Here is a 115,343-nt window from a genome sequence, read left to right on the forward strand (position 1 = left end):
GCGAGCTTCCAGTGCTCCCAGGAGATTTCATCCGGGATCAGGCTCCCGGTGGCGAAGTTACCCGAACGCAGGGAGATGGCGATGACCATCAGTAGCGGGAACATGATCGCCGCGATGAAAATCAGCAGGCCTAAATGCGTCGCCAGGAGGCGCAGTTTCTGAGATTTGGGTTGTACCATAGCCATGATCGATGCCCTCCTTAGTCAAATTTCATTCGTGTGGCTTTCAGGTTCACAATCGCCAGAGCGCCAACTAGCAGGAAGATCAGGGTGGCAATCGCCGCCGCCAGACCGAAGTCCTGACCACCGCCGCCTTCGAAAGCAATACGGTAGGTGTAGCTCACGAGCAGGTCGGTATAGCCCGCTGGCGTGGTGGTGCCAAGACGGTCAGGGCCGCCGTTGGTCAACAGTTGAATCAGCACAAAGTTGTTAAAGTTGAAGGCGAAGCTGGCAATCATCAGCGGCGTCAGCGGCTTAATGAGCAGCGGCAGCGTAATCTTAAAGAAGTTCTGGAACGGACCCGCTCCGTCCATCGCCGAGGCTTCGTACAGATCGTCCGGGATCGCCTTCAACAGCCCCATGCACAGGATCATCATGTACGGATAGCCCAGCCAGGTATTGACGATGATAATCATCGAACGGGCAGTCGTCGGGTCGCTGAACCAGGCCGGTTTGATACCAAACAGCGCGCTCAGCATCATGTTGATTTCACCGAAGCTCTGGTTAAACAGCCCTTTGAAAATCAGAATCGAAATAAACGACGGTACGGCATACGGCAGAATCAGCAGTACGCGATAAATCGCTTTGCCTTTCAGGGCTTCCCACTGCACGAGGCAGGCCAGAACCATGCCCACGGCCACGGTCAGGATCACGGTCAGAACCGAGAAGACCACCGTCCAGACGAAGATGGCGAAGAACGGTTTCTGAATACCTTCGTCGGTAAACACGCGGGTAAAGTTGTCCCAGCCAATGGTGACGGTATAGCCAGGGCTGAGCTTGTCATCACCCCATTTGCCATCGGCTGTAATGGACTGATAGAAACCAATGTCGTTGTTCGGACGATATTTCACGCCGCTCTGGTTGTTGGTCAGCGTGCCGTCATCCGCCAGCGTGTAGAGAGGCTGCGTGCCGGAGAACTGGCGCAGTGAGCTCATGGTCACTTTGCTTTCGTCTGGCAGTACGGCGGTGAGCTGGGTCAGTGCCTGACGGTTTTGGGTAATGACGCGCAGGTTGGCACGTTCGCCTTCCGGCAGCGCTGCGGCCTCTTTTAAGGCCAGCTTCTGCTCGCCGCCAAATTTGAACGCGTCGGAAACATAGTATTTGCTGCTTGCTTCGTCAGTAAGCGCTAACTTCCACTCGTTCCCCGCAGGATACAGACCGAAATTAAAGGTCTTGCCTGCCTGATAGGAGCGATCCAGAAGCACCTGCGTTGCGCGTTCTTGCGCCAGCTGGTTGGTGCTGCTGTAGTTGGTGAACGCAATGGCAATAGTACAAATCAGCGGGAAGAGAACAAACAGCCCCATCCCGGCGACGCCTGGATAAACATAACGCCAGGCATAGGCTTTACGGTTGGCGAAAATATACAGGCCAGCAGAGCTTAAAATCAGCGTCATGATGGCAAACAGATATTCCCCTTGTACGTACATTAAAACAACAAGGTAACCCACCAGCAGACACAGCAGACCCATCACTGACCATTTCAGCGCGTCGCTTTGCCACCAGCGTTTCTTTTTAATGACATCCATGGGGTTCTTCCTCTACAACGGTGGAAACTTATCGTCAGGTGGCGCTGCGCTTACCTGACCTACGGATCGTGCCGTAGTCGTAGGGCGGGTAAGCGCATGCGCCACCCGCCGTTTTTCAGACTTACTTAGTAATACGACCCTGCGCATCTTTCAGCGCGGCATCAACAGTCTGACGACCGCTTGCCGCATTGATGACCGCAGTACGGGTGGCGTACCAGAACGCTGCCATTTGCGGGATGTTCGGCATAATTTCGCCTTTCTGAGCGTTATCCATGGTGGCCGCAATACGTGGGTCTTTTGCCAGATGATCCCGGAAGGATTTCAGCGCAACGGCACCCAGCGGTTTGTCCTTGTTCACTTCATCCAGACCCTGATCGGTCAGCAGGTAGTTTTCGAGGAACTCTTTCGCCAGCTCTTTGTTCGGGCTTGCTGCGTTGATACCCGCGCTCAGCACACCAACGAACGGTTTAGACGGCTTGCCTGCCTTTGAAGGTTGGCAGCAGCGTCACGCCGTAGTTGATTTTGCTCTTGTCGATGTTGGTCCGGCCCACGGACCGTTGATGGTCATCGCGGTTTCGCCTTTGTTGAACGCCGCTTCCGCGATGGAGTAATCGGTATCCGCGTTCATATGTTTGTTCTTGATGAGGTCAACCAGAAGGTCAGACCCGCTTTCGCGCCAGCGTTGTCCACGCCCACGTCTTTCACGTCATACTTGCCGTTTTCAAACTTGAACGCGTAACCGCCGTCCGCAGCAATCAGCGGCCGGTGAAGTATGGTTCTTGCAGGTTGAACATCAGCGCGCTCTTACCTTTCGCTTTCAGCTCTTTATCCAGTTTCGGGATCTCTTCCCGTGTTTTCGGTGGGTTAGGTACCAGGTCTTTGTTGTAAATCAGAGAAAGGGCTTCAACCGCGATTGGGTAAGCGATCAGCTTGCCGTTATAGCGAACGGCGTCCCAGAACGGGAACAGTTTGTCCCGAAGGCTTTGTCCGGCGTGACTTCTGCCAGCAGACCCGACTGCGCGTAGCCACCGAAACGGTCATGCGCCCAGAAGATGATGTCCGGGCCGTCACCGGTTGCTGCAACCTGTGGGAATTTCTCTTCCAGCTTATCCGGGTGTTCTACGGTCACTTTGATACCGGTGTCTTTCTCGAATTTTTTACCCACTTCGGCCAGGCCGTTATAGCCTTTATCGCCGTTAATCCAGATTACCAGCTTACCTTCTTCAATTTTGGCGAGAGCCGGTGCGGAAATCATCATTGCTGCAAGGGCGGACAATGCGAAAACACGTGCGCCAGTCTTGATCTTCATATCTGCCATCCTTTTTTGGTGATGTGCTCGTGGATACAATGAGGTGGTTCAACGTGACTCAGTCTCCTTATTTGACATCCTCTTTCCATCCTCCCAACTCCTACGCCCCACCCCCGGTTTGTGTGATCTTCGTTGCATAAATTTAAGTTATGAGTGCTGGCGCACATAAAAACACACTGAATTTTGCAGGTGGCTTCACGAATTTTGCCTCAGCCCTCCAGCCGCGGTCGCAGAGCCTGCTCCCTCATCCTCCCGCCTCCTCCCCCATAAAAAAGCCGGGGGGTGGAGGATTCGGGAAAGTAATGGATACCCCATAGTGAACTTATCTTGAATGTTTCTGTCGGCGACAGGTTGTAACGAAGGGAGAAGGGCATGGCGAGCGTACAGCTGCGTAATGTAACGAAAGCCTGGGGTGACGTTGTGGTGTCGAAAGACATCAATCTGGACATCCACGAAGGTGAATTCGTGGTATTTGTCGGCCCATCAGGCTGCGGTAAATCTACTCTGCTGCGTATGATTGCCGGTCTTGAAACGATCACCAGTGGCGATTTGTTTATTGGTGACACCCGTATGAACGACATCCCGCCTGCCGAACGTGGCGTAGGCATGGTGTTCCAGTCTTATGCGCTTTATCCCCATCTGTCCGTTGCCGAAAACATGTCCTTTGGCCTGAAGCTGGCGGGTGCGAAGAAAGACGTGATTAACCAGCGCGTCACGCAGGTGGCGGAAGTGTTACAGCTGGCGCACCTGCTTGAGCGTAAACCGAAAGCGCTTTCCGGTGGTCAGCGTCAGCGTGTGGCGATTGGCCGTACGCTGGTGGCGGAACCGCGCGTGTTCCTGCTCGATGAACCCCTTTCCAACCTGGATGCCGCCCTGCGTGTCCAGATGCGTATTGAAATCTCCCGTCTGCACAAACGTCTTGGCCGCACGATGATTTACGTCACCCACGATCAGGTCGAAGCGATGACCCTCGCCGACAAAATCGTGGTGCTGGACGCCGGTCGCGTGGCGCAGGTGGGCAAACCACTCGAGCTTTATCACTACCCGGCAGACCGCTTTGTTGCGGGCTTCATTGGCTCGCCAAAGATGAACTTCCTGCCCGTCAAAGTGACGGCAACTGCGATCGAACAGGTACAGGTGGAGCTGCCAAACCGCCAGCAGGTCTGGCTGCCGGTCGACAGCGCCAACGTACAGGTCGGGGCAAACATGTCCCTCGGTATTCGTCCTGAGCACCTGCTGCCGAGCCACATCGCTGATGTGACGCTGGAAGGTGAAGTTCAGGTTGTCGAACAGCTTGGTCACGAAACACAGATTCATATCCAGATCCCCGCCATCCGTCAGAACCTGGTCTACCGCCAGAATGACGTGGTGTTGGTAGAAGAGGGTGCCACATTCGCTATCGGCTTGCCGCCAGAGCGTTGCCATCTGTTCCGTGAGGATGGCACTGCATGTCGTCGGTTGCACAAAGAGCCAGGCGTTTAAGCAATCCCAATAGAAGACACGAAACCGACAGGTGAAGTGTTCAAAGAAAAGCAATGATCTCAGGAGATAGAATGATGATTACTCTGCGCAAACAAGTCCCTCTGGCAATCGCCATTGCGGCAGGCATCCTGTCTGCCCAGGCGGGTGCTGTGGACTTTAAAGGTTATGCTCGTTCCGGCATTGGCTGGACAGGGAGTGGCGGTGAGCAACAGTGTTTCCAGGCAACCGGTGCACAAAGTAAATACCGTCTCGGTAACGAATGTGAAACCTATGCGGAATTGAAACTGGGCCAGGAAGTGTGGAAAGAAGGCGATAAGAGCTTCTATTTCGACACCAACGTTGCGTATTCCGTCTCTCAGCAGAACGACTGGGAATCTACCAGCCCGGCCTTCCGTGAAGCTAACGTGCAGGGTAAAAACCTGATTGACGCACTGCCAGGTTCCACCATCTGGGCCGGTAAGCGCTTCTATCAGCGTCATGACGTTCACATGATCGACTTCTACTACTGGGATATTTCTGGTCCTGGTGCGGGTATCGAAAACATCGACCTGGGCTTCGGTAAGCTCTCTCTGGCTGCAACTCGTTCTTCTGAAGCGGGCGGCTCAGCGACCTTTGCCGATCGTGACGCGCTGGGTAACCGTATTTATGACAACCTGGTACCGAACGATGTCTTCGACGTCCGTTTAGCACAGATGCAGGTCAATGAAGGCGGTACGCTGGAGTTCGGTGTTGATTATGGTCACACCAATATTCCAGATGACTACTACCTGCAGCCTGGCGCATCTAAAGACGGTTGGATGTTCACCGCTGAACATACCCAGAGCATGCTGAAGGGCTTTAACAAGTTTGTGCTGCAGTACGCAACTGACTCTATGACCTCCAACGGCAAGGGCCGTCCGGAAGGTGGTAGCATCAACAACAACGGCGACATGTGGCGTGTTCTGGACCACGGTGCAATCTCTCTGGGCGACTCCTGGGATCTGATGTACGTAGGTATGTACCAGGACATCAACCTGGATAACAACAACGGCACCAAATGGTGGACCGTCGGTGTGCGTCCTATGTACAAATGGACGCCAATCATGAGCACCCTGTTAGAAGTGGGCTACGACAACGTTAAGTCTCAGAAAACCGACGACACCAACAGTCAGTACAAAATCACCCTGGCACAACAATGGCAGGCAGGCGACAGCATCTGGTCCCGTCCAGCTATCCGTGTCTTCGCAACTTACGCGAAGTGGGATGAAAAATGGGGCTACGCGAACGGCGACTCCGGTGCAGGCTATGACTCTGGTATTGCGTACAGCGACACGTCCGCAAAAACCTTCAGCCGCGGCGACTCTGATGAGTGGACCTTCGGTGCCCAGATGGAAATCTGGTGGTAATTCGTTAGACCTGACGTAATGACCTAAAAGAGGGGCGCAAGCCCCTCTATCCTTAGGGTGCTGCGCGCTATTGCCTGGCCACCGCAGTGCTCACGCTATCAGAGGTAATAACAATGAAAATGAAGAAAAGTCTCGTCGCGCTGTGCCTCTCTGCGGGGCTGATGGCCTGTGTTCCGGCGGTCTCCTTTGCAGACGTGAATTTCGTACCACAAAATACCAGCGCTGCGCCGGCTATCCCGGCGGCGGCGCTCCAGCAACTGACCTGGACGCCAGTTGATCAATCCAAAACGCAGTCGACACAGCTTTCTACGGGCGGCCAGCAACTGAACGTGCCGGGGATCACCGGGCCGGTTGCCGCCTACAGCGTGCCGGCCAACATTGGTGAGCTAACCCTGACGCTGACCAGCGAAGTGAACAAGCAAACCAGCGTCTTCGCACCTAACGTACTGATTCTGGATCAGAACCTGACGCCATCTGCTTTCTTCCCAAGCGAATATTTTAGTTACCAGGAACCAGGCGTGATGAGCGCTGACCGTCTGGAAGGTAAAATGCGCCTGACGCCTGCCCTGGGCCAGCAGAAGATTTATGTTCTGGTTTTCACGACCGAAAAAGATCTGCAGCAGACCACTAAGCTTATCGATCCGGCAAAAGCCTATGCGAAAGGCACCGGCAACTCGGTTCCGGATATTCCGGATCCATTAGCGCGTCACGTCACCGACGGTTTGCTTAAGCTGAAAGTCTCAACAAACAATGCATCCAGCGTGCTGGTTGGCCCACTGTTTGGCTCTTCCGGTACTGGCCCTGTCACAGTAGGCAATACAGCCGCGCCTGTGTATGCCGCTCCAGCCGCCACAGCCGCTGCCGCACCGGTAGCCGCCGCTGCACCAGCCCCATCGAAGAAAGCTGAACCGGTTCTGAACGACACCGAAGAGTACTTCAACAACGCCATTAAGCAGGCGGTGAAGCGCGGCGATGTCGATAAAGCGCTGAAACTGCTTGATGAAGCCGAACGTTTAGGTTCAACCACTGCCCGTTCCACCTTTATCAGCAGTGTAAAAGGCAAGGGGTAACCGTTTCCCCACAGTGCTGATTTGTTAGTAGTTTGGTGCGCCTGAGTGGGCGCACTTTTTTTGCTATTCTCCGGGCTGTTGCGCTCTTGTTGCGATAGTGATCGTTAAATAACGTTTGGCCGCCCTCAATCTGCTTTTCTGCGATACAATGCCATCACGTTATGTATCGGAGAGTCTGGCATGTCACACCCTGCGCTAACGCAACTGCGTGCGCTGCGCTATTTCGACCAAATACCTGCGCTTGATCCGCAGCAACTGGACTGGTTGCTGCTGGAAGATTCCATGACGAAACGTTTTGAGCAGCAGGGTAAAACGGTCACGGTGACCCTGATTCAGGAAGGGTTTGTCTCTGGCGATGAGATTGCTGCCGAGCTGCCGCTATTGCCGCAAGAGCCACGTTACTGGCTGCGTGAAATTTTACTCTGCGCTGATGGCGAGCCATGGCTTGCCGGGCGGACGGTGGTGCCCGAGTCCACCCTTTCCGGACCCGAGCTGGCGCTGCAGCGTCTGGGGAAAACGCCGCTGGGGCGTTACCTCTTCACCTCGTCTGAGCTTACCCGGGATTTTATTGAAATTGGTCGTGATGCCGAACTGTGGGGGCGTCGTTCCCGCCTTCGCCTGAGCGGTAAGCCGTTAATTCTGACGGAGCTGTTTTTACCGGCATCGCCGTTGTACTAAGAGGAAGAAAAAATGGAGTGGAGCCTGACGCAGAATAAGCTGTTGGCCTATCACCGCTTAATGCGTACCGATAAACCGATTGGCGCGTTACTGTTGCTGTGGCCGACCTTATGGGCGCTGTGGGTCGCGACGCCGGGCGTGCCGCCGCTGTGGATCCTGGGCGTATTCGTTGCCGGCGTCTGGCTGATGCGCGCGGCAGGCTGTGTGGTCAATGACTATGCCGATCGTAAATTCGACGGGCATGTAAAACGTACTGCCGGTCGTCCGTTACCCAGCGGGCAAGTCACCGGGAAAGAAGCCCGCGTGCTGTTCATTGTTCTGGTGCTGCTCTCTTTCCTGCTGGTGTTAACCCTTAACACCATGACCATTCTGCTTTCCGTTGCGGCGCTGGCCCTGGCCTGGGTTTATCCGTTTATGAAACGCTACACCCATCTGCCTCAGGTGGTGCTGGGGGCGGCATTTGGCTGGTCGATTCCGATGGCATTTGCGGCAGTTAGTGAGTCCTTACCACTCAGCTGCTGGCTGATGTTCCTGGCGAATATTCTCTGGGCCGTGGCATATGACACGCAATACGCGATGGTAGACCGCGACGATGACCTGAAAATTGGCATCAAATCAACCGCTATCCTCTTTGGTCGTCAGGACAAGCTGATTATCGGTATCCTGCAGGTCGCGGTACTGGCACTGATGGTCGCGATTGGTCGCATGAACGGGCTGAACTGGGAGTTTTACTGGTCCGTGCTGGTGGCGGGCTTGCTGTTTGCGTACCAGCAAAAGCTGATTGCGAAGCGCGAGCGTGAAGCCTGTTTTAAGGCGTTTATGAATAATAACTACGTCGGTCTGGTGCTGTTTTTAGGTCTGGCGATGAGCTATTTCTTATAAAAAAGTCGGGTGGCGACTTCGCCTTACCCGACCTACGAGTTAGCAGAACATGTAGGCCCGGTAAGCGTTAGCGCCACCGGGCTTTTTTTACCGGCGACGTAGCAGCCGAAGCGCGTTCGCCGTCACCAGCACCGTTGCCCCGGTATCCGCCAGCACCGCCAGCCACAGCCCGGTCATGCCGAGCAGGGTGGTCACCAGGAATATCCCTTTCAGCCCCAGGGCAATGCCAATGTTCTGACGGATATTGGCACGCGTCGCACGTGCCAGCCCGATCATCTGCGCCAGCCCGGTCAGGCGGTTGTGGGTCAGCGCCGCGTCGGCCGTTTCCAGCGCCACGTCGGTACCGCTGCCCATCGCAATACCAATGGTGGACGCTTTCATCGCCGGGGCATCGTTAATCCCGTCACCAACCATCGCCAGCGGGGCATGAGCGTTCAACTCTGTGACTGCGCTGACCTTATCTGCAGGCAACAATCCGGCTTTAAATTCCAGCCCCAGTTCACCGGCAATTGCGGCTGCCGCACGAGGGTTATCGCCTGTAAGAATAACGCCCTGTACGCCCAGTTGATGTAGCGCCGCCACGGCTTCTTTTGCATCATCACGCAGGGTATCGCGCAATGCCAGCATTCCCCTCGCCACGCCGTCCTGCATGACGACTACGACCGTTTGCCCGGCCTGTTCTAACGCCTCAACCTCTGGAGTAGAAGACTTGCCAGCCGCGACAATCAGCACCTTTTTACCGTCGACGACTGCCTCAATGCCTGAGCCCATCAGTGCCCGCTGGGAAGTTGCCGCAGGGATGGTGAGTTCACGCGCCTTCGCTTCACGCACAATCGCCTGCGCCAGCGGGTGGGTTGAACCTTGCTCTACGGCAGCTGCCAATGTCAGCAGTTCGTTTTCACTGATTTCCTGCGGATAAACACCGGTCACCTGCGGCTTACCTACGGTCAGCGTACCGGTTTTATCGAAGGCAATGTGCTGAACCTGGCTTAGCTGTTCCAGGGCGGCTCCGCCTTTGATCAGCGCTCCGCGACGTGCCGCCGCCGCAAGCCCGGATGTGATGGCCGCCGGGGTGGAGATCACCAGCGCACACGGACAGCCAATCAACAACAGCGTCAAACCTTTATAAATCCAGCCTTCCCACGGAGCGCCGAAGAACAGCGGTGGAACGACAGTGACCAGCAGGGCAACCAGCATGATGGCGGGGGTGTAAATCCTGCTGAAGCGATCGATAAACCGCTCAACTGGCGCGCGACGCTCTTCGGCTTCCTCAATCAGCTTCAGAATACGGTCGATGGCGCTGTCACCGGGTTCGGAAAGCACCGTCAGTTGCACCAGACGATCAACACTGGTGGCACCCGCAGGCACTTTTTCACCGGTTGTACGTTCAACCGGAATCGATTCTCCGGTGAGGGCACTTTCGTCGAAGCTTGCTGTTGCGGTGAGCAACTCACCGTCTGCAGGCAGACGCCCGCCTGCGGCGACTTCAATCACATCGCCCGGGCGCAGCGTGTTGATGGCGACGGTTTCCCGGTTGTCGTTGATCACGCGTGTGGCGGTTTCAGGTTTCAGGGCCATTAGCGCGCTGACTCCTTTACGCGCGCGGTTGGCGGCCCAGCCCTCAAGACGTTCACCGATTAAGAACAGCAGCAGCACCATCGCCGCTTCTGCTGTCGCACCAATAAACAGTGCACCAATAGCGGCCACGCTCATCAACGTTTCGATGGCAAACCAGCTTCCGCTTTTCATCAGCCGCAATGCCTGACGGGCAATTGGGAACAGCCCAACCAGCGTGGTGGCGATGAATGCCAGATTGCCGAACGGATGGTTAATCTGTTCCAGTCCCCAGCTCAGGGCCATCATGATGATGAGGGTAATAAGCGGCAAATTTTCTCGCAGGGAAGAGGTTTTTTCTGCAGGCGCATTTTCGCTACGCAGACTGTAACCCGCCTGACTTACGGCAGCTTCAACCTGTTGGATAACGTCGTTATCCGCGCTGACCAGCAGCTTTTCAGTGGCAAACAGAACCTGGACATGACTCACTCCCGGCACCTGTTTTACCGCGTTTTCAACTTTACGGGCGCAGGCGGCGCAGTCCATACCGTTGACGACCCAACTGTAGCGGTTGCCGTTTTCAGGGAGTATTTCGGTTTGTGTTTCGCACGCACCATCGCAGCAGCAGTCGTCCTTCGGCGGAACCGGACTGAGCTTAAGTGCTGAGAATTGTGGGACTTTTTTTGGTGTTTCTGGAGTCGACATGGCAGTCTCCGGCAATGATAATTTTCTCATTAACCGCAGCATACACTCTGGAGTCGACTCCAGAGTCAAGGCTTATTTAAATATACAGCGAGCGCACAATCAGGAAGTGTCCGGCAAAGTAGCAGGCGGCGGCAATCGCGTTATCCGCCCGGAAACGACGGCGATAGTGGCTGCCCAGCCACACGATATTCCCGAGTAACAACAGTGCTGCACCGAAGAACGCGGACATCGCCGGTGCCGTTGGACGGAAGAACCAGAGTTCGCCTGCCAGCCATACCATCACCAGCGTCATGGCGATAAAGGTGCAGACCGGCAAACGCATCTCTTCCAGACGCGACCAGATCACCGCGATAAGCAGTGCGCCAATCACCAGCAGTACCAGCGGCAGCGGCCAGAAGAATGAAAGCGTCATCTGGCTGGCAAAGTAGATGGTATAGAGCAGATGCGACAGGAAAAATGCCCCCACGGCATACAGCAGACGCTGACGTGGCAGCAGGGTTAAGGCATCGCCAATCAGGGAAGCACACAGCCCGGCGAGGACCAGATAGCTTACGGCGTTAAACATCGGCGCTTGCCAGGCCAGCAGCAGCAGGAGCAACAGCGTGACCGGTTTAAACAACCAGCGCTGCCAGGTGGGACCGCGGTACGACGCATCGACATAAAGCCATGCGGAAAAACAGACAGCGATAAATGACCAAAGCATATTAACTCCCTGTATCTGTTAAGGCTGAATAATCAGTTTCTGATCCAGTGTAGTGATGCGGACGGGCGTTTGGCAATGGCAGGGAAGGCAGGGTATCCTGAATTCCGCATAATCTGATGGGATTTTAGAATGAGCAAGATGCCGCTGTTTTTCATTATCGTGGTGGCGATTATCGTCATTGCCGCCTCGTTCCGTTTCGTACAGCAGCGCCGCGAAAAGGCGGAAAACGATGCTGCACCGCTGCTGCAAAAGCGCGTGGCAGTGACGAACAAACGCGAAAAACCGCTTAACGACCGCCGTTCACGCCAGCAGCAGGTGACGCCAGCAGGCACGACAATGCGCTATGAAGCGAGCTTTAAGCCGGAAACCGGCGGGCTGGAGATGACCTTCCGCCTGGAGGCGCAGCAGTACCATCAGTTGACGGTGGGGGAGAAAGGGACGCTGAGTTATAAAGGGTCCCGATTCGAAGGTTTTACACCTGAATAATGCTCGATCGGTTCCCTCTCCCTGTGGGAGAGGGTTAGGGTGAGAGCATCAGGCCGCACCTTACTTCTTCACCTGCGCCTTAAATTTCTTCATCCACACCAGCAGTTCAAACACGCCGAAAACAAAGACGCGCAACTGCTGCCAGCCGGTCATCTGCGGGCCATCTTTTGGCAGACCATTTTTCAGCATTACCATCTGCAGGGCGTGCATAAACGATGTGAAAACCAGCGCGACGTTAACAAAAATATTCATCGGGCGCGGGAACGGATGCACCAGGTTGAGAATTAAAAACGCCCAGACGCCCAGCATCAACAAACGTCCCAGATTAATCAGTACCGGCATCGGATTCTCCTTGAGCCTGACGGTGATACAGACGATAAGCGACCTGACCTGCCACTTTTTCACGGTGCAGATCCCAGTGGGCGGGAACTGGTGGTAAACCGTTTTCCACTTCACTTTCCACGTAAATTAATGCGTCATCTGCCAGCCAGCCATTTTGCTCCAGCAGGGATAACGTCTCTTCCAGCAGCCCCTTACGGAACGGTGGGTCGACAAACACCACGTTATGTGGCGTACCTTTCTGCGCGAGGAAACTCAACGTGTTGGTGTTCACGACTTTAGCGTTGGTTGCCTTTAGCGTCGCCAGATTTTGCTGCAGCGTCTGCGCCACGCCGCGTTCCATCTCCAGCAGCGTGGCGCTGGCGGCATAGCGTGACAGCGCTTCCAGTCCGAGTGCGCCGCTTCCGGCGAAACAGTCGAGACAGTGGGCGTCTACCATTGACGGGGCCAGCCAGTTAAACAGCGTCTCGCGTACGCGGTCGGTAGTAGGGCGTAAACCGGGGCTGTCCGGCACCGGTAGTTTCCGGCCTCGCCACTGACCGCCGATAATACGAATTTGACCGGCCGGGGCGCGGTTGGGTTTCTTCATCTCAGGAAAGCTCTGTTAACAATTGGCCTGCGATTGCGGGCGGTGATGTCAATTAAGTAAAGTGTTAGACTATTTCATCATTTTTTTAGCTTCCATGTATATAGCGCCGCGAGGAGTGTAGTCGCAGATGGCAAAACAAAAAAAACGTGGCTTCTTTTCCTGGCTGGGCTTCGGTGAAAAAGAGCAAGAAACAGAACAGAAAACCGAAGAGCAACATGCCGTTGAAGAGCAGTCGCAGCCTGAAACGCCTGTAGAAACCGCCGCGGTTGTCGAAGCGGAAGAGACGGCACACAGCAAAGAAGAGATTGAATCTTTCGCTGAAGAGGTGGTTGAGGTCACTGAACAGGTTCAGGAAAGCGAGAAGCCAGAACCGGTTGTCGCCGAAGAGATTCCCGAAGCGCCGCAGGCCGTCATCGAACACGAAGAACTGCCGCTGCCGGAAGAGGTGAAAACCGAAGCCGTTTCTGCCGAAGAGTGGCAGGCCGAAGCGGAAACCGTTGAAATTGTTGAGGCGGTGGAAGAAGAAGCCGAAAACGAACCTGAACTGACCGACGAAGAGCTGGAAGCACAGGCGCTGGCAGCAGAAGCGGCTGAAGAAGCGGTTATCGTGGTGCCAGTGGAAGAGCAGGCCGAAGAGGAGATCGTTCAGGAACAGGAAAAACCGACCAAAGAAGGTTTCTTCGCCCGCCTGAAACGCAGCCTGCTTAAAACCAAAGAAAACTTAGGTTCCGGATTTATCAGTCTTTTCCGCGGCAAGAAGATCGACGACGATCTGTTTGAAGAGCTGGAAGAGCAACTGCTGATCGCCGACGTCGGTGTGGAAACCACCCGTAAGATCATCACCAACCTGACCGAAGGGGCGAGCCGCAAACAGCTGCGTGACGCCGAAGCGCTGTACGGTCTGCTGAAAGACGAGATGGGTGAAATTCTCGCAAAAGTTGACGAACCGCTTAATATTGAAGGCAAAACGCCATTTGTTATTCTGATGGTTGGCGTGAACGGTGTGGGTAAAACCACCACCATCGGCAAGCTGGCGCGCCAGTTCGAACAGCAGGGCAAATCGGTGATGCTGGCGGCAGGTGATACCTTCCGTGCAGCAGCGGTTGAGCAGCTGCAGGTGTGGGGCCAGCGCAATAACATCCCGGTGATTGCCCAGCATACCGGCGCGGATTCCGCATCCGTTATCTTTGACGCCATCCAGGCGGCGAAGGCGCGCAACGTGGATGTACTGATTGCCGATACCGCAGGGCGTTTGCAGAACAAATCGCACCTGATGGAAGAGTTGAAGAAAATCGTCCGTGTGATGAAAAAACTGGACGAAGAAGCACCGCATGAAATTATGCTGACCATTGATGCCAGCACCGGACAGAATGCCATTAGTCAGGCAAAACTGTTCCATGAAGCGGTAGGACTGACGGGGATCACGCTGACCAAACTGGACGGCACCGCCAAAGGCGGGGTGATCTTCTCCGTGGCCGATCAGTTCGGCATTCCTATCCGTTACATCGGTGTGGGCGAGCGTATTGAAGATTTACGTCCGTTTAAGTCGGACGACTTTATTGAGGCACTATTTGCCCGAGAGGACTAACAATGATTCGCTTTGAACACGTCAGCAAGGCCTATCTCGGTGGGAGACAAGCGTTGCAGGGGGTGACATTCCACCTGCAACCGGGCGAGATGGCATTCCTGACCGGCCATTCCGGCGCGGGGAAAAGTACCCTGCTCAAGCTTATCTGTGGGATCGAACGGCCAAGTGCCGGGAAAATCTTTTTCGGCGGTCATGAGATAAGCCGTCTGAAAAATCGCGAAGTGCCGTTTCTGCGTCGGCAGATCGGCATGATTTTCCAGGACCACCACCTGCTGATGGATCGCACCGTTTTCGATAACGTGGCTATTCCGCTGATTATTGCCGGTGCCAGCTATGATGATATCCGCCGTCGCGTCTCTGCGGCGCTGGATAAGGTCGGGCTGCTGGACAAAGCGAAGAATTTCCCGATCCAGCTCTCCGGCGGTGAACAGCAGCGCGTGGGCATTGCCCGTGCGGTGGTGAACAAACCTGCGGTGCTGCTGGCGGATGAGCCGACCGGTAACCTGGACGACGCCCTGTCAGAAGGGATTTTGCGTCTGTTTGAGGAGTTCAACCGCGTAGGGGTGACGGTTTTGATGGCGACGCACGATATCGGGCTTATTTCCCGTCGTTCGTACCGCATGCTGACCCTGAGCGACGGTCATTTGCACGGAGGCCATGGTGAATAAGCGTGATGCAATAAACCAGATTCGACAGTTCGGGAACCGGTTTGATCGTTTCCGTAAGTCGCAGGGCGGTGGTGATGGCAATCGTAATGCGCCAAAGCGCCAGAAAGCCGCGCCAAAGCCTGCCTCCCGCAAAACCAACGTGTTTAACGAGCAGGTGCGCTACGCGTTCCACGGCGCGCTGCAGGACCTGAAAAGCAAACCGCTGGCGACGTTCCTGACGGTGATGGTGATTGCCATCTCCCTGACGCTGCCAAGCGTCTGCTATATGGTCTATAAAAACGTCAACCAGGCGGCCTCACAATACTATCCGTCCCCGCAGATCACGGTCTATCTGGATAAAGCGCTCGACGATAACGCCGCAGCGCAGGTGGTCGGGCAAATTCAGGCCGAGCAGGGTGTGGAGAAGGTTAACTATCTCTCGCGTGAAGACGCGCTGGGCGAGTTCCGCAACTGGTCAGGCTTTGGCGGCGCGCTGGACATGCTTGAAGAGAACCCGCTGCCTGCCGTGGCGGTGGTGATCCCGAAGCTGGATTTCCAGGGGACCGATTCGCTTAACACCCTGCGCGATCGCATCACGCGCATTAAGGGCATTGATGAAGTGCGCATGGATGACAGCTGGTTTGCGCGTCTCTCTGCCCTGACCGGGCTGGTAGGCCGCGTGGCGGCGATGATTGGCGTGCTGATGGTGGCGGCGGTCTTCCTCGTCATCGGTAACAGCGTGCGCCTGAGCATCTTCGCCCGTCGCGATACCATCAACGTGCAGAAACTGATTGGTGCGACGGATGGTTTCATCCTGCGTCCGTTCCTCTATGGCGGCGCACTGCTCGGTTTTTCCGGCGCATTTCTTTCACTGATATTGTCAGAAATTTTGGTGATGCGTCTGTCGTCGGCAGTCACAGAAGTGGCGCAGGTTTTCGGAACGAAGTTTGATATCAGCGGCTTAGGGTTCGATGAGTGCCTGTTGCTGCTGCTGGTGTGTTCGATGATTGGGTGGGTGGCAGCCTGGCTGGCAACCGTTCAACATTTACGTCACTTTACTCCCGATTAATAAAAGCGTGATATAATCTTTCCCTGCACCGAGATGTTCGCTCTGCAGGGAAAGCGTCCCTGTTGTCTCTTCCCCTGTTATCATCTTCATGTCACATTTTGTGCGTAATTTATTCACCGTTGCACCTGGAACTTGTGGATAAAATCACTGTCTGATACAAGAGTGAATGCTAATCTCGTTGCTCAAACGCTTTGGCATGGTTGTTGCCTGATGGGGATAACCTGGACCAGAAGAAACATTGAGAGGAATGAATGACCAAAGAAATGCAAACTTTAGCTTTAGCCCCTGTTGGTAACCTGGAGTCTTACATCCGGGCTGCGAACACCTGGCCGATGTTAACGGCCGAGGAAGAAAAGGAGCTTGCTGAAAAGCTGCATTACCAGGGCGATCTGGAAGCAGCTAAGACGCTGATCCTGTCTCACCTGCGCTTTGTTGTTCACGTTGCTCGTAATTATGCGGGCTACGGCCTGCCGCAGGCGGACTTGATTCAGGAAGGTAACATCGGTCTGATGAAGGCTGTGCGTCGCTTCAACCCGGAAGTGGGTGTGCGACTGGTCTCCTTCGCCGTGCACTGGATCAAAGCAGAGATTCACGAATACGTTCTGCGTAACTGGCGTATTGTGAAAGTCGCCACGACAAAAGCGCAACGCAAACTGTTCTTTAACCTGCGTAAAACCAAGCAGCGTCTGGGCTGGTTCAATCAGGATGAAGTTGAAATGGTGGCGCGTGAGCTGGGCGTATCCAGCAAAGATGTGCGTGAGATGGAATCCCGTATGGCCGCGCAGGACATGACCTTTGATATGTCCTCCGACGACGACGCATCCGACAGCCAGCCGATGGCACCGGTACTGTATCTGCAGGATAAAACCTCTAACTTTGCTGACGGCATTGAAGAGGATAACTGGGAAGATCAGGCCGCGAACAAGCTGACCCATGCGATGGAAGGCCTCGACGAACGTAGCCAGGATATTATCCGCGCCCGCTGGCTGGACGAAGACAATAAGTCCACGCTGCAGGAACTGGCCGACCGCTACGGCGTTTCCGCTGAACGTGTTCGTCAGCTTGAGAAGAACGCCATGAAAAAACTTCGCGCCGCTATCGAAGCGTAAGATAAGCGAAGTACACCGAGAACCCTCGAATGCAAATTCGGGGGTTTTGTTTTTTTAGCGCCCGCTCTGGCGAATTCCTTCCCCCTGGCAAACACTTACTGATGCGCTAAGCAGGCGACTTTCTCAGGGGGACAGGGTGAAAAATAACGAACTGAACGACCGGCGTTTACAGGCGACGCCGCGCGGCATCGGCGTGATGTGTAATTTTTATGCCGATAAAGCTGAAAACGCCACGGTGTGGGACGTGGAGGGTAATGAGTACATCGACTTCGCTGCGGGGATCGCGGTACTGAATACCGGCCATCGCCATCCAAAAGTCATTGCCGCCATCGAAAAGCAACTCCATGCCTTTACCCACACGGCCTACCAGATTGTGCCGTACGAAGGCTACGTGGCGCTTGCCGAACGTCTCAACGAACGCGTGCCCGTTGAGGGCCCGGCTAAAACGGCGTTCTTCTCCACGGGGGCTGAGGCTGTCGAAAACGCCGTAAAAATTGCCCGCGCGTATACCAGGCGTCCTGGCCTTATCACCTTCGGTGGTGCATTCCACGGCCGCACCTTTATGACGATGGCTTTAACGGGGAAAGTGGCACCCTACAAACTGGGTTTTGGCCCGTTCCCCGGCTCGGTTTACCACGCGCAATATCCAAATGAACTGCACGGCGTCAGCACGGCGGAAGCGTTGAAAAGCCTGGAACGCATCTTTAAAGCGGATATCGCACCCGACCAGGTCGCGGCCATTATTCTTGAGCCGGTTCAGGGGGAAGGTGGTTTCAACATTGCGCCTGCTGATTTTATGCAGGCCCTGCGCGCCCTGTGCGATACCCACGGCATTTTGCTGATTGCCGACGAGGTGCAAAGCGGCTTCGCCCGTACCGGCAAGCTATTCTCGATGGAACACCACTGCGTGAAGCCCGATCTGATCACCATGGCGAAAAGCCTGGCGGGCGGGATGCCGCTCTCGGCGGTTTCTGGCCGTGCGGAGGTGATGGACGCACCTGCACCTGGTGGGTTGGGCGGAACCTACGCCGGTAACCCGCTGGCGATTGCGGCGGCGCATGCCGTGCTGGACGTGATTGATGAAGAGGATCTCTGCACGCGCTCGGCGCACCTTGGTCATCACCTGGTGGAAGTGCTGAGCAAAGCGAAGGAACATTGCCCGTATATCGCTGACATTCGCGCGCAAGGCTCGATGGTGGCGGTGGAGTTTAACGACCCGCAATCAGGGCTCCCGTCGCCGGAATTCACCCGTCAGGTACAAGAACGCGCATTGCAGGAAGGGCTACTTCTTCTGAGCTGCGGCGTCTACGGCAACGTCATTCGTTTCCTGTATCCGCTGACTATCCCTGAAGTGCAGTTCCGTAAAGCGCTGGACATCATCTCCGCGTCGCTGACACGTTAAAGCCATATGCCCGGCGGAAATCTCTGCCGGGCTTATCATATATTCATTTCAAATTAGCTATTCCAAAATCATAAAAATGGGGTATGTTTTAGCAGAGTATGCTGAAAAAGCGCGAGTGGCATACCTATAACTGAAATAAAGCGCTACACAACAACATCACAATAATCGTAATAACCATAATAATGGGGAATCTCAGGATGAACATGAAGGGTAAAGCGTTACTGGCAGGATGTATCGCGTTGGCATTTAGCACGATGGCACAGGCAGATATTAAAGTGGCTGTCGTAGGAGCGATGTCCGGTCCGGTAGCACAGTATGGTGACCAGGAATTTACTGGCGCAGAACAGGCGGTTGCAGACATTAATGCCAAGGGCGGTATTAAGGGCGAAAAACTGCAGATCGTAAAATATGATGATGCCTGTGATCCGAAACAAGCGGTCGCGGTCGCGAACAAAGTGGTGAACGACGGGATCAAATACGTTATCGGTCACCTGTGCTCTTCCTCAACTCAGCCAGCGTCTGACATCTACGAAGACGAAGGCATTCTGATGATCACCCCGGCTGCAACCGCACCGGAACTGACCTCGCGCGGCTACAAGCTGACCCTGCGCACCACCGGCCTGGACTCTGACCAAGGCCCAACTGCAGCGAAATACATCGTTGAAAAAGTGAAGCCGAAGCGCATTGCTATCGTTCATGACAAGCAGCAGTACGGTGAAGGTCTGGCGCGTTCCGTCCAGGACAACCTGAAGAAAGCGAATGCTGACGTGGTGTTCTTCGACGGTATTACTGCCGGTGAGAAAGACTTCTCCACCCTGGTGGCGCGTCTGAAGAAAGAGAATATTGATTTTGTGTACTACGGTGGTTACCACCCGGAAATGGGCCAGATCCTGCGCCAGGCGCGTGCTGCAGGCCTGAAAACCCAGTTCATGGGCCCGGAAGGCGTGGCGAACGTCTCTCTGTCTAACATCGCGGGTGAATCCGCTGAAGGCCTGCTGGTGACCAAACCGAAGAACTACGACCAGGTTCCGGCGAACAAACCAATCGTAGATGCCATCAAGGCGAAGAAACAGGATCCAAGCGGTGCGTTCGTCTGGACCACCTACGCTGCGCTGCAGTCTCTGCAAGCGGGCCTGAACCAGTCAGCCGATCCGGCAGAGATTGCCACCTGGCTGAAAGCGAATACTGTTGAGACCGTGATGGGGCCACTCTCCTGGGATGAGAAGGGCGACCTGAAGGGCTTCGAGTTCGGCGTGTTTGACTGGCACGCTAACGGCACGGCGACAGACGCCAAATAATTTTCCCGTCGCCTTTCGCGCCGCAGGTGCGTTGGCTGCGTTATTCAACCCCGGTCACTTACTTATGTAAGCTCCCGGGGATTTCATAACTTGCCGCCTTCCTGCAACACGAAATTCTTGGGAAAAGCCGCAAAAAGGCAACGTAAGTTGCCTTTTTTAATGTTTTCTCCCTCTCCCTGTGGGAGAGGGGCGGGGTGAGGGCATCAGGCCGCACAGATCATCTCTGGCGCTTCTCCCACCCATTCTCCTGCGCCGTAAACCCTAACGCCTGCATAAATGCCGCCATCACGCCACGGTCTTCCACGCCCACGTCGGCCATCCACCAGGAGGTCACGCTCGGGTTTTCGCGGATCACTTCTTCAATCAAATACTGCCCTACACCACGACGACGGGTGACGTCACGCACGCGCAGTGAATCCAACGCCCCTTCGGTGCCGCTCAGAGTCACGCGAACCGCAGCCAGTAAACGTTCATTAAATCGCGCAGCATAAATGCGGTGAGTCTCGTCGACGTGCAGTGACGAAGGGGAATATTCCGGCCAGATCTTGCCCAGGTCGATATGATCCTGGTCGCTAAAGGTCACCAGACGAACGATTGTCAGTTTCATTAGCTTGTTGTCCAAATCAAATTGAGTAGGGGCAGTGTACTCAATTTATTCACTCAGCGGCTTCCTCTTTTTATTCTCATTAACCAGGTGATTAGTTTTTTGGCAGCGCAATGGGCAGTTTGAAAACACATGGATCGAAAAATAAGCAGAATTTTAACCTGAGTGGTAGTGATTTATTCGGCGCTTTGTACCGTTATTTTATGCTGCAAACTGCACTTTTATTTGTTTATCTCTGCCTGATTTCAGAATATTATCTTTGCTTAATAGCCTGAAAAATAGAGATTTTAGTCTGGTTTTTGACAAAAACCTGCGCTAAACCATTAAAGGCACTGGTAAAAATAGCGTTGTGCATTAAAAGTACAGAATGCTTTTTAACCAGAATAAAACAAAATATAAACACGACATCACGAATGGGGATTCAGAGATGAGAAGGAACGCGAAAACGTTACTCGCGGGGATGGTTGCATTGTCGATTTCGCATGCGGCCATGGCGGAAGAGATTAAAGTTGCTGTAGTCGGTGCGATGTCCGGTCCTGTTGCCCAGTGGGGGGATATGGAGTTCAACGGTGCGCGCCAGGCCATCAAAGACATCAACGCCAAAGGCGGTATCAAAGGCGACAAACTGGTCGGTGTGGAATACGACGATGCTTGCGATCCTAAACAGGCCGTTGCGGTCGCCAACAAAATCGTCAACGACGGTATTCAGTATGTGATCGGCCACCTGTGCTCATCCTCTACCCAGCCTGCGTCTGATATCTACGAAGACGAAGGCATTCTGATGATCACCCCAGGTGCGACCAACCCGGAGCTGACCCAACGCGGCTATCAGCACATTATGCGTACCGCGGGTCTGGACTCCTCTCAGGGCCCAACCGCCGCCAAATACATCCTCGACACCGTTAAGCCACAGCGCATTGCCATTATTCATGACAAACAGCAGTACGGTGAAGGCCTGGCGCGTTCCGTTCAGGACGGCCTGAAAAAAGGCGGCGCGAATGTCGTCTTCTTCGATGGAATTACCGCCGGTGAGAAAGACTTCTCCGCGCTGATTGCCCGTCTGCAAAAAGAGAATATTGATTTCGTTTATTACGGCGGCTACTACCCGGAAATGGGCCAGATGCTGCGCCAGGCGCGGTCAGTAGGGCTGAAAACCCAGTTTATGGGGCCGGAAGGCGTGGGTAACGCCTCCCTGTCAAACATCGCGGGTGATGCTGCCGAAGGCATGCTGGTAACGATGCCAAAACGCTATGACCAGGATCCGGCCAACAAGGCTATCGTTGATGCGCTCAAGGCGCAGAAGAAGGATCCGAGTGGTCCATACGTCTGGATCACCTACGCGGCTGTACAGTCTCTGGCAACCGCACTGGATCGCTCCGGCAGCAAAGAACCGCTGGATCTGGTGAAAGATTTAAAAGCACACGGGGCGAACACCGTGATTGGGCCGCTGAACTGGGATGAGAAAGGCGATCTGAAGGGATTTGAGTTTGGTGTCTTTAAGTGGCACGCCGACGGTTCATCCTCGGCCGCCAAATAATTATCCCACCGCCCGGACTGACGGGCGGGTATAAAAAGGTTTGCATATGTCCGAGCAGTTTCTCTATTTCCTGCAGCAGATGTTTAACGGCGTCACGCTGGGAAGCACCTACGCGCTGATCGCCATCGGCTATACGATGGTTTACGGTATTATCGGCATGATTAACTTCGCCCACGGCGAGGTGTACATGATCGGTAGTTATGTCTCCTTTATGATCATCGCCGCGCTGATGATGATGGGTATTGACAGCAGCTGGCTGCTGGTCGCTGCCGGGTTTGTCGGCGCGATCGTGATTGCCAGTGCCTATGGCTGGAGCATCGAACGCGTGGCCTACCGGCCGGTGCGCAGCTCCAAGCGCCTGATTGCCCTGATCTCCGCCATCGGTATGTCAATCTTCCTGCAAAACTACGTCAGCCTGACCGAAGGCTCGCGCGACGTGGCGCTGCCAAGCTTGTTTAATGGCCAGTGGGTTGTCGGGGCGAGTGATAACTTCTCTGCGTCTATTACCACCATGCAGTTGGTTATCTGGATCGTGACCTTCATTGCGATGCTGGCGCTGACCTTGTTCATTCGTTATTCCCGCATGGGGCGCGCCTGTCGTGCCTGCGCGGAAGACCTGAAGATGGCGAGCCTGCTTGGCATTAACACGGACCGTGTGATTGCACTTACCTTCGTGATTGGTGCGGCAATGGCTGCCGTCGCAGGTGTGCTGCTCGGTCAGTTCTACGGTGTGATTAACCCGTACATCGGCTTTATGGCCGGGATGAAAGCCTTCACCGCCGCGGTGCTGGGCGGTATCGGCAGCATTCCGGGCGCGATGATTGGCGGTCTTATCCTCGGTGTGGCCGAAGCGCTCTCCTCGGCGTATCTGAGTACGGAATATAAAGATGTGGTGTCGTTTGCCCTGCTGATTCTGGTTCTGCTGGTAATGCCTACCGGTATTCTGGGTCGTCCGGAGGTAGAGAAAGTATGAAACCGATGCATTTTGCAATGGCGCTGCTCTCTGCCGCCATGTTCTTCGTGCTGGCGGGCGTCTTTATGGGCGTTCAGTTAGAGCTGAACGGTACTAAGCTGGTGGTGGACACCGCAGCAGACATCCGCTGGCAGTGGGTGTTTATCGGCACTGCCGTGGTGTTCCTGTTCCAGCTGCTGCGTCCGCTGTTCCAGAAGACGCTGAAAGGCGTTTCTGGCCCGAAATTCGTGCTGCCTGCGATTGATGGTTCAACTGTTAAACAGAAGCTGTTCCTCGTCGCCCTGCTGGTGGCGGCGGTGGCATGGCCGTTCGTGGTGTCGCGCGGGACGGTAGACATTGCCACTCTGACCATGATCTACGTGATCCTCGGTCTCGGTCTGAATGTGGTAGTGGGTTTGTCTGGCCTGCTGGTGCTGGGCTACGGCGGCTTCTACGCCATCGGCGCCTACACATTTGCGCTGTTGAACCACTATTACGGTCTCGGCTTCTGGACGTGTCTGCCGCTGGCGGGGTTGGTTTCTGCGGCTGCGGGCTTCCTGCTGGGCTTCCCGGTGCTGCGCCTGCGCGGTGACTACCTGGCGATTGTGACCTTAGGCTTTGGTGAAATCGTCCGTATCTTGCTGCTCAACAACACTGAAGTGACCGGTGGCCCGAACGGTATCAGCCAGATCCCGAAACCGACCTTCTTCGGTCTGGAATTCAGCCGTACCGCTCGTGAAGGCGGCTGGGATACCTTCAGCAACTTCTTTGGCGTGAAATACGACCCGTCTGACCGTGTCATCTGGCTCTACCTGGTGGCGCTGCTGCTGGTGGTTATTACCCTGTTCGTGATCAACCGTCTGCTGCGCATGCCGCTGGGCCGCGCGTGGGAAGCACTGCGTGAAGATGAGATCGCCTGCCGCTCCCTGGGCCTGAACCCTACCCGCATCAAGCTGACCGCGTTCACCATCAGTGCCGCGTTTGCCGGTTTTGCCGGAACGCTGTTTGCCGCGCGCCAGGGCTTTGTCAGCCCGGAATCCTTCACTTTTGCCGAATCTGCCTTTGTGCTGGCGATTGTGGTGCTCGGCGGGATGGGTTCGCAGTTCGCCGTTATCCTGGCGGCCATCCTGCTGGTGGTCTCACGTGAGCTGATGCGCGACTTTAACGAATACAGCATGCTGATGCTGGGTGGTTTAATGGTGCTGATGATGATCTGGCGTCCGCAGGGCTTGCTGCCGATGACCCGTCCACAGCTGAAGCTGAAGAACGGGCAAGCGAAAGGAGAGCAGGCATGAGTCAGCCATTATTATCCGTTAACGGTCTGATGATGCGTTTTGGCGGCCTGCTGGCGGTCAACAACGTGAATCTGGATCTGCATAAGAAAGAGATTGTCTCCCTGATTGGCCCGAACGGCGCGGGGAAAACGACGGTCTTCAACTGTTTGACCGGTTTCTACAAGCCGACGGGCGGCACCATTATGCTGCGCGACCAGCACCTTGAAGGCCTGCCCGGGCAACAGATCGCCCGTATGGGCGTGGTGCGTACTTTCCAGCACGTACGTCTGTTCCGCGAGATGACGGTCATTGAGAACCTGCTGGTGGCGCAACATCAGCAGCTGAAAACCGGGCTTTTCTCCGGCCTGCTGAAAACCCCGGCCTTCCGTCGCGCGCAGGATGAAGCGCTGGATCGCGCTGCCACCTGGCTCGACCGCATCGGTCTGTTGCAGCACGCTAACCGTCAGGCTAGCAACCTGGCTTACGGCGACCAACGCCGTCTGGAGATTGTGCGTTGCATGGTGACGCAGCCGGAAATCCTGATGCTCGACGAGCCTGCTGCTGGCCTCAACCCGAAAGAGACCAAAGAGCTGGACGAGCTGATTGCCGAGCTGCGCGATCATCACGACACCACCATCCTGCTGATTGAGCACGATATGAAGCTGGTGATGGGCATTTCTGACCGTATCTACGTGGTAAACCAGGGCACGCCGCTGGCAAACGGCACGCCGGAAGAGATCCGCAACAATCCGGACGTGATCCGCGCCTATTTAGGCGAAGCATAATGGGGGCGAGCCATAAGATGGAAAAAGCGATGTTAACGTTCGACAAGGTCAATGCGCACTACGGCAAGATTCAGGCGCTGCACGATGTCAGCCTTCATATCAATCAGGGTGAAATCGTCACCCTGATTGGGGCCAACGGCGCGGGCAAAACCACACTGCTCGGCACCCTGTGCGGTGACCCGCGCGCGACCAGCGGGCGAATTGTGTTTGATGGCAAAGACATTACCGACTGGCAGACCGCCAGGATCATGCGTGAAGCCGTGGCGATTGTGCCGGAAGGGCGCCGCGTGTTTTCCCGCATGACGGTCGAAGAGAACCTGGCGATGGGCGGGTTTTTCGCCCACCGCGATGAATACCAGACCCGTATCAAGTGGGTGTATGAACTCTTCCCGCGCCTGTGGGAACGCCGTATTCAGCGTGCGGGCACTATGTCCGGTGGTGAACAGCAGATGCTGGCGATTGGCCGTGCGCTGATGAGCCAGCCGCGATTGTTGCTGCTCGATGAACCGTCGTTGGGGCTTGCGCCAATCATCATCCAGCAGATTTTCGACACTATCGAACAGTTGCGTAAAGAGGGGATGACCATCTTCCTCGTCGAGCAGAATGCTAACCAGGCGCTGAAGCTTGCAGACCGTGGCTACGTGCTGGAGAACGGCCGCGTGGTGCTTTCTGATACCGGAGACGCGCTGCTCGCGAACGAGGCGGTGCGGAGCGCTTATTTAGGCGGCTGAGCCGTCTTCATCGCCCGGTGGCGCTTACGCTTACCGGGCCTACAGGATCGAGTAGGCCGGGTAAGGCGTAGCCGCCACCCGGCTTTTTTTCACCCCCAACCCCCTTCACACAACCATCATCCCCCTGACGCCTGGCTGTCACTTATCTGTAAACAAACAGTTATTTTTCTGTCATTCGAGCATGTCATGTTACCTCGCGAGCATAAAACGCGTGATATCGCGCATCCGGCACAATAAGAGAGATGACAATGACATCGTTACGACACACAGCTTTGGGTCTGGCAATTGGTCTGGCTTTTGCGACGAACGCAATGGCTGTCACCACCATTCCGTTCTGGCATTCCATGGAAGGGGAGTTGGGTAAAGAAGTTGACTCCCTGGCGCAGCGTTTCAACGACACCCATCCGGATTACAAAATTGTGCCGGTGTATAAAGGTAACTACGAGCAGAGCCTGAGCGCAGGTATCGCTGCTTTCCGTACCGGCAACGCGCCTGCGCTGTTACAGGTTTATGAAGTGGGTACCGCCACCATGATGGCCTCTAAAGCCATCAAACCGGTGTACGAAGTCTTTAAAGACGCGGGTATCAACTTCGACGAATCCCAGTTCGTACCGACCGTTTCCGGTTACTACACCGATTCCAAAACTGGCCACCTGCTGTCACAGCCGTTTAACAGCTCCACCCCTGTGCTGTACTACAACAAAGACGCCTTCAAAAAAGCCGGTTTAGATCCAGAGCAGCCGCCAAAAACCTGGCAGGATCTGGCGGAGTACACCGCGAAGCTGAAAGCGGCAGGGATGAAGTGCGGTTATGCGAGCGGCTGGCAGGGCTGGATCCAGATTGAAAACTTCAGCGCCTGGCATGGCCTGCCGGTGGCGACCAAAAACAACGGTTTCGACGGCACTGACGCGGTCCTGGAGTTCAATAAGCCAGAGCAGGTGAAACACATTGCGCTGCTGGAAGAACTCAACAAGAAGGGCGATTTCAGCTACTACGGCCGTAAAGACGAATCCACCGAGAAGTTCTACAACGGCGATTGCGCTATTACTACCGCTTCTTCCGGCTCGCTGGCAGACATCCGTCATTACGCCAAATTCAACTACGGCGTGGGCATGATGCCTTACGACGCTGACGTGAAAGGCGCACCGCAGAACGCCATCATCGGCGGGGCAAGCCTGTGGGTGATGCAGGGCAAAGACAAAGGGACCTACAAAGGCGTAGCCGAGTTCCTCGACTTCCTGGCAAAACCAGAAAATGCCGCCGAATGGCACCAGAAAACCGGTTACCTGCCAATCACCAAAGCCGCCTATGACCTGACCCGCGAGCAGGGCTTCTACAGCAAGAACCCGGGCGCGGACATCGCGACGCGTCAGATGCTGAACAAGCCGCCGTTGCCGTACACCAAAGGTCTGCGTCTGGGCAATATGCCGCAGATCCGCACCATCGTCGATGAAGAGCTGGAAAGCGTGTGGACCGGGAAGAAAACGCCACAGCAGGCGCTGGACTCTGCGGTAGAGCGCGGAAATCAGCTGCTGCGCCGCTTTGAGCAGTCGACCAAATCGTAAAAAAATGCCCGGTGGCGCTGCGCTTACCGGGCCTACGACGTGCCCCATGTAGGCCGGGTAAGGCGTAGCCGCCACCCGGCATTGTTCAGGAACCAAATCTCAATGTCATCATCCCGTCCGGTGTTCCGGTCCCGCTGGCTGCCCTATCTGCTGGTCGCGCCACAGCTGGTCATCACCGTTATCTTCTTTATCTGGCCTGCGGGCGAAGCGCTGTGGTACTCGGTGCAAAGCGTCGATCCCTTCGGGCTTTCCAGCCAGTTTGTTGGCCTGGACAACTTCACCGCGCTGTTCCATGACAGCTACTACCTGGACTCCTTCTGGACGACGATGAAGTTCAGCGCGCTGGTCACCGTCAGCGGCCTTGTTGCCTCGCTGTTTTTCGCCGCGCTGGTGGATTACGTGGTGCGCGGCAGCCGTCTGTATCAGACCCTGATGCTGCTGCCTTACGCCGTTGCGCCCGCCGTCGCTGCCGTGCTGTGGATCTTCCTGTTTAACCCTGGGCGCGGGCTGATTACCCACTTCCTGGCAGAGTTCGGCTACGACTGGAACCACGCGCAGAACAGCGGCCAGGCGATGTTCCTGGTGGTATTCGCCTCGGTGTGGAAGCAGATCAGCTACAACTTCCTGTTCTTCTTTGCCGCGCTGCAGTCCATTCCGCGCTCGCTGGTGGAAGCTGCGGCAATTGACGGCGCAGGGCCTATTCGTCGTTTCTTCAGGCTGTCGCTGCCGCTGATCGCCCCGGTGAGTTTCTTCCTGCTGGTGGTCAACCTCGTGTACGCCTTCTTCGATACCTTCCCGGTGATCGACGCAGCGACCGCAGGCGGCCCGGTGCAGGCGACAACGACGCTTATCTATAAGATCTACCGCGAAGGTTTTGCTGGCCTGGATCTCTCTGCCTCCGCAGCGCAATCCGTCGTGCTGATGTTCCTTGTCATCATCCTCACGGTGGTGCAGTTCCGTTATGTCGAAAGTAAGGTGCGCTACCAATGATTGAGAACCGTCGCGGGCTGACGATTTTCAGCCATACCATGCTGATTTTAGGGATTATTGTCATCCTGTTCCCGCTGTACGTGGCCTTTGTCGCCGCCACGCTGGACACCAAAGCGGTGTTTGATACGCCGATGACGCTGATCCCGGGCGGTCATCTTTTCGAGAATATGTCGACCATCTGGACGCAGGGCGTGGGCGTTAACAGCGCGCCGTTCTGGTTGATGATGCTCAACAGCTTCATCATGGCGTTCGGTATCACGGTGGGCAAAATTACGGTGTCGATGCTCTCGGCCTTTGCCATCGTCTGGTTCCGCTTTCCGCTACGCAACCTGTTCTTCTGGATGATCTTCATCACCCTGATGTTGCCGGTGGAGGTGCGAATCTTCCCGACGGTGGAGGTCATCGCCAATCTTGGGATGCTCGACAGCTATGCGGGCTTAACCCTGCCGTTGATGGCCTCGGCGACCGCCACCTTCCTGTTCCGCCAGTTCTTTATGACCCTGCCGGACGAGCTGATTGAAGCCGCGCGTATCGACGGCGCTTCACCGATGCGCTTCTTCCGCGACATCGTGCTGCCGCTGTCGAAAACCAACCTCGCGGCGCTGTTTGTGATCACCTTTATTTACGGCTGGAACCAGTACCTGTGGCCGCTGCTGATTATTCAGGACGTCAACCTCGGCACTGCCGTGGCGGGCATCAAAGGCATGATCGCCACTGGTGAAGGCACCACCCTCTGGAACCAGGTGATGGCGGCGATGCTGCTCACCCTTATCCCCCCGGTCGTTATCGTTTTAGCCATGCAGCGTGCGTTTGTGCGTGGTTTAGTGGACAGTGAGAAATAAGATGGCAGGTTTAAAACTTCAGGCAGTGACTAAAAGCTGGGATGGCAAAACCCAGGTTATTCAGCCGTTAACGCTCGACGTGGCGGACGGCGAATTTATCGTGATGGTCGGGCCGTCCGGCTGCGGTAAATCCACCTTGTTGCGCATGGTTGCGGGGCTTGAGCGCGTGACCTCCGGGGATATCTGGATTGACCGTCAGCGCGTCACCGAAATGGAGCCGAAAGACAGAGGCATCGCGATGGTGTTCCAGAACTATGCGCTCTATCCGCACATGAGTGTGGAAGAGAACATGGCCTGGGGGCTGAAAATCCGTGGGATGGGCAAAGGGCATATCGAGGAGCGCGTGAGAGAAGCGGCCCGCATTCTGGAGCTGGATGGCCTGCTGAAGCGCCGACCGCGTGAGCTTTCCGGCGGTCAGCGTCAGCGTGTGGCGATGGGGCGCGCGATTGTGCGTGACCCGGCGGTGTTCCTGTTTGATGAACCGCTCTCCAACCTCGACGCCAAGCTGCGCGTGCAGATGCGCCTGGAGCTACAGCAGCTGCATCGCCGCCTGAAAACCACCTCTTTGTACGTGACCCACGATCAGGTCGAAGCGATGACGCTCGCCCAGCGCGTGATGGTGATGAACAAGGGGATAGCTGAGCAGATCGGCACCCCGGTTGAAGTGTATGAAAAACCGGCCACCCGCTTTGTGGCGAGCTTTATCGGCAGCCCGGCAATGAACCTGCTGGAAGGGCGTATCAGCAGTGCTGGAACCCATTTTGAGCTGGAAAGCGGGATGGCATTGCCAATCAACTGGTACTATCGTGGCTACGCCGGGCGTAAAATGACGCTCGGTATCCGCCCAGAGCATATTGGTTTAACCTCTCAGGCGGAAGGCGGCGTACCGCTGGTGATGGATACGCTGGAGATGCTGGGGGCTGATAACCTGGCGCACGGACGTTGGGGCGAGCAAAAAATGGTGGTGCGTCTGGCACATCAGGAACGCCCTAAAGCCGGCAGCACGTTGTGGCTGCATCTGCCGGAAAATCACCTGCACTTATTTGACGGTGAAACAGGACAACGAGTATGAGCAACTGGCCTTATCCCCATATTGTCGCCCACCGTGGCGGCGGTAAACTGGCGCCGGAAAACACCCTGGCGGCAATTGATGTTGGCGCACGTTACGGTCACACAATGATTGAATTCGACGCCAAGCTGTCGAAAGACGGCGAAATTTTCCTGCTGCATGACGATAACCTCGAACGCACCAGCAACGGCTGGGGCGTGGCGGGTGAACTGCCGTGGCGCGATCTGCTGAAAGTGGATGCCGGAAGCTGGTACAGCGGCGAATTCAAAGGCGAGCCGCTGCCGCTGCTGGCGGAAGTGGCGGACCGCTGCCGTCAGCACGGCATGATGGCCAACATTGAAATCAAACCGACAACCAGCACCGGGCCGATAACGGGCAAGGTCATCGCGCTGGCAGCGCGTGAGTTGTGGGAAGGAATGACCGCGCCGTTGCTCTCCTCGTTCGAAATTGACGCGCTGGAAGCGGCACAGGCGGCCGTGCCCGAGTTGCCGCGTGGGCTGCTGCTGGACGAGTGGCGCGAGGACTGGCGCGAGCTGACGAAGCGCTTAGCGTGTGTCTCTATCCATCTCAATCACAAGCTGCTGGATGAGGTGCGCGTGAAGATGCTGAAAGACGCGGGTCTGCATATTCTGGTCTACACCGTCAATAAACCCCAGCGTGCAGCCGAACTGCTGCGCTGGGGCGTGGACAGCATCTGTACCGATGCGATTGACCTGATCGGCCCGGACTTTAGTTCTGCGGATTAAGCATACTGCCGTTCGACTGCTGCGGCAGCATATGCTGCTGTCCGCTGCTCTGCATTGTTCCGTTGCCTAACATGCCACCGTTATGGTTGGGCAGCGGCTGTTCCCGTACCTGACCCTGCTGCACGCGCTGAGTGTTGGCGTTCATCTGATTTTGCAGGTTTTGCTGTTGCATCTGGGTCTGCGTTTTCAACTGCTGGTTAAGCATCCCTTTTTGCTGTTGCTGCTGGCTCATCATCTCCGTCTGCATACGCTGCTGGCTCGGAATGACATAACCCTGCTGGTTCGGATTGTTCATGGTATTCAGTGGCTGTGCGAGCGCGGTAAACGGTAACAGCGCGGTAAGAATCAGTAAGCGTTTCATTGTCATTTCCTCCTTTTGAGGCCTCTCTTAAGTTTACCCTGATTTCACCATGACGATGATTTTTTAGGAGTTGTGAACCAGGCTTAAGCGGGGAATATGGATCCCTTCACCTGGAGAACAATAATGATCAAACCAACATTTTTACGCTGGGTAGCGATCGCCGCGCTGATGGCAGGCGGCACATTTAGCGTGGCGGCCAACCCGCCAGCGGCACCGCCAGTCTCTTACGGCGTGGAGGAAGATGTTTTCCATCCCGTGCGGGCGACACATGGCATGGTGGCTTCGGTGGATGCGCTGGCAACAAAAGTGGGCGTCGATATTCTCAAGCAGGGCGGTAACGCGGTGGATGCGGCTGTTGCCGTCGGGTACGCGCTGGCGGTGACGCATCCGCAGGCGGGTAACCTGGGGGGCGGGGGTTTTATGATGCTGCGCACCAAAGACGGGAGAACCACGGCTATCGACTTCCGTGAAATGGCTCCCGGCAAGGCTTCCCGTGATATGTTCCTTGACGATCAGGGCAATCCGGACAGCAAAAAATCGCTGACCTCGCATCTCGCGTCCGGCACGCCGGGCACCGTGGCGGGTTTCTCGCTGGCGCTGGAAAAATACGGCACTCTGCCGCTGAACAAAGTCGTGCAGCCTGCCATCAAGCTGGCGCGGGATGGCTTTATTGTGAATGACGCCCTGGCCGACGATCTCAAAACCTACGGTAGTGAAGTCATTCCGAACCATGAAAACAGCAAGGCGATCTTCTGGAAAGACGGTGAGCCGCTGAAGAAGGGCGACAAGCTGGTGCAGAAGAACCTTGCCAAAAGCCTGGAGCTGATTGCGGAGCACGGCCCGGACGCCTTCTACAAAGGCGCGATTGCAGACCAGATTGCTGAAGAGATGCAAAAGAACGGCGGGCTCATCACCAAAGCGGATCTGGCAGAATACAAGGCGGTGGAGCGTGCGCCGATCAGTGGAACCTATCGCGGCTACGAAGTCTTCTCCATGCCACCGCCGTCCTCTGGTGGCATTCACATCGTGCAGATCCTCAACATTCTTGAAAACTTCGATATGCACAAATTCGGCTTCGGCAGTGCCGATGCCATGCAGGTGATGGCCGAGGCGGAAAAGCATGCCTACGCTGACCGTTCGGAATATCTCGGCGATCCGGACTTCGTGAAGGTGCCGTGGCAGGCGCTGACCAATAAGGCTTATGCCAAATCGATTGCAGAACAGATCGACATCAACAAGGCTAAGCCGTCGAGTGAGATCCGCCCGGGCAAGCTGGCACCGTACGAAAGCAACCAGACCACCCATTTCTCGGTGGTGGATAAAGACGGTAACGCGGTGGCGGTGACCTATACGCTGAATACCACCTTCGGCACCGGGATTGTGGCGGGCAATAGCGGCATTCTGCTGAATAACGAGATGGATGATTTCTCTGCCAAACCGGGCGTGCCGAACGTCTACGGGCTGGTCGGTGGTGATGCGAATGCGGTGGGGCCGAAGAAGCGTCCATTGTCGTCTATGTCGCCTACCATCGTGGTGAAAGACGGTAAAACCTGGCTGGTGACCGGTAGTCCTGGTGGTAGCCGTATTATCACTACTGTGCTGCAAATGGTCGTGAACAGTATCGACTTTGGGATGAACGTTGCCGAAGCGACCAATGCCCCGCGTTTCCACCATCAGTGGCTGCCGGATGAGCTGCGTATCGAGAAGGGCTTTAGCCCGGATACGATCAAACTGCTGGAGCAGCGCGGACAGAAGGTGGCGGTGAAAGAGGCGATGGGGAGCACCCAGAGCATTATGGTCGGGCCGGATGGCGCACTGTTTGGGGCATCGGACCCGCGTTCGGTGGATGATTTAACGGCGGGGTATTGATTGTTCCCCTCACCCTAACCCTAACCCTCTGCTCATAGGGGAGAGGGCCGGGGTGAGGGCAACAAACTACTTCATTCTCGCCATATAATACGCATCGACATACTCACCGTTGCGCAGCCCGTAACGTTTGCCGGTGCCTTCAATTTCAAATCCGTGCTTCTTGTAGACCGCAATGGCCGGTTCGTTGTCGACAAACACCGTCAGCTCAATACGATCAACCCGCAGCCAGTTGTCGCACATATCAATCATGGTGCGAAGCAGCGCGCTGGCAACGCCGCGGTTGTGCCACTGCGCCCCTACACAAATACCGAAATCAGCGACGTGGCTGCGGCGCGGCCGCTGTGCGACATCAATCGTGAGATGCCCGACGACGATATCATCAATGCAGGCAACTAACTGCTTAATCCCGGTCTGATCGCTTAGCCGCATCTGCCACATTTCCATAGAAGGATGAGGGACTTGTAGCGTGTTGTGGTACACCTCCGGCTGGGCGTGAATCTGACGAATGGCGTCATAATCTTTCGGTTCAGCGTGGCGTATCACTATCTCACTCATTCCTTCGTCCTCTGTGGGTTAATGTCCTCTTTAACATCAGTGACTTTAAAATTTGAGTCAACCGCTATTTTTTGCAAAAAAGTATTGGACAACTGCGAATGAGAATGATTATTATTGTCCTGCATTCAGGAAGACCGCTACGGGAACCTGAAAGCACGACATTGCTCACATTGCTTCCAGTATTACTTTAGCCAGCTTTTAGCTGGCTTTTTTTTTGTTATGGTAGATCTCAGTAACCTTCCAAAAGGACTGAGCCATGACACTACATTGCGCATTTATTGGATTTGGTAAAAGTACGACCCGCTATCACCTTCCGTATGTCCTTCACCGTAAAGATTCCTGGCATGTGGCCCATATCTACCGCCGCCGCGCGAAGCCAGAGGAGCAGTCTCCGCAGTATTCCCACATCCATTTCACCAGCGATCTGGACGAAATCCTTAACGATCCGCAGGTGAAACTGGTCGTTGTCTGTACTCATGCTGACAGCCATTTTGACTACGCGAAACGCGCCCTGGAAGCAGGCAAAAACGTGCTGGTGGAGAAGCCGTTTACGCCGACCATCGCCGAAGCGAAGGCGTTGTTCGCACTGGCGAAAAGCAAAGGGCTGACCGTTACGCCATATCAAAACCGTCGCTTTGACAGCTGTTTCCTGACGGCGAAAAAAGCGATTGAGAGCGGTAAGCTCGGTGACATCGTCGAGATTGAAAGTCATTTTGACTACTATCGCCCGGTGGCAGAAACCCAACCTGGTCTGCCTCAGGATGGCGCGTTCTATGGGCTGGGTGTACACACCATGGATCAGGTCATCTCCCTGTTTGGTCGCCCGGACCACGTGGCATATGACATCCGCAGTCTGCGTAACAAAGCCAACCCGGACGACACGTTTGAAGCGCAGCTGTTCTACGGCGACCTGAAAGCCATTGTCAAAACCAGCCATCTGGTGAAAATCGACTATCCGAAATTTATCGTTCACGGTACGAAAGGCTCGTTTATCAAATACGGTATTGACCAGCAGGAGACCAGCCTGAAGGCCAATATCATGCCGGGTGAACCGGGCTTTGCGGCGGATGATTCGGTTGGCGTGCTGGAATATGTGAAGGCGGATGGCACGACAGCCAGAGAAGAGCTGAAGCCCGAGGTGGGTGATTATGGCCGCGTGTACGATGCACTGTTTGCGACTATCCATAGCGGTGCGGCGAATTACGTCAAGGAATCTGACGTTCTGACTAACCTTGAAATCCTTGAACGGGCCTTTGAACAGGCTTCTCCTGCCACGGTAACCCTCGCGAAATAAGCAAAAATGGCTCCTCTGCGCTTGTTCATAATTTTTGAACAGAGGAGTCAATTTTCACCCTCTATGATCCCAGGCCATTTGCGTCCACACTTACTCCATCGAAACGAACTGAGGGTGAAAACAATGATCTACTTACGCAAAGCAAACGAACGTGGTCACGCGAATCATGGCTGGCTGGACTCATGGCATTCATTCTCGTTTGCCGACTACTACGACCCGAACTTCATGGGCTTCTCCGCACTGCGCGTGATTAACGACGACGTGATTGATGCAGGACAGGGCTTCGGCACTCACCCGCACAAAGACATGGAAATTCTGACCTATGTGCTGGAAGGCGCGGTTGAACACCAGGACAGCATGGGCAACAAAGAGCAGGTTCCTGCGGGCGAATTCCAGATTATGAGCGCGGGTACCGGGGTGCGTCACTCTGAGTATAACCCGAGCAAAACGGAAAAACTGCACCTGTATCAAATCTGGATTATTCCAGAAGAAACCGGCATCACGCCACGCTATGAGCAGCGCCGCTTCGACGCTAAACAGGGTAAACAGCTGGTGCTGTCCCCGGATGCGCGAGAAGGCTCCCTGAAAGTGCATCAGGATATGGAACTGTATCGCTGGGCGCTGGCGAAAGACGAACAGTCTGTTCATCAGATTGCTGCTAACCGCCGCATCTGGATCCAGGTGGTGAAAGGTGAAGTCACCATCAACGGTACTAAAGCAACAACGGCTGATGGCCTGGCCATCTGGGACGAGCAGGCGATCTCCGTACACGCTGACAGCGAGAGTGAAATTCTGCTGTTTGACCTGCCTCCGGTGTAATAAATCATAAATAAATGCCCAACCTTCCCTCTGACAGGGGAAGGTTGGGCTTTGTCCGTGATAAACTGAGCAAATCTCTCACTTCAAGATTTCTCAGGACGATGAAAAAGAAACGCCCCGTACTTCAGGATGTCGCCGACCGCGTTGGTGTGACCAAAATGACGGTCAGCCGCTTTTTACGTAACCCGGAGCAGGTTTCCGTGGCGCTGCGTGGCAAGATTGCCGCGGCTCTTGATGAACTGGGTTATATCCCTAACCGCGCACCCGATATTCTCTCCAATGCGACCAGTCGTGCGGTGGGCGTCCTGCTTCCCTCTTTAACCAACCAGGTTTTCGCCGAAGTGCTGCGCGGAATTGAAAGTGTGACCGATGCGTTTGGTTATCAGACCATGCTTGCGCACTATGGGTACAAGCCGGAGCTGGAAGAGGAACGTCTTGAGTCCATGCTTTCCTGGAACATCGACGGCCTGATCTTAACGGAACGTACCCACACGCCGCGCACGCTGAAGATGATCGAAGTGGCGGGCATTCCGGTGGTGGAGCTGATGGACAGCCAGTCCCCATGCCTCGATATCGCCGTGGGTTTTGATAACTTCGAAGCGGCACGTCAGATGACGGCGGCGATTATCGCGCGCGGTCATCGTCACATCGCCTATCTGGGAGCGCGTCTTGATGAACGTACTATCATCAAACAGAAGGGATACGAGCAGGCGATGCTCGACGCGAACTTAATCCCGTACAGCGTGATGGTGGAGCAGTCCTCTTCCTATACGTCGGGTATTGAGCTGATGCGTCAGGCGCGGCGCGAGTATCCGCAACTGGACGGTATTTTCTGTACCAACGATGACCTTGCTGTCGGTGCAGCGTTCGAATGTCAGCGTCTGGGACTTTCCATCCCGCGTGATATGGCGATTGCCGGTTTCCACGGCCACGATATCGGCCAGGTCATGGAGCCGCGTCTGGCGAGCGTCCTGACACCGCGTGAACGTATGGGGCGTATTGGCGCAGAACGCCTGCTGGCGCGCATTCGTGGCGAGACGGTTACCCCTAAAATGTTAGATTTAGGTTTCACCTTGTCACCGGGTGGATCTATTTGAGCTGACAAATTTGAGCTAGCTCACACTTATTCACTTCTCGCACGTTTGGATATTGCTTCTCTTTTGCCCCGGCAGGACAATGTTACCGATAACTGTTACCCGTAACAATTGACTGAGGGACACCCTTTGAGCACGACTAATCATGATCACCACGTCTACGTCCTGATGGGCGTTTCCGGTAGCGGGAAATCAGCCGTGGCCAGCGAAGTGGCGCATCAACTCCAGGCTGCGTTTCTTGATGGTGACTTCCTCCATCCGCGCAGCAACATCATGAAAATGGCCTCCGGCGAGCCGCTGAACGACGACGACCGCAAACCGTGGTTGCAGGCGCTGAATGACGCCGCGTTCGCGATGCAGCGCACCAACAAAGTTTCCCTTATCGTTTGCTCCGCGCTGAAAAAAACCTACCGTGACCTGCTGCGTGACGGCAACCCGAACCTCTCTTTCATCTACCTGAAAGGGGATTTTGAGGTGATTGAAAGCCGTCTGAAGGCGCGCAAAGGTCACTTCTTCAAGACTCAGATGCTGGTGACGCAGTTCGAAGCGCTGCAGGAACCGGGTGAAGATGAGAAAGATGTCTTAGTGGTTGATATCGATCAGTCACTGGAAGGTGTTGTTGCCAGCACCATCGAGGTCATTAATAAAAGGCAGTAAGTTTTGAGTACATTAACGCTTGTTTTGACAGCAGTGGGTTCCGTGTTGCTGCTGCTGTTTTTAGTGATGAAGGCGCGTATGCACGCTTTCGTTGCTTTGATGGTGGTTTCTATTGGTGCAGGTCTCTTTTCCGGGATGCCGCTCGACAAAATCGCAGCGACCATGGAAAAAGGGATGGGCGGTACGCTGGGCTTCCTGGCGATTGTCGTCGCGCTTGGGGCGATGTTTGGCAAGATTTTACATGAGACAGGCGCTGTTGATCAGATAGCCGTCAAGATGCTGAAATCCTTCGGACATAACCGTGCGCATTATGCGATTGGTCTGGCCGGTCTGATTTGTGCCCTGCCGCTGTTCTTTGAAGTGGCGGTTGTGTTGCTGATTAGCGTGGCGTTCTCTATGGCGCGCCACACCGGGACTAACCTCGTGAAGCTGGTTATCCCACTGTTTGCGGGCGTGGCAGCGGCAGCTGCGTTCCTGCTGCCCGGGCCAGCGCCGATGCTGCTGGCATCTCAGATGCACGCTGATTTCGGCTGGATGATCCTGATTGGTCTGTGTGCGGCGATCCCGGGGATGATTATTGCCGGTCCGCTGTGGGGCAACTTCATCAGCCGTTACGTTGAACTGCACATTCCGGATGACATCACCGAGCCGCACCTCGGCGAAGGTAAAATGCCATCCTTCGGCTTCAGTCTGTCACTGATCCTGCTCCCGTTGGTGCTCGTTGGGCTGAAAACCATTGCCGCGCGCTTTGTGCCGGTAGGTTCCAGCGCGTACGAGTGGTTTGAGTTTATTGGCCATCCGTTCACGGCGATCCTGGTGGCGTGTCTGGTGGCGATTTATGGCCTGGCGATGCGTCAGGGGATGCCGAAAGACAAAGTAATGGAAATCTGCGGTCATGCGCTGCAACCTGCGGGCATTATTCTGCTGGTTATCGGTGCGGGTGGGGTGTTCAAGCAGGTTCTGGTGGATTCCGGCGTGGGTCCCGCTCTGGGTGAAGCGCTGACCGGAATGGGCTTGCCGATAGCCGTGACCTGCTTCGTGCTGGCGGCTGCGGTGCGTATCATTCAGGGTTCTGCGACCGTCGCGTGTTTAACCGCCGTGGGTCTGGTGATGCCGGTGATTGAACAGCTGCATTACTCAGGCGCGCAAATGGCTGCGCTGTCTATCTGTATTGCAGGTGGGTCTATCGTGGTTTCTCACGTGAATGACGCAGGTTTCTGGCTTTTCGGTAAATTTACCGGTGCCACCGAAGCGCAGACGCTGAAAACCTGGACGCTGATGGAAACCATCCTCGGTACGACAGGCGCAATTGTCGGGATGATTGCCTTTACGCTGCTGAGTTAAATGCGGTGATTTGGCAAGGCTAAAAATAAGGCCCGGTAGCGTTAGCGCTTACCGGGCCTTCATCATTCTGCGAATGACAGGCCGGGAAGAGTGAAAACTCCGCCCGGCTTTTTATTGTCAATCGCCCTGCGTTGAACTCTCAATCGTCAGACGCACATCAGACGTAATCAGTTCAGCCAGCATCTGATAGACCTTCAGCGTCTCTTCCGGCTCGGCATCGCCCGTATCACTGATAAAGCCTTCATCACGCAGCGTCAGAACCAGTGAACTGAAGACTGCTTTGTCGAAAAATTCAGGAGCGTTAATACCGTGCAATACAGACAGTCGCTGTGCCAGCGTCCGGCTCTCTTTCTCCAGCGTTCCACGGTTGATAGACGGGTTCGCACTGAGCAACCAGAATGTAATGGCATAACGCTGCAGCGTTTCACGCGCACCGGCCGCCAGCAGTTGCAGGGTACGGGAACGTGACGGATTGATATGCAGCTCGTCGTTCACAACGGTGATCAGCCCCTGACGACGCAGTTCTTCCGTCAGTTTATCCAGCTCGTCAGCCAGTTCGTCCTTGCTCCAGCGCAGGAACAGCTCCGCTTTCAGCATCGGGTAGAGCGTGTCAACGTGACGCAATAGCTCCTGGCGTGAAATACGACGATGCTGGGTGATGATAGCTGCCATGAGTGACGGCAGCATCAGCATATGGGCGATATTGTTGCGATAGTACGTCATCAGTACGGCCTGCTCGCGCGGCAGAATGATGATGTCGCCGATCGTGTCCTTTTCGACTTCGAACTTATTCATCTGCAAAGCGTGATCGATAAGCTCACTGGCGCTCGCAGAAGGTACCGTCGAGTCAACCGAGTACGGGACGTTGCGCATCATATCGAGATAACAATCGAGCTGCTCTGTCAGCTGTTCGCGAGTCAGTGAGCGCTGGCGAGACGCCAGAAGCGCCGTACAACACAGGTTCATAGCGTTAGCCGCACCGGCGTTGTTAATACGCACCATCAGCTCAGACGCGATGCCGTTGACCGTTGGCGTCAGCCAGGCCGGACGAACCGCTTCGATAGGGTCGATAGACTCGCGCCACTCCGGAACGTGATGGTTCAGATACGTCATTAGCGGCATCGGCTCGCCAAAGTTCACGTAGCCCTGTCCGAGATTACGTAGCTTGCTCAAACCGCGCAGCATTTGCGGCAGGCTCTCTTTCTCTTTAGTCGCGCCACGCAGCTCTTTAGCGTAAGTCCCCACCTCCATTACGTGCTCATAGCCGATGTAGATTGGCACCAGCGTGATTGGACGAGTTCCTCCGCGCAGCATGGCCTGAATGGTCATGGACAGCGTGCCGGTCTTCGGATCGAGCAGACGTCCGGTACGGGAACGACCGCCCTCCACGAAGTACTCCACGGAATAGCCGCGGCTGAACAGCTCGCCCAGATACTCGCGGAACACGGTGGAGTAGAGCTTGTTGCCCTTGAAGGTACGACGAATAAAGAACGCGCCCAGTCGACGGAAAATCGGACCTGCTGGCCAGAAGTTCAGGTTAATACCGGCCGCGATATGCGGCGGTACCAGCCCCTGGTGATAAAGCACATAGGAGAGAAGCAGGTAGTCCATGTGGCTGCGGTGGCAGGGGACATAGACAATTTCATGGCCATCATGCGCCAGTTGGCGTACACGCTCGGCGTTATGGACGTTGATGCCCTGATAGAGACGGTTCCAGGTAAAGCTGAGAATACGATCGGACAGGCGAATCATCTCGTAAGAGAAGTTCGCTGCAATCTCTTCCATCAGCGCAATGGCGTTCTGCTGGGCTTTCTCATGTGAAATCTTCTTGCTGCGTGCTTCGTCTTCGACGGCACGGGCAATCGCTTTGGAGGCCAACAGCTTGTTGAACAGATCCTGACGCGCCGGGAGACGCGGCCCAACGGCAGCGAGGCGCTGACGGGCGAAGTGCATACGCGCTACGCGCGCCAGTTTTTGCGCGATGATCTTGTCGGTGCCATGCTCGTCCGCCATTCGACGCAGCGAAACGGAAGGGGAGAAACGCACAAAGCTGTCGCGTCCCAGCCAGGAGACCGCGAAGAACTTCTGGATGCCGTTAAGCATGCGCAGCGGTGGATTCTCTTCACCTTTTTCACGACCCGGGCGACGACCAAACATCACCGATACTGGCACCATCTGCACATCCAGATCAGGATTGCTGCGGTGCAGGTCGAGATAGTCATGGAACAGCTTGATGGACTCTTCTTTTGGCGTGTAATAGGTAAACACGCGCGGTCCACCGTGAATGAACACATAGCGCGGCAGCAGAGTACCGTCAACTTCTAGCGGTTCAAGCGGGTCAGGTAAGTCATGCGCCAGGCACTGGGCGCGAAGCGTCAGTAAGTCTGCCTTCGAGTTATAAGGCAAAACGTACATAATGGGGCGCGACGTATCGAGCCCCAATTCCAGCGCGGGTTCTGCTGGGATAGACTTGCTTTTTACCAGGATGCTTAATGGTAAATTAAGTAATTTGTAGTAAATTCGTGGCCAGCCGGACATAAACGATGTAAAGCCTCTGGTTAATAATGCAATTGCGGCGCAAGGATAACAGAAAGCGCGCAAAATTTCTGTTGTTACCCGTCATACTTCAGGGGCAGCGAAACGCGCTGCCACTCTAGTTACTGACGCTATTTCCAATAAAAGGTTCTTTTAATGGCCAATAATACCACTGGGTTAACCCGAATCATCAAAGCCGCCGGCTATTCCTGGAAAGGTTTCCGTGCCGCGTGGATCAATGAAGCCGCCTTTCGTCAGGAGGGCGTCGCCGCTATCATCGCGGTGATTATCGCCTGCTTCCTTGATATTGATGCAATAACACGCGTTCTTCTGATCGGCTCCGTACTGTTGGTGATGATAGTGGAAATTCTCAATAGCGCTATTGAGGCCGTTGTTGACCGGATTGGTTCAGATTTCCACGAGCTCTCTGGCCGGGCAAAAGACATGGGTTCCGCTGCCGTGTTGCTGGCGATTATTACTGCGGTCATTACCTGGGTCACGCTGCTTTGGTCACATTTCCGATGAGCCTCGAGGAATAATTAAGTCCCTGGTTTTTTGTGCAGTTTTTGGTTCCAAAATCGCCTTTGACTGTATATACTCACAGCATAACTGTATATACACCCGGGGGCGGAATGAAAGCGTTAACGACCGGCAGCAAGAGGTGTTTGATCTCATCCGGGATCATATCGGCCAGACGGGTATGCCACCCACGCGTGCGGAAATCGCTCAGCGTCTGGGCTTCCGTTCTCCGAATGCTGCCGAAGAACACCTGAAAGCGCTGGCGCGTAAGGGCGTGATTGAGATTGTTTCGGGCGCGTCACGCGGTATCCGCCTGCTGGTGGAAGAGGAGACGGGCATTCCGCTGGTGGGGCGTGTTGCTGCCGGTGAACCTTTACTGGCACAGCAGCATATTGAAGGCCACTACCAGGTCGATCCGGGGATGTTTAAACCGAGCGCTGATTTCCTGCTGCGCGTAAGCGGCATGTCGATGAAAGACATCGGTATTCTTGACGGTGATCTGCTTGCGGTTCACAAAACGCAGGATGTGCGAAACGGCCAGGTGTGGTCGCGCGTATTGATGACGAAGTGACCGTTAAGCGTCTGAAAAAACAGGGTAATACCGTACAGCTGCTGCCTGAAAACAGCGAATTCTCCCCGATTGTGGTGGATCTTCGCGAACAGAACTTCTCTATCGAAGGGCTGGCAGTAGGGGTGATTCGCAACGGCGAATGGCTGTAATCTCTTCCTGACAGGCTACGGCGTTGCTGTAGCCTGCTTCCTTTACCTCTCCCGGTATTTTTCATGTCACTGCTGACGGCATCAGATAAGGCATTGTGGCGTCTTGCACTGCCGATGATTTTCTCCAATATTACCGTGCCCTTGCTGGGTCTGGTCGATACTGCTGTTATTGGTCATCTGGATTCACCTGTTTATCTTGGCGGCGTGGCGATTGGCGCGACGGCAACCAGCTTCCTGTTTATGCTGCTGCTCTTTTTGCGCATGAGTACTACCGGGCTCACGGCACAGGCGTATGGTGCCAGAGATCCTCTGCGTCTGGCCCGCGCGCTGGTGCAGCCGCTCATTCTGGCGCTTGGTGCGGGGGCATTAATCGTTGTATTGCGCTCGCCCCTGATTGACCTCGCGCTTCACATCGTTGGCGGTAACGAGGCGGTGCTGGAGCAGGCGAGACGTTTCCTTGAAATCCGCTGGCTCAGTGCGCCCGCATCGCTGGCTAACCTGGTTCTGCTGGGATGGTTACTGGGCGTGCAGTATGCCCGCGCGCCCGTCATTTTGCTGGTGGTGGGAAACCTTCTCAACATTGTGCTTGATGTCTGGCTGGTAATGGGTCTGCATATGAACGTGCAGGGGGCTGCACTGGCGACGGCAATTGCCGAATACGGGACTTTTATCATCGGTCTGTGGATGGTCTGGCGCGTGCTGGCGATGCGCGGGATCTCTCTTACGCTACTCAAAACCGCATGGCGCGGCAATATCCGTAAGCTGCTGGCACTCAACCGTGACATCATGCTGCGCTCACTTCTCCTTCAGCTCTGTTTTGGCGCGCTGACGGTTTTCGGGGCTCGGCTGGGGCCAGACATCGTCGCGGTCAATGCCGTATTGATGACGCTACTGACCTTTACCGCCTACGCGCTGGACGGTTTTGCCTATGCTGTGGAAGCACATTCCGGGCAGGCGTACGGTGCGCGCGAAAGCGGGCAGCTTCAGGATGTCTGGCGGGCAGCCTGTCGTCAGTCGGGGATGGTAGCACTGGCATTTGCGCTGGTTTATGCCGTTTTTGGCGAGCAGATCATTGCATTACTCACCTCACTTCCCACACTGCGTGAACTGGCGAGCCACTATCTCATCTGGCAGGTGATCTTACCGGTGGTCGGTGTCTGGTGTTATCTGCTGGACGGCATGTTCATTGGGGCTACGCGCGGAGCCGAAATGCGTAACAGTATGGCGGTGGCAGCAGCAGGGTTTGGTCTGACGCTGCTGACGCTTCCCTGGCTTGGCAATCATGGTTTGTGGCTGGCGTTGGCCGTTTTCCTCTCGTTGCGGGGCCTGTCTCTGGCCTTTATCTGGCGCCGTCACTGGCGAAATAATACCTGGTTTCCTTCCCATCACGATATATCGTGACGGTTAAAGATTCCGAATATCAAAATAGCTGCAGAATCCTTAACTACAATTATTATCACGTCCAGCAGAAAAGAACGTAACGGACGTTACGACCCGACGCTTAACAAGAGGACACGATGATGAATAAAGACGAAATCAGCGGCAACTGGAAGCAGTTCAAAGGTAAAGCGAAAGAGCAGTGGGGGAAGCTGACAGATGACGATATGACCGTCATTGAAGGTAAACGCGATCAGCTTGTCGGTAAAATCCAGGAACGCTACGGCTACGCAAAAGACCAGGCGGAAAAGGAAGTTGGCGACTGGGAAAAACGCAACGACTACCGCTGGTAACCGGGTTATACCCGAAAGTACAAGGAAGTACACCCTGAGGGCGGCCATGAGCCGCCTTTTTCATTGCTAGCGAGGTTTTTTCTTCACAACGATTGTGTGGTCGTGCTGGCACTTATCGTGATGGCTGCATGATTCCACCTCGACACAGGCAGAGCACAGCCCATGTGCTTCAATAACATTATGACGCAAGGCAAAGCCCATTTTGGCCGCCAGCGTATGCATAATGTCTTCAACACCTTCAGCCCCTTCTTCTTTTACCACGCCGCAGCGGTCGCAGATAAACATGGCTGATGTATGGGTTGGCTGGTCAAACAGGTGGCACAGCACATAGCTGTTTGTGGATTCAACCTTATGCACGAACCCTTGTTCCAGCAGAAAATCGAGCGCGCGATACACCGTAGGCGGTTTGGCCTGCGGCTCGCTTTCGCGGAGCAGGTCGAGCAGATCGTACGCGCTGATGGCTCCCTGTTGCAGGCTCATCAGGCGTAATACCTCAAGGCGCTGCGGAGTCAGGCGCACATTGCGTTGCGCGCAGAGCTTTTCGGCCTGCGCTAACAGCTCTTTTGTGGACTTATCCATTTAGCACCCCGGATGTTATAGGACGGAAAACCCTCACTTTATCATGTTCTGGTAAAAACACCGAGATCCGCCTGTCTGTGCTATACCTGACGCATTGCAAACCGGGAAACGAACAATGAAAAGACCTGACTGTATTCGACACTGGCGCGACGTGGAAGGCGCTGATAACTCAACCTATCCCGACAGCGACGAGCGTTTTTCCATCGGTGCGCCGCTGGCTCGCAAGCTCGGGCTGGGGCGTATTGGTATCCATCATGAGCGTTTACCCCCCGGACGTCGGACATCCTATCCTCATGCGGAAAGCGACGAAGAAGAGTTCATTTATGTGCTTGAAGGGTATCCTGAAGCCTGGATTAATGGCTATTTGTGGAAACTTGAACCCGGCGATAGCGTAGGGTTTCCCGCCGGAACCGGCGTCTGCCACACCTTTATCAACAACACGGACGAAGAGGTTCAACTCCTGGTAGTTGGCGAAGCCAACAAGAAGCACAACCGCATCTACTATCCGCTCAACCCAGTGTATGCCGCCACGCGAGAAGATCGCTGGGTCGATCACCCGCCCCAGTTTTTCGGGCCGCATGATGGAAAACCTGGGAAAAAATAATTTCCTCTTCTATAAATATTGAGGACCGTCACAAATTACAACAGGTCTGGTTAGAATTTAACTTAGGGAAATAGCGGGTCTTTTTGTACTTATTCACAGCAATAGTTCGTACCTGTTTGGGTGATAACAGACAGGGGTTATTTCATAACAGACTATAAGACGAGCATACTGTGAAAAAACATTTTAAATTTTCGGTGGTTAGCATCGCCGTCTCCATGTTTATGGCAAATCAGGCCGGAGCAGCCAATACCTGGACAGAAGCACGTAGCGATGCAATGGGAGGAACTGGGGTCGCGGCTGGGAGCTATGGCAGCGGGGTGTTAATCAACCCGGCGTTGCTTGCAAAGGCGAAACCTGACGATGGTATTACAGTGATCCTGCCCTCTATCGGTGCGCAAATTTCAGATAAAGACAACCTGCGCGATAAGATTGATGACATCAGTGATGATGTCAGCGCCTATAGCAGTACCCTGGATAATATCAATCTTATCGATCTCCTTAATCCTTCCAGTGCTGCATCGCGGCAGGTCTCTGCCGCCGCAGGCGACCTTGCCGATCAACTGGATTCACTGAAAGGGAAAACCGCCAGCGGTAAAGCGGGAGGTGGGATCGCTGTAAGTATTCCTAATGACGTGTTATCCGTAGCATTCGTCGCAAAAGCGAATGCGCGCGCGCGCGTGAGTTCTTACATCGATCAGGGCGATATTGAAAAGTTACGCCTGGTAGAAGATGTTCCTGCTGCAGCGCTTCGCATTAATCCGAATGATTTGAAGTCAAAAGGTTTTGGTCGTGCGGCAATCGTTTCAGACTATGGCGTTGCAGTGGCGCGTCAGTTTGATATCAGCGGTGTGCCTGTTTCCGTGGGTATCACTCCTAAGCTGCAACAGACCTGGCTCTACAACTACACGGTCTCGATCTACAACTTTGACAGTGGCGATATCAACAGCAGTCGCTATCGCAACGACGATACTGGGTTTAACGTTGATGCCGGCCTTGCTGCTGATTTCGGCGAAAACTGGACGGTGGGTTTGACCGGTAAAAACCTGTTCTCGCGTGATATCGACACCAAAGAGGTGGATGGCGTGCGCGATACTTACCAAATCAGCCCTGTCGTTACGGCGGGTGCGGCCTGGCATACCGATCTCCTGACGCTGACGGCGGATGGTGACCTGACCGAAACCAAAGGTTTTAAAAGCGAAGAGAACTCCCAATATGTTGGCGTGGGTGCGGAAGTGACGCCATTGAGCTGGCTGGCGGTTCGCGCAGGTTATCGTGCTGATGTGAAAGACAATGACAGCAATGTCTTTACCGCAGGTGTGGGCTTTGCACCGCTTAACACGGTTCATATCGACCTGATGGGTCTGTATGGTGAAGACGAAACCTGGGGCGCGGGGGCGCAACTGAGCATGACGTTCTAAAGTCCACCGGAGGCGCTGCGCCTCCGGCTTTTCTTTGTGCTATAGTAGCGCCCCTTTTCACCAGATGCTTAAAACTTCGCCATGTCGTCAGAATTACAGACTGCTTTCCCTGCACACCGTTTCTCCATTGCGCCAATGCTCGACTGGACGGACAGACACTGCCGCTACTTCCTGCGTCAGCTCTCCCGCCATACGCTGCTGTACACCGAAATGGTGACCACCGGGGCAATTATTCACGGTAAGGGCGACTATCTGGCTTACAGCGAAGAGGAGCACCCGGTTGCCCTGCAGCTTGGCGGTAGCGATCCGGCCGCGCTGGCGCAGTGCGCGAAGCTGGCAGAAGCGCGTGGCTACGACGAGATCAACCTCAACGTTGGCTGCCCGTCTGACCGCGTGCAAAACGGTATGTTTGGCGCGTGCCTGATGGGGAACGCACAGCTGGTGGCGGATTGCATTAAGGCGATGCGCGATGTCGTCTCCATTCCGGTCACGGTCAAAACCCGTATCGGCATTGACGACCAGGACAGCTACGAATTCCTGTGCGACTTTATCAATACGGTATCCGGGAAGGGTGAGTGCGAGATGTTTATCATCCACGCGCGAAAAGCCTGGCTCTCTGGCCTCAGCCCGAAAGAGAACCGTGAGATCCCGCCGCTGGACTACCCGCGCGTGTATCAGCTGAAGCGTGACTTCCCGCACCTGACGATGTCAATCAACGGTGGCATCAAGTCGCTGGAAGAGGCCAAAGCGCATCTGGAACATATGGATGGCGTGATGGTCGGGCGCGAGGCGTATCAGAACCCGGGCATTCTGGCGACGGTCGATCGCGAAATCTACGGTGTAGAAGGCGCAGATACCGATCCGGTTGCGGTGGTTCGTGCCATGTATCCGTACATCGAACGCGAGCTGAGCAACGGCACATATCTTGGCCATATCACCCGCCACATGCTTGGCCTTTTCCAGGGTATTCCGGGAGCGCGTCAGTGGCGACGCTACCTGAGCGAGAACGCGCATAAAGCCGGTGCCGACATCGAGGTGCTGGAACATGCGCTGAGACTGGTAGCTGATAAGCGATAAATTTCGCTAAAAGATCGTCAAATTCACCACGCCCTGCAAATCTTTGTGGGGCGTTTTGCTTTAAGAACAATGAGTTAGTTTTGGCATGCTTTTTGTAATGGTTACTGCATTACTCAGGAGCGTGTGGGAGAAAAACATGCTGGAACTACTTTTTGTGATTGGCTTTTTCGTCATGCTATTAGCCACAGGCGTTTCGCTGCTCGGCATTCTGGCCGCTATCGTTGTCGCCACGGTGGTGATGTTTATCGGCGGATTATTTGCCCTGACGATCAAGCTGTTGCCGTGGCTACTGCTGGCTATTGTGGTGGTGTGGGTGATACGGGCGATTAAAACGCCAAAAGTGTCCACTTATCAGCGCAATAACCGCTTTCGTTACTAAGGTATTGAGGGGTTCGTCACATACTTGTAACTTTTCTGGTGGCATTGCTTAGAACAGAATAGGATTTACTTATCGAATCTGTCACTATGACTGCCGCTAAAGAATTCATCGAGCTGTACCCTACATACAGCCGAACTAAAAAAGAAAGGGCTTCCTCAGGGAAGCCCAATTTCTTTTCTGGATTCAGGGAATTAACAGACTTGAACCCTCCGTCACCCTGCTCTCAAGTACCTCATGCGCGCGCTGTGCATCGGCAAGCGGATATTTCTGTGCATCTGCCACATCCACTTTAATCACCCCACTGGCGATCAGCGAGAACAGCTCGTTACTGGCTTCCTCAAGCTCTTCCCGGTTAGTGATGTAACCTTGCAGCGAAGGGCGAGTCACATACAGTGAGCCTTTCTGGTTCAGAATACCAAGGTTAACCCCGGTCACAGCGCCTGATGCATTCCCGAAGCTCACCATTAGCCCGCGGCGCTGCAGGCAATCGAGAGACGCTTCCCAGGTGTCTTTCCCCACCGAGTCATACACCACCCGCACTTTTTTGCCGTTGGTGATTTCTTTCAGCCGCTCGACAATGTTCTCTTCACGATAGTTAATCACCTGCCAGGCTCCCGCCTGCAATGCGCGCTGCGCTTTTTGCGCGTTGCCCACGGTACCGATCAGTTTCGCCCCCAGCGCTTTTGCCCACTGACACGCGATCAGCCCCACACCACCCGCAGCAGCATGGAACAGGAACTGCTCGTCAGGTTTAATTTCGTAGGTTTTACGCAGCAGGTAATAGACCGTAAGCCCTTTCAGAAATGAGGCTGCAGCTTGCTCAAAGGAGATGGCGTTGGGCAGCAGGGCGGCTTTATCCGCCGGGACGTTGTGGACGGAACTGTATGCCCCCAGAGCAGATTGGGCGTACACCACGCGATCGCCCTCTTTAAGGTGCTTAACGGCGCGGCCAGTTTTGATAACCACTCCTGCCGCTTCGGTACCCAGGCCACTCGGCAGTGACGGAGGCGGGTAGAGGCCTCCGCGAATATAGGTATCAATGTAGTTGATACCTATGGCCTTGTTTTCAACCTGAACTTCGTTTTCGCCTGGTGCTACTGGGGTAAATTCCACCGCTTTCAGCACTTCTGGCCCACCGTGTTTCTGGAATTCAATGCGCGTTGCCATGCTCCCTCCGTAAGAAAAATATGGTAATCTTTCGACCCACTCTTTATCTCGGTAACTCCATTCACTATGGCAGGAAACAAACCCTTCAACAAACAGACTGAACCTCGCGAACGTGATTACCAGGTCGCAGGCTTAAAAGTCCCGCCGCACTCGATTGAAGCGGAACAGTCGGTGTTGGGCGGTTTAATGCTGGATAACGAACGCTGGGACGACGTCGCTGAGCGCGTGGTGTCTGAGGATTTCTACACCCGACCACATCGTCATATCTTTACCGAAATGGCGCGTCTGCAGGAGTCGGGTAGCCCGATTGACCTGATCACACTTGCGGAATCGCTGGAGCGACAGGGGCAACTGGACAGCGTCGGTGGGTTTGCCTACCTGGCAGAATTATCGAAAAACACGCCAAGTGCGGCGAATATCAGTGCTTACGCGGATATCGTGCGTGAACGTGCTGTAGTTCGTGAGATGATCTCGGTGGCGAATGAGATCGCCGAGGCCGGTTTTGATCCGCAGGGTCGCACCAGTGAAGATCTGCTCGATCTCGCCGAATCCCGGGTCTTTAAAATCGCGGAAAGCCGCGCAAATAAAGATGAAGGCCCGAAAAACATTGCTGATGTGCTCGACGCCACCGTCGCCCGTATCGAACAACTGTTCCAGCAGCCACATGACGGTGTGACCGGTGTGAACACCGGTTATGACGATCTCAATAAGAAAACTGCTGGCCTGCAGCCGTCGGATCTGATTATCGTCGCGGCGCGTCCGTCGATGGGTAAAACGACATTTGCGATGAACCTCGTCGAAAATGCGGCGATGTTGCAGGATAAGCCGGTGCTGATTTTCAGTCTTGAGATGCCCTCCGAGCAGATTATGATGCGTTCCCTGGCGTCACTCTCGCGCGTGGATCAGACCCGCATTCGTACCGGTCAGCTGGATGACGAAGATTGGGCGCGGATCTCCGGCACCATGGGCATTCTGCTGGAAAAACGGAATATCTATATTGATGACTCCTCCGGCCTGACGCCGACGGAAGTCCGCTCCCGTGCGCGTCGTATCGCCCGTGAACACGGCGGTATCGGCCTTATCATGATCGACTACCTTCAGCTGATGCGCGTCCCGTCGCTCTCCGACAACCGTACGCTGGAAATTGCAGAGATTTCCCGCTCACTCAAGGCGTTAGCCAAAGAGCTGCACGTGCCCGTGGTGGCACTCTCACAGCTTAACCGCTCCCTGGAACAACGCGCCGACAAACGCCCGGTCAACTCCGACCTGCGTGAGTCTGGCTCCATCGAGCAGGATGCTGACTTAATCATGTTTATTTACCGTGATGAGGTTTATCACGAGAACAGCGACCTGAAAGGGATCGCCGAAATTATTATAGGTAAGCAACGTAACGGCCCAATCGGTACGGTACGTTTGACCTTTAACGGACAGTGGTCGCGTTTCGACAACTATGCCGGTCCTCAATATGATGATGAGTAATTTCTAAGGAATTCAAATGCAAGCGGCAACTGTAGTCATTAACCGCCGCGCTCTGCGACACAACCTGCAACGTCTGCGTGAACTGGCTCCCGCCAGTAAGCTCGTTGCAGTCGTGAAAGCGAACGCTTACGGACACGGTCTTCTTGAGACCGCGCGAACGCTCCCCGATGCCGACGCCTTTGGCGTCGCCCGTCTTGAAGAAGCCATCCGACTGCGTGCGGGTGGGATCACACAACCCATTTTGCTGCTGGAAGGCTTTTTCGAAGCCACTGATTTGCCTACTATTGCCGATCAGCACCTGCACACCGCCGTTCACAACGAAGAACAGCTGGCTGCGCTGGAAACCGCCGAGTTAAGCGAGCCGGTAACCGTGTGGATGAAGCTCGATACGGGCATGCACCGACTGGGCGTCCGTCCGGAAAACGCACAAGCGTTTTATCAGCGTTTATGCCAGTGCAAAAATGTGCGCCAGCCAGTGAACATCGTCAGTCACTTTGCTCGTGCCGACGAGCCTGAATGTGGTGCGACCGAACAACAGCTCGATATCTTTAATACCTTCTGCGAAGGTAAGCCGGGAATGCGCTCTATTGCCGCGTCTGGCGGTATTTTGCTGTGGCCACAATCCCACTTCGACTGGGCGCGTCCGGGCATTATTCTTTACGGCGTATCGCCGCTGGAGAACAAACCCTGGGGACCGGATTTTGGCTTCCAGCCGGTGATGTCATTGGTGTCTAACCTGATTGCCGTGCGTGAGCACAAAGCGGGTGAACCCGTAGGCTACGGTGGAACCTGGATCAGCGAGCGTGATACCCGGTTGGGCGTTGTGGCGATGGGTTATGGTGACGGCTATCCACGTGCCGCACCGTCGGGTACGCCAGTGTTGGTCAATGGCCGTGAAGTGAAGATTGTTGGTCGCGTGGCGATGGACATGATTTGCGTCGATCTGGGGCCGGAAGCGCAGGAGAAAGCGGGTGACGCAGTGGTGATGTGGGGTGAAGGCTTGCCCGTTGAACGCATTGCTGAAATCACGAAAGTGAGTGCTTACGAACTTATTACACGCCTGACGTCGCGGGTGGCGATGAAGTACATAGATTAACTTATAGCTGGAGTGAGAGTGTTACTCTCACTCCACGTTTATTAACATCCCCTCGATCTTCTGCCATATCCGGTTTATTGTTGAAATCCCTGCCTCATCGAATTCCGGAGAATCATCGCGTGTTTCAGAAAGTTGACGCCTATGCCGGCGACCCCATTCTCTCCTTAATGGAGCGTTTCAAAGAAGATCCTCGCAGCGACAAAGTGAACCTCAGCATCGGTCTGTATTACAACGAGGATGGCATTATTCCTCAATTAAAAGCCGTTGCCGAAGCTGAAGCACGCCTTAACGCTGTACCACATGGCGCATCGCTTTATCTGCCGATGGAAGGGTTAAATACTTACCGTAACACTATCGCGCCGCTGCTGTTTGGTGCCAATCATCCGGTGCTCGCGCAAAAACGTGTCGCCACCATCCAGACGCTTGGCGGATCGGGTGCGCTAAAAGTCGGCGCAGACTTCCTGAAAAAATACTTCCCGGATTCCGGGGTGTGGGTCAGTGATCCTACGTGGGAAAACCACGTGGCTATCTTTGAAGGCGCAGGTTTTAAGGTCGCGACTTATCCATGGTTCGACAGCGAAACCAACGGTGTGCGTGTAGAGGCATTACTGGAAAAACTGCACACCTTGCCGGAGCGCAGTATTGTGCTGCTGCATCCATGTTGCCATAACCCGACCGGCGCGGACCTCACTAATGACCAGTGGGATGCAGTAATTGAGGTACTGAAAGCGCGTAATCTGATCCCGTTCCTCGACATTGCCTATCAGGGCTTTGGCGCAGGCATGGAAGAAGATGCTTACGCCATTCGCGCCGTTGCCAGCGCAGGTCTGCCGGCGCTGGTGAGTAACTCTTTCTCTAAAATCTTCTCTCTGTACGGCGAACGCGTCGGCGGTCTGTCCGTGGTGTGTGAAGATGCCGAAGCCGCCAGCCGCGTGCTGGGTCAGCTGAAGGCGACGGTGCGCCGCATTTACTCCAGCCCGCCAAACTTTGGTGCGCAGGTCGTCGCCACGGTTCTTGGTGATGCGCAACTGAAAGCATCCTGGCTTGCTGAAGTGGAATCAATGCGTACGCGCATTCTGGCGATGCGTCAGGAGCTGGTTAACGTCCTGAAAGAGGCCGTGCCGGGCCATAACTTCGACTATCTGCTCAAGCAGCGCGGGATGTTCAGCTATACCGGCCTGAGTGCCGCTCAGGTCGATCGTCTGCGCGAAGAGTTCGGCGTCTATCTGATTGCCAGCGGCCGTATGTGCGTGGCGGGGCTGAATGCCAGCAATGTTCAGCGCGTGGCGCAGGCCTTTGCCGCTGTAATGTAAGTAAGTGATCACATTCTCTGTTCTTTCAGAAGAGAGAATGTGATCTTTCTTCTTTTTCGCTGATCCATAAGCAAAAACTCCTTTCCTTCGCTTCCCGCTGGGGTTATGGTCGGATAGTTTTTTGACCATTCGCTCAAAATAAAACGATAACAAACTGAATATTCAGGGGAAAACATGCGCAAGATCACACTGGCGCTCAGCGCCGCCTGCTTATTGTTCTCGCTTAATAGCGCAGTCGTTGCGCGAGCTTCCGCACCGACGCCGCTTTACACCGGAACCACCGCCGCCATCCTTGCCGAGCAGGCGCCTGTTCACTGGGTCTCTGTGGCACAAATCGAAAATAGTCTGATGGGGCGTCCGCCAATGGCCGTGGGCTTCGATATTGACGATACCGTCCTGTTCTCAAGCCCGGGTTTCTGGCGCGGTAAGAAAACATATTCACCGGACAGCGAAGACTATCTGAAAAACCCGGAGTTCTGGGAAAAAATGAACAACGGCTGGGATGAGTTCAGTATCCCGAAAGAGGTCGCCCGATCGCTTATTGCCATGCATGTTAAGCGCGGCGACAGCATTTACTTTGTTACCGGACGCAGCCAGACCAAAACGGAAACAGTATCTAAAACCTTGCAGGATGATTTTCTGATCCCTGCCGCTAACATGAATCCGGTCATTTTTGCGGGAGATAAACCCGGTCAGAACAGCAAAACGCAGTGGCTGGAGCAGAAAAATATCAAAGTGTTTTATGGCGATTCTGATAACGATATCACCGCTGCGCATGATGTAGGGGCAAGAGGGATCAGGGTGTTACGCGCCTCTAATTCGACCTATCGACCACTGCCGATGGCCGGGAAATTTGGTGAAGAGGTGATTGTTAATTCTGAATACTGAGGTATGCTGGTTTTTTGTACAAATCACGCCTGCCGGGTTTACCTTTTGTCGTCTTGCTGCACACTTAAAGAGGCAGGAACTCAGGCCGTGTCCAACCCATTTAGAGGGGAGCTAAGATGACAATTTCGGAGATACTCCAGTACTGTATGAGTAAGCCCGGCGCGGAACAAAGCGTCCACAGCGACTGGAAAGCCACGCAGATCAAAGTGGGTGACGTGCTGTTTGCGATGGTGAAAGAGGTTGAAGGCCGTCCGGCGGCTGCACTGAAAACCAGCCCGGAACTGGCTGATTTATTACGCCAGCAGCACCATGACGTCCGACCGAGCCAGCATCTCAACAAGGCTCACTGGAGCACTGTCTACCTCGACGGTTCTCTGCCGGGCTCGCAAATTTACTATCTGGTGGATGCATCGTACAAGCAGGCGGTTGAACTGCTGCCGGAAACGACCCGACAGCAGCTTTCCGTGTGACAATTACAGCAACGGTTTAAGGAAGCGTGCGGTGTGCGAGGCTTCGCACTCTGCAACGGTCTCTGGCGTACCGGAGACGAGGATTTCACCGCCACCGCTACCGCCTTCCGGGCCAAGATCGACAATCCAGTCCGCGGTTTTAATCACGTCCAGGTTGTGTTCAATGACCACAATGGTGTTGCCCTGGTCTCTGAGCTGATGCAGAACGTCCAGCAACTGCTGGATATCGGCAAAGTGCAGGCCGGTGGTTGGCTCATCCAGAATGTAGAGCGTCTGACCGGTGCCGCGTTTCGACAGCTCACGCGCCAGCTTCACGCGCTGCGCTTCACCACCCGAGAGCGTCGTTGCTGACTGTCCGAGACGGATATAGGTCAGCCCCACATCCATTAACGTTTGCAGCTTACGCGCCAGCGCCGGGACGGCATCGAAGAACTCGCGTGCTTCTTCAATGGTCATATCCAGCACTTCATGGATAGTCTTGCCTTTGTACTTAATTTCCAGCGTTTCGCGGTTATAGCGTTTGCCTTTGCACTGGTCGCACGGCACGTAGATATCCGGCAGGAAGTGCATCTCAACTTTGATCACTCCGTCGCCCTGGCACGCTTCACAGCGCCCACCACGCACGTTGAAGCTGAAACGTCCTGGTGTATAGCCGCGTGAACGAGATTCCGGTACGCCAGCAAAGAGTTCACGTACAGGCGTAAAGACGCCAGTATAGGTCGCCGGGTTAGAACGTGGGGTACGGCCAATCGGGCTCTGGTCGATGTCGATAACCTTGTCGAAATGCTCCAGGCCCTGAATATCGCGGTACGGTGCTGGCTCGGCAAGCGTTGCGCCGTTCAGTGCCGTCTGTGCAATCGGGAATAGCGTATCGTTGATAAGCGTTGATTTACCGGAACCGGACACGCCAGTAATACAGGTAAACAGCCCGACAGGCAGCGTCAGGGTGACGTCTTTCAGGTTGTTGCCGCGTGCACCTGTCAGCTTCAGGACTTTTTCCGGGTTTGCTGCCACGCGCTGTTTCGGCACGTCGATCTTGCGCTTGCCGCTCATGTACTGGCCGGTCAGCGATTCAGGCACCGCCATGATATCTTTCAGCGTCCCTTCCGCGACCACCTGGCCGCCATGCACGCCTGCGCCCGGGCCAATGTCGATAACGTGGTCAGCAGCGCGGATCGCGTCTTCGTCGTGCTCAACCACAATCACCGTGTTACCGAGGTTACGCAAGTGGATCAGCGTGCCGAGCAGACGTTCGTTATCACGCTGGTGCAGGCCGATAGACGGCTCATCCAGGACGTACATCACGCCGACTAAACCTGCGCCGATCTGGCTGGCAAGACGGATACGCTGGGCTTCACCGCCGGAGAGCGTTTCAGCGGAGCGTGAAAGCGTCAGGTAGTTCAGGCCGACGTTCACCAGGAATTTCAAACGATCGCCGATCTCTTTCAGCACTTTCTCGGCGATTTTCGCGCGCTGGCCGGAGAGCTTCAGGTTGTTGAAGAAGTCCATCGCGTGGCCGATGCTCATGTCTGAGATGGTCGGCAGCGCCGTATTTTCGACAAAGACGTGGCGCGCTTCGCGACGCAGACGCGTGCCGTCACAGGTGGCGCACGAGCGGTTGCTGATGAATTTCGCCAGTTCTTCGCGTACCGCGCTGGATTCGGTCTCTTTGTAGCGGCGCTCCATGTTGTGCAGCACACCTTCAAACGGGTGGCGACGCACAGAGGTATCACCGCGATCGTTCATGTACTTGAACTCGATGTTCTCTTTGCCGGAACCGAACAGGATCACTTTGTGCACACTCGGGCTCAGGCTGGCCCACGGGGCTTCAACATCGAACTTATAGTGCTCTGCCAGCGATTTCAGCATCTGGAAGTAATAGAAGTTACGCTTGTCCCAGCCGCGAATGGCCCCGCCTGCCAGGGACAGTTCCGGGTTCTGGATCACACGATCCGGGTCGAAATACTGCTGAACGCCCAGGCCGTCACACGTCGGGCACGCGCCCGCCGGGTTGTTGAAGGAGAACAGGCGAGGTTCCAGTTCGCGCATGCTGTAGCCGCAAATCGGGCAGGCAAAGTTGGCGGAGAAGAGCAGCTCTTCCGCTTTCGGATCGTCCATGTCGGAGACCACGGCCGTGCCGCCGGAGAGTTCCAGCGCCGTTTCAAAGGATTCCGCCAGACGTGTCGCGAGATCGTCACGCACTTTGAAGCGGTCAATCACCACTTCGATGGTGTGCTTTTTCTGCAGCTCCAGCTTGGGTGGATCTGACAGATCACACACTTCACCGTCGATACGGGCGCGGATATAACCCTGGCTTGCGAGGTTTTCCAGCGTTTTGGTGTGTTCGCCTTTACGCTCTTTAATGATGGGGGCCAGCAGCATCAGGCGTTTGCCTTCCGGCTGCGACAGCACGTTATCCACCATCTGGCTCACGGTCTGGGCCGCCAGCGGGACGTCGTGGTCCGGGCAGCGCGGCTCACCCACACGGGCATACAGCAGACGCAGGTAGTCGTGAATTTCGGTAATGGTACCGACCGTTGAACGCGGGTTGTGCGAGGTGGACTTCTGCTCAATAGAGATAGCAGGGGACAACCCTTCAATGTGGTCGACATCCGGTTTTTCCATCAGCGACAGGAACTGACGCGCGTACGCAGAGAGTGATTCAACGTAACGACGCTGTCCTTCGGCATATAAAGTGTCGAAAGCCAGTGAGGATTTGCCAGACCCCGAAAGCCCGGTCACGACGATGAGTTTGTCGCGAGGGATTATGAGGTTGATATTCTTGAGATTGTGGGTGCGGGCGCCCCGAACTTCGATCTTATCCATTCACCTTTCCCGGTTGGAACACGGATTGCCTGGTTTGTTTGAAGGACAAACGGCTGTCAGAAACGGCTAATTATGACACAATTTAACCTGTTTGAATATACAGTATTGGAATGCATTTTCCGATTGGCTATGTAACAATGTAGCGTTCGCACGAGAACTCTGGAATCCATCTCGCAGCTATCAAAATGCAGCGTGGAAATGGTACACTCGCGCGTTTACACTATTAAGAAACGTATTCAGGAGACACGAACATGGCCAGCAGAGGCGTAAACAAGGTGATTCTCGTCGGTAATCTGGGCCAGGACCCGGAAGTACGCTACATGCCGAGTGGTGGCGCAGTTGCCAACATTACGCTGGCTACTTCCGAATCCTGGCGTGATAAAGCGACCGGTGAGATGAAAGAGCAGACTGAATGGCACCGCGTTGTGCTGTTTGGCAAACTGGCAGAAGTGGCCGGTGAGTATCTGCGTAAAGGTTCTCAGGTTTATATCGAAGGCCAGCTGCGTACCCGCAAATGGACCGATCAGTCCGGCGCTGAGAAATACACTACTGAAGTTGTGGTAAACGTTGGCGGCACCATGCAGATGCTGGGTGGCCGTCAGGGCGGTGGCGCACCAGCAGGTGGCGGCCAGCAGCAGGGCGGTTGGGGTCAGCCTCAGCAGCCGCAGGGTGGCAACCAGTTTAGCGGTGGCGCACAGTCTCGCCCGCAGCAGCAGTCTGCTCCTGCACCGTCTAACGAGCCACCAATGGATTTCGACGACGATATTCCGTTCTGATCCCCTGATATCCAAACAAAAAACCCAGACAATAGTCTGGGTTTTTTATTCCGTAAGGGATCAGGTAATCACCATCGGCCAGTCTGGTGGCGTGTGGCTCATCGCTTCAACCATCACCACTTTAATATTTTCCCAGACGGCAGCGATATCCAGCAGGGTGATGCCAAGCAGGCCCGTTGCAAACCAGCAGGCCGCACCCAACCCAAGCAGGGTGCTGATGATAGCAAGGCCAGCGTAATCAGACTTACGAAACTGAATGTTCAGCGTACTGGCTAAAAACATCAATACCGCACTCAACAACGGCCAGCGTAAGAGAACCATGCTGGTAGTAATGGTTGCCATAAAACCCATCCTCTACAAAACAGACTCACTGAATGAAACAGTGTTTTTAATTACATAAGATATGTGAACTATATCACATTTGATGATTTATTCGCCAGTGTCAGGATGATGAAAATTGAAGGATTCATAGCTGTATGAAATGGATAGGTATCAGATAGAAAATATATCTTTGCTGGCTAAGAAACCCTTTTCCCCTACTCTTCATAATGAATTCATCGAGATAGCAAAACCTCTGCAAGACGGTGCCTGTTGTACAACGTTTACAGCAATAAACCTATAGATTATGCTTGAGTGGACATATTAATTTACTCGCAGCTAACCTTTCAGGTTTTTGAATTTTATTATTATTTTTATTTCTTTGTCCGTTTTTAATTACACACAACAGTCGTTTCATTTCGTTGTGCTGATTTTCAGCCTCCAGCTCTGGCTGACCGGTTTTTGAACCTGAAGACAGTTGCGTCCGGTTTATCGCGTGATAATCGGCAAAAAGATGAAAAAAAAACGATGTGAGATTGTTAATGACAGCATGCAGGCTTTGCATGCGCTGGCTAAGTTGATGCCCCAGCTTCACACTCAGTGTTCACTGGCAGAAATGCTGGAGACGATCAATCGCTCGCTGGGGGCGAGCCTGGCCTGGGTAAGCGTTAATGATAATGACGGGCTGCACCGTGTCGTCTGCGCAGGTGAGGTGGCCTGCCACTCTTTTGAAGCCGCCGATTTTCTGGCAGGTACCCTGCTCCAGCGGCATCACCGGTCATGGCGGGTGATCTACTGGAAAGAGAATATTGGCCGCGCCTTATTTCCTCCGCAGCACCCAGGCTATACGCAATTGCAAAGCGGGGTGTTATGCAAACTTTCAACCCATGACTGGCATTGCAGGGGATATTTTTTTTTAGCATTCGATGAGAAATTGTATTCTCTGCCGATCCTGAAAAATATCGTCGTGGTGCTGGTCGAAAAATTAAAAGACTATTTTGAGGAAATTATTGCCCGCGAGAAAACTGCACAGGAAATGCAGCGTGTCGTGACACAATATAAGACCCTGTTTGAACGGGCACCGGTTTTAATGAACTCTTTCGACAAATTTAACCGCTGCGTATTGTGGAATGCCGAGTGCGAAAAAGTATTTGGCTGGACGATGGCGGAGATCGGGGCTCATGCCGATCCACTCTCGCTGTTTTATCCAGACCCTGAAGAGCGGCGTCGGGTAAGAGAGTCGGTAAATGTCTCTCCACTCAAGGACATGTATGAGTGGCATCCGCTACGTAAAGACGGTACGAAGTTGACCGTATTGTGGTCAAACATTCTGTTGCCAGACAACTCTATCCTGAATATTGGGCTCGACATTACCGAGCGGAAGAAAGCAGAACAGCAGCTGGAAGTGAAAGCTACTATTGACGATCTCACCGGCTGTTTTAACCGTTCGGCGATTTTGCAGCAGCTGGAACTCGCGCAATCCGCAAATGCCAGGCGGGAGCCTAACAGCCATTTTTCTGTTCTGATGTTTGACCTGGATTTTTTCAAACAAATCAATGATGAGTGGGGACACCAGGTGGGCGATGCGGCGCTTCTTCACTTTTGTGATTGTATCCGTGAGTTAGCCCCTTCAGATTCTGCATTAGGGCGCGTGGGAGGGGAGGAGTTTTTGCTTCTGCTGGCGCAAACTCATTGTCATGACGCGGCGCAACTGTCCGCCAGGCTGCATACCACGCTGAAAACCAAACCGCTGAAGGTTGGAGAGAAAAAACTGGAGCTGTCGTTTAGTGCAGGAGTCGTGGAGGTGTGCGGGGATCAGTTCGATACATCGGCATTGCTGACACGAGCGGATAAAGCATTATATGACGCCAAGCGTACGGGACGGGGAAAAACGGTAGTGGCAGCTGGCTATTTATAAATCAGCGAACAAAATACACCCGAAAAAATAGCATGAAATTTCATTAAGAAGTTGTGCTTTTTTCATGCTGTCCAAAGTTTGGCTTAATCAACGATCCTCTGTTGTGTTATCTTCGCACCATCCCTTACGGGATGGGTAAATATTTTCCTTAATTGAAACGGAACGAATACTTACAGTTTAGCTTACGGGAAAATATTATCGTCATAACGAAATTTAAGATTTTTAATACTAAAAGTCAGTTGCTAACTTCGCATGATTCATGCAACGTAATCACCTGTTTAGCAAAGCATCCGGCCTTCATTACTACAGGCGTACAACATGCAGGGATATAGGGCGGGAAATGAATCGTAGCGCGCGGCGCAAGATGCTCAGGGTGGTAGGGATCATCATGGTAGTTATGCTACCGGTGATGCTTGCGCTATGGTTTGCCCAGCTAAGAGCCGTATCGGAAACAAGTGCTCAGCTACGTACCTTTGCAGAACTGGCTTTAGACAAAACAGAACTGGTTATTCAACAGGTTGAACTGGCCCGGGACGAGGCGGTAAAATACCAGGGCGAACTTTGTACGCCGGGACATCGTCAATATATGCTGAACGTTGTTCGTGGCCGTCTGTTTGTCGCCGATTTAATTTATGCCGAAGGTCAGAATTTTCTTTGTTCGACCGTTTTTACACCGGAACACCCCTACTCAATTTCCGTCGCCAATTACACGCGTAAACCGGATGTCGCTATCTATTATTATCGCGATACCCCATTTTATACTGGCTATAAAATGACATATATGCAGCGTGGGAATTATGTGGTGGTGGTCAATCCGCTTTCGTACAGCGAAGTGATGTCAAACGATCATTCCCTTTCATGGGGAGTGTACGACACGATAACCAATGCATTCTTTTCCGTTAGCCAAAAAGCCAATGTTTCTTTATTAAATTCGATGATTCGGGATAAGGAATCGGTATTTCAAAAAGATAACCGTTTTTATACCGTCGTAAAATCGCCAAAAAGACCGATTGCGGCTATTGTGTCAACATCGAATAAACGCTTTTATGAAACGCTTTATCATCAGGCGACATTGACGCTGCCACTGGGGATGATCTGCAGCATTATTATTTTGCTGGTATGGTCGCGTACCCATCGTGAACTCAATTCCCCTGGGCGCTTGCTGCAACGGGCGCTGAACAAACGCCAGCTTTGCCTGCACTATCAGCCGATCATTGATATCAAGAACAATCAGTGTGTGGGGGCTGAGGCGTTGTTACGCTGGCCTGGTTTTAACGGACAGGTAATGAGCCCGGCAGAGTTTATTCCGCTGGCTGAAAAAGAGGGAATGAGCGAGCGGATAACGGATTATGTTGTTGAGGAGGTGTTCAGCGATCTGGGCCATTTCCTGGCCGCACATCCGCACCTCTATATCTCGATTAACCTGTCGGCCACGGATTTCCACTCCTCGCGGCTGATCGCCATGATTTCTGACAAGGCCCGCCACTATGACGTGCGTGCCCAGCAAATCAAGATTGAGGTGACGGAACGCGGGTTTATTGATGTGCCAAAAACCACACCGGTGATTCAGGCTTTCCGTCAGGCAGGTTATGAAGTCGCAATTGATGATTTCGGGACGGGTTACTCTAACCTGCATAACCTCTATTCGCTGAACGTTGATATCCTCAAAATCGACAAATCCTTTATCGACACCTTGACGACCAACAGCACCAGTCACTTGATCGCCGAGCATATTATTGAGATGGCACAAAGCCTGCGCCTGAAAACCATTGCGGAAGGGGTAGAGACGGCAGAGCAGGTCGGTTGGTTGTTGAAGCGCGGTGTTCAGTTCTGTCAGGGATGGCACTTCGCGAAAGCGATGCCGCCCCAGGAGTTTATGACCTGGCAGCAGCAACCTTTGCATTGATAGTGATTAATTCAACTGGTGGCGATAATCGCTCGGCGTGCGGTCAAATTCGCGACGGAACACGCGGGAAAAGGTTTGTTGCGACACATAACCAAGATCCATCGCGATATCAAAAATGGGCCGCTGCGTTGAGCGTAGCGCCTGGGCTGCCAGCAGCAGTCTGCGCTGACGAATGTACTCACCCAACGTCTGATGCATAACCGTCCGGAACATCCTCTGTAAATACCATTTCGAATAGCCCGACTTTTTAGCGACCACATCAATGTTCAACGGTTGGTCGATATGTTCATCAATCCATTCAATAAGTGTCTGAATAATCTGCTGATGTGACATACGGTGCCCCTCTGTAGATACAACTTTCCTGGTTGATTCGTCGTTTTCTCTGCGGGGGAGTATAATTCCTCAAGTTAACTTGAGGTAAAGAGGTTTTATGGAAAAGAGATTGCCGCGAATTAAAGCGCTGTTAACTCCAGGTGAAGTGGCAAAGCGAAGCGGCGTTGCAGTATCCGCGCTCCACTTCTATGAAAGCAAAGGGTTAATCAAGAGTATCCGTAACGGTGGAAACCAGCGCCGCTATACCCGCGATGTGCTTCGCTATGTGGCGATTATCAAAATTGCGCAGAGAATCGGAATTCCCCTGGCCACTATTGGCGAGGCATTTGGCGTGCTGCCGGAAGGTCACACGCTGAGCCCGAAAGAGTGGAAGGAGCTTTCGTCCCAGTGGCGTGAAGAGCTGGACAGGCGTATCCATACGCTGGTCGCGCTGCGTGACGAGCTGGATGGCTGCATTGGTTGCGGCTGTTTGTCCCGGAGCGATTGTCCGTTGCGTAACCCGGGCGACAGGCTGGGTGAACAGGGAACGGGGGCGCGGTTGCTGGAAGAGGATTAATAAAGAACTAAAGCGCCACATAAGGGCGCTTTAGTTTTTCCCGGTCTTTGTCTTTCTCTCTATCCCGCTGGTTCACGGGAGGGTTTCCCCCGACATCAGCACCCCTCATGTCGAGCTGGTTGGGGAGGTTCCGGATTGTGCTGACACTTTAATTCTATGCAAGCCCCGTCATTTCGCCAGCCACGTCGGTTGTTTTTTAGCCGAATTTTTTTCGCGGTGTTGTTCGATTTTCTATAGTTAAAAAGTATGAATAACAGGAGACAACCATGCTTACGGTACATCACCTTAACCAGTCGCGCTCACATCGTGTGATCTGGGCGCTGGAAGAACTCGCCCTGCCTTATGAGATCATTCACTACCAGCGCGAAAAGAACATGCTGGCTCCTGAGTCCCTCAAAAAAGTGCACCCGTTGGGCAAATCGCCGGTCGTCGAAGATAATGGCCTGATTCTGGCGGAGTCAGGCGCCATTCTGGAGTATTTGCAGGAAACGTACGATCCCGACTCACGGTTGAAACCCTTAGATCCCGCTCATAAGGTGCAATACCGCTTCTGGCTGCATTATGCCGAAGGGTCGCTGATGCCGCTGTTGTTAATGAAGCTGGTGTTTAACAGCCTCGGTAAACCTCCCGTCCCGTTTGGTATCAGAACGCTGGGTAAAGCGCTGGGACAGGGAGTGCAGAAAGCCTATCTTAACCGCCAGCTGGAAACCCATGCGCGCTTTATTGAGTCGCATCTTGCTAAAAACAGCTGGTTTGCCGGGGATTCGCTCAGCATGGCCGACATCCAGATGAGTTTCCCGATTTTTGCCCTGCTGGCGCGTGGTGGCATCAATAATCTGCCGCATATTCAGGCGTGGAAGAAAAAGGTTGAGAACAGCCCCGGGTGGAAAAGAACGCTGGAACAAGGTGGGCCGTTATCTATCCCGGGGGACGATTGAAATGTAAACAAATTGCGCATAAACGATAACGTTTGCGCATCCTCTGTTTATTTCTTCAGCGTCATAAGTGAATTTTAGCGAAAAACGACAAAGTTCAGTTGAAAAGGGCGGTGATTAGGCTAGATAATCGTTTGCCTTAATTTGACCACCCGTTTGTAAGCGCGGAGCTAAACGTTTGCTTTTTATGTGACGCCCTTTCGTCACCAACGCAACTCAAGGATTTGACGTTTAGCTGGCAGTGGCGTCTCCACCACGCTTACGGACTTTCTAAAAAACTCTCAGGGGATGTTTTCTATGTCTACGCCATCTGCGCGTACTGGCGGTTCACTTGACGCCATGTTTAAAATTTCGGCTCGCGGCAGCACCGTGCGCCAGGAAGTTGTTGCCGGTCTGACAACGTTCCTGGCGATGGTTTACTCCGTCATTGTTGTGCCGGGCATGCTGGGCAAAGCGGGCTTCCCGCCTGCGGCTGTCTTTGTTGCTACCTGCCTTGTGGCCGGTGTGGGCTCCATCGTGATGGGGCTGTGGGCGAACCTGCCGCTGGCAATTGGTTGCGCCATCTCTCTAACGGCGTTTACCGCATTCAGTCTGGTGCTGGGTCAACACATCAGCGTACCGGTTGCGTTGGGTGCCGTGTTCCTGATGGGTGTGCTGTTTACCGTTATTTCAGCGACCGGCATCCGTAGCTGGATTTTGCGCAACCTGCCGCACGGCGTAGCGCACGGTACGGGTATCGGTATCGGCCTGTTCCTGCTGCTGATTGCCGCCAACGGCGTCGGTCTGGTCATCAAGAACCCGCTGGACGGTTTGCCGGTTGCGCTCGGTCACTTCGCGAGCTTCCCGGTGATTATGTCTTTGATTGGCCTGGCGGTGATTATCGGTCTGGAAAAACTGAAAGTCCCGGGCGGTATTCTGCTGACCATTATCGGGGTTTCTATTGTCGGCCTGATTTTCGATCCAAACGTCCACTTCTCCGGGATTTTCGCCATGCCGTCGCTGAGCGATGACAAAGGCAACTCCCTGATTGGTAGCCTGGATATCGTCGGCGCGCTGAACCCGGTGATCCTACCAAGCGTGCTGGCGCTGGTGATGACTGCCGTGTTTGATGCAACCGGAACTATCCGCGCGGTAGCGGGACAAGCGAACCTGCTGGATAAAGACGGTCAGATTATTGATGGCGGCAAAGCGCTGACCACGGACTCCCTGAGCAGCGTCTTCTCTGGTCTGGTGGGTGCAGCGCCGGCTGCAGTATACATCGAGTCCGCAGCGGGTACGGCGGCAGGCGGTAAAACCGGCCTGACGGCGATCACCGTCGGCGTGCTGTTCCTGCTGATCCTGTTCCTTTCTCCGCTCTCCTATCTGGTTCCGGCGTATGCGACCGCACCAGCGCTGATGTACGTTGGTCTGCTGATGCTGAGCAACGTGGCAAAAATCGACTTTGCTGACTTTGTGGATGCGATGTCCGGCCTCATCACCGCGGTATTTATCGTACTGACCTGTAACATCGTGACCGGCATTATGATCGGTTTTGCATCGCTGGTGATTGGTCGTCTGGTCTCTGGCGAGTGGCGCAAACTGAACATCGGCACGGTGGTGATCGCCGTTGCGCTGGTGGCGTTCTACGCGGGCGGTTGGGCAATCTAAGTTGTCCTTTGATGCGAAAACGGGTGGCTCAGGCCGCCCGTTTTTATTTTCAGGACTCATCCTGTTGCCTTTTGCGTTACTCTGGGGAAGATAGAATAAAAGGCACGACGCCTTCCGGAGTACATAAGCAACACAGCAAACAGGGAACGCATGGAAATCTTCTTCACAATACTCATCATGACCCTTGTGGTCTCGCTATCTGGGGTAGTTACACGCGTACTGCCCTTTCAGGTCCCCCTTCCATTAATGCAAATTGCCATCGGCGCGCTGCTGGCGTGGCCGACGTTTGGTCTGCACGTGGAGTTCGATCCCGAACTGTTCCTCGTGCTGTTTATCCCACCACTGCTGTTTGCAGATGGGTGGAAAACCCCCACGCGCGAATTCCTTGAGCACGGGCGAGAGATTTTCGGTCTGGCGCTGGCGCTGGTGGTGGTCACCGTGGTTGGGATTGGTTTTCTGATTTACTGGGCGGTGCCGGGTATCCCGTTAATTCCCGCTTTTGCGCTGGCCGCCGTCCTGTCACCAACCGATGCTGTGGCACTTTCTGGCATTGTGGGTGAGGGCCGAATTCCGAAGAAAATTATGGGCATTCTACAGGGTGAGGCGCTGATGAATGACGCCTCCGGCCTGGTCGCCCTGAAGTTTGCGGTGGCGGTCGCGATGGGCACGATGGTCTTTACCGTCGGCGGTGCGACGCTGGAATTCTTCAAGGTGGCGATTGGCGGTATTCTCGCAGGCTTCGTGGTGAGCTGGCTGTACGGACGTTCGCTGCGGTTCCTCAGCCGCTGGGGCGGCGATGAGCCCGCAACGCAAATCGTGCTGCTGTTCCTTCTGCCTTTTGCCTCTTATCTGATTGCCGAACATATCGGCGTGTCAGGTATTCTGGCGGCGGTGGCGGCAGGCATGACCATCACCCGTTCCGGCGTAATGCGTCGCGCACCGTTGGCTATGCGTCTGCGTGCGAACAGCACCTGGGCAATGCTGGAATTTGTCTTTAACGGCATGGTGTTCCTGCTCCTGGGCCTGCAATTGCCAGGCATTATGGAGTCCTCGCTGGTGGCGGCCGAGGCCGATCCGAACGTTGAAGTCTGGATGCTGTTTACCGATATCGTGCTGATCTACCTGGCGTTGATGCTGGTGCGTTTCGGTTGGCTGTGGACGATGAAAAAGTTCAGCGTGCGTTTCCTGACGAAAAAACCGATGGAGTTCGGCTCGTGGACCACGCGTGAACTGCTGATTGCCTCCTTCGCAGGGGTACGCGGGGCGATTACCCTCGCCGGTGTGCTCTCTATTCCATTGCTGCTACCGACGGGCGATGTCTTCCCGGCGCGCTATGAGCTGGTGTTCCTGGCGGCAGGTGTGATTCTGTTCTCGCTGTTTGTTGGCGTGGTGATGTTGCCTATTTTGCTGCAGCACATTGACGCCGGTGATTCGACCCAGCAGCACAAGGAAGAGCGCATTGCCCGTGCGGCGACTGCCGAAGTGGCGATTGTGGCAATCCAGAAAATGGAAGAACGTCTGGCTGCCGATGCAGAAGAGAACATCGACAATCAGCTGCTGACGGAAGTCAGTTCCCGCGTGATTGGTAACCTGCGTCGCCGTGCCGATGGGCGTAACGATGTGGAAAGTTCGCTGCAGGAGGAGAACCTCGAACGCCGGTTCCGCCTGGCGGCGCTGCGTTCAGAGCGTGCTGAATTGTACCACCTGCGCGCCACGCGGCAGATCAGCAACGAGACGCTGCAAAAGCTGCTGCACGATCTGGATCTGCTGGAAGCGCTGTTGATAGAGAATCAGTAACGCGCTTTTGCCCGGTGGCGCTACGCTTACCGGGCCTACGTGCTCGATCGGTTCCCTCTCCCTGTGGGAGAGGGTTAGGGTGAGGGGATCCAAAACCCCTCACAGCACTCCAGCCACGCCTGTGCGCTGTGCGACAAATACACCCCTTCGCGCCATATCATCCCTAACTGCCAGTGAAGATTGCTCTCCAGCGGGATCCAGCGCAGCGTGTTTTTATCCAGCCGCTCGCAAATCGGTTGTGGCAGGATGGCAATCCCCACGCCTGCCTGCACCATCGCGGCCAGGAAATCCCACTGACCACTGCGAACCGCAATGCGCGGCTTCACGTTGTGTTGATTAAATAACGTCATCAACTGGCGGCTGAGCGCAAAGTCTTCGTTGTAAATCAGTAGCGGATGTTCGCCGAGAAGCTCGGGTTTCACCGAGTCTCTCTTCAGCCAGTCGCCGGAGCGGGGAACCAGTACGCACAGTGGATGGCTGAAGAGCGGCAGTGTCGCCAGGCCACTCTCTTCCTCAACGGGGAGGGCGGTCATCGCCACGTCCAGCTCGCCGTTGATAACCGCCTGCTGGACGGTTAATCCGCCAAATTCAGATATCTTCAGCTCTACGCCGGGATAGCGCTGGCGAAACAGGCTAATTGGCCCGGCCATCATCATCCCTACCATCGGCGGAATGCCGAGACGAAGCACACCTTTCGTCAGATGATTGATATCGTCCAGCTCCGCTTCCAGCTGGCGGAACTCCGCCAGGATTGCCAGCCCACGCTCAAAGACGACGCGCCCGGTATCGGTCAGTAACAGCTTGCGCCCGTCGCGGATCAGCAAAGTGCAGTTCAGTTCATCTTCGAGGTTTTTCAGCATCTTGCTGATGGTGGGCTGGGTAACAAACAACTTCTCCGCTGCGCGGGTAAAACTTTGCTGACGAACCACTTCGACAAAATAGCGCAGCGTTCTTATGTCCATGATTATTCCTCGAAACTATACCTTTGATGATTTTAATTCATTTCTGTCCATACCGTGCGCTCACTATACTGGCGCCTCGTCTCATTTTTGAGGAAACCCCCATGGCCGTGGCGTTAAGCCGTGTTACGCCTGCCGTTGTGCAACGACTCCAGGTACCGGTTCAGGTACTGCTCTACGCGGGACTGTTTGTTTTTGCCGAATATCTTGTCGGCTGGTTGCATCTGCCGTTGCCAGCCAACCTGGTGGGGATGATGCTGATGCTTACGCTCATCCTTTGTCGCGTCATTCCCCTCAATTGGGTACGGGCCGGCGCGCGCTGGCTGCTGGCAGAGATGCTGCTGTTCTTTGTCCCTGCCGTGGTGGCGGTGGTGAACTATGCGCAACTGCTGATGGTGGATGGCTGGCGCATCTTTGCGGTTATCGCACTGAGTACGCTGATGGTGCTGGGGACGACCGCCTGGGTGGTGGATAAAGTGTATCGCTTTGAAATCAGCAGGCACAAACATGACTAACTTTCAGATAAGCGTCTTGTGCCTGATTGCGACGCTGGTGATCTACTTTGCTAACAAGCGGCTGTATCGCCGTTTTCACGCCCTGCCGCTGATGCCGCTGGTTTTCACGCCGATCCTGCTGGTGTTGATGCTGGTCTTCGGTCATATCTCCTGGCAGAACTACATTGGCGAATCCCACTGGCTACTGTGGCTGCTGGGGCCGGCGACTATCGCCTTTGCCGTCCCGGTGTATGACAACCTGGCGATTATCAAACGCCACTGGATGTCACTCAGTGCAGGCGTGATCACCGCCACGGTGGTGGCGGTCTGTAGCTCGGTCTGGCTGGCGCGGCTGTTTACGCTGCCCGATGAAATTCAGCGCAGCCTGGCGGTACGTTCGGTGACGACACCATTTGCGCTGGCCGCGGCCAAACCGCTTGGCGGACAGCCGGATCTGGTGGCGCTGTTTGTTGTTGTCACCGGCGTCTTCGGCATGGCGGTGGGCGATATGCTGTTTCTGCGGCTGTCTATTCGGGAAGGGATGGCGAAAGGCGCGGGCTTTGGCGCGGCGTCGCACGGTGCGGGCACGGCACGTTCCTATGAGCTGGGTCAGCAGGAGGGCGTCGTGGCGAGCCTGGTGATGATGCTCTCAGGCGTGGTGATGGTACTGATTGCGCCGCTGGTGGCGTGGGTGATGTTCTAAATTCCCCGGCCAGAGTGACCGGGGAGGAAAGGCTTAGTGCGCGCGGCCCTGCTCAACGCCAAGACCGGTTTGTGAACGAATAAACTGGGCGCGGAATTTCTCGCGTTCCAGGTTACCCTCCGGCGAATTGTCGGTAGCCGAGAAGAACCAGATACCGATAAACGCCACGGCAATAGAGAACAGCGCCGGGTATTCATACGGGAAGATAGCTTTCTCGTGACCGAGTATCTGCACCCAAATGGTTGGGCCCAGAATCATCAGGATCACCGCCGTCAGCAGTCCCAGCCAGCCACCAATCATCGCCCCACGGGTGGTCAGTTTTGACCAGTACATGGAGAGCAGGATGATCGGGAAATTGCAGCTTGCCGCGATCGAGAAGGCCAGCCCCACCATAAAGGCGATGTTCTGCTTCTCAAAGAGAATGCCCAGCAGAATAGCGACCACACCCAGCACCAGCACGGTGATCTTGGAAACCTTCAGCTCATCACGTTCGCTCGCGCCTTTACGGAAGACGTTGGCGTAGAGGTCGTGTGACACTGCAGACGCGCCTGCCAGCGTCAGCCCTGCAACCACCGCAAGAATGGTGGCGAAGGCCACGGCGGAGATAAAGCCGAGGAACAGATTACCGCCCACCGCGTCGGCCAGATGCACCGCCGCCATGTTGTTACCACCAATCAGCGCACCTGCCGCATCTTTAAACACCGGGTTTGCCCCCACCAGCATGATGGCACCAAAGCCGATGATAAAGGTCAGGATATAGAAGTAACCCATGAAACCGGTGGCGTAGAAAACGCTCTTACGTGCTTCGCGTGCATCGCTCACGGTGAAGAAACGCATCAGGATGTGCGGCAAACCTGCAGTACCGAACATCAGACCCAGACCGAGCGAAAGGGCTGAAATCGGGTCTTTCACCAGACCGCCCGGGCTCATGATAGCTTCACCTTTCGGGTGGACCGCCATCGCTTCGGTAAACAGGTTATTGAAGCTGAACCCAACGTGTTTCATCACCATGAAGGCCATAAAGCTGGCGCCGAACAGCAGCAGTACGGCTTTGATGATCTGCACCCAGGTAGTTGCGAGCATGCCGCCGAACAGGACGTACATCACCATCAGGACGCCAACCAGCACCACTGCGACGTGGTAGTTCAGGCCGAACAGGAGTTCGATCAACTTACCCGCGCCAACCATCTGCGCAATCAGGTACAGCGCAACCACCACCAGCGAGCCACAGGCTGAGAGGGTGCGAATCGGCCCCTGTTTCAGGCGATAAGATGCAACGTCTGCAAAAGTGTAGCGTCCCAGGTTACGCAGGCGTTCAGCGATCAGGAACAGAATGATTGGCCAGCCGACCAGGAAGCCGAGCGAGTAAATCAGACCATCGTAGCCGGAGGTATACACCAGCGCGGAGATCCCGAGGAACGAGGCCGCGGACATAAAGTCACCCGCAATCGCCAGCCCGTTCTGGAAACCGGTAATGTTGCCGCCCGCAGTGTAGTAATCGTTACGGGAGCGCACGCGTTTCGATGCCCAGTACGTGATGTACAGCGTCAGCAGGACGAAAATCAGGAACATCACAATCGCCTGCCAGTTGGTTGGCTGGCGCTGTACCTCACCGGTAATGGCATCCGCCGCGTGGGCGGCAATGGGAAGTGTGGCGGCTAGCGCCGTCAGGACTCGCTTCATGATGCTTTTACCTCTTGCAGTACCGCTTTATTAAGACGATCGAATTCACCGTTCGCGCGCCAGACGTACACGCCGGTCAGCACAAATGAAATCACAATCACGCCAATGCCAATGGGGATCCCGCGCGTGACGCTGGTCCCCTCGTGCAGCGGGGTGCCGAGCCAGTGTGGGGCAAAGGCGATAAGCAGAATAAAGCCGACGTAGATAATCAGCATGATGATGGAAAGGATGAAGGCAAACCGTTGCCGTTTATCGACGAGCTCCCTGTAGTGCGCACTATTCTCTATCTGCTGACAAATATCGTTATTCATCACAGAGTCTCCAGAAGTATTGGTAGGGGAGGTTTTATTGTTCCCTCTCCCTTGCGGGAGAGGGTTAGGGTGAGGGGGTTACGAAGGCATTGCGATGGCCTGCTTCTCTTCGAGCAGTTTGTCCACCACGCCAGGATCCGCGAGCGTTGAGGTATCACCGAGATTGCTGGTGTCCCCGGCCGCGATTTTGCGCAGAATACGGCGCATAATTTTGCCTGAACGAGTTTTCGGCAGCGAGTCGGTCCAGTGCAGAACATCTGGTGTGGCAAGCGGGCCAATCTCTTTACGTACCCAGTTGCGCACCTCGGCATACAGCTCTGGCGATGGCTCTTCACCGTGGTTCAGGGTGACATAGGCGTAAATCGCCTGGCCTTTGATGTTATGCGGGATACCTACCACGGCGGCTTCAGCAATCTTCGGATGAGACACCAGTGCAGATTCAATCTCGGCGGTGCCCAGACGGTGGCCGGAGACGTTCAGCACATCGTCCACGCGCCCGGTTATCCAGTAGTAACCATCTTCATCGCGACGCGCGCCATCGCCACTGAAATACATGTTTTTAAAGGTGGAGAAATAGGTCTGCTCGAAGCGTTCGTGATCGCCGAATAACGTGCGCGCCTGACCTGGCCAGGAGTCAGTGATCACCAGGTTGCCTTCGGTTGCCCCTTCAAGCGGATGACCTTCGTTATCCACCAGTGCAGGCTGTACGCCGAAGAATGGGTTCGTTGCAGAACCTGCTTTCAGTTGGGTCGCACCTGGCATTGGGGTGATCATAAAGCCGCCGGTCTCGGTCTGCCACCAGGTGTCCATCACCGGGCATTTCTCGTTACCGATCTTCTTCCAGTACCACTCCCAGGCTTCCGGGTTGATAGGCTCACCCACAGAACCAAGAATACGCAGGGAAGAGCGGTCAGTACCTTCGATGGCTTTATCGCCTTCTGCCATCAGCGCACGGATCGCCGTTGGCGCAGTATAGAGAATGTTGACCTTGTGTTTGTCGACCACCTGACACATACGCGCTGGCGTCGGCCAGTTTGGTACACCTTCAAACATCAGCGTGGTGGCACCGCAGGCCAGCGGGCCGTACAGCAGGTAGCTGTGTCCGGTGACCCAGCCCACGTCGGCGGTACACCAGTAAATGTCACCCGGGTGATAGTCGAAGACGTATTTGAAAGTGGTGGCCGCATAGACCAGATAGCCGCCGGTGGTGTGCAGCACACCTTTCGGCTTGCCGGTCGACCCGGAGGTGTAAAGAATGAACAGCGGATCTTCCGCATTCATCTCTTGCGGCTGATGCTGGTCGCTCGCTTTTTCAATCAAATCGCTCCACCACAGGTCGCGACCTTCTTTCCAGTCGATCTTACCGCCGGTACGCTTGAGCACCACAACGTTGCTGACGCTTTTCACGTTCGGGTTTTTCAACGCTTCGTCGACGTTTTTCTTCAGCGGAATACTGCGACCAGCGCGCACGCCTTCATCGGCGGTGATCACCAGTTTAGAATTTGAATCGACAATACGACCGGCAACCGCTTCTGGCGAGAAGCCGCCGAAGATGACGGAGTGGATCGCACCGATGCGCGCGCATGCCAGCATGGCAACCGCCGCTTCGGGTACCATCGGCATATAAATAGCCACGACATCGCCTTTTTTAATGCCCTTTTCCAGCAGGACGTTGGCGAAACGGCACACGTCGCGGTGCAGTTCTTTGTACGTAATGTGTTTGCTCTGTGAGGCATCATCGCCTTCCCAGATGATTGCCGTCTCGTTCCCGCGCTCGGCAAGGTGACGGTCAAGGCAGTTCGCCGCCAGGTTCAGCGTGCCATCTTCATACCATTTTATGGAGACGTTGCCTGGCGCAAAGGAGGTGTTTTTCACCTTCTGATAAGGTTTGATCCAGTCAAGGATATGACCCTGTTCACCCCAGAAGATGTCCGGGCTGTTGATAGATTGCTGATATTTCTCGTGGTACTGCTCCGGGGTGATCAGGCAACGGTCCGCAATGTTTGCGGGAATGTCATGTTTGTGTATTTGGCTCATGGCTTTTTTTCTCCTTGTAAGATGTTAATAATATGTCGCAAAAACGTTAATTGTAGGGGCTTTACAAGCTTTGTTTATTATTTGGGCGGCAGATCACGCATTGTTTGAATAGTATGAAAAATGAGCGAATGAAACTTTGAAGAAAAATAATTTAGCGAGCCGATTATTCACAAATTAACCTAAAAAAGCGTTTTTATAACAAAAGGTTATTTATCGGGATTGTCACAAACTCGCGTCATAGCAACTTTTTGTAGTGAAACGCATCGTTCTTTAAGGCTTGCGCAACATACCGTGCAAATGATACTCATACGCCGCGTTAAAAAATCCCATAAACCAACGCAACACAATTCATACCCTTTCAGTATGGCTCCATATTCATGCAGTTTGAGTGATCAGGGAGCTTCATTGAGGAAGTCAGTTTCTATGAAAAACGTTAAAGTCAGCCTGGCCTGGCAAATTTTGCTAGCCCTTGTGCTGGGCATCTTGCTGGGTAGTTATCTCCATTATCACAGTGACAGTCGCGAATGGCTGATTGCGAACCTGCTCTCGCCAGCAGGTGATATCTTTATTCATCTGATCAAGATGATTGTGGTACCGATTGTGATCTCGACGCTGGTGGTCGGTATTGCGGGCGTCGGCGATGCGAAACAGTTAGGCCGTATCGGGGCGAAAACCATTATCTATTTCGAAGTGATCACGACGATTGCCATTATCCTGGGCATTACGATGGCGAATGTGTTCCAGCCAGGCTCCGGGATTGATATGTCGCAACTCGCGACGGTGGATATTTCGAAATACCAAAGCACAACTGCTGATGTGCAGAGCCATGCGCATGGCCTGATGGGCACAATCCTGTCGCTGGTTCCGACCAACATCGTGGCGTCTATGGCGAAGGGTGAGATGCTGCCTATCATCTTCTTCTCGGTGCTGTTTGGTCTGGGTCTCTCTTCCCTCCCCGCGACACACCGTGAACCGCTGGTGACGGTGTTCCGCTCAATCTCTGAAACCATGTTCAAAGTGACTCACATGGTGATGCGCTATGCGCCGGTTGGGGTGTTTGCGCTTATTGCTGTGACCGTAGCGAATTTCGGTTTCGCCTCCCTGTGGCCGCTGGCGAAGCTGGTGATTCTGGTGCACTTCGCCATCCTGTTCTTTGCGCTGGTGGTGCTGGGCATCGTGGCGCGTCTGTGCGGGCTGAGCATCTGGATCCTGATTCGTATCCTGAAAGATGAGCTGATTCTGGCCTACTCCACGGCAAGCTCTGAGAGCGTGCTGCCGCGTATTATTGAGAAGATGGAAGCCTACGGCGCACCGGCGTCGATCACCAGCTTCGTGGTGCCAACCGGCTACTCCTTTAACCTGGATGGCTCTACGCTGTATCAGAGTATTGCGGCGATCTTCATCGCTCAGCTGTACGGGATTGACCTGTCGCTGTGGCAGGAAATCGTGCTGGTGCTGACCCTGATGGTGACTTCAAAAGGTATCGCAGGCGTACCGGGCGTTTCGTTCGTGGTGCTGCTGGCAACGCTGGGTAGCGTCGGGATCCCGCTGGAAGGCCTGGCATTCATCGCCGGTGTTGACCGTATCCTCGACATGGCGCGTACGGCGCTGAATGTGGTGGGTAATGCGCTGGCGGTGCTGGTGATTGCCAAGTGGGAACACAAATTCGACCGTAAAAAAGCGCTGGCGTATGAACGCGAGGTGCTGGGTCGTTTTGATAAGACGGCTGACCAATAATGTAAAAAGCCGGGTGGCCTGCGCCACCCGGCAATGTTTACTCCCCGCTCAACGCGTCAAACTCTTCGCATCCCGTATCAAACCCTTCAGTACAACTCAGGTTCAACCAGTACAGCGCTTTCTGTTTATTGGGGATGATAAAGCCTTTCTCACCCTGTCTGAACAACATTCCAGCCCAGTACTCGGCGTAGCCCGTACGTGAAAGTGCTGAACTGCGTTTAAACCATGATGCCGCCTGAACATCGTCCTGAGCCACTTCTACACCGTTGGCATAAATCAAACCCAGCAGCAGTTGCGCATCTACCGCCGAGTCATTGTCGATATCTTCGGTTGCCGTTTGCAGCAGTTTGATGGCCTGTGGATAGTCGGTTTTGCCTGCCTGGGTGTTGACCAGCACGCGTGCCAGCATGATCGCACCCCGTTTACTGCCTGCGATATTCGCCTGCTGGGCCAGTGCTTTAGCCTGCGCGTAATCACCCTGCGTAAACTGGATTTGTGACAACAGCGCCATCGCATCGACGTCGCCCCCTTTTGCCGCTTTCTCTGCCCACAGCGCCGCCTGTTTGCTGTCGCCAGAGCTGAAGTATGTATCGGCAAGATAATACTGGGCGCGGGCATCACCCGCTTCAGCTTGCTTTTTATACTGGCTGCCAATCTCATCGGCACGGGCAAGCGATGTAAAAACTAACAACAACAGGAAAATGTGTTTCATGGATTCTTATCATCTTGGTACATGCCGCGCAGTATAATCGCGGTGGCAGAAGAAAAAAATGGGTGCATTAAGACCTCAGCATCCGACAAGCCGGGCGGAACCGTCGCTCCGCCCGAAGAGGTTAGCCTGCGTTGCAGGCTAATTTCGCCGCCACCTCCTGATGTTCACTCTTTATTGTGAGTTCGCATAACTTACCGCGATTAATAAAGGTAAATATCACTATCGTCAGGCAAATAATAAAGGCAATGCCTAACGCAGTTTTTAATGGCGTCATGCCTTTTACTCCTTGTGAAAACTAGAATAAGAGGCTACTCTCAACCTGTTGGGGGTTGAGGGGTAGCCTCGGGTTGTACTGACCCCAAAAAGTTGGACAGTTAAACACGAGGCACATAGGTCTGGGTTCGATATTCAATTGGACTCAGACCTTTTAATTTCAGGCTAATTCTTCTGCTGTTGTAGTAGTCAATATATTCCGTAACAGCATCCTTCAGTTCGCTTATATTACTGAACTCGTCAAGATAAAAACACTCCGACTTTAAGGTTCCAAAGAAACATTCCACGACTGCATTATCCAGACAATTCCCTTTTCTTGACATGCTCTGTGTAATTCCTTGTTCTTTAAGGATGTTTTGATACCTTCTCATGCGATACTGCCATCCCTGGTCAGAGTGCAGAATAGGATGCTCGTGAGGCTTAAGCTTTTTGAATGCCTGATCGAGCATATTCTCGACCATGTTCATCACAGGTCTTTCCGACAGGCTGTAAGAAATAACTTCGTTGTTGAAGAGATCTATTACTGGAGACAAATACAGCTTGCGCCCATTGACTGCAAATTCAGTAACATCGGTAACCCACTTCTCGTTTGGCCGTGTAGCCTTGAAATCCCTTTGGAGAACATTGGGGGCGGTTTGCCCTACTTCTCCTCTGTAGGAGCTGTATCGCTTGACCTTAATCGCTGCCTTAAGCGAGAGGGTTCCCATCAGGCGCTGAACAGCTTTATGGTTAATCCGTTCCCCGTCTCGATGGAGAGACAACGTTACCCTGCGGTATCCGTATCGACCTTTATTCTCGTGATAAATCTCACCAATACGCTTTTTAACATCCGCATACTTATCAGGCTTGCTGAGAGCCTTTAGATGGTAATAAAACGTACTGCGCGGTATCTCCGCTGCCTTGAGAAGCTCATCAAGAGGGTAAAACTGCCTTAGCTCGTTGAGTACTTTCACTTTTTCGCGGGATGAGCTAAGGCTTTCAGCTTTTTTAGATACGTAAGCCGCATTTCAAGGAATCGAACTTGTCTTTCAAGATCCTCGATACGTCGGTCTTTCGACAGCTCCAATGCTAACGCCGCTTTTTCTGGATCAACTGACATTGTAATGTTTCTTTTGGTGCCGATCTTGAGTGCGCGTAAACCAGCTTCTCCGTGCTCCTCATAGACTTTCAGCCACTTGGCTACAGAACCACTACCAGCAAGCATAAAGTGAGCAGCAGCCTGATTGAGGGACATTTGCTGCTCGGTCACGGCTTTCACGACCTTAATGCGCAACTCTGGATCAGCACTAACGCCTTTAGGTTTGGGAATTAAACCTTTTTCTCCATGTTTTTCATAGAGGGCAACCCACGTCCTGACCTGGGTTCGGGGTACTCCAAAACGTGCAGAGATGATCCTGTAACCATCATCAGTTGTGAAGTAGTGATTCACGACTTCAAGGCGCTTTTCGAAGGGGTATTTTGGCTTTGACATATCAGGGACTATTCCATTTCATCGTCCAACAAAATGGGTGCAGTACAGGTAAATGACGATTTCCCGGGGCTTTCCACTTTCTGTCCCTCAACAATGCTCAAGACAGAAAGTCTTAAGCACCCGCCGCACATCTTATCCCTCTGAATTAAAATGCAAAGATGTAATTCTTGTTTGCGTAAATTACATTATTTCTGCGAGCGGCTTTCCAGAATAATAATTGATATTTCGAATGCTTTAAGCAGAAATAAAAAGGGAGTGAATATCTCACTCCCTTTATTCACTGATGAATTAACAGCTTCAACCCATTGCGCTTTCGCGCAGGCGGGCTTTCAGCTTGTTATATTCGTCGATGACATACTGTTCCGCAGCGTGCTGATCAGCAATTGGCTCCACGTTGACGGCGCAGTATTTATACTCCGGCGTTTTAGTTATCGGGCTTAAGTTCTCCGTCACCAGCTCGTTACAGGCACCAATCCACCACTGGTAGGTCATATAGACCGCACCTTTGTTAGGACGGTCGCTGACCTGCGCACGAGTAATGATTCGGCCTTTACGAGAGTTCACCCACACCAGCTCTTCATCCTCAATACCGAGACGGTCAGCGTCGGCGGTGTTGATCTGCGCATAGCCTGGTTCATCCGCCAGTGCCGCCAGCGCGGCACAGTTGCCCGTCATGGAACGACAGGAGTAGTGGCCAACTTCACGCACGGTGGAAAGCACCATCGGATACTCATCGGTGAGTTTGTCGATAGGGGCGACCCAGTCACACGTGAAGAATTGTGCCAGTCCGTTCGGGGTGTCGAATTTCTCTTTGAAGAGATACGACGTGCCCTGATCAGCCTCTGACTCATCCCGGCACGGCCACTGGATATACCCCAGTTCACCCATTTTTTCGTAAGTGGCACCAAAGAAATCCGGGCACAGATGACGCAGCTCGTCCCAGATCTCCTGAGTGTTGTTGTAGTGCATTGGGTAGCCCATGCGGGTGGCGATTTCGCTGATGATCTGCCAGTCCGTTTTCAGATCCCACTTCGGCTCTACCGCTTTAAAGAAGCGCTGGAAGCCACGGTCTGCTGCCGTATAGACACCTTCATGCTCACCCCAGGACGTTGACGGTAGAATCACATCCGCAGCTGCCGCGGTTTTGGTCATAAAGATATCCTGGACAATCACCAGCTCCAGGTCCTCAAACCCTTTTCGCACCGCAGACAGCTCGGCGTCGGTCTGGAGCGGATCTTCGCCCATGATGTAAGCCGCACGCACTTCGCCGTGCGCCGCGCGGTGCGGCAGCTCGCTGATGCGATACCCGGTGTGTTCTGGCAGGCTTTCCACGCCCCAGGCCTTCGCGAACTTGGCGCGGTTCTCCGGGAATTTCACGTACTGATAGCCCGGATAGGTATCCGGCAGTGCACCCATATCACACGCGCCCTGCACGTTATTCTGCCCACGCACCGGGTTGACGCCAACGTGCGCCTTACCCAGATTCCCCGTCAGCATGGCGAGGCTGGTCAGAGAACGCACGGTTTCCACCCCCTGGTAGAACTGGGTCACGCCCATGCCCCACAGGATCGCGGCGGTTTTCGCCCCGGCATACATCCGTGCCGCCTGGCGGATCTCCTGCGCGCTAACGCCGGTTATCGCTTCTACCGACTCTGGCGTATAGCCTTCGACAATTTTCCGGTACTCGTCAAAGCCTTCCGTACGGGTGGCGACAAACGCCTGGTCGTACAGGTTCTCCTCAATAATGACGTGCCCCATTGCGTTCAACAGCGCGATGTTCGAACCGTTTTTCAATGCAATGTGCATATCGGCAATGCGCGCGGTTTCAATTTTGCGCGGATCGCAGACGATGATCTTCGCCCCATTCTGTTTGGCGCGAATAACATGGTTCGCGACGATAGGGTGAGAATCCGCAGGGTTATAGCCGAAAATAAACACGAGATCGGTATTATCTATCTCGTTGATCGCATTACTCATTGCGCCGTTACCGACCGACTGGTGCAGACCTGCAACCGATGGGCCGTGTCAGACGCGAGCGCAGCAGTCGACGTTATTGGTACCAATAACGGCGCGCGCGAATTTCTGCATTACATAGTTCGTTTCATTTCCCGTCCCACGTGAGGAACCGGTGGTCTGAATGGCATCAGGGCCGTATTTGGCCTTAATGGCACTCAGGCGTGAGGCGACGTAATCCAGCGCCTCATTCCAGGAGACGGCTTCCAGCTTGCCACCGCGCTCGCGGCGGATCATAGGGGTTTTCAGGCGCGGGGTGAGGATTTGAGTATCGTTAATAAAATCCCAGCCGTAGTAACCTTTCAGGCACAGCGTGCCCTGATTGGTTTTCCCCTGCGCGGCCTCCGCCCGGACGATTTTGCCGTTATCGACCACCAGGTGAATTTTGCAACCTGAGGCACAATAAGGGCAAACCGTGACGACTTTTTTCATCAGTCTGCTCCAGTTAATCGAATCTTTCGCACCCACTATGCAGCTTCTATGCCATGTTTTTTATATGGGTATACCCAGACTTTACGGCCCATTTGCAGTGAAAACCCTGACGAAAAGCAGCCAATCGTCAAAATTGACGTGTCGACAGGGCAGCGGATGTGACATGGGTTGAATTTTCGTGACTGAAAAAACTATTTGACTGGAGCCGACGGCAGAATGGTTCAGACTTAAAATAATCCCCTGACGGAAGCATGCGATGAAACCGGCGATTCTGGTGGTTGATGACGATATTGCAGTCTGCGAACTGCTTCAGGATGTGCTGAGTGAGCACGTCTTTAGTGTGCTGGTCTGCCATAACGGCCAGGATGCCCTGAACCGTGTTCATCAGGAGCCGAATATTGCCCTGGTTCTGCTGGATATGATGCTGCCGGATATCAACGGTCTGCAGGTTTTGCTGCAGCTGCAAAAGCAGCGTCCGGCGCTACCGGTGGTCATGTTAACCGGGCTGGGCAGTGAGTCAGACGTGGTGGTGGGGCTGGAGATGGGGGCCGACGATTATATTGGCAAGCCGTTTAACCCGCGTGTTGTGGTCGCCCGCGTTAAAGCCGTGCTGCGTCGAACGGGCGTGCTGGCCGCAGACGTTCCCGTGCCGAGTGTAGAGGGGATTACCTTTAACGGCTGGACGCTGGATACCGCGCGCTGTGAACTGAGCGATCCTAACCGTAACACCGTGCCCTTAACGCAGGGCGAGTACGGCTTGCTGCTGGCACTTACGCAAAATGCTCGCCGGGTACTGAGCCGTGATCAATTGCTTGAGTTGACCCACAGCGAAAGCGCCGAGGTCTTTGACCGCACTATTGATGTGTTAATCATGCGCCTGCGACGGAAAATCGAGGCCAATCCGCACCAGCCTGCACTCATTAAAACCATCCGTGGACTGGGCTACGTTTTTGCCACCGACGTCTCTCACAGCGAAAAAGCGGCCTAGGTATTCTCTTTAATAAACAGCTGCAACTCGGCCAGCGTTTTCGCGCCGTCAATCGCATTGGCGGCCAGCAGGCTTGCCCGCGCACAGGCGTGTGCCAGATAAATACTGTCCGTTAGCGACAACGATTCATGGCAGCCGTATAAAAAGCCCGCACAAAAGGCATCTCCCGCGCCAACGCTGCCGATGATCTGTTCCTGTTCCAGCAACCATGACGGGATCCAGCGGCCTTGCTCACCCGGCGCTTCACCCCATGCGCCTTCCGGGCAGTGGATCACCACGCGCTGACGAACGCCAGATGCCAGCAGTTGAGAAGCGGCCTGGGCAATATGGGTAATGTGCAGTGCATCATGCTCGTCACGCATCTCCAGCCCGCTAAACTCTCCGGCTTCCAGCTCGTTAATCACCAGATAATCGAGATGGCGCAAGGCAGGGAGCACCAGTGGCTGATAGCGCGGGTCACCTTTCCGGGACACCAGATCGAGCGACGTTTCATACCCCTGCTCGCGCATTTGCGCCAGCAGCCGCGCGCTACGGGTGCCAAACTCGTCATCGGGCATGTCCAGGCTGTCGAGCAACAGCAAATAACCGAGATGGAAGATCTTCATCGATCCGTCTAAACGATCGAAGGCGGGAAGATCCAGCAGACGGTTTGCCCCTGGCGAGTGGAAAAAGGTGCGCTGTCCGCTGGGATCGGTCATGACCTGCGACATGGAGGTCGGTGCAAAGGTGGTGCGCTGTACGCGCTGACGGTTGACGTGGTACTGGTCGAGCATTGCCAGAATGTAGTCCCCGTCGCTATCTTCACCAATCAGTCCCACGGCCTGCAGCGGCAGGCCAACGTGCATTTTCGCCAGCGTCAGAAGGACGTTGAGCGGCGCGCCGCCGGTGGAACGTTCGCTGTGGGTAATTTCTGCCAGCCAGCCGCGTTCTGGCCACTGCACGATCTGATGGACGTGATCCACCAGCATATTGCCCGCAGCGATAATCCCTTTGCGTTCCATTATGCCTGCCCCGCGCTGCCAAAGATGCGCATCTGTTCTGCGACCGTATCGGAAATCGCCTCTTCTATACTCAGCAACAGTTCGGCAAACTCGTCATAAAGTGGCTGGCGTTTTGCCATACGCTGCTCAACGGCGGACAGAGCCGCTTGCGACATCCCGGTGTAGAAATTGATTTTATGAATGCCCAGTTCGATGGCGCGACGAAAATCGGCATCGCTAATCCCGGAACCTCCATGCAGCACCAGCGGCAGACCCGTCTGCTGGCGAATCGCATCCAGGCGTGGGAAGTCTAGTTTCGGCTCGCCTTTGTATTTGCCGTGTGCATTACCAATGGCGACGGCCAGGGCATCAATACCCGTCAGATCGACAAATTCGCGTGCCAGTTGCGGATCAGTATAAAAGGCTTCATCCGCATGCCCATACAACGCGCCGCCTTCGTCACCGCCAACCGCGCCCAACTCAGCCTCCACCGAAACACCCACCGCGTGGCACATCTTCACGACTTCCCGCGTCTGGCGAATGTTTTCCTCGTAACTCAACGCGGAGCCGTCGAACATCACCGAACTGAACCCCAAACGCAGGGCGCGCACCACTGCCTCGAAGTGCAGACCGTGGTCGAGGTTGAGGACCACGGGAATATCGTGGCGAGCGGCCTCGAACTTCACCGCTTCGACAAGCGAATCCAGCGACACATACTTAAAATGCACTTCGGCGATGTTGATGATAAACGGCGATCGTTCCTGCCTGGCGGCGGCAAACAACGCACGCAGGAAATGGGAGTCGAGTACGTTAAACGCACCCAGTGCGTAGCGGTGCTCTCTGGCGTGCTCAAGACCGTCGGCAAGAGAAATCAATGGCATCATTCACTCCTTAAATCCGAAACAGGCTGTACTCGTTGCACAACACCAGTACCGCCGGTTCGTCTTCTTCAATACTGTTGTAGCGCGCGATGGGCTGCAGAAAATGGTTATCGTGTTCGTCATCGTTCACGGATGACACTTCGCCCACCAGAACGTCGCCAAACCCGCGTTCGCCCCAGAAACTGTGATACAGGCCGGGCGTGAGACAGATGCTTTCCCCTGGTGTGAGGCGCAACTGGCTACCGGGCGCGTGGGTCTGTCGACAGCCGTCGACGGTGACCGTAACATCGGTATTTTCGGTCTCTTCATGCCCTCCGGCATTCCACAACTCTATGATCAGATTTCCGCCGCCCCGGTTGATGATGTCTTCCCGCTTGCGCCAGTGGAAATGCATCGGCGTGACCTGGCCGTCTCGCACGTGCATGATTTTTTCTGCGTAGCATTTTTCATACGGCACCCCGTTGGGGGAGCCATTGCGCAGAGTAAACAGCGTCAGGCCCTGGGCGGCAAAATTGTTGCCACCGAATGCCGTCACGTCCCAGCCGAGCCTGAGGTCGAACACTTCCTGCCATGCGGTCTGGTCAAGCTGCTGCCATTTTGTTGGCGGAAAGCTGGCAAAAGGGGGGAGGTGCACATCGTGCATGGAGAAAAACTGCCGCGTGTGGCCGAGGATTTCGTTGATGTCGGAGCGTTTCATGGGGACTCCTTGAAAACAGTTCCCTCTCCCAATGGGAGAGGGAAAAGGGTTACTTAACCGTCCATCCCTTATAGGTTCCGACATTCTTTTTATCGATCATCGTCACCGGGATCAGCACAGGCGCTTTCGGTGCAGGCTTGCCCTGTAATATGTCATAGCCGATCTCCACCGCTTTTGCCGCCATCACCTGCGGATCTTGCGCTGGGGTCGCCACAAACAGGGAGTTTTCCCGCTTCAGCGCTTCTTCACCGTCCGGGCTACCATCCACGCCAACGATAAAGAACTCGCTGCGTTGTGCCTGTTTGGCTGCCAGATCGGCACCGATCGCGGTGGGATCGTTAATCGCGAACACGCCGTCGATCTTCGGATTGGCGGCCAGTAAGGAGGTCATCACTTCCAGCCCACCCTCACGGCTGCCTTTGGCGTTCTGGTTATCTGAGAGCACCTTGATATCCGGATGTTTTTTGAATTCTGTCTGACAACCTTCCACGCGGTTCTGTACCGCTGACACCGGTGGCCCGTTGATGATCACCACATTGCCTTTACCTTTCAGGCGGTCGGTTATGTACTTACAGGCCATTTCGCCTGCCTGGGTGTTATCGGAGGTGATGGTGGCATCTGCCCCTTCCGCTGCCACGTCAACCGCGACCACCACGATCCCGGCGTCCTTCGCGCGTTTTACCGCCGGGCCGATACCTTTGGAGTCCGCCGCGTTAAGGATGATCATGTCCACTTTGGCGGCAATAAAGTTGTCGATCTGCGCCACCTGCTGACCCAGATCGTAACCGCTGGAGACCAGCGTGACTTTAACGTTATCACCAGCCAGTTTGCGCGCTTCCAGCTCGGCACCTTTGGTGATCTGCACGAAGAACGGGTTAGCCAGGTCACCCACCGTCACGCCGATGGATTTCAGGTCTTTCGCCTGCGCAAACGGAGCTGCGGCAAGCAGTGCGCCAGCACAGAGCGCGGTCACTAAGGGCTTCAATCTCATGCTGTATTCCTCACTCGTAGGGTTTTGTTGTTATGCACTTTGATGGTGTCGGGTACGGTATTTGTCGATCAGCACCGCAATGATGATCACCGCCCCTTTGATCACCAGTTGCCAGAAGTAGGAGACGCCCATCAGCGTCATGCCGTTGTTAAGCGTCGCGATAATCAATGCGCCCACCAGCGTGCCGGTGATCGTGCCGATCCCGCCGACAAAACTGGTACCGCCGAGGATCACCGCGGCAATCGCGTCCAGCTCATAGCCCATGCCTAAGTTGCCGTTGGCGCTGTAAAGGCGCGACGCGCTCATGATCCCGCCGAGGCCAGAGAGCAGACCGCTCATGCCGTATACAAACAGCAGCACCATCCAGACTTTAATACCTGTCAGTCGTGCCGCCTGCATGTTGCCGCCGACCGCATAGATGTGAACCCCAAGCGTGGTGCGGCGCAGGATAAACCAGCACACCGCAATCACTGCCAGGGCGATCGCCACCAGCCAGGGAATGGGGCCGAGATAGTTATTACCGATCCACTCAAAATTGATGTTTGAGTTAATAACCGTTGTGCCGTCGGCCAGAAGATAGGCCGCGCCGCGCAGCGCGGTATAGGTCCCGAGCGTGACGATAAAGGGCGGCAACCCGGCAAAGGCCACCAGCGCACCGTTGAACAGGCCCAGCACCATGCCGAGCATCAGCGCGGCTGGAATGGAGAGCATCGCAAATTCAGGGATAAGCGAGACCACCATCGCCGCTACCGCCGTGGTGCCCAGAATCGAGCCCACGGAGAGGTCAATCCCGCCGGTCAAGATGATGAATGTCATCCCTGCCGCCAGCACGATGTTGATCGAGGCCTGACGGGTAATATTGAGCAGATTGCTCTCGGTGAAGAAGTTAGGGGCGATAAAACCAAACACCGCCACAATCAGGATTAAAATCGGCAAAATACCGACCGTTTGCATCAGATCGCTCATCAGCATTTTTTTGGCGGAGGCGGATTTCGCCACCTGCTGCGGATGGGTAGGAGTTGTCATGATTGCACCGCCTGATGATGAGTGTCGTTCACGCCGGTTGCCAGCGTCATAATGTTTTCCTGAGAGATGTCATGCCCGTGGAGTTCACCCGCAATGCTGCCTTCACGCATGACGTACACCCGGTCACTCATGCCCACCACTTCCGGCAGTTCGCTGGAGATCATCAAAATCGCCACGCCCTTGCGCGCCATCTGGTTCATGATGCGGTAGATCTCGCTTTTCGCGCCGACGTCCACGCCGCGCGTCGGTTCGTCCAGAATCAGAATGCGCGGGCCGATTGCTACCCAGCGGGAGATCAGCAGTTTTTGCTGGTTACCGCCTGATAGCCCACCAGCGCGCACCTGAGAATGGGGCACGCGGATGTTAAGCAGGGCGATGGCGTCATCGGAAATGGACTGTGCTTTTTTGCGGTTAAGCATGCCGAAGGTTGCGTCGCGCTCCAGCGTGGCCATGGTGATGTTCTCCTGCGCCGCCAGCTCCAGGAACAACCCCTGTTCCTTGCGGTTTTCAGTGAGAAAACCGATCCCGTTTTCAATTGCCGCACGCGGGGAGTGGATCACTACCGGCTCGCCATCAACTTCAATCATGCCGCCTGTGGCTTTGCGCGCGCCGAAGATCAGTTGTGCCAGTTCGGAGCGGCCAGCCCCCACCAGGCCCGCCAGACCGACAATTTCCCCTGAACGTACCTGCAGGCTGCAAGGCTGTACTTTTTTACCGTCGGTGAGGTGGTGAACGTTGAGACGCGGGCTGCCGAGTGGAATATCCCGTTCTTTGTTAAACAGATCGCTTAAGGGGCGACCGACCATCATCTTCACCAGCTCAGAGGCGTTCAGTTTGTCGCGGGTCAGGCTGCCGACGTACTGCCCGTCACGCAGAACGCTGACGCGGTCGGAGAGTTCGTACACTTCCGCCATCCGATGGCTGATATAGATGATGGCCATTCCTTCATCGCGCAGGCGCAAAATCAGCTCAAACAGGCGATGGGTTTCTCGTGAGGAGAGGGCCGCGGTGGGTTCATCCATCACCAGAATGCGGCTGTTGCGGTGCAGTGCGCGGGCTATTTCCACCTGCTGCTGCTCGGCAATGGTCAGCTTCATCACCAGGTCGGTGGCGTTAAAATGTGCGCCAAGGCGCTCAATCACAGCCTGCGCCTGAGCAGCCATCTCTTTGCGCTGTACCAGCCCGCCCCGCGACAACTCGCTGCCAAGAAAGATGTTTTCGGCGACGGTCAGATTGGGCGCCAGCTGCATCTCCTGATAAATCAGGGTAATGCCTGCGGCCAGCGCATCTTTTGGCCCCTTGATGTGAAACGGCTGACCGTCGATCAGGATCTCACCGCTGGTGGCGGTATAGGCTCCCGCGAGGATCTTCATCAGCGTGCTTTTTCCCGCGCCGTTTTCACCCATCAGCGCGTGGATCTCACCGGGGAAGACCGTCAAATCCACACCCTTGAGCGCGTGGAAATTGCCAAACGTCTTGGCAATGTGACGCATCTCTAATACCGGGGTTCTGCTCATGGCGGATCTCCTGTGAATGTCGATATCTGCACTTCATCACAGGTGCGTAAATGCAAAATGTCAGAAGCCGTTCATATTTGTCATAGTTATGAATAGCTAATGTCGATCACAATTACGGAGCTAACATGTCATCACACCGCCCCCCGTTTTTTGCCAGCGCCCGTGGTCGCCTGCTGATTTTCAATCTGCTGGTGGTCGCCGTGACGCTCATGGTCAGCGGTGTGGCGGTGCTCGGCTTCCGTCACGCCAGCCAGATCCAGGAGCAGGTTCAACAGCAAACGCTGGATGACATGACCGGCAGTATGAATCTCGCACGGGATACCGCCAGCGTGGCAACGGCGGCGGTGAGGCTTTCGCAAGTCGTAGGGGCGCTGGAATATAAAGGCGAAGCTGACCGGTTGAAGCAGACGCAAATGGCACTGCGTCACTCGCTGGAACAGCTTGCTGATGCGCCACTGGCGCAGCAGGAACCGGCGCTGGTGGCGCGAATTATTCAGAGAAGCAATGAATTACAGCAGAGCGTGACGGAGATGCTTGAACGCGGGCAGCGACGCCATCTGGAACGTAATGCGCTGCTGAGCTCGCTGTATCAGAGTCAGAGCTACTTACGGCATTTGCAGGATATCAATCGCCGTTACGACAGCAAGGTCCCGGATGCACAGCAGCTAATGGAGATGGACAGGCTGATTATCGCCGCTATCGACACCCCCTCGCCGCGCGCCACGGTGCAGCAGCTGGATGCGGTGACGGCAACGCTGCCACGGAGTGCGGCGCAGCCGGTGGTGAATGGTGTCCTGCCCGATTTTAACGACGAACTGCGTAAGCTCGCGCCGCTGTCGAAGCAACTGGAAGAAAGCGATCTGGCGATAAGCTGGTATATGTTCCACATCAAGGCGCTGGTAGCGATCCTCAACAGTGATATTAATCAGTACGTCGAACAGGTGGCGCAAGCCTCCCGGCTTCGCACGGCCCAGAGCCACCACGAATTGCAATCTATCAGCGTATTTATCAGCATTTTCGCCGTGCTGGCGCTGATCATCACCGGATGCGCCTGCTGGTATATCTATCGCAATCTGGCCTCAAACCTGACGGCCATTTCCCGGGCGATGTCGCGTCTCGCCCATGGCGAACAGGATGTTTCTGTCCCTGCGCTGCAACGGCGTGATGAGCTGGGTGAGCTGGCGCGTGCGTTTAACGTTTTTGCCCGCAACACCGCCTCACTTGAGCACACCACGCGTCTGCTGAAAGAGAAAACCACGCAGATGGAGATCGACCGCATTGAGCGTCAGGGGCTGGAAGAGGCACTGCTGCACAGCCAGAAGATGAAAGCCGTTGGACAACTGACGGGTGGGCTGGCGCATGATTTTAATAACCTGCTGGCGGTGATCATCGGCAGTCTTGAGCTTACCGATCCGGAATCAAAAGATGCGCCGCGTATCACCCGGGCACTGAAGGCTGCCGAACGTGGTGCACTCCTCACCCAGCGCCTGCTGGCGTTTTCCCGTAAGCAATCCCTGACGCCGCACGCGGTCGAGATGAAACCGCTGCTGGAAAACCTCAGGGAACTCATGCTCCACTCCTTGCCTGCGACCCTGACGCTGGAGATTGAAGCGCAATCCCCCGCCTGGCCCGCATGGATAGACGTCAGCCAGCTGGAGAACGCCATCATCAATCTGGTGATGAATGCCCGCGATGCGATGGAAGGGCAAAGCGGGGTGATTAAGATCCGTACCTGGAATCAGCGCGTCACCCGTAGCGACGGGCGCAGGCAGGATATGGTGGCGCTGGAGGTGATTGACCGCGGCAGCGGTATGTCGCAGGAGGTGAAATCCAGGGTCTTTGAACCGTTCTTCACCACCAAGCAGACCGGAAGCGGGAGTGGGTTAGGTCTGTCGATGGTCTACGGCTTTGTCCGCCAGTCAGGTGGTCGCGTGGAGATTGAAAGCGCGCCGGGGCAGGGGACGACCGTTCGGCTTCACCTCCCGCGCTCGATGCTGCCCGTTATGTCTGAGGATGAAGTGCTCTCTGCCACCGCCGCCAGTGATAGCGAGCGGCTGGTGCTGGTGCTGGAAGATGAGGCGGATGTTCGTCAGACCCTGTGCGAGCAGCTGCACCAGCTTGGCTATCTGACGCTGGAGGCGGAGAACGGTGAGCAGGCGTTGAGAATGCTGGAAGTTTCACCAGATATTGGCATGCTTATCAGCGACTTAATGCTGCCAGGCAACCTGAGCGGTGCCGAAGTGATCGGCCATGTGCGCAGCCACTTCCCTCAGTTGCCGGTGTTGCTGATTAGCGGCCAGGATTTACGTCCGGCGCACAATCCACAGCTGCCGGACGTGGCGTTACTGCGCAAGCCATTTACGCGGGTGCAGCTGGCGCAGGCGCTGCGGAAGGTGATGGCAATTTGAGATTCCTCCGCTACCTCTCTCGTTTGCCGTTTATTACTGTAAAGCCAGCCCACCTGCGAGACTGGCCTTATGAAACGTTACTCAACTGCTCTGTTATTTGGTCTGCTGTCACTCACCAGCCAACTGGCTCACGCCGATATTGTTGATGATGCCATTGGCAATATTCAGCAGGCGATCAATGACGCCTATAACCCCAGCAGTAGCCGAAGCAGCGATGACGACGAACGTTATGACCGCAGCCGTCAGATCGACAGTCGACAGTACGACGACCGTCGTCGGCAGCTTGAAGACAGACGCCGCCGTTTAGACGAGCGTCAGCGTCAGTTGGATGACGATCGCCGTCGGTTAGAAGAGGATGAGCGCAGGTTAGAAGACGATTACGACCGAGGGTAAGTGCGGCCTGTTGCCCTCACCCTCTCCACGGGAGAGAGTGAAAAACTAATCCAGCGCCAACACCATCCCGTCATACCCCGCTTCAAACCCTTCCGGAAGCGGATTATTCATCATCCACACGTCAAACTGATGGCTGATGTGCGTCAGGATCACTTGCGGGCAGCCAATCGTCTCGTTTAGCGCAATCACGGTATTTAAGTCGCAATGGTTTCGCGGCGTTTCATCGCGCGGTTCGTGGCTGCAGTCGATAATCATCGCCTGCGGCCGGTTGTTAAGCAGGAACTTCACCGTTTTTTCCGACAACCCGGCGGTATCCGATAGCCAGGCCACGCGGCTGTGTGCCGATTCCAGCAAATACCCGAAGGTCAGTTTCGAGTGGTTGAGCGGCAACGGTGTGACCCGCAGCCCTTGTAGCTCAAACATCACAAACGGTTCCACTGTATGGCTGAAGTCCAGGAGCCCCGGGTGCCTGAACAGGTCGTCACAGCCCACGTCGTCCGGTGGACCATAGACAGGAATGGTCGCCCCCACTCCCCAGCGCAGCGGGAATAACCCCTGAACGTGATCCATATGGTAATGGGTGAGCAAAAACTGCTGGAAGCTGTCTGCCGGCCAGTCGTCCATCAGGTGCGGAATACCGGCATCCAGCAAGGTTATGGCTTCATTGAATTTGACCACCGCGCTGCACGGACGACGGCGATAGCTATCCTGCAAACGCGCCCGGCGACACGCCGCGCAGTCGCAGCCAAATACCGGAACCAGCTGGGCACCGCCGGTGCCGGTTAACGTGATCGTCAGACTCATCGCATACCTCTACAGCGGTTTGGTGAATCGAAAATGACTCTGTGTGTAACCTTCACGGACATAAAAACGGTGGGCATCCACGCGTTTTACGCTGGTGGAAAGCTCGGTTAACTCCGCTCCCGCCTGACGTGCGACGTCTTCTGCCCAGGCCAGGAGTTGGCTCCCCACTTTGTGACCACGCGCCTGCGGCATCACCACCAGCTCCTGGATTTCGCCAATCCAGCGTGCGTGATGCAGGTGAAACTGCATATGTAGGCCAATCATGCCGACGATCTGCCCGTCCAGCTCGGCAAGCTGATAACGCATATTGTGGTCTTGCAGATTAGCAAGATAACCGGTGTGAAAGGCCATATGATCGAACTCAGCCTGTTTTAGCTCGCAGATGAGAGCGTAAACCATCGCCGCATCGTCGGCGTTGGCGGGGCGAAGCTGGCAGTCAGGCATGCTGTTTCTCCTTCTGACGGATCAGCGATAAAAAGGTATCGACAGACTGTAGCAAACTTCCGTCATTATTGAGGATATGACATTCCGACGGGGTATAACGCGCCGCGCGCTCAAGCCGCTGGTCTATCTCACGGGCTGATTCGCGCCCCCGGCTCTGCAACCGGCTACGCAGGACATCGGGGGAAACCTGCAGGCAGACCGGCAGCAGGGCGGCTTCATATCGGGCGCGCGCTTGTTGAAGGTGTGCACGCGAACCGTTGACCAGCACGTCGAAACCCGCGTGTAGCCACAGGTCTATCTCGATACCAACCCCGTAGTAATAACCGTTAGCGTGCCAGCTAAGCGCCAGCAGGTTTTGCCCCGCGCGGGTGAAAAACTCCTGCTCACTCAGGGCAATATGATTTTCACTTCCGGCATTCGCCGCGCGGGTAATATAGCGGTGTGCGACCAGCAGTTGCGGGTGTTCCCGCTGCCTTAACGCGGACAGCAGGCTGTCCTTACCGGAGCCGGACGGCCCCATTAGCCAGATTAGTCTTCCCATCAGAATACCCGTTTTCCCTGACGCCAGACGTGGTCGATATGGATATGCTCACCTTTACGGTGGGCCAGCACCAGATCCGCCCGTTTACCTTCGGCAATCTCTCCACGATCCTGAAGATTCAGCGCCGATGCCGGGTTTTTCGTCACCAGACGAATGGCCTGCGGCAGCGTGAATCTGTTGCCCTCGTCGTCCGCCACCCGGAATGCCGCATCCAGCAGGCTGGCGGGGTAGTAATCGGAGGAGAGGATATCGAGTAGATCAAGTGAGGCGAGCTTGCTTGCCGCCACGTTGCCGGAATGCGAGCCGCCGCGCACAATGTTCGGCGCGCCCATTAGCACGTTCATGCCGTGCTTACGGGAGGCTTCAGCTGCTTCAAATGTGGTGGGAAATTCGGCGATCACGCTACCAAGCTGATGAGATTCGAGTACATGTTCATGGGTGGCGTCATCATGGCTGGCCAGCGCGATGTTGCGGTCCCGGCACATCGCAGCAATGGAGAGGCGATTCGGCTGCGACCACTGTGCTGCCAGCGCCAGCTGCTCATCTTCGTAGCGGGCCATCTCAGCATCGGTGAGAGAGTACTTGCCCTGGTAGTATTCGCGATATTTCTCAATATTGGCGAACTGGCGCTGCCCTGGGGAGTGGTCCATCAGTGACACCAGCGAGACCGGCTCACGACCGACCAGCTTTTCAAACAGCGGCAGGGTGGTGTGATGCGGCAGTTCGCAGCGTAGATGCAGGCGGTGCTCGGCGCGGTTGAGACCACGTTTTTGCGTCTCTTCCACGGCGTTAATCATCTTCTCCAGATTTTCCAGACGATCGCCTCCGTCGCGCACGTCACCAATCGCTACCGCATCCAGTACGGTGGTGATGCCGCTGGCGACCATCAGCGCGTCGTGGCTGCTCATCGCCGAATGGGCGGGCCAGTCCACTTTCGGGCGCGGGGTGAAGAACTTATCCAGATTATCGGTATGCAGCTCGATCAGCCCTGGCAGCAGCCAGCCGCCTTCGCCGTCCATGGCTTCTGGGGAGCGACTCAGGGTTTCGGCGAACGCGCGGATCACCCCGTCCTGGATCTCAATGGAGCCGCCAACCACTTCATTTTCCAGCACCAGCTTGACGTTATTGATAATCATGCGTGGGTCCCCATTGGATGCAGTCTGTCTGCCACGCGCGAACGCACGGTTTCGTCGTGGAAGATCCCGACGATCGCCGCGCCGCGCGCTTTAGCCTGTTCGATCAGCTCCACCACCGCCGCGCTGTTTTTGCTGTCGAGCGAGGCGGTGGGTTCATCGAGCAGTAAAATCGGGTAATCGACGATAAACCCGCGCGCAATGTTCACGCGCTGTTGCTCGCCGCCGGAAAAGGTCGATGGCGCAAGGTGCCACAAGCGCTCAGGGACGTTCAGGCGCGTCAGCAGGCTGGCGGCTTTGGCGGCGCAAGTTTCGCGCGGCACACCGAGATCCAGCAGCGGCTGCATCACCACGTCCAGGGCGGAGATCCGCGGGATCACCCGCAGAAACTGGCTCACCCAGCCGATCGTTGAGCGGCGGACTTCCAGCACTTTCCGTGCGGGTGCCTGAACCAGATCGACCCACTCATCGCCGTGGCGGATGTGAATATGGCCTTCGTCCGGCAGATAGTTGGCATACAGGGAGCGCAGCAGGGTGGATTTTCCGCTGCCGGAATGGCCGTGCAGGACCACACATTCGCCCTTGCTGACCTCAAGTGAAGCATTTTGCAGCACCGGCAGGCGCACGCCGTTTTGCTGATGGAGCACAAAGGTTTTACTTACGTTTTGCACGCGGATCATGTTGGCCTCTTAATTCTGCAATACCGACGACACCAGCAGCTGGGTGTACGGATGATGGGGATCGTCGAGTACCCGGTCGGTTAACCCACTTTCCACCACCTGACCTTGTTTCATTACCAGCAAACGGTCCGCCAGCAGGCGCGCCACCCCCAGATCGTGGGTCACAATCACCACCGCGAGGTTCAGCTCTACCACCAGGCCGCGCAGCAGATCGAGCAGTCTCGCCTGCACGGAGACGTCCAGCCCGCCGGTGGGTTCATCCATAAACACCAGCTTCGGATGGGTGACCAGGTTGCGGGCGATTTGCAGACGTTGCTGCATGCCGCCGGAAAATGTTGTCGGCAGGTCGTCGATACGCGAGGCAGGGATTTCAACTTCTTCCAGCCAGTGTTGCGCCGTGGCGCGGATATTGCCGTAATGGCGCGCGCCGGTGGCCATCAAGCGCTCGCCGATGTTGCCTCCCGCAGATACCTGGCGGCGCAGGCCGTCCATCGGGTGCTGATGCACCACGCCCCATTCGGTGCGCAGCAGGCGGCGGCGTTCGGCTTCGCTCATGCCGTACAGAGATTGGCCTTCATATAAAATGTCGCCATTCTGTGGTGTCAGGCGCGCAGAGATGGACTTAAGCAGGGTGGTTTTGCCCGAGCCGGACTCGCCGACGATCCCGAGCACTTCCCCCGGCCATAGCTCAAAAGAGACATCGCTGAAGCCTTTGCCAGGCGCATAAAGGTGGGTCAGGTTGTTGACCGAAAGCAGCGGTTTCATAGGCTGTTCGCCTCGCTCTGTTGGCGGCAGAAATCGGTGTCGGAGCAGACAAACATCCGTTTGCCCGTGTCATCCAGCACCACTTCGTCCAGATAGCTGTGTTTCGAACCGCAGATGGCACACGGCTCATCCCACTCCTGCACCGTAAACGGGTGGTCATCGAAGTCGAGACTCTCCACACGGGTGTAGGGCGGCACGGCGTAGATGCGCTTTTCACGCCCGGCACCGAACAGTTGCAGCGCAGGCATCATGTCCATCTTCGGGTTATCGAATTTCGGGATTGGCGACGGGTCCATCACGTAGCGACCGTTCACCTTCACCGGGTAGGCATAGGTGGTGGCGATATGGCCGAAGCGGGCGATATCTTCATACAGCTTCACCTGCATGATGCCGTACTCTTCCAGGGCGTGCATGGTGCGGGTTTCGGTTTCACGCGGCTCAATAAAGCGCAGCGGCTCAGGGATAGGGACCTGAAAAATCAGGATTTGATCTTCGGTGAGTGGCGTTTCTGGAATGCGGTGACGGGTCTGGATCAGCGTGGCATCTTCGGTTTTTTCGGTGGTGTTAACACCCGTCACGCGCCTGAAGAAGTTACGAATCGACACGGCGTTGGTGGTGTCGTCCGCCCCCTGGTCGATGACCTTCAGCACATCCGCTTCCCCAATCACGCTGGCGGTAAGCTGAATACCGCCGGTGCCCCAGCCGTAGGGCATCGGCATTTCGCGGCCGCCGAACGGTACCTGATAGCCCGGGATTGCCACCGCTTTCAGGATAGCGCGGCGGATCATACGTTTGGTTTGCTCATCCAGATAAGCAAAATTGTAGCCGCTTAAGTTAGCCATTTTCGCGCTCCCGTTGCAGGCGTTTCAGTAGTTCCAGTTCGGCCTGGAAATCAACGTAGTGCGGCAGCTTGAGGTGCGAGACAAAGCCTGCGGCCTCAACGTTATCCGCGTGGGCCAGCACGAACTCTTCGTCCTGTGCCGGGCCGGAGATGTGTTCACCGTAGTCCGGGGCCTGCAGCGCGCGGTCGACCAGCGCCATTGCCATCGCTTTACGTTCACTCATACCGAACGCCAGCCCGTAACCCCGGGTAAAGTGTGGCGCTTCGTCTTCCGGAGCGACAAAGCCGTTGACCATTTCGCATTCCGTGAGCAGCAGTTCCCCGATGTTCACGGCAAAACCCAGCTCTTCAGGCACAATTTCAACGTCAATGAAGCCGCTACGAATTTCTGCTGCAAACGGGTGGTTACGCCCGTAACCGCGCTGTGTCGAGTAGGCCAGCGCCAGCAGATAACCTTCGTCGCCGCGCATCAACTGCTGAAGGCGCGACGAGCGTGAGCACGGATAAACCGGCGGTGTGCGGGTAATGTCGTCTGGCGTGCTGCCGGTGTCTTCTTCGGCTTTTGCCAGCCCCTGATGCGCCAGCAGGCTAAAGACGTGCGGGGAGGCATCTTGCTGCGGCTCGGCCGTGCTCAGGGAAGGCGTTTCACCGTTTGCCAGCAGCGTGAAATCCAGCAGGCGATGGGTGTAGTCGTAGGTGGGGCCGAGCAGTTGACCGCCAGGGATGTCTTTATAAACGGCCGAAATGCGGCGTTCCAGGCGCATCTCAGCGGTGTTAACGGGCTCACTCACCGCCAGTCTGGCAAGGGTGGTGCGATACGCGCGTAACAGAAAGATGGCTTCGACGTTGTCACCGCTGGCCTGTTTTAACGCCAGCGCCGCCAGCTCGCGGTCAGCGATGCCGCCTTCGGTCATGACACGGTCGACGGCGAGGTTTAACTGCTGCTCTATCTGGGCAACGCTCAGCTCAGGAAGCTGCTCATCACCCCGTCGTCTGTGCGCCTGCAGCGCATGGGCGGCGGCGATGGCTTTTTCGCCCCCTTTGACGGCAACGTACATCAGCATACCTCCACGTGAGTGGTTCGCGGTATTGCCAGCAGGCGTTCACCGCAGGTCAGGATCAGGTCGATACCCAGCGGGAACGGGTGGGGACGTTCGGTCAGCTCATGAATGATGCAATCCGGCAGCTGTGGCGCGACCATCCGTTCGTCAGCGATGCCAGCACCGGTCAGGCGCAGCATGCGACCGCCGCTCAGGCTGGAGACCTGCAAAATCAGCGTGGCGCTGGTTTCCGGAGCGACGGCACTGCCTTCGCTCAGGGCGTTGAGCTGTTCGTGGCTGATTTGCTCATCGGCCACGGCAAACACGGCCTGTCGGGGCTGTTCAACCAGCGGAGCGTTGGTGTGAAAACGCAGGTTCTGGCTGGCGATATCATTCGAAAGCGCGCCTGAGAGCCACACCGGAGTATCGTTGTCGGCTAGGGTCAGCAGTACGCTGGTGGTCGCCAGGTTTAGCGGCAGCCAGCCTTGTGAAAGCTGGTGCAGCGAGACAATCACGCCCGGCTCGCTCATGGCTTTCAGCAGGCGACGAAAACTCTGTTGGGCATCCTGGACGGCAAGGGTAAAAGCGGGTTGAAGCGTCATGCGTTATCTCCGCGAACGAGCGTAAAGAAGTCGACCCGGCTGGTGTTCACTTCGGCCTGACGTGCGGCAAGGCGTGCGGCGCGGTCGGCTTCCAGAGGGGCGATAAGGGTTTCCATTAACGTCTGGAAATAAGGTTGTTCCTGCAAAAGCGCGTCTATCACTGCGCAATGTTCGGCATGCTGTTTATCGCGACCGAGCACGTAGCCGTAGCCCAGCGTGCCGCTGTTCAGGCGGATCACGGCACGGGTAAGGGTGGCATCACCTGCGAAGAAGCGCTCACCGGTACCTCCCATGCGCGCCTGGATCTGTACCAGGCCGATTTCCGGCGGGCGAATAGTGTCGTAGTCCGGCGTCAGGCCGAGCGCGTTCATACGGCTGTGCAGCGCAGCAGGCTGACAGTGGGCCAGCACGCGCATCCAGCGCTGGCGGGTGGAGGTATCAAAGTGCATTCAATGCTCCATTGTGAATTCAATCATGTCGGCGCGGGTCAGGCTGACGGAGTATTCCGTTGCGTTGATCTCACCGTCACGGTGGTTAAGGGTGCGCACGCAGAGCAGCGGGGCCATGTTGGGGATCTCCAGTACTTTGCTCTCTTTGGCCTGCGCGCGGCGGGCGCTGATGCGCGTCTGGGTGCGCTTAAGCGCAATACCGGTGGCATCACGCAGGAAGTCATGCAGTGAACCGCTGGTGAAATGTTGCAGCACAGGCCAGAGGCTCATGTCACTGAAGTAGTGATCTATCTGGCAAACGGCCACGCCATTGACCCGGCGCAGGGTGCGCAGATGGACGACGTTGTCGCCCTCCTGAATGCCCAGCGCATCGGCTACATGGCTCGACGCCGGGCGCAGCACGGAGAGCAGCTTTTCGCTGGTGGGGTGACTGCCCTGATCGAGCAGGTTCTGGCTAAAGCGCGCCTGCGCATTGAGCGGGTAGTCGAACGGGCGCATCAGTACCAGTACGCCAATCCCCTGACGGCGCTGGACCCAGCCGCGCTCGACCAGCTGGTCAATGGCGCGGCGCAGGGTGTGTCGGTTCACTTCGTAGCGATCGGCAAGCTGTTGTTCGGCGGGCAGGTAGTCTCCGCAACGGTAGTGCGTGCGCAGTTCCACTTCGAGCTTTGCCGCAATTTCTTGCCAGCGGGTAGGGTAGCTGGTCGGATGTCTGGATAAGTGCATAGAAATCAAAGCCTCGCTTCTCAGATGAAGTGCTTACGCAAACGTTGAGAGAGGAAATCCAGCAGGCTGACGGTGATGATAATGAGCACCATCAGGGCGCAGGTTTGCTGGAACTGGAAACCGCGAATGGCTTCCCACAGCGTCACGCCAATGCCGCCAGCGCCCACCATGCCCACCACGGTGGCGGAGCGGACGTTGGACTCGAAGCGGTACAGGGAGTAGGAGATCAGCAGCGGCATCACCTGCGGCAGCACGCCGTACAGAATCTCTTCGATTTTGTTGGCGCCAGTCGCGCGGATACCTTCCACCGGACCCGGTTCAATGGCTTCAACAGCTTCAGAGAGCAGTTTGGAGAGCACGCCGGTGGTATGAATGAACAGCGCCATTACCCCGGCAAACGGGCCAAGTCCAACGGCCACCACGAACAGCATGGCGAAGACCATTTCGTTAATAGCGCGGCAGGCGTCCATCAGGCGACGCACCGGCTGATAAACCCACCACGGTACGATGTTTTCGGCACTCATCAGGCCAAACGGAATGGAGAGAATGACGGCAAGGGCGGTACCCCAGACGGCGATTTGCAGGGTGATCGCCATTTCGCCGAGATAATCCTGCCACTGGCTGAAATCCGGCGGGAAGAAGTCGGCGGCGAAGGTCGCCATGTTGCCCGCGTCTTTGAAGAGCAGGAGCGGATCCATCTCCGCGCCCTTCCAGGAGATAACCAGCACCGCCAGCAGGATGGCCCAGCTTATCAGCGAGAACCAGCTGCGCTTCGGCGGCGGGAGGGTGATGGTTTGCATGTTGGCTCCTTTATCTGTTCTCCCTCTCCCTGTGGGAGAGGGGACTTGAGTTACTGAACCGCTTTATTCACGCTGGTCATCGCGCTTAGCGCCGCAGTCAGGCGGTCCAGGTCTTCCAGCTTGGCCTGAATTTCAGACACTTTGCTGGTCTTCTCTTCGTCCTTCAGCCCTTTGTTGTCCTTCACGCCCTGCATCTCTTTAAACAGCGCCAGCTGGCGAATCGGCACCAGCTGCAGGTCGCTGGATGCGCGGAACGGCGCCCAGCCCAGTTTCGCCAGAACTGCCTTCTCTTCCGGCGTTTTGCCGTAGTTCATAAAGAAGTCGTAGACCTTGTCCTTGGTGCTCTCAGAGAGATTTTTGCGCCATACAATCGGGTCGCCCGGGATCAGCGGTGATTTCCAGATGACCTTCAGCTCTTTGAGTTTGTCCGGTGCGGAGGTCTTCAGCTTGTCGAGGTTTTCGGTGTTGTTGGTGGCAACATCCACCTGCTTGTTGGCCACGGCCAGGGCGTTAGTTTCGTGGCTGGCGTTGACGGTGCGCTTGAAGTCACTGGCAGACGCGTTGTTTTTGGCGAAGACGTAGTAGCCAGGGACCAGGAAGCCAGAGGTGGAATTCGGGTCGCCGTTACCAAAGGTCAGATCTTTGCGTTTGGCGAGCATGTCGTTGAGGTTATTGATTGGGCTGTCTTTATTAACGATCAGCACGCTCCAGTAACCCGGGGAGCCATCTGCCGCAACGGTCTGGGCAAAGACCTGACCGTTCGCGCGATCGACTGCTTCCATCGCAGAGAGGTTGCCGTACCAGGCGATGTCCACTTTGTTAAAGCGCATCCCCTGGATGATGCCGGCGTAATCCGGCGCGAAGAAGGCGTTCACCTTGATCCCCAGTTTGGTTTCCATATCTTTCAGGAACGGTTCCCACTGAGGTTTGAGATTCTGCTGTGATTCCGTCGAAATAATGCCGAAGTTCAGCGCTTTTTCCTGTTCTTCCGCGTACGCAGGGCTTAACAGGGTGCTGATGCTGAACATACTGGTAAAGGCCAGTGCGGCAACGGCTTTGTAGCTCATGTACTTTCCTCGGATCGGGTTGGGTTATGCAGCCTGCGCGTTCTCGTCGACGCGGTTAATGCTGCGGTAGAGATGGTCAAAACGGTCGTTATCAAACTGATGGCTTGCGCCATCAAAGAACACGTGCCCCTGACGCAGCGCGACAATGCGCTCGCAGTAGCGCAGGGCGTAATCCACCTGATGCAGCGTCACCACCACGGTGATGCCGTCGTTCTGGTTAATGTCTCTCAGGGTTTCCATCACGATGCGCGCGGATTCCGGGTCGAGCGAGGCAATCGGCTCATCGGCCAGGATCACTTTGGCTTTTTGCATCAGCGCACGGGCAATCGCCACGCGCTGCTGCTGACCACCGGACAGGGTGGAGACACGCTGGTGGGCGAAATGCGCCATGCCAACGCGAGTCAGCGCCTGCAACGCCTGTTGTTTCTGAGAAGGGGAAAACCAGCGCAGACAGGTACGCCAGAACGGCGTGCTGCCGAGAGCGCCAATCAGGACGTTCTCCAGCACCGTCAGGCGGTTCACCAGGTTGAACTGCTGGAAGATATAGCCTGTTTGCGCGCGGCTTTTACGGATATCACTCGCCAGACGGCCCGCGCGCTGCACGGTGTTACCCAGCAGTTCGACGTGACTTTCTGGCGTCTTATCGCAGGTGAGAAGGCCGCTTAAATGGCGCAGAAGGGTGGATTTACCTGAACCGGATGGCCCCAGCAGTGCCACCATTTCGCCCTGCTGGACGGTCAGATCAACGGCATGCAGAGCCTTGTTATGATGAAAGGTCTTGCTCAGTTTCTCGACGCGGATGACAGTTTGCATATGCTGGGCCTCACGATAAATGTGGCCTCATGCTGGCGCATCAATATGACATTTGGGTTAAGTCTGGGTTGCGGGAATTTGAAGAGTTGAGCGGAGTTTGATGACAGGCGGAGGCAGACCGCCCACCGCCCGAAAATTAGTGCTGCTGCTTAACGACGTTAATCATCCACGGCACGCCGTATTTATCGATGACTTTACCGAAACCATGTGCCCAGAAGGTTTCCTGCCAGGCCATTTCGATATTCCCACCCACGGCGAGATTGTCGAACCAGCGTTTGCCTTCATTGACGTCCTGGGTGTCGAGAACCAGCGTGAAGCCTGCATACTGAGCGTTGCTGCCTGGCGGCATCCCGTCGCTCATCATGATATCGCTGTCCGCAATGCGGACGTTAGAGTGAGCGATCGCCGAATCCGGAAATTGCATACCGGACGGACAGCCTTCTTCGCTGTTATCGCTTTTTGGCATTTCGCCGAAGGTGATTTTATAGAGGAGCTCGGCGCCGACGGCTTGCTGATAGAAGGCGGTGGCCTCTGCGCAGTTACCGGCGAATGAGATGTAGGGACTTAACGGCATAATCTTTACCTCACGTAAGAAAAGCTCGTTAAGTGTAGTTCCTGAATGCCCGGTATGCGAAGCGCCACCGGGCAGGTCAATCAGTTCTTTTTCACGAATTCAGATTTCAGTTTCATCGGACCAAAGCCGTCAATTTTGCAGTCGATATTATGATCGCCTTCAACCAGACGAATATTCTTCACTTTGGTACCAATCTTCAGCATGGAAGAGCTGCCTTTCACTTTCAGATCTTTAATCACGGTGACGCTGTCGCCATCCGCCAGCAGATTGCCGTTCGCATCTTTTACGACAAGTGCATCAGCATCGTGTGATGGCTCGGCATCATTCCATTCATGGGCACATTCCGGGCAGATAAACATGCCATTATCTTCATAGGTGTATTCAGAATTGCATTTTGGGCAGTGTGGGAGTTGCATATCGGTATCCTCAAAAAGTGTTAACGCGCTGGAAAGTGCCAGCTAAATGACGGCAGTGCGCCGAAAAAGGCGGCAAGTATAGCGCAAATCCACACGGTTGTCGGTGACATTGTTGATTAAAAAAATGCAAAAAGTGTATAGCGAGTGACATTTCCTGTCAGTCAGTTAAGCGATGCTTATGCCATTAACACGGTGGGAAGAAATGGCGTTAAATATATCGAATATTTTATTGCAGCAAATTGCTACGCTCCTTCATTTCGGATAAGGTGAAGCAACACATTGTTATTTATCTCCGGACTTCCCCGCCATTCATATCTTATGGTGGTGACGCATTACCTCTCTTTTTAGGTGGGTAAATAACGATGATATATCCTGAAGCTTCTTAAAAATGGGCTACGCTTTTTTCTTTTGGCCGTCAGGCCAGGAGGAGAGCTTCACACGCCATGCAAGGATAGTGAATTATTTCTGATTAGCATCAATCAGTTATATTTCGGCGAACATGTTTTCCACACGTGATCATATAAGCCTGAACAACATAATAAAAACCAGTGGCTTAATAAAAGTAATAAATTTGCGTTAAGGAAAGGCTTTTATCATGCACACACAGACCATTTTTGAATTAAGCCAGGAAGCAGAGCGTTTGTTACAGCTTGCCCTGCAAAATCTCGATACGCTGAAATCAGTGCCGACGGCGATGCTGGAGAGCACCACGGCGGCGATTACGGGTGAAAAGAACAACGTCTTGCCTTTGCATTTTAGTGCGCGCGGTGTCGAAGCACAGCAGGCAATGTTGAATAATGAATTACGGAAAATAACGCGTCTGGAAATGGTTCTGGCTATTGTTGGTACCATGAAAGCGGGGAAATCGACCACTATTAATGCGATTGTGGGCACGGAAGTGTTGCCGAACCGCAATCGTCCGATGACAGCGCTACCGACATTGATCCGTCATACACCGGGTCAGAAGGAGCCTGTACTGCATTTCTCTCATGTCTCGCCGATTGATGATTTGATCCGACTGCTACAGAAAAAGCTCTGCGATAACGATCGTGGGAAACTGGCTCAGCGTCTGGAAATTGATAAAGACATGAATATGCTGCTGGAGCGAATTGAAAAAGGGGAAGCTTTTGAGAAGCATCACCTGGGCGCGCAGCCGATATTTCATTGTCTGAAAAGCCTCAATGACCTCGTCAGACTCTCCCTGGCGCTGGGTGTCGAATTTCCCTTCTCTGAGTACGCGGCTATCGAACACATTCCGGTGATCGAAGTAGAGTTCGTACATCTTGCGGGTCTGGATGCCCACCTCGGTCAGCTGACGCTGCTCGATACCCCAGGGCCTAATGAGGCCGGGCAACCGCATCTGCAAAAAATGCTTAGCGAGCAGTTGTCCCGTGCATCGGCAGTGCTGGCAGTGATGGATTACACCCAGCTTAAATCTATTTCTGATGAAGAGGTCCGCCAGGCTATTTCGGTCGCGGGGAAATCAGTGCCGTTGTATGCCCTGGTCAATAAATTCGATCAGAAAGATCGTAATAGCGACGATGAAGAACAGATCAGGGCGATGATCTCTGGCACGCTCATGAAAGGCAATATTTCGCCCGGGCAGATCTATCCTGTTTCATCAATGTGGGCGTATCTGGCGAACCGCGCCCGCTACGAGATGATTACCCACGGACAACTGCCGGATCACCAGGAGCAGCCCTGGGTTCAGGATTTTGCCGAAGCTGCCCTTGGGCGTCGTTGGCGTACAGCGGATTTGGATGATATCGACCATATTCGTCATGCCGCCGATCTGTTGTGGGAAGACTCGTTATTTGAACAACCGATACGCAAACTGATTTACGCCGCCTATGCCAATGCGTCGTTATTTGCGCTGCGTTCGGCGTCGCATAAGCTTCTAAACTACGCGCAAAATGCCCGGGAGTATCTCGATTTTCGTTATCAGGGGCTGACTGTGGCCTTTGAGGAACTCGAACTTAACATTACGCGAATTGAAGAGGATATGGCGCAGCTGCAGACGCGTCAGCAGGTGGTCAGCGATGAAGTGAAACATGAAGTCGAGGAGGCGCTGAATGCAACGGATGACTTTATGGCGTTGCAGAAAAGTGCGCTTCAGCAGGCGATTGGTCATGTTTTTAGCCGTCCCAATATTCTTGATTTGGCCGGGAATGATCCGCTGAATCTTCGTCGCGATGAACCGGAAGCGCTTAAACAGCTGACGCTGGAAGATGAGGGACAGGCGCAGATTGTGCTGAGTAAAATCCGTTCCTCCTGCGAGCTGGTCATGCTGGATGCGCAGACGAAGATCTGTCGGGAGTTGGCGTTACGTTTTGATCAGCTGGAGTCTACGCTTGCGCGTTCACTGAATGAAGCGATGCGGCCTATTGAAACGCGTATTAAAGAACATCTGAGCCATGCCGGTTTTCGCGCACGGATTAGCTTCCCGGCGTTTCAGGCTAACCAGCTTAACTTCAACACGCGGGCGCTGTTTAACGATGCCATTGCGCAGGATAACACTCCGGCAGGCCAATCATCTGGCGGGAGTAGCATGCGTGAAACGGTCTCTCGATGGCTCAATAACCCCGGCTGGGGTTGGGATGATTACGTCGAAACGCGCACGCGTTATGTTATCGATATTGCACAGCTACATGACAAATTTAAGCAACATATTGAGCAGTTTTGTGAACAAATCCGTAAAGCTTTATCCGCGCAGGTCGATGTCTCTGTTACGGCAGGAATGGCAACGTTCTTTGCAGAATTTTCGTTATGCCTGACCGGGTTACAGGAAAGCTTGCGTGATAGCCTCGCAGTGCGTCAACAAAATGAGCATTCAACCCGAGCGCTCTGCCAGTTGTTGAAGCAAAGTATTACTACTGCGACGTGGATTCAGGAAGATACCCGACTGTTACGCGATGACATTCAAACTCTATTCGCGGCAGAGCAACCATGACAACACAACTACTGGACGGTCCCGGGAGAACGCTGGAGTGCATTAATCCAAAATTTATGGTCGATCTGGTGCAGGGTGTCGATGCGCCGCGTCATCCCCACCAGGGACCACAACAGCTGCAGTTTCGTGAGCGTTTGACTCAGGAGATCATGACGCATACCCGGCTACGGCCCTGGGCAATGGCTGGAATGCTCAATGAAAATGCGGCGTTACGCCTTGGGCTGGCAGAAAAACTGGCCGGTATGCTTGACCCCGGTCATCTCGCGCTGACGCTGATGGCCGATAAACTGATGGCGCTGCGTCAGCAGACTCACCCGCGGGCTCCGCAATCACCGGGCCTGATGCAGCAGTACGCTGAACTCTCCTCTCATTTTACCCAACGTGCAGCTTATAAAGAAAAGGCGCTGACCCAACGCGGATTAACGGTGCAGGCGGGTGAGCACAGTGAGCAAATTTTTACCCGCTGGCGAGCCGGGCTCTATGATGGCTGGTCTCTGGCCGGGCGCTGCTTTGTCGTCCTGGAAGAACTGCGCTGGGGGGCATTTGGCGACGCATGTCGCCTGGCCAATGAAGATGTGTCGGCAATGCTCAAGGATAACTTACGCAGCATGGCGGCGAACTATCTGGCGCAAGGCATCAATGCCTCTCCCTCTACCCGCCATTTTTATCACCAGTGGTTAACGACGCCTGCTTCTCCAGGATTGATCGATCATAAAGATATGCTGGGCTGGTTGGGTGACTGGTGCCAGGCGGATAAGCATCCTGTGAGCTGGTCAGTGACGCAAAACTGGCAAACCGTCGCGCTGGGTATGCCGAGGCTCTGTTCGGCAAAACGGTTGGTGGATGGGATGATGGAAGAGATTTTTGGGTGAATCCCTTACACATCTGCCCCCCTTTCCCCACAGGGAAAAGGGGGGCAGATGTGATGTGTTAATGATTCATTTCTATTGGTTTCGGTTCAGGCTGGGACTCTTGCCTATTTCCGTAACGTTTTGCATACAGCGCCGTGATGATGGGCACCAGGATCGCGGTAACAATCACGCTGGCAGCAACCAGTGCCGTCGCTGACGCGGCCACCGGTTCGAAGTCCGGATTTATTTGGGCAATGATCACCGGGTTTGCTACCGCCGCACCTGCGGCTGAAGAGGCGGCGACACCCGCCGTTCCGTTTCCTCCTCCAATCACGCGGTCGGCAATAATCAGCGGAATACCGGTGATGATGATGACAGCCACGCCCAGCACAATACCCAGCAGGCCTGTATCGAGAATGACATTCAGATTGATGGTGTTACCCAACGCGAAACCAAAGAACGGGATCAGTACTGGAGTGGCTTTGCTAAAGAAGTCACGCAAGTCGTGATCCAGGTTACCCAGGGCAAAACCAATCAGGAATGGCAGGATCGCGCCGACAAAGTGGTGGGGTTCAAATGATGCCAGGCCAGCAGACCCCAGAATCAGCATCGTCATCAGCGGGCCGGATTCCAGAGACATCAGTACAAATGCCCCCGACTCTTCTTTCGTTCCATACTGGTTCATCAGGCTGGCATACAATCCACCGTTGGTCATATCCATCGCAGAGACAATTGCCAGAACGGATAAACCGGCGAAGAACCCGGTCTGAATTCCATTCTCCGGAATGAACATTGCACATATCATTGCCACAGCCCAGGCGACTGCTATTTTGGTTATCACCAGCGTACCGGATTTACGTAATACGGTACCCGTTGCCCGCAAATTAATGGATGCTCCAATACAAAAGAACCAGACTGCCAGAATGGGAACGGTGCCGGTTATCATTCCTTTTGTGAAACCACCAAAATAGGCTCCGGTATCAGGAGCCAGGGTATTCAGGATGGCACCCAGTACCAGCGGAACCAGCATCATGCCGCCAGGTATGCGTTCTATCGTGGCCTTAATCTTCATATATAACCCTCACATCTGATCCCGCGAAACGGGTGATAATCGCTAAAAATAATTCAATAAATTCAATCAATTGAATTTTTTTTCGTGAATTTATTTCGATAGCCATGCAGCAAAAAATAAACGTGTGCTCTCGTTTAGCCATGTTTGAAAACACATGTAACGTTGTATTTGAATTTATCATGCGATCAATGGAATGTTGATTCAACAAAAACAAAACGATGTTTTAGTTATCTTTGTCACATATTCAATGTAAATTTTCGGATGGGTTCTTGATGGGCGGAGTTATGTAAATCTGATGTGAATTAATGCGGTTTGTTTTTCCGTTACAAAAGAAATAATGACGCGCGTGAGGATATTCTTGTAGGGGGAATGAGGAAGGTCTTATTGGCGCTAATTGACAAAAACTTAACTCAGTTGACCTTATGCGCAAATTAGCGTGAAGTTGATCACAAATATAAACGCTGGTAGGGTAAAAAGGTCATTAACTGCCCAGACAGGCGTCAACAGGTTCGGTTGTATCGACGTAAAACGTCAATGTAAGTAAACCTGCTACGCTTGAATAAGGCGATTCGCATGGAGCGGATCCCATGGTTCACAGAACGCAAACTGGACTGTGAAACAGACAGGGCCGAGTCTACGAGGATAGTTATGCTGAGAAGGAAAAAGATTAAACCCATCACACTTCGCGACGTCACCATCATTGATGACGCAAAATTGCGTAAAGCCATTACCGCAGCTTCGCTCGGTAATGCGATGGAGTGGTTCGATTTTGGTGTCTACGGCTTTGTGGCCTATGCGTTAGGTAAAGTGTTCTTCCCCGGGGCTGACCCCAGCCTGCAGATGATTGCCGCACTGGGTACGTTTTCCGTTCCCTTCCTGATTCGCCCGCTGGGCGGCCTGTTCTTCGGTATGCTCGGCGATAAATATGGTCGCCAGAAGATCCTTGCCATCACCATCGTCATTATGTCGATCAGTACGTTTTGTATCGGCCTGATCCCGTCGTATGCCACGATCGGGATCTGGGCGCCGATTCTGCTGCTGATATGTAAGATGGCCCAGGGCTTCTCCGTGGGTGGGGAGTATACCGGTGCCTCGATCTTCGTCGCAGAGTATTCCCCGGACCGTAAGCGTGGCTTTATGGGGAGCTGGCTGGACTTTGGCTCGATTGCCGGGTTTGTCATGGGCGCGGGCGTAGTAGTACTGATTTCAACTGTGGTAGGGGAAGATAATTTCCTCGACTGGGGCTGGCGTATCCCGTTCTTCCTGGCCTTGCCGCTGGGGATCATTGGCCTGTACCTGCGTCATGCGCTTGAAGAGACCCCAGCATTCCAGCAGCACGTCGAAAAACTGGAACAGGGTGACCGTGAAGGGCTGCAGGAAGGTCCGAAGGTGTCGTTCAAAGAGATTGCCACTAAGCACTGGCGCAGCCTGCTGACCTGTATTGGTCTGGTTATTTCTACCAACGTCACCTACTACATGCTGTTGACTTACATGCCGAGCTATTTGTCGCATAACCTGCATTACTCGGAAGATCACGGTGTGCTGATTATTATCGCCATTATGGTCGGTATGCTGTTTGTGCAACCGATTATGGGTCTGTTAAGTGACCGCTTTGGCCGTCGACCGTTTATTATCCTGGGGAGTGTTGGTCTGTTTGCCCTGGCAATCCCGGCATTTATTCTGATTAACAGTAATGTACTGGGGCTGATTTTCGCGGGTCTGCTGATGCTGGCAGTGATCCTCAACTGCTTTATTGGGGTGATGGCCTCCACATTACCCGCGATGTTCCCGACACACATTCGCTATAGTGCGCTGGCCGCAGCTTTTAACATTTCGGTGCTGATTGCCGGTCTGACCCCGACCCTTGCCGCCTCGCTGGTGGAGAGTACGCAGAACCTGATGATGCCTGCTTATTACCTGATGGTGATTGCGGTGATTGGTTTGATTACCGGTATTGCTATGAAGGAGACGGCAAATCGTCCATTGAAAGGGGCGACGCCTGCCGCATCCGATATTCAGGAAGCGAAAGAGATCCTGCGTGAGCACTACGATAATGTAGAGCAGAAGATTGAGGATATTGACGCAGAGATTGAAGAACTGCAGAAAAAACGCTCCCGACTCGTGGATCAGCATCCACGCATCAACGAGTAATAAATGAAACCCGCCAACGGCGGGTTTTCTTTTATTAGCATCCGGCGGCGATGTAGTCGCCATTGGCGCTGATGGGGATCACTGTCAGGAACAGGATCGTCGCGAACAGGATCAGGACTATCCCTCCGGCTATTTTGACTACCGGTACCAGCCATTTTAGTGAGGCGCTTCCTCCAAACCAGGCCACTGTGCGCTCACGGGCGTAACGTACTGCCAGTGAAAGTCCCATAATAGAGAGTGCCGTTCCCAGAGACATGGTCATTACTGCGGCCATCCCCCAGGTGACTATGCCCAGCGCGTTCGAGAACATCAGGATCATGATTGCCCCGCTACACGGGCGCGCGCCAATTGCCAGAATCACACCCAGGCGGGTTTTCCAGTCACCTTGTGTCAGATTCGCTCCCACACCATGGTGGCTACAGCCACAGTGTTCGTCATGCTGATGGAGGGGCTTGATGGTTGAAATAGTCATCCTGTGCGGACGCAGGCTCTTAAGCGACTGGTAAATGATAAATGCACCAAATGCGCCAATGAGTACTGCGCTTATCTTCTCAACATACCAGCGGCTGGTACTGATATCCCCTGACGCGAGGTTAAACCCGACTGCCAGAATAAAGACAAAAAGAATGGCGCTGACGCCTTGCATCAGGCTGCCAAGGAAAGGGACAACCCGGGCGGCCAGCTCGCTTTCCTTATTTGTAGTCAGGTAGGTCGTCACGATGAACTTTCCGTGCCCGGGGCCAATGGCGTGGAGAACGCCATAAAGGAAAGCCCCCGTTAATAGCCATAATCCGCCGCTGTACTGGTGGTTATTAAGCTGCAGCAAATACATCACCAGATAACGGTGCAGCGTAATTTGCGTGGCCAGGCACCACTGGATAAAGGCATTCCAGTGCGTATGCAGGGTAAAACCGGCAAAGAGGATCGCCAGCAAAATCAGTCCTGCTGTGGGGATACGCCAGTCACGGGTGAGGCGTTGTGTGGTCATGAAGGTGGCCTGCGGAGGAGAATATTTGCCGCTAGTATAGTTGATCTTCCTCCTCGGTTCGCAGGATCACGCTAGGATCTATGAGCAATTGTGGATAACTCTGTGTGTAAAAAGGTATAAAGCGGGGTTTTGCTGGGGAATGCAGCAGTCAGTCATTTTTTTGCAACTTTTCGGTTGCGGCCTGCGGAGAACTCCCTATAATGCGCCTCCATCGACACGGCGGATGTGAATCACTTCACAAACAACCCGGTCGGTTGAAGAGAAAAAATCCTGAAATAACGGGTTGACTCTGAAAGAGGAAAGCGTAATATACGCCACCTCGCAACGGTGAGCTGAAAGCCGCGTTGCAACTGCTCTTTAACAATTTATCAGACAATCTGTGTGGGCACTCAAAGTGACATGGATTCTTAACGTCCTCGGACGAAAAATGAATACCAAGTCTCAACGAGTGAACACGTAATTCATTACGAAGTTTAATTCATTGAGCATCAAACTTTTAAATTGAAGAGTTTGATCATGGCTCAGATTGAACGCTGGCGGCAGGCCTAACACATGCAAGTCGAGCGGTAGCACAGAGAGCTTGCTCTCGGGTGACGAGCGGCGGACGGGTGAGTAATGTCTGGGAAACTGCCTGATGGAGGGGGATAACTACTGGAAACGGTAGCTAATACCGCATAACGTCGCAAGACCAAAGAGGGGGACCTTCGGGCCTCTTGCCATCAGATGTGCCCAGATGGGATTAGCTAGTAGGTGGGGTAACGGCTCACCTAGGCGACGATCCCTAGCTGGTCTGAGAGGATGACCAGCCACACTGGAACTGAGACACGGTCCAGACTCCTACGGGAGGCAGCAGTGGGGAATATTGCACAATGGGCGCAAGCCTGATGCAGCCATGCCGCGTGTATGAAGAAGGCCTTCGGGTTGTAAAGTACTTTCAGCGGGGAGGAAGGTGCTGAGGTTAATAACCTCAGCAATTGACGTTACCCGCAGAAGAAGCACCGGCTAACTCCGTGCCAGCAGCCGCGGTAATACGGAGGGTGCAAGCGTTAATCGGAATTACTGGGCGTAAAGCGCACGCAGGCGGTCTGTCAAGTCGGATGTGAAATCCCCGGGCTCAACCTGGGAACTGCATTCGAAACTGGCAGGCTAGAGTCTTGTAGAGGGGGGTAGAATTCCAGGTGTAGCGGTGAAATGCGTAGAGATCTGGAGGAATACCGGTGGCGAAGGCGGCCCCCTGGACAAAGACTGACGCTCAGGTGCGAAAGCGTGGGGAGCAAACAGGATTAGATACCCTGGTAGTCCACGCCGTAAACGATGTCGACTTGGAGGTTGTGCCCTTGAGGCGTGGCTTCCGGAGCTAACGCGTTAAGTCGACCGCCTGGGGAGTACGGCCGCAAGGTTAAAACTCAAATGAATTGACGGGGGCCCGCACAAGCGGTGGAGCATGTGGTTTAATTCGATGCAACGCGAAGAACCTTACCTACTCTTGACATCCAGAGAACTTTCCAGAGATGGATTGGTGCCTTCGGGAACTCTGAGACAGGTGCTGCATGGCTGTCGTCAGCTCGTGTTGTGAAATGTTGGGTTAAGTCCCGCAACGAGCGCAACCCTTATCCTTTGTTGCCAGCGGTCCGGCCGGGAACTCAAAGGAGACTGCCAGTGATAAACTGGAGGAAGGTGGGGATGACGTCAAGTCATCATGGCCCTTACGAGTAGGGCTACACACGTGCTACAATGGCGCATACAAAGAGAAGCGACCTCGCGAGAGCAAGCGGACCTCATAAAGTGCGTCGTAGTCCGGATTGGAGTCTGCAACTCGACTCCATGAAGTCGGAATCGCTAGTAATCGTAGATCAGAATGCTACGGTGAATACGTTCCCGGGCCTTGTACACACCGCCCGTCACACCATGGGAGTGGGTTGCAAAAGAAGTAGGTAGCTTAACCTTCGGGAGGGCGCTTACCACTTTGTGATTCATGACTGGGGTGAAGTCGTAACAAGGTAACCGTAGGGGAACCTGCGGTTGGATCACCTCCTTACCTTAAAGAACCTGCCTTTGTAGTGCTCACACAGATTGTCTGATGAAAAGTAAATAGCAAGGCGTCTTGCGATTGAGACTTATACGTCCCCTTCGTCTAGAGGCCCGAGGACACCGCCCTTTCACGGCGGTAACAGGGGTTCGAATCCCCTAGGGGACGCCACTTGCTGGTTCGTGAGTGAAAGTCACCTGCCGTCATATCTCAAAACTGACTTGCGAGTCATGTTTGAGATATTTGCTCTTTAAAAATCTGGATCAAGCTGAAAATTGAAACGACACACATGTTATGTGTGTTCGAGTCTCTCAAATTTTCGCAAGTCGATGATGAATCGAAAGAAACATCTTCGGGTTGTGAGGTTAAGCGACTAAGCGTACACGGTGGATGCCCTGGCAGTCAGAGGCGATGAAGGACGTGCTAATCTGCGAAAAGCGCCGGCGAGGTGATATGAACCTTTGACCCGGCGATGTCCGAATGGGGAAACCCAGTGCAATTCGTTGCACTATCGTTAACTGAATACATAGGTTAACGAGGCGAACCGGGGGAACTGAAACATCTAAGTACCCCGAGGAAAAGAAATCAACCGAGATTCCCCCAGTAGCGGCGAGCGAACGGGGAGCAGCCCAGAGTCTGAATCAGCTTGTGTGTTAGTGGAACGGTCTGGAAAGTCCGACGGTACAGGGTGATAGTCCCGTACACGAAAATGCACAGGCTGTGAACTCGAAGAGTAGGGCGGGACACGTGGTATCCTGTCTGAATATGGGGGACCATCCTCCAAGGCTAAATACTCCTGACTGACCGATAGTGAACCAGTACCGTGAGGGAAAGGCGAAAAGAACCCCGGCGAGGGGAGTGAAAAAGAACCTGAAACCGTGTACGTACAAGCAGTGGGAGCACCTTCGTGGTGTGACTGCGTACCTTTTGTATAATGGGTCAGCGACTTATATTCTGTAGCAAGGTTAACCGTATAGGGAGCCGAAGGGAAACCGAGTCTTAACTGGGCGTTAAGTTGCAGGGTATAGACCCGAAACCCGGTGATCTAGCCATGGGCAGGTTGAAGGTTGGGTAACACTAACTGGAGGACCGAACCGACTAATGTTGAAAAATTAGCGGATGACTTGTGGCTGGGGGTGAAAGGCCAATCAAACCGGGAGATAGCTGGTTCTCCCCGAAAGCTATTTAGGTAGCGCCTCGTGAACTCATCTTCGGGGGTAGAGCACTGTTTCGGCTAGGGGGCCATCCCGGCTTACCAACCCGATGCAAACTACGAATACCGAAGAATGTTATCACGGGAGACACACGGCGGGTGCTAACGTCCGTCGTGAAGAGGGAAACAACCCAGACCGCCAGCTAAGGTCCCAAAGTCATGGTTAAGTGGGAAACGATGTGGGAAGGCACAGACAGCCGGATGTTGGCTTAGAAGCAGCCATCATTTAAAGAAAGCGTAATAGCTCACTGGTCGAGTCGGCCTGCGCGGAAGATGTAACGGGGCTAAACCATGCACCGAAGCTGCGGCAGCGACACTATGTGTTGTTGGGTAGGGGAGCGTTCTGTAAGCCGTTGAAGGTGTCCTGTGAGGGGTGCTGGAGGTATCAGAAGTGCGAATGCTGACATAAGTAACGATAATGCGGGTGAAAAGCCCGCACGCCGGAAGACCAAGGGTTCCTGTCCAACGTTAATCGGGGCAGGGTGAGTCGACCCCTAAGGCGAGGCCGAAAGGCGTAGTCGATGGGAAACAGGTTAATATTCCTGTACTTGGTGTTACTGCGAAGGGGGGACGGAGAAGGCTATGTTAGCCGGGCGACGGTTGTCCCGGTTTAAGCATGTAGGCGGAGGTTCCAGGTAAATCCGGTACCTTATTAACGCTGAGGTGTGATGACGAGGCACTACGGTGCTGAAGTAACAAATGCCCTGCTTCCAGGAAAAGCCTCTAAGCATCAGGTAACATCAAATCGTACCCCAAACCGACACAGGTGGTCAGGTAGAGAATACCAAGGCGCTTGAGAGAACTCGGGTGAAGGAACTAGGCAAAATGGTGCCGTAACTTCGGGAGAAGGCACGCTGATATGTAGGTGAAGCCCCTGCGGGTGGAGCTGAAATCAGTCGAAGATACCAGCTGGCTGCAACTGTTTATTAAAAACACAGCACTGTGCAAACACGAAAGTGGACGTATACGGTGTGACGCCTGCCCGGTGCCGGAAGGTTAATTGATGGGGTTAGCGGCAACGCGAAGCTCTTGATCGAAGCCCCGGTAAACGGCGGCCGTAACTATAACGGTCCTAAGGTAGCGAAATTCCTTGTCGGGTAAGTTCCGACCTGCACGAATGGCGTAATGATGGCCAGGCTGTCTCCACCCGAGACTCAGTGAAATTGAACTCGCTGTGAAGATGCAGTGTACCCGCGGCAAGACGGAAAGACCCCGTGAACCTTTACTATAGCTTGACACTGAACACTGGTCCTTGATGTGTAGGATAGGTGGGAGGCTTTGAAGCGTGGACGCCAGTCTGCGTGGAGCCGCCCTTGAAATACCACCCTTTAATGGCTGGTGTTCTAACGTAGACCCGTAATCCGGGTTGCGGACAGTGTCTGGTGGGTAGTTTGACTGGGGCGGTCTCCTCCCAAAGAGTAACGGAGGAGCACGAAGGTTAGCTAATCCTGGTCGGACATCAGGAGGTTAGTGCAATGGCATAAGCTAGCTTGACTGCGAGAGTGACGGCTCGAGCAGGTGCGAAAGCAGGTCATAGTGATCCGGTGGTTCTGAATGGAAGGGCCATCGCTCAAC

At 54.7% G+C, this 115,343-nt stretch carries 103 protein-coding genes, 1 tRNA gene, 2 rRNA genes and 3 pseudogenes (2 of these 109 only partly in view); 61 read left to right on the forward strand and 48 right to left on the reverse strand.

From position 1 onward, the window contains the following. The 3 genes and pseudogenes from malG to malE all read right to left on the reverse strand — a co-directional run. Positions 1-185: the 5' end (the start) of a maltose ABC transporter permease MalG gene (gene malG, locus ACJ9Y9_RS01325; protein ID WP_014830272.1), read on the reverse strand. The gene continues 706 nt to the left of window position 1, outside the view; only the first 185 of its 891 coding nucleotides appear in the window; it begins with the start codon at positions 183-185; its stop codon lies beyond the left edge, outside the window. 14 nt (positions 186-199) lie between these two features. Next, positions 200-1,744, reverse strand: coding sequence for a maltose ABC transporter permease MalF (malF, locus tag ACJ9Y9_RS01330; protein ID WP_028017973.1), 1,545 nt, complete (start codon positions 1,742-1,744; stop codon positions 200-202). A 121-nt stretch (positions 1,745-1,865) separates the two neighbouring features. Next, positions 1,866-3,053 (reverse strand): annotated as a pseudogene (gene malE, locus ACJ9Y9_RS01335) (maltose/maltodextrin ABC transporter substrate-binding protein MalE). Positions 3,054-3,425: 372 nt separating this feature from the next. On the opposite strand from malE, the gene malK reads away from it, so the two are divergent. The 5 genes from malK to ubiA all read left to right on the forward strand — a co-directional run bounded on the left by malK (position 3,426) and on the right by ubiA (position 8,550). Beyond that, positions 3,426-4,535 (forward strand): maltose/maltodextrin ABC transporter ATP-binding protein MalK, encoded by a 1,110-nt coding sequence (gene malK, locus ACJ9Y9_RS01340; RefSeq protein ID WP_028017971.1) that lies wholly within the window; start codon positions 3,426-3,428, stop codon positions 4,533-4,535. A gap of 71 nt (positions 4,536-4,606) precedes the next feature. Further along, positions 4,607-5,920 (forward strand): maltoporin, encoded by a 1,314-nt coding sequence (locus tag ACJ9Y9_RS01345; RefSeq protein WP_128348333.1) that lies wholly within the window; start codon positions 4,607-4,609, stop codon positions 5,918-5,920. Positions 5,921-6,033: 113 nt separating this feature from the next. Beyond that, positions 6,034-6,990 (forward strand): maltose operon protein MalM, encoded by a 957-nt coding sequence (gene malM, locus ACJ9Y9_RS01350; protein ID WP_028017969.1) that lies wholly within the window; start codon positions 6,034-6,036, stop codon positions 6,988-6,990. A gap of 180 nt (positions 6,991-7,170) precedes the next feature. Beyond that, positions 7,171-7,668 (forward strand): chorismate lyase, encoded by a 498-nt coding sequence (ubiC, locus tag ACJ9Y9_RS01355; protein ID WP_028017968.1) that lies wholly within the window; start codon positions 7,171-7,173, stop codon positions 7,666-7,668. Between the two features lie 12 nt (positions 7,669-7,680). Further along, a complete protein-coding gene (gene ubiA / locus ACJ9Y9_RS01360; RefSeq protein WP_028017967.1) occupies positions 7,681-8,550 on the forward strand; it encodes a 4-hydroxybenzoate octaprenyltransferase in 870 nt (289 codons plus the stop codon). Positions 8,551-8,637: 87 nt separating this feature from the next. Here the strand turns inward: ubiA and zntA are convergent, their stop codons facing one another. Both zntA and ACJ9Y9_RS01370 read right to left on the reverse strand, forming a co-directional pair. Continuing rightward, complete coding sequence (gene zntA / locus ACJ9Y9_RS01365) at positions 8,638-10,809, reverse strand: Zn(II)/Cd(II)/Pb(II) translocating P-type ATPase ZntA (RefSeq protein ID WP_028017966.1); 2,172 nt, start codon at positions 10,807-10,809, stop codon at positions 8,638-8,640. A gap of 76 nt (positions 10,810-10,885) precedes the next feature. After that, positions 10,886-11,512, reverse strand: coding sequence for a lysoplasmalogenase (locus tag ACJ9Y9_RS01370; protein WP_028017965.1), 627 nt, complete (start codon positions 11,510-11,512; stop codon positions 10,886-10,888). Between the two features lie 129 nt (positions 11,513-11,641). Between ACJ9Y9_RS01370 and ACJ9Y9_RS01375 the strand changes: the two genes are divergently transcribed. Beyond that, positions 11,642-11,998 carry a DUF2500 domain-containing protein gene (locus ACJ9Y9_RS01375; protein ID WP_028017964.1) on the forward strand — a complete coding sequence of 119 codons (357 nt, stop codon included), beginning with the start codon at positions 11,642-11,644 and terminating at the stop codon, positions 11,996-11,998. A gap of 60 nt (positions 11,999-12,058) precedes the next feature. Here ACJ9Y9_RS01375 and ACJ9Y9_RS01380 read toward each other — a convergent pair whose 3' ends face one another. Then, on the reverse strand, positions 12,059-12,340 hold the full coding sequence (locus ACJ9Y9_RS01380) for a DUF1145 family protein (protein ID WP_028017963.1): 282 nt from the start codon (positions 12,338-12,340) through the stop codon (positions 12,059-12,061). Further along, positions 12,324-12,926, reverse strand: coding sequence for a 16S rRNA (guanine(966)-N(2))-methyltransferase (gene rsmD / locus ACJ9Y9_RS01385; RefSeq protein ID WP_028017962.1), 603 nt, complete (start codon positions 12,924-12,926; stop codon positions 12,324-12,326). Before rsmD ends, ACJ9Y9_RS01380 begins: the two co-directional genes overlap by 17 nt. A gap of 127 nt (positions 12,927-13,053) precedes the next feature. Between rsmD and ftsY the strand changes: the two genes are divergently transcribed. From ftsY to livJ, 6 genes are all read left to right on the forward strand, one after another. Beyond that, positions 13,054-14,514, forward strand: a complete 1,461-nt coding sequence (ftsY, locus tag ACJ9Y9_RS01390) for a signal recognition particle-docking protein FtsY (protein WP_028017961.1) — start codon at positions 13,054-13,056, stop codon at positions 14,512-14,514. 2 nt (positions 14,515-14,516) lie between these two features. Further along, positions 14,517-15,182, forward strand: a complete 666-nt coding sequence (gene ftsE / locus ACJ9Y9_RS01395; RefSeq protein ID WP_025758973.1) for a cell division ATP-binding protein FtsE — start codon at positions 14,517-14,519, stop codon at positions 15,180-15,182. Next, on the forward strand, positions 15,175-16,230 hold the full coding sequence (gene ftsX, locus ACJ9Y9_RS01400; protein ID WP_028017960.1) for a permease-like cell division protein FtsX: 1,056 nt from the start codon (positions 15,175-15,177) through the stop codon (positions 16,228-16,230). The genes ftsE and ftsX overlap by 8 nt, the downstream gene beginning before the upstream one ends. A 251-nt stretch (positions 16,231-16,481) precedes the next feature. After that, complete coding sequence (gene rpoH, locus ACJ9Y9_RS01405) at positions 16,482-17,339, forward strand: RNA polymerase sigma factor RpoH (RefSeq protein ID WP_028017959.1); 858 nt, start codon at positions 16,482-16,484, stop codon at positions 17,337-17,339. 136 nt (positions 17,340-17,475) lie between these two features. Further along, complete coding sequence (locus ACJ9Y9_RS01410) at positions 17,476-18,741, forward strand: 4-aminobutyrate--2-oxoglutarate transaminase (RefSeq protein WP_028017958.1); 1,266 nt, start codon at positions 17,476-17,478, stop codon at positions 18,739-18,741. Between the two features lie 197 nt (positions 18,742-18,938). Next, positions 18,939-20,039 carry a branched chain amino acid ABC transporter substrate-binding protein LivJ gene (gene livJ / locus ACJ9Y9_RS01415; protein ID WP_152546598.1) on the forward strand — a complete coding sequence of 367 codons (1,101 nt, stop codon included), beginning with the start codon at positions 18,939-18,941 and terminating at the stop codon, positions 20,037-20,039. Positions 20,040-20,256: 217 nt separating this feature from the next. On the opposite strand, the gene panM is transcribed toward livJ, so the two are convergent. Then, positions 20,257-20,646 (reverse strand): aspartate 1-decarboxylase autocleavage activator PanM, encoded by a 390-nt coding sequence (gene panM / locus ACJ9Y9_RS01420; protein WP_028017956.1) that lies wholly within the window; start codon positions 20,644-20,646, stop codon positions 20,257-20,259. A 424-nt stretch (positions 20,647-21,070) separates the two neighbouring features. Between panM and livK the strand changes: the two genes are divergently transcribed. The 10 genes from livK (at position 21,071) to ugpQ (ending at position 31,134) form a co-directional block, all read left to right on the forward strand. Continuing rightward, positions 21,071-22,180, forward strand: coding sequence for a high-affinity branched-chain amino acid ABC transporter substrate-binding protein LivK (gene livK / locus ACJ9Y9_RS01425; RefSeq protein WP_028017955.1), 1,110 nt, complete (start codon positions 21,071-21,073; stop codon positions 22,178-22,180). A 46-nt stretch (positions 22,181-22,226) separates the two neighbouring features. Continuing rightward, positions 22,227-23,153 carry a high-affinity branched-chain amino acid ABC transporter permease LivH gene (gene livH, locus ACJ9Y9_RS01430; RefSeq protein ID WP_028017954.1) on the forward strand — a complete coding sequence of 309 codons (927 nt, stop codon included), beginning with the start codon at positions 22,227-22,229 and terminating at the stop codon, positions 23,151-23,153. Then, positions 23,150-24,427: a branched chain amino acid ABC transporter permease LivM gene (gene livM / locus ACJ9Y9_RS01435; RefSeq protein WP_013099130.1), complete on the forward strand. Its 1,278-nt coding sequence runs from the start codon at positions 23,150-23,152 to the stop codon at positions 24,425-24,427. The genes livH and livM overlap by 4 nt, the downstream gene beginning before the upstream one ends. Beyond that, positions 24,424-25,191, forward strand: coding sequence for a high-affinity branched-chain amino acid ABC transporter ATP-binding protein LivG (livG, locus tag ACJ9Y9_RS01440; protein WP_008500101.1), 768 nt, complete (start codon positions 24,424-24,426; stop codon positions 25,189-25,191). Before livM ends, livG begins: the two co-directional genes overlap by 4 nt. 17 nt (positions 25,192-25,208) lie before the next feature. Next, entirely contained in the window at positions 25,209-25,922 is a 714-nt protein-coding gene (gene livF / locus ACJ9Y9_RS01445) for a high-affinity branched-chain amino acid ABC transporter ATP-binding protein LivF (protein ID WP_022651964.1), read from the forward strand. Positions 25,923-26,170: 248 nt separating this feature from the next. Beyond that, positions 26,171-27,487: a sn-glycerol-3-phosphate ABC transporter substrate-binding protein UgpB gene (gene ugpB / locus ACJ9Y9_RS01450; protein WP_028017953.1), complete on the forward strand. Its 1,317-nt coding sequence runs from the start codon at positions 26,171-26,173 to the stop codon at positions 27,485-27,487. Positions 27,488-27,589: 102 nt separating this feature from the next. Then, complete coding sequence (gene ugpA / locus ACJ9Y9_RS01455; protein ID WP_023618241.1) at positions 27,590-28,477, forward strand: sn-glycerol-3-phosphate ABC transporter permease UgpA; 888 nt, start codon at positions 27,590-27,592, stop codon at positions 28,475-28,477. Beyond that, positions 28,474-29,319 (forward strand): sn-glycerol-3-phosphate ABC transporter permease UgpE, encoded by an 846-nt coding sequence (gene ugpE, locus ACJ9Y9_RS01460; protein WP_028017952.1) that lies wholly within the window; start codon positions 28,474-28,476, stop codon positions 29,317-29,319. The genes ugpA and ugpE overlap by 4 nt, the downstream gene beginning before the upstream one ends. A gap of 1 nt (position 29,320) precedes the next feature. Continuing rightward, positions 29,321-30,391 carry a sn-glycerol-3-phosphate import ATP-binding protein UgpC gene (locus ACJ9Y9_RS01465; protein ID WP_028017951.1) on the forward strand — a complete coding sequence of 357 codons (1,071 nt, stop codon included), beginning with the start codon at positions 29,321-29,323 and terminating at the stop codon, positions 30,389-30,391. Continuing rightward, on the forward strand, positions 30,388-31,134 hold the full coding sequence (gene ugpQ, locus ACJ9Y9_RS01470; RefSeq protein ID WP_028017950.1) for a glycerophosphodiester phosphodiesterase: 747 nt from the start codon (positions 30,388-30,390) through the stop codon (positions 31,132-31,134). Before ACJ9Y9_RS01465 ends, ugpQ begins: the two co-directional genes overlap by 4 nt. Here ugpQ and ACJ9Y9_RS01475 read toward each other — a convergent pair. Beyond that, a complete protein-coding gene (locus ACJ9Y9_RS01475; protein ID WP_028017949.1) occupies positions 31,118-31,495 on the reverse strand; it encodes a DUF2756 family protein in 378 nt (125 codons plus the stop codon). The two genes, ugpQ and ACJ9Y9_RS01475, sit on opposite strands and share 17 nt — an antisense overlap. A 123-nt stretch (positions 31,496-31,618) precedes the next feature. Here ACJ9Y9_RS01475 and ggt point away from each other — a divergent pair, with 123 nt between their 5' ends. Continuing rightward, the gene (gene ggt, locus ACJ9Y9_RS01480; RefSeq protein WP_032666863.1) at positions 31,619-33,364 is read left to right on the forward strand and encodes a gamma-glutamyltransferase; all 1,746 of its coding nucleotides are present in this window, start codon (positions 31,619-31,621) and stop codon (positions 33,362-33,364) included. 66 nt (positions 33,365-33,430) lie between these two features. Here ggt and yhhY read toward each other — a convergent pair whose 3' ends face one another. Beyond that, positions 33,431-33,919, reverse strand: a complete 489-nt coding sequence (gene yhhY / locus ACJ9Y9_RS01485; protein ID WP_028017947.1) for an N-acetyltransferase — start codon at positions 33,917-33,919, stop codon at positions 33,431-33,433. A gap of 256 nt (positions 33,920-34,175) precedes the next feature. On the opposite strand from yhhY, the gene ACJ9Y9_RS01490 reads away from it, so the two are divergent. From ACJ9Y9_RS01490 to gntU, 5 genes are all read left to right on the forward strand, one after another. Continuing rightward, positions 34,176-35,213, forward strand: coding sequence for an oxidoreductase (locus ACJ9Y9_RS01490; RefSeq protein WP_028017946.1), 1,038 nt, complete (start codon positions 34,176-34,178; stop codon positions 35,211-35,213). A 123-nt stretch (positions 35,214-35,336) separates the two neighbouring features. Further along, on the forward strand, positions 35,337-36,032 hold the full coding sequence (locus tag ACJ9Y9_RS01495; RefSeq protein WP_028017945.1) for a pirin family protein: 696 nt from the start codon (positions 35,337-35,339) through the stop codon (positions 36,030-36,032). Positions 36,033-36,133: 101 nt separating this feature from the next. Then, positions 36,134-37,129 (forward strand): gluconate operon transcriptional repressor GntR, encoded by a 996-nt coding sequence (gene gntR / locus ACJ9Y9_RS01500; RefSeq protein ID WP_028017944.1) that lies wholly within the window; start codon positions 36,134-36,136, stop codon positions 37,127-37,129. 126 nt (positions 37,130-37,255) lie between these two features. Continuing rightward, positions 37,256-37,783 (forward strand): gluconokinase, encoded by a 528-nt coding sequence (gene gntK / locus ACJ9Y9_RS01505; RefSeq protein WP_008503362.1) that lies wholly within the window; start codon positions 37,256-37,258, stop codon positions 37,781-37,783. 3 nt (positions 37,784-37,786) lie between these two features. Next, the gene (gene gntU, locus ACJ9Y9_RS01510; protein WP_028017943.1) at positions 37,787-39,127 is read left to right on the forward strand and encodes a gluconate transporter; all 1,341 of its coding nucleotides are present in this window, start codon (positions 37,787-37,789) and stop codon (positions 39,125-39,127) included. A 117-nt stretch (positions 39,128-39,244) separates the two neighbouring features. On the opposite strand, the gene plsB is transcribed toward gntU, so the two are convergent. After that, positions 39,245-41,665: a glycerol-3-phosphate 1-O-acyltransferase PlsB gene (plsB, locus tag ACJ9Y9_RS01515; RefSeq protein ID WP_028017942.1), complete on the reverse strand. Its 2,421-nt coding sequence runs from the start codon at positions 41,663-41,665 to the stop codon at positions 39,245-39,247. A 153-nt stretch (positions 41,666-41,818) separates the two neighbouring features. On the opposite strand from plsB, the gene ACJ9Y9_RS01520 reads away from it, so the two are divergent. From ACJ9Y9_RS01520 to ACJ9Y9_RS01540, 5 genes and pseudogenes are all read left to right on the forward strand, one after another. After that, positions 41,819-42,187 carry a diacylglycerol kinase gene (locus ACJ9Y9_RS01520; RefSeq protein ID WP_028017941.1) on the forward strand — a complete coding sequence of 123 codons (369 nt, stop codon included), beginning with the start codon at positions 41,819-41,821 and terminating at the stop codon, positions 42,185-42,187. Positions 42,188-42,294: 107 nt separating this feature from the next. Further along, a pseudogene (gene lexA / locus ACJ9Y9_RS01525) lies at positions 42,295-42,901 on the forward strand (transcriptional repressor LexA). 63 nt (positions 42,902-42,964) lie between these two features. Then, positions 42,965-44,302, forward strand: a complete 1,338-nt coding sequence (dinF, locus tag ACJ9Y9_RS01530; RefSeq protein ID WP_315959260.1) for an MATE family efflux transporter DinF — start codon at positions 42,965-42,967, stop codon at positions 44,300-44,302. Beyond that, positions 44,299-44,373: pseudogene (locus tag ACJ9Y9_RS01535) on the forward strand (hypothetical protein); the annotation flags it as partial. The gene dinF and the pseudogene ACJ9Y9_RS01535, both read left to right, overlap by 4 nt. A 48-nt stretch (positions 44,374-44,421) precedes the next feature. Continuing rightward, positions 44,422-44,631: a CsbD family protein gene (locus ACJ9Y9_RS01540; RefSeq protein ID WP_028017939.1), complete on the forward strand. Its 210-nt coding sequence runs from the start codon at positions 44,422-44,424 to the stop codon at positions 44,629-44,631. Positions 44,632-44,697: 66 nt separating this feature from the next. Here the strand turns inward: ACJ9Y9_RS01540 and zur are convergent, their stop codons facing one another. Next, positions 44,698-45,210, reverse strand: coding sequence for a zinc uptake transcriptional repressor Zur (zur, locus tag ACJ9Y9_RS01545; protein WP_028017938.1), 513 nt, complete (start codon positions 45,208-45,210; stop codon positions 44,698-44,700). Between the two features lie 115 nt (positions 45,211-45,325). On the opposite strand from zur, the gene ACJ9Y9_RS01550 reads away from it, so the two are divergent. The 4 genes from ACJ9Y9_RS01550 (at position 45,326) to pspG (ending at position 48,688) form a co-directional block, all read left to right on the forward strand. Continuing rightward, a complete protein-coding gene (locus tag ACJ9Y9_RS01550; protein WP_028017937.1) occupies positions 45,326-45,814 on the forward strand; it encodes a cupin domain-containing protein in 489 nt (162 codons plus the stop codon). A 170-nt stretch (positions 45,815-45,984) separates the two neighbouring features. Then, positions 45,985-47,232, forward strand: a complete 1,248-nt coding sequence (locus ACJ9Y9_RS01555; RefSeq protein WP_028017936.1) for a conjugal transfer protein TraF — start codon at positions 45,985-45,987, stop codon at positions 47,230-47,232. 81 nt (positions 47,233-47,313) lie between these two features. Then, a complete protein-coding gene (gene dusA, locus ACJ9Y9_RS01560) occupies positions 47,314-48,309 on the forward strand; it encodes a tRNA dihydrouridine(20/20a) synthase DusA (RefSeq protein ID WP_028017935.1) in 996 nt (331 codons plus the stop codon). Between the two features lie 136 nt (positions 48,310-48,445). Then, complete coding sequence (gene pspG, locus ACJ9Y9_RS01565) at positions 48,446-48,688, forward strand: envelope stress response protein PspG (RefSeq protein ID WP_028017934.1); 243 nt, start codon at positions 48,446-48,448, stop codon at positions 48,686-48,688. 183 nt (positions 48,689-48,871) lie between these two features. On the opposite strand, the gene ACJ9Y9_RS01570 is transcribed toward pspG, so the two are convergent. Continuing rightward, the gene (locus ACJ9Y9_RS01570) at positions 48,872-49,855 is read right to left on the reverse strand and encodes a quinone oxidoreductase (protein WP_028017933.1); all 984 of its coding nucleotides are present in this window, start codon (positions 49,853-49,855) and stop codon (positions 48,872-48,874) included. Between the two features lie 66 nt (positions 49,856-49,921). Between ACJ9Y9_RS01570 and dnaB the strand changes: the two genes are divergently transcribed. From dnaB to ACJ9Y9_RS01595, 5 genes are all read left to right on the forward strand, one after another. Beyond that, a complete protein-coding gene (gene dnaB, locus ACJ9Y9_RS01575; protein ID WP_025757838.1) occupies positions 49,922-51,334 on the forward strand; it encodes a replicative DNA helicase in 1,413 nt (470 codons plus the stop codon). 16 nt (positions 51,335-51,350) lie between these two features. After that, complete coding sequence (gene alr / locus ACJ9Y9_RS01580; protein ID WP_028017932.1) at positions 51,351-52,430, forward strand: alanine racemase; 1,080 nt, start codon at positions 51,351-51,353, stop codon at positions 52,428-52,430. 119 nt (positions 52,431-52,549) lie between these two features. Continuing rightward, on the forward strand, positions 52,550-53,743 hold the full coding sequence (tyrB, locus tag ACJ9Y9_RS01585; RefSeq protein ID WP_028017931.1) for an aromatic amino acid transaminase: 1,194 nt from the start codon (positions 52,550-52,552) through the stop codon (positions 53,741-53,743). A 174-nt stretch (positions 53,744-53,917) separates the two neighbouring features. Beyond that, on the forward strand, positions 53,918-54,631 hold the full coding sequence (gene aphA, locus ACJ9Y9_RS01590) for an acid phosphatase AphA (protein WP_028017930.1): 714 nt from the start codon (positions 53,918-53,920) through the stop codon (positions 54,629-54,631). A gap of 116 nt (positions 54,632-54,747) precedes the next feature. Next, entirely contained in the window at positions 54,748-55,101 is a 354-nt protein-coding gene (locus ACJ9Y9_RS01595) for an MmcQ/YjbR family DNA-binding protein (RefSeq protein WP_028017929.1), read from the forward strand. 3 nt (positions 55,102-55,104) lie between these two features. On the opposite strand, the gene uvrA is transcribed toward ACJ9Y9_RS01595, so the two are convergent. Continuing rightward, positions 55,105-57,927, reverse strand: coding sequence for an excinuclease ABC subunit UvrA (gene uvrA / locus ACJ9Y9_RS01600; protein WP_028017928.1), 2,823 nt, complete (start codon positions 57,925-57,927; stop codon positions 55,105-55,107). Positions 57,928-58,178: 251 nt separating this feature from the next. Here uvrA and ssb1 point away from each other — a divergent pair, with 251 nt between their 5' ends. Continuing rightward, on the forward strand, positions 58,179-58,703 hold the full coding sequence (gene ssb1 / locus ACJ9Y9_RS01605; RefSeq protein ID WP_008503384.1) for a single-stranded DNA-binding protein SSB1: 525 nt from the start codon (positions 58,179-58,181) through the stop codon (positions 58,701-58,703). Positions 58,704-58,763: 60 nt separating this feature from the next. Here the strand turns inward: ssb1 and ACJ9Y9_RS01610 are convergent, their stop codons facing one another. Further along, positions 58,764-59,045 carry a YjcB family protein gene (locus ACJ9Y9_RS01610; RefSeq protein ID WP_028017927.1) on the reverse strand — a complete coding sequence of 94 codons (282 nt, stop codon included), beginning with the start codon at positions 59,043-59,045 and terminating at the stop codon, positions 58,764-58,766. Positions 59,046-59,535: 490 nt separating this feature from the next. Here ACJ9Y9_RS01610 and ACJ9Y9_RS01615 point away from each other — a divergent pair, with 490 nt between their 5' ends. Both ACJ9Y9_RS01615 and ACJ9Y9_RS01620 read left to right on the forward strand, forming a co-directional pair. Next, the gene (locus ACJ9Y9_RS01615) at positions 59,536-60,939 is read left to right on the forward strand and encodes a sensor domain-containing diguanylate cyclase (RefSeq protein WP_028017926.1); all 1,404 of its coding nucleotides are present in this window, start codon (positions 59,536-59,538) and stop codon (positions 60,937-60,939) included. 340 nt (positions 60,940-61,279) lie between these two features. Continuing rightward, a complete protein-coding gene (locus ACJ9Y9_RS01620; RefSeq protein WP_028017925.1) occupies positions 61,280-62,845 on the forward strand; it encodes an EAL domain-containing protein in 1,566 nt (521 codons plus the stop codon). 6 nt (positions 62,846-62,851) lie between these two features. On the opposite strand, the gene soxS is transcribed toward ACJ9Y9_RS01620, so the two are convergent. After that, positions 62,852-63,178, reverse strand: coding sequence for a superoxide response transcriptional regulator SoxS (gene soxS / locus ACJ9Y9_RS01625; RefSeq protein ID WP_013095071.1), 327 nt, complete (start codon positions 63,176-63,178; stop codon positions 62,852-62,854). 97 nt (positions 63,179-63,275) lie between these two features. Here soxS and soxR point away from each other — a divergent pair, with 97 nt between their 5' ends. The 4 genes from soxR to ACJ9Y9_RS01645 all read left to right on the forward strand — a co-directional run bounded on the left by soxR (position 63,276) and on the right by ACJ9Y9_RS01645 (position 68,113). Further along, the gene (gene soxR / locus ACJ9Y9_RS01630) at positions 63,276-63,734 is read left to right on the forward strand and encodes a redox-sensitive transcriptional activator SoxR (RefSeq protein WP_023331806.1); all 459 of its coding nucleotides are present in this window, start codon (positions 63,276-63,278) and stop codon (positions 63,732-63,734) included. Positions 63,735-64,000: 266 nt separating this feature from the next. Beyond that, positions 64,001-64,672 carry a glutathione S-transferase family protein gene (locus tag ACJ9Y9_RS01635; RefSeq protein ID WP_028017924.1) on the forward strand — a complete coding sequence of 224 codons (672 nt, stop codon included), beginning with the start codon at positions 64,001-64,003 and terminating at the stop codon, positions 64,670-64,672. A 294-nt stretch (positions 64,673-64,966) separates the two neighbouring features. Beyond that, on the forward strand, positions 64,967-66,316 hold the full coding sequence (ghxP, locus tag ACJ9Y9_RS01640) for a guanine/hypoxanthine transporter GhxP (protein WP_028017923.1): 1,350 nt from the start codon (positions 64,967-64,969) through the stop codon (positions 66,314-66,316). A gap of 150 nt (positions 66,317-66,466) precedes the next feature. After that, entirely contained in the window at positions 66,467-68,113 is a 1,647-nt protein-coding gene (locus tag ACJ9Y9_RS01645) for a Na+/H+ antiporter (RefSeq protein WP_028017922.1), read from the forward strand. A 74-nt stretch (positions 68,114-68,187) separates the two neighbouring features. Here ACJ9Y9_RS01645 and ACJ9Y9_RS01650 read toward each other — a convergent pair whose 3' ends face one another. Further along, entirely contained in the window at positions 68,188-69,075 is an 888-nt protein-coding gene (locus tag ACJ9Y9_RS01650) for a LysR family transcriptional regulator (protein ID WP_028017921.1), read from the reverse strand. A gap of 101 nt (positions 69,076-69,176) precedes the next feature. Here ACJ9Y9_RS01650 and ACJ9Y9_RS01655 point away from each other — a divergent pair, with 101 nt between their 5' ends. Both ACJ9Y9_RS01655 and ACJ9Y9_RS01660 read left to right on the forward strand, forming a co-directional pair. Next, entirely contained in the window at positions 69,177-69,587 is a 411-nt protein-coding gene (locus ACJ9Y9_RS01655; protein ID WP_028017920.1) for a CidA/LrgA family protein, read from the forward strand. Next, on the forward strand, positions 69,580-70,269 hold the full coding sequence (locus ACJ9Y9_RS01660) for an LrgB family protein (protein WP_014830302.1): 690 nt from the start codon (positions 69,580-69,582) through the stop codon (positions 70,267-70,269). The genes ACJ9Y9_RS01655 and ACJ9Y9_RS01660 overlap by 8 nt, the downstream gene beginning before the upstream one ends. A gap of 33 nt (positions 70,270-70,302) precedes the next feature. Here the strand turns inward: ACJ9Y9_RS01660 and actP are convergent, their stop codons facing one another. The 3 genes from actP to acs all read right to left on the reverse strand — a co-directional run bounded on the left by actP (position 70,303) and on the right by acs (position 74,300). Continuing rightward, positions 70,303-71,952, reverse strand: coding sequence for a cation/acetate symporter ActP (gene actP, locus ACJ9Y9_RS01665; protein ID WP_028017919.1), 1,650 nt, complete (start codon positions 71,950-71,952; stop codon positions 70,303-70,305). Further along, entirely contained in the window at positions 71,949-72,263 is a 315-nt protein-coding gene (locus ACJ9Y9_RS01670; protein ID WP_028017918.1) for a DUF485 domain-containing protein, read from the reverse strand. The genes actP and ACJ9Y9_RS01670 overlap by 4 nt, the downstream gene beginning before the upstream one ends. Before the next feature lie 78 nt (positions 72,264-72,341). After that, complete coding sequence (gene acs, locus ACJ9Y9_RS01675; RefSeq protein ID WP_028017917.1) at positions 72,342-74,300, reverse strand: acetate--CoA ligase; 1,959 nt, start codon at positions 74,298-74,300, stop codon at positions 72,342-72,344. A 423-nt stretch (positions 74,301-74,723) separates the two neighbouring features. Between acs and gltP the strand changes: the two genes are divergently transcribed. After that, a complete protein-coding gene (gene gltP / locus ACJ9Y9_RS01680; protein WP_014830305.1) occupies positions 74,724-76,037 on the forward strand; it encodes a glutamate/aspartate:proton symporter GltP in 1,314 nt (437 codons plus the stop codon). A gap of 37 nt (positions 76,038-76,074) precedes the next feature. On the opposite strand, the gene ACJ9Y9_RS01685 is transcribed toward gltP, so the two are convergent. The 4 genes from ACJ9Y9_RS01685 to fdhF form a co-directional block, all read right to left on the reverse strand. Continuing rightward, complete coding sequence (locus ACJ9Y9_RS01685) at positions 76,075-76,749, reverse strand: tetratricopeptide repeat protein (RefSeq protein ID WP_028017916.1); 675 nt, start codon at positions 76,747-76,749, stop codon at positions 76,075-76,077. A 121-nt stretch (positions 76,750-76,870) separates the two neighbouring features. Then, entirely contained in the window at positions 76,871-77,023 is a 153-nt protein-coding gene (locus tag ACJ9Y9_RS01690; RefSeq protein ID WP_407226052.1) for a Hok/Gef family protein, read from the reverse strand. A 100-nt stretch (positions 77,024-77,123) separates the two neighbouring features. Continuing rightward, positions 77,124-78,493, reverse strand: a protein-coding gene (locus tag ACJ9Y9_RS01695; protein ID WP_085949440.1) for an IS3-like element ISKpn8 family transposase whose coding sequence is annotated in 2 segments (ribosomal slippage) — positions 77,124-78,013 and positions 78,013-78,493 — 1,371 coding nt in all. Because the reading frame shifts where the segments join, the coding sequence is not laid out codon by codon here. Positions 78,494-78,790: 297 nt separating this feature from the next. Then, positions 78,791-80,938, reverse strand: coding sequence for a formate dehydrogenase subunit alpha (gene fdhF / locus ACJ9Y9_RS01700; protein WP_080282782.1), 2,148 nt, complete (start codon positions 80,936-80,938; stop codon positions 78,791-78,793). Between the two features lie 256 nt (positions 80,939-81,194). Here fdhF and ACJ9Y9_RS01705 point away from each other — a divergent pair, with 256 nt between their 5' ends. Then, positions 81,195-81,926, forward strand: a complete 732-nt coding sequence (locus ACJ9Y9_RS01705) for a response regulator (RefSeq protein ID WP_028017912.1) — start codon at positions 81,195-81,197, stop codon at positions 81,924-81,926. Here ACJ9Y9_RS01705 and ACJ9Y9_RS01710 read toward each other — a convergent pair. The 6 genes from ACJ9Y9_RS01710 to ACJ9Y9_RS01735 are packed head-to-tail and all read right to left on the reverse strand — an operon-like array spanning position 81,923 to position 88,018. Then, positions 81,923-82,927 carry a carbohydrate kinase family protein gene (locus tag ACJ9Y9_RS01710; RefSeq protein ID WP_028017911.1) on the reverse strand — a complete coding sequence of 335 codons (1,005 nt, stop codon included), beginning with the start codon at positions 82,925-82,927 and terminating at the stop codon, positions 81,923-81,925. The genes ACJ9Y9_RS01705 and ACJ9Y9_RS01710 overlap by 4 nt on opposite strands. After that, positions 82,927-83,787: a ketose 1,6-bisphosphate aldolase gene (locus tag ACJ9Y9_RS01715; protein WP_028017910.1), complete on the reverse strand. Its 861-nt coding sequence runs from the start codon at positions 83,785-83,787 to the stop codon at positions 82,927-82,929. Before ACJ9Y9_RS01715 ends, ACJ9Y9_RS01710 begins: the two co-directional genes overlap by 1 nt. Positions 83,788-83,797: 10 nt before the next feature. Then, positions 83,798-84,484, reverse strand: a complete 687-nt coding sequence (locus ACJ9Y9_RS01720; protein WP_028017909.1) for a D-lyxose/D-mannose family sugar isomerase — start codon at positions 84,482-84,484, stop codon at positions 83,798-83,800. A 49-nt stretch (positions 84,485-84,533) separates the two neighbouring features. After that, positions 84,534-85,475 (reverse strand): ABC transporter substrate-binding protein, encoded by a 942-nt coding sequence (locus ACJ9Y9_RS01725; protein WP_028017908.1) that lies wholly within the window; start codon positions 85,473-85,475, stop codon positions 84,534-84,536. 30 nt (positions 85,476-85,505) lie between these two features. Next, complete coding sequence (locus tag ACJ9Y9_RS01730) at positions 85,506-86,501, reverse strand: ABC transporter permease subunit (protein ID WP_032666862.1); 996 nt, start codon at positions 86,499-86,501, stop codon at positions 85,506-85,508. Further along, positions 86,498-88,018 carry a sugar ABC transporter ATP-binding protein gene (locus tag ACJ9Y9_RS01735; RefSeq protein WP_028017906.1) on the reverse strand — a complete coding sequence of 507 codons (1,521 nt, stop codon included), beginning with the start codon at positions 88,016-88,018 and terminating at the stop codon, positions 86,498-86,500. Before ACJ9Y9_RS01735 ends, ACJ9Y9_RS01730 begins: the two co-directional genes overlap by 4 nt. A gap of 125 nt (positions 88,019-88,143) precedes the next feature. On the opposite strand from ACJ9Y9_RS01735, the gene ACJ9Y9_RS01740 reads away from it, so the two are divergent. Both ACJ9Y9_RS01740 and yjdP read left to right on the forward strand, forming a co-directional pair. Continuing rightward, positions 88,144-90,426, forward strand: coding sequence for a hybrid sensor histidine kinase/response regulator (locus tag ACJ9Y9_RS01740; protein WP_028017905.1), 2,283 nt, complete (start codon positions 88,144-88,146; stop codon positions 90,424-90,426). Between the two features lie 69 nt (positions 90,427-90,495). After that, on the forward strand, positions 90,496-90,819 hold the full coding sequence (gene yjdP, locus ACJ9Y9_RS01745; RefSeq protein ID WP_028017904.1) for a DDRRRQL repeat protein YjdP: 324 nt from the start codon (positions 90,496-90,498) through the stop codon (positions 90,817-90,819). Between the two features lie 45 nt (positions 90,820-90,864). On the opposite strand, the gene phnP is transcribed toward yjdP, so the two are convergent. The 16 genes from phnP to ACJ9Y9_RS01825 all read right to left on the reverse strand — a co-directional run bounded on the left by phnP (position 90,865) and on the right by ACJ9Y9_RS01825 (position 102,514). Next, positions 90,865-91,623 carry a phosphonate metabolism protein PhnP gene (phnP, locus tag ACJ9Y9_RS01750; RefSeq protein WP_028017903.1) on the reverse strand — a complete coding sequence of 253 codons (759 nt, stop codon included), beginning with the start codon at positions 91,621-91,623 and terminating at the stop codon, positions 90,865-90,867. A 9-nt stretch (positions 91,624-91,632) separates the two neighbouring features. Next, the gene (phnO, locus tag ACJ9Y9_RS01755; RefSeq protein WP_028017902.1) at positions 91,633-92,067 is read right to left on the reverse strand and encodes an aminoalkylphosphonate N-acetyltransferase; all 435 of its coding nucleotides are present in this window, start codon (positions 92,065-92,067) and stop codon (positions 91,633-91,635) included. After that, complete coding sequence (phnN, locus tag ACJ9Y9_RS01760) at positions 92,060-92,611, reverse strand: ribose 1,5-bisphosphokinase (RefSeq protein ID WP_028017901.1); 552 nt, start codon at positions 92,609-92,611, stop codon at positions 92,060-92,062. The genes phnO and phnN overlap by 8 nt, the downstream gene beginning before the upstream one ends. Beyond that, positions 92,608-93,744, reverse strand: a complete 1,137-nt coding sequence (phnM, locus tag ACJ9Y9_RS01765; RefSeq protein WP_028017900.1) for an alpha-D-ribose 1-methylphosphonate 5-triphosphate diphosphatase — start codon at positions 93,742-93,744, stop codon at positions 92,608-92,610. Before phnM ends, phnN begins: the two co-directional genes overlap by 4 nt. Beyond that, complete coding sequence (phnL, locus tag ACJ9Y9_RS01770) at positions 93,741-94,421, reverse strand: phosphonate C-P lyase system protein PhnL (protein ID WP_028017899.1); 681 nt, start codon at positions 94,419-94,421, stop codon at positions 93,741-93,743. Before phnL ends, phnM begins: the two co-directional genes overlap by 4 nt. Positions 94,422-94,430: 9 nt before the next feature. Further along, a complete protein-coding gene (gene phnK / locus ACJ9Y9_RS01775) occupies positions 94,431-95,186 on the reverse strand; it encodes a phosphonate C-P lyase system protein PhnK (protein WP_014068565.1) in 756 nt (251 codons plus the stop codon). Next, positions 95,183-96,028 (reverse strand): alpha-D-ribose 1-methylphosphonate 5-phosphate C-P-lyase PhnJ, encoded by an 846-nt coding sequence (phnJ, locus tag ACJ9Y9_RS01780; RefSeq protein ID WP_028017898.1) that lies wholly within the window; start codon positions 96,026-96,028, stop codon positions 95,183-95,185. The genes phnK and phnJ overlap by 4 nt, the downstream gene beginning before the upstream one ends. After that, positions 96,021-97,085, reverse strand: coding sequence for a carbon-phosphorus lyase complex subunit PhnI (locus ACJ9Y9_RS01785; protein WP_028017897.1), 1,065 nt, complete (start codon positions 97,083-97,085; stop codon positions 96,021-96,023). Before ACJ9Y9_RS01785 ends, phnJ begins: the two co-directional genes overlap by 8 nt. Beyond that, positions 97,085-97,669, reverse strand: a complete 585-nt coding sequence (gene phnH / locus ACJ9Y9_RS01790) for a phosphonate C-P lyase system protein PhnH (RefSeq protein WP_028017896.1) — start codon at positions 97,667-97,669, stop codon at positions 97,085-97,087. The genes ACJ9Y9_RS01785 and phnH overlap by 1 nt, the downstream gene beginning before the upstream one ends. Then, on the reverse strand, positions 97,666-98,118 hold the full coding sequence (gene phnG, locus ACJ9Y9_RS01795) for a phosphonate C-P lyase system protein PhnG (RefSeq protein WP_028017895.1): 453 nt from the start codon (positions 98,116-98,118) through the stop codon (positions 97,666-97,668). The genes phnH and phnG overlap by 4 nt, the downstream gene beginning before the upstream one ends. Then, a complete protein-coding gene (gene phnF / locus ACJ9Y9_RS01800; protein WP_028017894.1) occupies positions 98,119-98,844 on the reverse strand; it encodes a phosphonate metabolism transcriptional regulator PhnF in 726 nt (241 codons plus the stop codon). A gap of 20 nt (positions 98,845-98,864) precedes the next feature. Further along, a complete protein-coding gene (phnE, locus tag ACJ9Y9_RS01805) occupies positions 98,865-99,644 on the reverse strand; it encodes a phosphonate ABC transporter, permease protein PhnE (protein WP_028017893.1) in 780 nt (259 codons plus the stop codon). 50 nt (positions 99,645-99,694) lie between these two features. Continuing rightward, complete coding sequence (phnD, locus tag ACJ9Y9_RS01810) at positions 99,695-100,711, reverse strand: phosphonate ABC transporter substrate-binding protein (RefSeq protein WP_028017892.1); 1,017 nt, start codon at positions 100,709-100,711, stop codon at positions 99,695-99,697. Positions 100,712-100,735: 24 nt separating this feature from the next. Beyond that, complete coding sequence (gene phnC / locus ACJ9Y9_RS01815) at positions 100,736-101,524, reverse strand: phosphonate ABC transporter ATP-binding protein (protein ID WP_028017891.1); 789 nt, start codon at positions 101,522-101,524, stop codon at positions 100,736-100,738. 136 nt (positions 101,525-101,660) lie between these two features. Next, a complete protein-coding gene (gene yjdN, locus ACJ9Y9_RS01820) occupies positions 101,661-102,098 on the reverse strand; it encodes a VOC family metalloprotein YjdN (protein WP_028017890.1) in 438 nt (145 codons plus the stop codon). 80 nt (positions 102,099-102,178) lie between these two features. After that, on the reverse strand, positions 102,179-102,514 hold the full coding sequence (locus ACJ9Y9_RS01825; RefSeq protein ID WP_028017889.1) for a zinc ribbon domain-containing protein YjdM: 336 nt from the start codon (positions 102,512-102,514) through the stop codon (positions 102,179-102,181). Positions 102,515-103,109: 595 nt separating this feature from the next. Here ACJ9Y9_RS01825 and crfC point away from each other — a divergent pair. Further along, positions 103,110-105,464 carry a clamp-binding protein CrfC gene (crfC, locus tag ACJ9Y9_RS01830; RefSeq protein WP_028017888.1) on the forward strand — a complete coding sequence of 785 codons (2,355 nt, stop codon included), beginning with the start codon at positions 103,110-103,112 and terminating at the stop codon, positions 105,462-105,464. Next, positions 105,461-106,336 (forward strand): diguanylate cyclase regulator RdcB family protein, encoded by an 876-nt coding sequence (locus tag ACJ9Y9_RS01835; protein WP_028017887.1) that lies wholly within the window; start codon positions 105,461-105,463, stop codon positions 106,334-106,336. The genes crfC and ACJ9Y9_RS01835 overlap by 4 nt, the downstream gene beginning before the upstream one ends. 58 nt (positions 106,337-106,394) lie before the next feature. Here the strand turns inward: ACJ9Y9_RS01835 and kdgT are convergent, their stop codons facing one another. Beyond that, positions 106,395-107,387 (reverse strand): 2-keto-3-deoxygluconate transporter, encoded by a 993-nt coding sequence (gene kdgT, locus ACJ9Y9_RS01840; protein ID WP_028017886.1) that lies wholly within the window; start codon positions 107,385-107,387, stop codon positions 106,395-106,397. A gap of 648 nt (positions 107,388-108,035) precedes the next feature. Between kdgT and proP the strand changes: the two genes are divergently transcribed. Then, positions 108,036-109,538 carry a glycine betaine/L-proline transporter ProP gene (gene proP / locus ACJ9Y9_RS01845; RefSeq protein ID WP_028017885.1) on the forward strand — a complete coding sequence of 501 codons (1,503 nt, stop codon included), beginning with the start codon at positions 108,036-108,038 and terminating at the stop codon, positions 109,536-109,538. 34 nt (positions 109,539-109,572) lie between these two features. On the opposite strand, the gene ACJ9Y9_RS01850 is transcribed toward proP, so the two are convergent. Then, positions 109,573-110,526 (reverse strand): nickel/cobalt transporter, encoded by a 954-nt coding sequence (locus ACJ9Y9_RS01850; RefSeq protein ID WP_028017884.1) that lies wholly within the window; start codon positions 110,524-110,526, stop codon positions 109,573-109,575. 498 nt (positions 110,527-111,024) lie between these two features. Here ACJ9Y9_RS01850 and ACJ9Y9_RS01855 point away from each other — a divergent pair. From ACJ9Y9_RS01855 to ACJ9Y9_RS01865, 3 genes are all read left to right on the forward strand, one after another. Next, positions 111,025-112,564, forward strand: a 16S ribosomal RNA gene (locus tag ACJ9Y9_RS01855). Positions 112,565-112,649: 85 nt separating this feature from the next. After that, positions 112,650-112,726, forward strand: a tRNA-Glu gene (locus ACJ9Y9_RS01860). Between the two features lie 192 nt (positions 112,727-112,918). Beyond that, a 23S ribosomal RNA gene (locus tag ACJ9Y9_RS01865) occupies positions 112,919-115,343 on the forward strand (it continues 477 nt past the right edge of the window). The 16S and 23S rRNA genes sit together here with 1 tRNA gene alongside, the layout of an rRNA operon.

Source organism: Enterobacter sp. CPE_E1241, from assembly GCF_045618265.1.
GTDB classification, from domain to species: Bacteria; Pseudomonadota; Gammaproteobacteria; order Enterobacterales; family Enterobacteriaceae; genus Enterobacter; species Enterobacter adelaidei.

Coding starts and splice junctions, on each gene's coding strand:
- acs (WP_028017917.1), bottom strand. CDS start 74,300: ATGAGCCAAATACACAAACATGACATTCCCGCAAACATTGCGGACCGT.
- pspG (WP_028017934.1), top strand. CDS start 48,446: ATGCTGGAACTACTTTTTGTGATTGGCTTTTTCGTCATGCTATTAGCC.
- phnC (WP_028017891.1), bottom strand. CDS start 101,524: ATGCAAACTGTCATCCGCGTCGAGAAACTGAGCAAGACCTTTCATCAT.
- proP (WP_028017885.1), top strand. CDS start 108,036: ATGCTGAGAAGGAAAAAGATTAAACCCATCACACTTCGCGACGTCACC.
- ACJ9Y9_RS01660 (WP_014830302.1), top strand. CDS start 69,580: ATGACTAACTTTCAGATAAGCGTCTTGTGCCTGATTGCGACGCTGGTG.
- dusA (WP_028017935.1), top strand. CDS start 47,314: ATGTCGTCAGAATTACAGACTGCTTTCCCTGCACACCGTTTCTCCATT.
- malK (WP_028017971.1), top strand. CDS start 3,426: ATGGCGAGCGTACAGCTGCGTAATGTAACGAAAGCCTGGGGTGACGTT.
- ugpA (WP_023618241.1), top strand. CDS start 27,590: ATGTCATCATCCCGTCCGGTGTTCCGGTCCCGCTGGCTGCCCTATCTG.
- phnH (WP_028017896.1), bottom strand. CDS start 97,669: ATGACGCTTCAACCCGCTTTTACCCTTGCCGTCCAGGATGCCCAACAG.
- yhhY (WP_028017947.1), bottom strand. CDS start 33,919: ATGAGTGAGATAGTGATACGCCACGCTGAACCGAAAGATTATGACGCC.
- ghxP (WP_028017923.1), top strand. CDS start 64,967: ATGTCTACGCCATCTGCGCGTACTGGCGGTTCACTTGACGCCATGTTT.
- ugpB (WP_028017953.1), top strand. CDS start 26,171: ATGACATCGTTACGACACACAGCTTTGGGTCTGGCAATTGGTCTGGCT.
- gltP (WP_014830305.1), top strand. CDS start 74,724: ATGAAAAACGTTAAAGTCAGCCTGGCCTGGCAAATTTTGCTAGCCCTT.
- ssb1 (WP_008503384.1), top strand. CDS start 58,179: ATGGCCAGCAGAGGCGTAAACAAGGTGATTCTCGTCGGTAATCTGGGC.
- kdgT (WP_028017886.1), bottom strand. CDS start 107,387: ATGAAGATTAAGGCCACGATAGAACGCATACCTGGCGGCATGATGCTG.
- ftsE (WP_025758973.1), top strand. CDS start 14,517: ATGATTCGCTTTGAACACGTCAGCAAGGCCTATCTCGGTGGGAGACAA.
- actP (WP_028017919.1), bottom strand. CDS start 71,952: ATGAAGCGAGTCCTGACGGCGCTAGCCGCCACACTTCCCATTGCCGCC.
- ACJ9Y9_RS01495 (WP_028017945.1), top strand. CDS start 35,337: ATGATCTACTTACGCAAAGCAAACGAACGTGGTCACGCGAATCATGGC.
- livH (WP_028017954.1), top strand. CDS start 22,227: ATGTCCGAGCAGTTTCTCTATTTCCTGCAGCAGATGTTTAACGGCGTC.
- soxR (WP_023331806.1), top strand. CDS start 63,276: ATGGAAAAGAGATTGCCGCGAATTAAAGCGCTGTTAACTCCAGGTGAA.
- yjdP (WP_028017904.1), top strand. CDS start 90,496: ATGAAACGTTACTCAACTGCTCTGTTATTTGGTCTGCTGTCACTCACC.
- livK (WP_028017955.1), top strand. CDS start 21,071: ATGAGAAGGAACGCGAAAACGTTACTCGCGGGGATGGTTGCATTGTCG.
- ACJ9Y9_RS01380 (WP_028017963.1), bottom strand. CDS start 12,340: ATGCCGGTACTGATTAATCTGGGACGTTTGTTGATGCTGGGCGTCTGG.
- ubiC (WP_028017968.1), top strand. CDS start 7,171: ATGTCACACCCTGCGCTAACGCAACTGCGTGCGCTGCGCTATTTCGAC.
- dinF (WP_315959260.1), top strand. CDS start 42,965: ATGTCACTGCTGACGGCATCAGATAAGGCATTGTGGCGTCTTGCACTG.
- ACJ9Y9_RS01595 (WP_028017929.1), top strand. CDS start 54,748: ATGACAATTTCGGAGATACTCCAGTACTGTATGAGTAAGCCCGGCGCG.
- ACJ9Y9_RS01645 (WP_028017922.1), top strand. CDS start 66,467: ATGGAAATCTTCTTCACAATACTCATCATGACCCTTGTGGTCTCGCTA.
- phnF (WP_028017894.1), bottom strand. CDS start 98,844: ATGCACTTATCCAGACATCCGACCAGCTACCCTACCCGCTGGCAAGAA.
- livF (WP_022651964.1), top strand. CDS start 25,209: ATGGAAAAAGCGATGTTAACGTTCGACAAGGTCAATGCGCACTACGGC.
- ACJ9Y9_RS01670 (WP_028017918.1), bottom strand. CDS start 72,263: ATGAATAACGATATTTGTCAGCAGATAGAGAATAGTGCGCACTACAGG.
- ACJ9Y9_RS01825 (WP_028017889.1), bottom strand. CDS start 102,514: ATGCAACTCCCACACTGCCCAAAATGCAATTCTGAATACACCTATGAA.
- phnJ (WP_028017898.1), bottom strand. CDS start 96,028: ATGGCTAACTTAAGCGGCTACAATTTTGCTTATCTGGATGAGCAAACC.
- ACJ9Y9_RS01520 (WP_028017941.1), top strand. CDS start 41,819: ATGGCCAATAATACCACTGGGTTAACCCGAATCATCAAAGCCGCCGGC.
- ACJ9Y9_RS01690 (WP_407226052.1), bottom strand. CDS start 77,023: ATGACGCCATTAAAAACTGCGTTAGGCATTGCCTTTATTATTTGCCTG.
- phnD (WP_028017892.1), bottom strand. CDS start 100,711: ATGAGCTACAAAGCCGTTGCCGCACTGGCCTTTACCAGTATGTTCAGC.
- phnO (WP_028017902.1), bottom strand. CDS start 92,067: ATGCCTGACTGCCAGCTTCGCCCCGCCAACGCCGACGATGCGGCGATG.
- ftsY (WP_028017961.1), top strand. CDS start 13,054: ATGGCAAAACAAAAAAAACGTGGCTTCTTTTCCTGGCTGGGCTTCGGT.
- zntA (WP_028017966.1), bottom strand. CDS start 10,809: ATGTCGACTCCAGAAACACCAAAAAAAGTCCCACAATTCTCAGCACTT.
- livM (WP_013099130.1), top strand. CDS start 23,150: ATGAAACCGATGCATTTTGCAATGGCGCTGCTCTCTGCCGCCATGTTC.
- ACJ9Y9_RS01785 (WP_028017897.1), bottom strand. CDS start 97,085: ATGTACGTTGCCGTCAAAGGGGGCGAAAAAGCCATCGCCGCCGCCCAT.
- panM (WP_028017956.1), bottom strand. CDS start 20,646: ATGAAACTGACAATCGTTCGTCTGGTGACCTTTAGCGACCAGGATCAT.
- soxS (WP_013095071.1), bottom strand. CDS start 63,178: ATGTCACATCAGCAGATTATTCAGACACTTATTGAATGGATTGATGAA.
- ubiA (WP_028017967.1), top strand. CDS start 7,681: ATGGAGTGGAGCCTGACGCAGAATAAGCTGTTGGCCTATCACCGCTTA.
- ugpQ (WP_028017950.1), top strand. CDS start 30,388: ATGAGCAACTGGCCTTATCCCCATATTGTCGCCCACCGTGGCGGCGGT.
- ACJ9Y9_RS01710 (WP_028017911.1), bottom strand. CDS start 82,927: ATGGAACGCAAAGGGATTATCGCTGCGGGCAATATGCTGGTGGATCAC.
- ACJ9Y9_RS01345 (WP_128348333.1), top strand. CDS start 4,607: ATGATGATTACTCTGCGCAAACAAGTCCCTCTGGCAATCGCCATTGCG.
- ACJ9Y9_RS01465 (WP_028017951.1), top strand. CDS start 29,321: ATGGCAGGTTTAAAACTTCAGGCAGTGACTAAAAGCTGGGATGGCAAA.
- ACJ9Y9_RS01835 (WP_028017887.1), top strand. CDS start 105,461: ATGACAACACAACTACTGGACGGTCCCGGGAGAACGCTGGAGTGCATT.
- ACJ9Y9_RS01570 (WP_028017933.1), bottom strand. CDS start 49,855: ATGGCAACGCGCATTGAATTCCAGAAACACGGTGGGCCAGAAGTGCTG.
- ACJ9Y9_RS01725 (WP_028017908.1), bottom strand. CDS start 85,475: ATGAGATTGAAGCCCTTAGTGACCGCGCTCTGTGCTGGCGCACTGCTT.
- ACJ9Y9_RS01715 (WP_028017910.1), bottom strand. CDS start 83,787: ATGCCATTGATTTCTCTTGCCGACGGTCTTGAGCACGCCAGAGAGCAC.
- phnP (WP_028017903.1), bottom strand. CDS start 91,623: ATGAGTCTGACGATCACGTTAACCGGCACCGGCGGTGCCCAGCTGGTT.
- yjdN (WP_028017890.1), bottom strand. CDS start 102,098: ATGCCGTTAAGTCCCTACATCTCATTCGCCGGTAACTGCGCAGAGGCC.
- dnaB (WP_025757838.1), top strand. CDS start 49,922: ATGGCAGGAAACAAACCCTTCAACAAACAGACTGAACCTCGCGAACGT.
- ACJ9Y9_RS01730 (WP_032666862.1), bottom strand. CDS start 86,501: ATGACAACTCCTACCCATCCGCAGCAGGTGGCGAAATCCGCCTCCGCC.
- alr (WP_028017932.1), top strand. CDS start 51,351: ATGCAAGCGGCAACTGTAGTCATTAACCGCCGCGCTCTGCGACACAAC.
- ACJ9Y9_RS01615 (WP_028017926.1), top strand. CDS start 59,536: ATGAAAAAAAAACGATGTGAGATTGTTAATGACAGCATGCAGGCTTTG.
- phnM (WP_028017900.1), bottom strand. CDS start 93,744: ATGATTATCAATAACGTCAAGCTGGTGCTGGAAAATGAAGTGGTTGGC.
- ACJ9Y9_RS01655 (WP_028017920.1), top strand. CDS start 69,177: ATGGCCGTGGCGTTAAGCCGTGTTACGCCTGCCGTTGTGCAACGACTC.
- ACJ9Y9_RS01650 (WP_028017921.1), bottom strand. CDS start 69,075: ATGGACATAAGAACGCTGCGCTATTTTGTCGAAGTGGTTCGTCAGCAA.
- ACJ9Y9_RS01475 (WP_028017949.1), bottom strand. CDS start 31,495: ATGAAACGCTTACTGATTCTTACCGCGCTGTTACCGTTTACCGCGCTC.
- ACJ9Y9_RS01685 (WP_028017916.1), bottom strand. CDS start 76,749: ATGAAACACATTTTCCTGTTGTTGTTAGTTTTTACATCGCTTGCCCGT.
- rpoH (WP_028017959.1), top strand. CDS start 16,482: ATGACCAAAGAAATGCAAACTTTAGCTTTAGCCCCTGTTGGTAACCTG.
- ACJ9Y9_RS01635 (WP_028017924.1), top strand. CDS start 64,001: ATGCTTACGGTACATCACCTTAACCAGTCGCGCTCACATCGTGTGATC.
- ACJ9Y9_RS01490 (WP_028017946.1), top strand. CDS start 34,176: ATGACACTACATTGCGCATTTATTGGATTTGGTAAAAGTACGACCCGC.
- zur (WP_028017938.1), bottom strand. CDS start 45,210: ATGGATAAGTCCACAAAAGAGCTGTTAGCGCAGGCCGAAAAGCTCTGC.
- ACJ9Y9_RS01610 (WP_028017927.1), bottom strand. CDS start 59,045: ATGGCAACCATTACTACCAGCATGGTTCTCTTACGCTGGCCGTTGTTG.
- ACJ9Y9_RS01620 (WP_028017925.1), top strand. CDS start 61,280: ATGAATCGTAGCGCGCGGCGCAAGATGCTCAGGGTGGTAGGGATCATC.
- ACJ9Y9_RS01740 (WP_028017905.1), top strand. CDS start 88,144: ATGTCATCACACCGCCCCCCGTTTTTTGCCAGCGCCCGTGGTCGCCTG.
- rsmD (WP_028017962.1), bottom strand. CDS start 12,926: ATGAAGAAACCCAACCGCGCCCCGGCCGGTCAAATTCGTATTATCGGC.
- ACJ9Y9_RS01705 (WP_028017912.1), top strand. CDS start 81,195: ATGAAACCGGCGATTCTGGTGGTTGATGACGATATTGCAGTCTGCGAA.
- phnK (WP_014068565.1), bottom strand. CDS start 95,186: ATGAAACCGCTGCTTTCGGTCAACAACCTGACCCACCTTTATGCGCCT.
- ACJ9Y9_RS01540 (WP_028017939.1), top strand. CDS start 44,422: ATGAATAAAGACGAAATCAGCGGCAACTGGAAGCAGTTCAAAGGTAAA.
- livJ (WP_152546598.1), top strand. CDS start 18,939: ATGAACATGAAGGGTAAAGCGTTACTGGCAGGATGTATCGCGTTGGCA.
- crfC (WP_028017888.1), top strand. CDS start 103,110: ATGCACACACAGACCATTTTTGAATTAAGCCAGGAAGCAGAGCGTTTG.
- ggt (WP_032666863.1), top strand. CDS start 31,619: ATGATCAAACCAACATTTTTACGCTGGGTAGCGATCGCCGCGCTGATG.
- ugpE (WP_028017952.1), top strand. CDS start 28,474: ATGATTGAGAACCGTCGCGGGCTGACGATTTTCAGCCATACCATGCTG.
- ACJ9Y9_RS01720 (WP_028017909.1), bottom strand. CDS start 84,484: ATGAAACGCTCCGACATCAACGAAATCCTCGGCCACACGCGGCAGTTT.
- ACJ9Y9_RS01375 (WP_028017964.1), top strand. CDS start 11,642: ATGAGCAAGATGCCGCTGTTTTTCATTATCGTGGTGGCGATTATCGTC.
- ACJ9Y9_RS01550 (WP_028017937.1), top strand. CDS start 45,326: ATGAAAAGACCTGACTGTATTCGACACTGGCGCGACGTGGAAGGCGCT.
- malF (WP_028017973.1), bottom strand. CDS start 1,744: ATGGATGTCATTAAAAAGAAACGCTGGTGGCAAAGCGACGCGCTGAAA.
- ACJ9Y9_RS01735 (WP_028017906.1), bottom strand. CDS start 88,018: ATGAGCAGAACCCCGGTATTAGAGATGCGTCACATTGCCAAGACGTTT.
- malM (WP_028017969.1), top strand. CDS start 6,034: ATGAAAATGAAGAAAAGTCTCGTCGCGCTGTGCCTCTCTGCGGGGCTG.
- phnL (WP_028017899.1), bottom strand. CDS start 94,421: ATGATCCGCGTGCAAAACGTAAGTAAAACCTTTGTGCTCCATCAGCAA.
- plsB (WP_028017942.1), bottom strand. CDS start 41,665: ATGTCCGGCTGGCCACGAATTTACTACAAATTACTTAATTTACCATTA.
- gntR (WP_028017944.1), top strand. CDS start 36,134: ATGAAAAAGAAACGCCCCGTACTTCAGGATGTCGCCGACCGCGTTGGT.
- phnE (WP_028017893.1), bottom strand. CDS start 99,644: ATGCAAACCATCACCCTCCCGCCGCCGAAGCGCAGCTGGTTCTCGCTG.
- ACJ9Y9_RS01850 (WP_028017884.1), bottom strand. CDS start 110,526: ATGACCACACAACGCCTCACCCGTGACTGGCGTATCCCCACAGCAGGA.
- livG (WP_008500101.1), top strand. CDS start 24,424: ATGAGTCAGCCATTATTATCCGTTAACGGTCTGATGATGCGTTTTGGC.
- uvrA (WP_028017928.1), bottom strand. CDS start 57,927: ATGGATAAGATCGAAGTTCGGGGCGCCCGCACCCACAATCTCAAGAAT.
- aphA (WP_028017930.1), top strand. CDS start 53,918: ATGCGCAAGATCACACTGGCGCTCAGCGCCGCCTGCTTATTGTTCTCG.
- phnG (WP_028017895.1), bottom strand. CDS start 98,118: ATGCACTTTGATACCTCCACCCGCCAGCGCTGGATGCGCGTGCTGGCC.
- ACJ9Y9_RS01370 (WP_028017965.1), bottom strand. CDS start 11,512: ATGCTTTGGTCATTTATCGCTGTCTGTTTTTCCGCATGGCTTTATGTC.